Source organism: Streptomyces sp. NPDC005803, from assembly GCF_040630435.1.
GTDB lineage: Bacteria > Actinomycetota > Actinomycetes > Streptomycetales > Streptomycetaceae > Streptomyces.
Map to the genome: position 1 here is coordinate 57,819 of NZ_JBEXXO010000023.1, position 92,876 is coordinate 150,694.

Annotated in this window: 78 protein-coding genes, 1 tRNA gene and 1 pseudogene (1 of these 80 only partly in view); 48 read left to right on the forward strand and 32 right to left on the reverse strand. The window is 72.7% G+C overall.

Translation table 11 applies throughout. The annotated features are described in order from the left end of the window. The 3 genes from fxsB to fxsT all read left to right on the forward strand — a co-directional run. Positions 1-223 carry the final stretch of a radical SAM/SPASM protein FxsB, inactivated metallohydrolase extension form gene (gene fxsB, locus ABZ454_RS28630; protein ID WP_359542180.1) on the forward strand. Its footprint begins 2,024 nt before the window's first position, so the window shows 223 of its 2,247 coding nt (coding positions 2,025-2,247); the start codon falls outside the window, past its left edge; its stop codon occupies positions 221-223. Between the two features lie 213 nt (positions 224-436). After that, complete coding sequence (fsxC, locus tag ABZ454_RS28635; protein WP_359542281.1) at positions 437-1,795, forward strand: FxsC protein; 1,359 nt, start codon at positions 437-439, stop codon at positions 1,793-1,795. Then, entirely contained in the window at positions 1,779-5,714 is a 3,936-nt protein-coding gene (gene fxsT / locus ABZ454_RS28640) for an FxSxx-COOH system tetratricopeptide repeat protein (RefSeq protein ID WP_359542183.1), read from the forward strand. The genes fsxC and fxsT overlap by 17 nt, the downstream gene beginning before the upstream one ends. A gap of 40 nt (positions 5,715-5,754) precedes the next feature. Here fxsT and ABZ454_RS28645 read toward each other — a convergent pair whose 3' ends face one another. Next, positions 5,755-6,630 (reverse strand): alpha/beta hydrolase, encoded by an 876-nt coding sequence (locus tag ABZ454_RS28645; RefSeq protein ID WP_356322585.1) that lies wholly within the window; start codon positions 6,628-6,630, stop codon positions 5,755-5,757. Between the two features lie 420 nt (positions 6,631-7,050). Between ABZ454_RS28645 and ABZ454_RS28650 the strand changes: the two genes are divergently transcribed. Beyond that, the gene (locus ABZ454_RS28650; RefSeq protein WP_356322584.1) at positions 7,051-8,136 is read left to right on the forward strand and encodes a S1 family peptidase; all 1,086 of its coding nucleotides are present in this window, start codon (positions 7,051-7,053) and stop codon (positions 8,134-8,136) included. An 87-nt stretch (positions 8,137-8,223) separates the two neighbouring features. Here ABZ454_RS28650 and ABZ454_RS28655 read toward each other — a convergent pair whose 3' ends face one another. After that, positions 8,224-8,721, reverse strand: coding sequence for a phospholipase (locus ABZ454_RS28655; RefSeq protein ID WP_356322583.1), 498 nt, complete (start codon positions 8,719-8,721; stop codon positions 8,224-8,226). 259 nt (positions 8,722-8,980) lie between these two features. Then, positions 8,981-10,024: a DUF3533 domain-containing protein gene (locus ABZ454_RS28660; RefSeq protein WP_356322582.1), complete on the reverse strand. Its 1,044-nt coding sequence runs from the start codon at positions 10,022-10,024 to the stop codon at positions 8,981-8,983. 161 nt (positions 10,025-10,185) lie between these two features. Between ABZ454_RS28660 and ABZ454_RS28665 the strand changes: the two genes are divergently transcribed. The 3 genes from ABZ454_RS28665 (at position 10,186) to ABZ454_RS28675 (ending at position 15,722) form a co-directional block, all read left to right on the forward strand. Continuing rightward, positions 10,186-13,650: a DNA polymerase III subunit alpha gene (locus tag ABZ454_RS28665; RefSeq protein ID WP_359542187.1), complete on the forward strand. Its 3,465-nt coding sequence runs from the start codon at positions 10,186-10,188 to the stop codon at positions 13,648-13,650. Beyond that, a complete protein-coding gene (locus ABZ454_RS28670) occupies positions 13,647-14,645 on the forward strand; it encodes a hypothetical protein (RefSeq protein WP_356322580.1) in 999 nt (332 codons plus the stop codon). Before ABZ454_RS28665 ends, ABZ454_RS28670 begins: the two co-directional genes overlap by 4 nt. Before the next feature lie 186 nt (positions 14,646-14,831). Further along, on the forward strand, positions 14,832-15,722 hold the full coding sequence (locus tag ABZ454_RS28675) for an alpha/beta fold hydrolase (RefSeq protein ID WP_359542188.1): 891 nt from the start codon (positions 14,832-14,834) through the stop codon (positions 15,720-15,722). 28 nt (positions 15,723-15,750) lie between these two features. Here ABZ454_RS28675 and ABZ454_RS28680 read toward each other — a convergent pair whose 3' ends face one another. Further along, a complete protein-coding gene (locus tag ABZ454_RS28680) occupies positions 15,751-16,812 on the reverse strand; it encodes a lytic polysaccharide monooxygenase (RefSeq protein WP_359542190.1) in 1,062 nt (353 codons plus the stop codon). 228 nt (positions 16,813-17,040) lie between these two features. Here ABZ454_RS28680 and ABZ454_RS28685 point away from each other — a divergent pair, with 228 nt between their 5' ends. After that, complete coding sequence (locus ABZ454_RS28685) at positions 17,041-18,519, forward strand: trifunctional class I SAM-dependent methyltransferase/NUDIX hydrolase/VOC family protein (protein ID WP_359542191.1); 1,479 nt, start codon at positions 17,041-17,043, stop codon at positions 18,517-18,519. Positions 18,520-18,542: 23 nt separating this feature from the next. Here the strand turns inward: ABZ454_RS28685 and ABZ454_RS28690 are convergent, their stop codons facing one another. Both ABZ454_RS28690 and ABZ454_RS28695 read right to left on the reverse strand, forming a co-directional pair. Further along, complete coding sequence (locus ABZ454_RS28690) at positions 18,543-19,040, reverse strand: DUF402 domain-containing protein (RefSeq protein WP_356320965.1); 498 nt, start codon at positions 19,038-19,040, stop codon at positions 18,543-18,545. Then, positions 19,021-19,941 (reverse strand): GNAT family N-acetyltransferase, encoded by a 921-nt coding sequence (locus ABZ454_RS28695; protein WP_359542192.1) that lies wholly within the window; start codon positions 19,939-19,941, stop codon positions 19,021-19,023. The genes ABZ454_RS28690 and ABZ454_RS28695 overlap by 20 nt, the downstream gene beginning before the upstream one ends. A 69-nt stretch (positions 19,942-20,010) precedes the next feature. Between ABZ454_RS28695 and ABZ454_RS28700 the strand changes: the two genes are divergently transcribed. Beyond that, the gene (locus ABZ454_RS28700; RefSeq protein ID WP_359542194.1) at positions 20,011-20,385 is read left to right on the forward strand and encodes a GntR family transcriptional regulator; all 375 of its coding nucleotides are present in this window, start codon (positions 20,011-20,013) and stop codon (positions 20,383-20,385) included. Positions 20,386-20,590: 205 nt separating this feature from the next. On the opposite strand, the gene ABZ454_RS28705 is transcribed toward ABZ454_RS28700, so the two are convergent. Continuing rightward, positions 20,591-21,706 (reverse strand): DUF5925 domain-containing protein, encoded by a 1,116-nt coding sequence (locus ABZ454_RS28705; protein ID WP_359542197.1) that lies wholly within the window; start codon positions 21,704-21,706, stop codon positions 20,591-20,593. A 230-nt stretch (positions 21,707-21,936) separates the two neighbouring features. Between ABZ454_RS28705 and ABZ454_RS28710 the strand changes: the two genes are divergently transcribed. The 3 genes from ABZ454_RS28710 to ABZ454_RS28720 all read left to right on the forward strand — a co-directional run bounded on the left by ABZ454_RS28710 (position 21,937) and on the right by ABZ454_RS28720 (position 24,067). Further along, positions 21,937-22,743: an SGNH/GDSL hydrolase family protein gene (locus ABZ454_RS28710; protein ID WP_356320959.1), complete on the forward strand. Its 807-nt coding sequence runs from the start codon at positions 21,937-21,939 to the stop codon at positions 22,741-22,743. A gap of 275 nt (positions 22,744-23,018) precedes the next feature. Further along, positions 23,019-23,282 carry a hypothetical protein gene (locus ABZ454_RS28715; protein ID WP_356320957.1) on the forward strand — a complete coding sequence of 88 codons (264 nt, stop codon included), beginning with the start codon at positions 23,019-23,021 and terminating at the stop codon, positions 23,280-23,282. Between the two features lie 176 nt (positions 23,283-23,458). Continuing rightward, positions 23,459-24,067, forward strand: a complete 609-nt coding sequence (locus ABZ454_RS28720) for a TetR/AcrR family transcriptional regulator (RefSeq protein ID WP_356320956.1) — start codon at positions 23,459-23,461, stop codon at positions 24,065-24,067. A gap of 40 nt (positions 24,068-24,107) precedes the next feature. Here the strand turns inward: ABZ454_RS28720 and ABZ454_RS28725 are convergent, their stop codons facing one another. Both ABZ454_RS28725 and ABZ454_RS28730 read right to left on the reverse strand, forming a co-directional pair. Then, positions 24,108-24,944 (reverse strand): ABC transporter permease, encoded by an 837-nt coding sequence (locus ABZ454_RS28725; protein WP_359542200.1) that lies wholly within the window; start codon positions 24,942-24,944, stop codon positions 24,108-24,110. Next, entirely contained in the window at positions 24,941-25,903 is a 963-nt protein-coding gene (locus ABZ454_RS28730) for an ATP-binding cassette domain-containing protein (RefSeq protein WP_359542202.1), read from the reverse strand. The genes ABZ454_RS28725 and ABZ454_RS28730 overlap by 4 nt, the downstream gene beginning before the upstream one ends. Before the next feature lie 63 nt (positions 25,904-25,966). Here ABZ454_RS28730 and ABZ454_RS28735 point away from each other — a divergent pair, with 63 nt between their 5' ends. Further along, positions 25,967-26,677, forward strand: coding sequence for a TetR/AcrR family transcriptional regulator (locus tag ABZ454_RS28735; RefSeq protein ID WP_356320950.1), 711 nt, complete (start codon positions 25,967-25,969; stop codon positions 26,675-26,677). Positions 26,678-26,687: 10 nt separating this feature from the next. Here the strand turns inward: ABZ454_RS28735 and ABZ454_RS28740 are convergent, their stop codons facing one another. The 3 genes from ABZ454_RS28740 to hmgA all read right to left on the reverse strand — a co-directional run bounded on the left by ABZ454_RS28740 (position 26,688) and on the right by hmgA (position 30,174). After that, positions 26,688-27,914 carry a type ISP restriction/modification enzyme gene (locus tag ABZ454_RS28740; protein WP_359542204.1) on the reverse strand — a complete coding sequence of 409 codons (1,227 nt, stop codon included), beginning with the start codon at positions 27,912-27,914 and terminating at the stop codon, positions 26,688-26,690. A gap of 100 nt (positions 27,915-28,014) precedes the next feature. Further along, on the reverse strand, positions 28,015-28,806 hold the full coding sequence (locus ABZ454_RS28745; RefSeq protein ID WP_356320946.1) for a GntR family transcriptional regulator: 792 nt from the start codon (positions 28,804-28,806) through the stop codon (positions 28,015-28,017). A 39-nt stretch (positions 28,807-28,845) separates the two neighbouring features. Further along, the gene (hmgA, locus tag ABZ454_RS28750) at positions 28,846-30,174 is read right to left on the reverse strand and encodes a homogentisate 1,2-dioxygenase (protein ID WP_356320944.1); all 1,329 of its coding nucleotides are present in this window, start codon (positions 30,172-30,174) and stop codon (positions 28,846-28,848) included. Positions 30,175-30,304: 130 nt separating this feature from the next. Between hmgA and ABZ454_RS28755 the strand changes: the two genes are divergently transcribed. The 10 genes from ABZ454_RS28755 to ABZ454_RS28800 all read left to right on the forward strand — a co-directional run bounded on the left by ABZ454_RS28755 (position 30,305) and on the right by ABZ454_RS28800 (position 44,810). After that, the gene (locus ABZ454_RS28755) at positions 30,305-32,623 is read left to right on the forward strand and encodes a right-handed parallel beta-helix repeat-containing protein (RefSeq protein ID WP_359542207.1); all 2,319 of its coding nucleotides are present in this window, start codon (positions 30,305-30,307) and stop codon (positions 32,621-32,623) included. Then, the gene (locus ABZ454_RS28760) at positions 32,620-33,447 is read left to right on the forward strand and encodes a hypothetical protein (protein ID WP_359542209.1); all 828 of its coding nucleotides are present in this window, start codon (positions 32,620-32,622) and stop codon (positions 33,445-33,447) included. Before ABZ454_RS28755 ends, ABZ454_RS28760 begins: the two co-directional genes overlap by 4 nt. Positions 33,448-33,506: 59 nt before the next feature. After that, the gene (locus ABZ454_RS28765; RefSeq protein ID WP_359542211.1) at positions 33,507-34,790 is read left to right on the forward strand and encodes a hypothetical protein; all 1,284 of its coding nucleotides are present in this window, start codon (positions 33,507-33,509) and stop codon (positions 34,788-34,790) included. 49 nt (positions 34,791-34,839) lie between these two features. Continuing rightward, on the forward strand, positions 34,840-35,460 hold the full coding sequence (locus ABZ454_RS28770; protein WP_359542212.1) for a TetR/AcrR family transcriptional regulator: 621 nt from the start codon (positions 34,840-34,842) through the stop codon (positions 35,458-35,460). A gap of 111 nt (positions 35,461-35,571) precedes the next feature. Continuing rightward, positions 35,572-37,824: a molybdopterin oxidoreductase family protein gene (locus ABZ454_RS28775; RefSeq protein ID WP_359542213.1), complete on the forward strand. Its 2,253-nt coding sequence runs from the start codon at positions 35,572-35,574 to the stop codon at positions 37,822-37,824. Between the two features lie 120 nt (positions 37,825-37,944). Further along, on the forward strand, positions 37,945-39,351 hold the full coding sequence (locus ABZ454_RS28780; RefSeq protein ID WP_356320934.1) for a citrate:proton symporter: 1,407 nt from the start codon (positions 37,945-37,947) through the stop codon (positions 39,349-39,351). A 3-nt stretch (positions 39,352-39,354) separates the two neighbouring features. Next, on the forward strand, positions 39,355-40,614 hold the full coding sequence (locus ABZ454_RS28785) for an MFS transporter (RefSeq protein ID WP_356320932.1): 1,260 nt from the start codon (positions 39,355-39,357) through the stop codon (positions 40,612-40,614). A gap of 133 nt (positions 40,615-40,747) precedes the next feature. Further along, positions 40,748-42,109 carry an ABC transporter ATP-binding protein gene (locus tag ABZ454_RS28790; protein ID WP_356320930.1) on the forward strand — a complete coding sequence of 454 codons (1,362 nt, stop codon included), beginning with the start codon at positions 40,748-40,750 and terminating at the stop codon, positions 42,107-42,109. Between the two features lie 169 nt (positions 42,110-42,278). After that, positions 42,279-43,673: an aldehyde dehydrogenase family protein gene (locus ABZ454_RS28795; protein WP_359542217.1), complete on the forward strand. Its 1,395-nt coding sequence runs from the start codon at positions 42,279-42,281 to the stop codon at positions 43,671-43,673. A 57-nt stretch (positions 43,674-43,730) separates the two neighbouring features. Next, positions 43,731-44,810 carry a Zn-dependent alcohol dehydrogenase gene (locus ABZ454_RS28800; RefSeq protein ID WP_356320926.1) on the forward strand — a complete coding sequence of 360 codons (1,080 nt, stop codon included), beginning with the start codon at positions 43,731-43,733 and terminating at the stop codon, positions 44,808-44,810. A 115-nt stretch (positions 44,811-44,925) separates the two neighbouring features. Here ABZ454_RS28800 and ABZ454_RS28805 read toward each other — a convergent pair. From ABZ454_RS28805 to ABZ454_RS28815, 3 genes and pseudogenes are all read right to left on the reverse strand, one after another. Continuing rightward, positions 44,926-45,103 (reverse strand): annotated as a pseudogene (locus ABZ454_RS28805) (polyphosphate kinase 2); the annotation flags it as partial. A gap of 37 nt (positions 45,104-45,140) precedes the next feature. Then, entirely contained in the window at positions 45,141-46,124 is a 984-nt protein-coding gene (locus ABZ454_RS28810) for a DMT family transporter (protein ID WP_359542221.1), read from the reverse strand. Positions 46,125-46,168: 44 nt separating this feature from the next. Beyond that, a complete protein-coding gene (locus ABZ454_RS28815) occupies positions 46,169-46,819 on the reverse strand; it encodes a TetR/AcrR family transcriptional regulator C-terminal domain-containing protein (protein WP_356320921.1) in 651 nt (216 codons plus the stop codon). Positions 46,820-46,882: 63 nt separating this feature from the next. Here ABZ454_RS28815 and ABZ454_RS28820 point away from each other — a divergent pair, with 63 nt between their 5' ends. From ABZ454_RS28820 to ABZ454_RS28830, 3 genes are all read left to right on the forward strand, one after another. Continuing rightward, positions 46,883-48,034 (forward strand): acyl-CoA dehydrogenase family protein, encoded by a 1,152-nt coding sequence (locus ABZ454_RS28820; RefSeq protein ID WP_359542224.1) that lies wholly within the window; start codon positions 46,883-46,885, stop codon positions 48,032-48,034. An 87-nt stretch (positions 48,035-48,121) separates the two neighbouring features. Next, on the forward strand, positions 48,122-48,412 hold the full coding sequence (locus tag ABZ454_RS28825; protein WP_356320917.1) for a YiaA/YiaB family inner membrane protein: 291 nt from the start codon (positions 48,122-48,124) through the stop codon (positions 48,410-48,412). 84 nt (positions 48,413-48,496) lie between these two features. Next, positions 48,497-49,120, forward strand: a complete 624-nt coding sequence (locus ABZ454_RS28830; RefSeq protein ID WP_356320915.1) for a TetR/AcrR family transcriptional regulator — start codon at positions 48,497-48,499, stop codon at positions 49,118-49,120. A 60-nt stretch (positions 49,121-49,180) separates the two neighbouring features. On the opposite strand, the gene ABZ454_RS28835 is transcribed toward ABZ454_RS28830, so the two are convergent. Next, the gene (locus ABZ454_RS28835; protein WP_359542227.1) at positions 49,181-49,642 is read right to left on the reverse strand and encodes a MaoC family dehydratase; all 462 of its coding nucleotides are present in this window, start codon (positions 49,640-49,642) and stop codon (positions 49,181-49,183) included. Between the two features lie 156 nt (positions 49,643-49,798). Between ABZ454_RS28835 and soxR the strand changes: the two genes are divergently transcribed. After that, on the forward strand, positions 49,799-50,284 hold the full coding sequence (gene soxR, locus ABZ454_RS28840) for a redox-sensitive transcriptional activator SoxR (RefSeq protein ID WP_356320910.1): 486 nt from the start codon (positions 49,799-49,801) through the stop codon (positions 50,282-50,284). 167 nt (positions 50,285-50,451) lie between these two features. Here soxR and ABZ454_RS28845 read toward each other — a convergent pair whose 3' ends face one another. After that, a complete protein-coding gene (locus ABZ454_RS28845; RefSeq protein WP_356320908.1) occupies positions 50,452-51,063 on the reverse strand; it encodes a hypothetical protein in 612 nt (203 codons plus the stop codon). Between the two features lie 229 nt (positions 51,064-51,292). On the opposite strand from ABZ454_RS28845, the gene ABZ454_RS28850 reads away from it, so the two are divergent. Beyond that, positions 51,293-54,139, forward strand: a complete 2,847-nt coding sequence (locus ABZ454_RS28850; protein WP_359542228.1) for a penicillin acylase family protein — start codon at positions 51,293-51,295, stop codon at positions 54,137-54,139. A gap of 49 nt (positions 54,140-54,188) precedes the next feature. Here ABZ454_RS28850 and ABZ454_RS28855 read toward each other — a convergent pair whose 3' ends face one another. Continuing rightward, entirely contained in the window at positions 54,189-55,466 is a 1,278-nt protein-coding gene (locus ABZ454_RS28855) for a DUF1343 domain-containing protein (protein WP_359542229.1), read from the reverse strand. A gap of 184 nt (positions 55,467-55,650) precedes the next feature. On the opposite strand from ABZ454_RS28855, the gene ABZ454_RS28860 reads away from it, so the two are divergent. The 5 genes from ABZ454_RS28860 to ABZ454_RS28880 all read left to right on the forward strand — a co-directional run bounded on the left by ABZ454_RS28860 (position 55,651) and on the right by ABZ454_RS28880 (position 63,718). Next, entirely contained in the window at positions 55,651-56,415 is a 765-nt protein-coding gene (locus tag ABZ454_RS28860; RefSeq protein ID WP_356320902.1) for an SDR family oxidoreductase, read from the forward strand. Then, positions 56,412-58,079, forward strand: a complete 1,668-nt coding sequence (locus ABZ454_RS28865; RefSeq protein ID WP_356320900.1) for an AMP-binding protein — start codon at positions 56,412-56,414, stop codon at positions 58,077-58,079. Before ABZ454_RS28860 ends, ABZ454_RS28865 begins: the two co-directional genes overlap by 4 nt. Before the next feature lie 28 nt (positions 58,080-58,107). Then, positions 58,108-58,701 carry a TetR/AcrR family transcriptional regulator gene (locus ABZ454_RS28870; protein ID WP_356320898.1) on the forward strand — a complete coding sequence of 198 codons (594 nt, stop codon included), beginning with the start codon at positions 58,108-58,110 and terminating at the stop codon, positions 58,699-58,701. Positions 58,702-58,843: 142 nt separating this feature from the next. After that, complete coding sequence (locus ABZ454_RS28875; protein ID WP_356320897.1) at positions 58,844-59,008, forward strand: hypothetical protein; 165 nt, start codon at positions 58,844-58,846, stop codon at positions 59,006-59,008. 72 nt (positions 59,009-59,080) lie between these two features. After that, positions 59,081-63,718 (forward strand): HEAT repeat domain-containing protein, encoded by a 4,638-nt coding sequence (locus ABZ454_RS28880; RefSeq protein WP_359542234.1) that lies wholly within the window; start codon positions 59,081-59,083, stop codon positions 63,716-63,718. Between the two features lie 57 nt (positions 63,719-63,775). Here the strand turns inward: ABZ454_RS28880 and ABZ454_RS28885 are convergent, their stop codons facing one another. Together ABZ454_RS28885 and ABZ454_RS28890 are read right to left on the reverse strand one after the other, a co-directional pair. Further along, positions 63,776-64,990: an acyl-CoA dehydrogenase family protein gene (locus tag ABZ454_RS28885; protein WP_359542235.1), complete on the reverse strand. Its 1,215-nt coding sequence runs from the start codon at positions 64,988-64,990 to the stop codon at positions 63,776-63,778. Positions 64,991-64,998: 8 nt separating this feature from the next. Further along, a complete protein-coding gene (locus ABZ454_RS28890; protein ID WP_359542236.1) occupies positions 64,999-66,027 on the reverse strand; it encodes a phosphotransferase family protein in 1,029 nt (342 codons plus the stop codon). A 155-nt stretch (positions 66,028-66,182) separates the two neighbouring features. On the opposite strand from ABZ454_RS28890, the gene ABZ454_RS28895 reads away from it, so the two are divergent. Together ABZ454_RS28895 and ABZ454_RS28900 are read left to right on the forward strand one after the other, a co-directional pair. Beyond that, positions 66,183-67,472, forward strand: coding sequence for a glucarate dehydratase family protein (locus ABZ454_RS28895; protein WP_359542239.1), 1,290 nt, complete (start codon positions 66,183-66,185; stop codon positions 67,470-67,472). Between the two features lie 68 nt (positions 67,473-67,540). After that, positions 67,541-68,485, forward strand: a complete 945-nt coding sequence (locus ABZ454_RS28900; protein WP_356320888.1) for an NADP-dependent oxidoreductase — start codon at positions 67,541-67,543, stop codon at positions 68,483-68,485. A 36-nt stretch (positions 68,486-68,521) separates the two neighbouring features. On the opposite strand, the gene ABZ454_RS28905 is transcribed toward ABZ454_RS28900, so the two are convergent. The 4 genes from ABZ454_RS28905 to ABZ454_RS28920 are packed head-to-tail and all read right to left on the reverse strand — an operon-like array spanning position 68,522 to position 70,718. Then, a complete protein-coding gene (locus tag ABZ454_RS28905) occupies positions 68,522-68,830 on the reverse strand; it encodes a DUF202 domain-containing protein (RefSeq protein WP_359542241.1) in 309 nt (102 codons plus the stop codon). Beyond that, positions 68,827-69,222, reverse strand: a complete 396-nt coding sequence (locus tag ABZ454_RS28910) for a DUF202 domain-containing protein (RefSeq protein WP_356320885.1) — start codon at positions 69,220-69,222, stop codon at positions 68,827-68,829. The genes ABZ454_RS28905 and ABZ454_RS28910 overlap by 4 nt, the downstream gene beginning before the upstream one ends. 41 nt (positions 69,223-69,263) lie before the next feature. Further along, entirely contained in the window at positions 69,264-69,776 is a 513-nt protein-coding gene (locus ABZ454_RS28915) for an NUDIX domain-containing protein (RefSeq protein ID WP_359542243.1), read from the reverse strand. A gap of 48 nt (positions 69,777-69,824) precedes the next feature. Then, positions 69,825-70,718 carry a DMT family transporter gene (locus ABZ454_RS28920; protein WP_356320881.1) on the reverse strand — a complete coding sequence of 298 codons (894 nt, stop codon included), beginning with the start codon at positions 70,716-70,718 and terminating at the stop codon, positions 69,825-69,827. A 216-nt stretch (positions 70,719-70,934) separates the two neighbouring features. On the opposite strand from ABZ454_RS28920, the gene ABZ454_RS28925 reads away from it, so the two are divergent. Beyond that, complete coding sequence (locus ABZ454_RS28925) at positions 70,935-72,590, forward strand: FAD-binding dehydrogenase (protein WP_356320879.1); 1,656 nt, start codon at positions 70,935-70,937, stop codon at positions 72,588-72,590. 101 nt (positions 72,591-72,691) lie between these two features. Then, the gene (locus ABZ454_RS28930) at positions 72,692-73,939 is read left to right on the forward strand and encodes an aromatic acid exporter family protein (protein WP_356320877.1); all 1,248 of its coding nucleotides are present in this window, start codon (positions 72,692-72,694) and stop codon (positions 73,937-73,939) included. 12 nt (positions 73,940-73,951) lie between these two features. Here the strand turns inward: ABZ454_RS28930 and ABZ454_RS28935 are convergent, their stop codons facing one another. Continuing rightward, positions 73,952-74,383 (reverse strand): ASCH domain-containing protein, encoded by a 432-nt coding sequence (locus ABZ454_RS28935; protein ID WP_359542246.1) that lies wholly within the window; start codon positions 74,381-74,383, stop codon positions 73,952-73,954. Between the two features lie 208 nt (positions 74,384-74,591). Here ABZ454_RS28935 and ABZ454_RS28940 point away from each other — a divergent pair, with 208 nt between their 5' ends. Both ABZ454_RS28940 and ABZ454_RS28945 read left to right on the forward strand, forming a co-directional pair. Then, positions 74,592-75,257, forward strand: a complete 666-nt coding sequence (locus ABZ454_RS28940) for a molybdopterin-dependent oxidoreductase (RefSeq protein ID WP_359542282.1) — start codon at positions 74,592-74,594, stop codon at positions 75,255-75,257. Further along, a complete protein-coding gene (locus tag ABZ454_RS28945; RefSeq protein ID WP_359542248.1) occupies positions 75,241-75,882 on the forward strand; it encodes a cytochrome b/b6 domain-containing protein in 642 nt (213 codons plus the stop codon). Before ABZ454_RS28940 ends, ABZ454_RS28945 begins: the two co-directional genes overlap by 17 nt. Here ABZ454_RS28945 and ABZ454_RS28950 read toward each other — a convergent pair. Beyond that, positions 75,868-77,265, reverse strand: a complete 1,398-nt coding sequence (locus tag ABZ454_RS28950) for a gluconate:H+ symporter (protein WP_359542250.1) — start codon at positions 77,263-77,265, stop codon at positions 75,868-75,870. The two genes, ABZ454_RS28945 and ABZ454_RS28950, sit on opposite strands and share 15 nt — an antisense overlap. Before the next feature lie 9 nt (positions 77,266-77,274). Next, the gene (locus tag ABZ454_RS28955) at positions 77,275-77,784 is read right to left on the reverse strand and encodes a gluconokinase (RefSeq protein WP_359542253.1); all 510 of its coding nucleotides are present in this window, start codon (positions 77,782-77,784) and stop codon (positions 77,275-77,277) included. Between the two features lie 157 nt (positions 77,785-77,941). Between ABZ454_RS28955 and ABZ454_RS28960 the strand changes: the two genes are divergently transcribed. Beyond that, entirely contained in the window at positions 77,942-78,643 is a 702-nt protein-coding gene (locus ABZ454_RS28960) for an FCD domain-containing protein (protein ID WP_359542255.1), read from the forward strand. A gap of 10 nt (positions 78,644-78,653) precedes the next feature. On the opposite strand, the gene ABZ454_RS28965 is transcribed toward ABZ454_RS28960, so the two are convergent. Further along, positions 78,654-79,367 carry a TetR/AcrR family transcriptional regulator gene (locus ABZ454_RS28965; RefSeq protein WP_359542257.1) on the reverse strand — a complete coding sequence of 238 codons (714 nt, stop codon included), beginning with the start codon at positions 79,365-79,367 and terminating at the stop codon, positions 78,654-78,656. A 99-nt stretch (positions 79,368-79,466) separates the two neighbouring features. Here ABZ454_RS28965 and ABZ454_RS28970 point away from each other — a divergent pair, with 99 nt between their 5' ends. From ABZ454_RS28970 to ABZ454_RS28985, 4 genes are all read left to right on the forward strand, one after another. Further along, positions 79,467-80,990 (forward strand): APC family permease, encoded by a 1,524-nt coding sequence (locus tag ABZ454_RS28970; RefSeq protein WP_359542259.1) that lies wholly within the window; start codon positions 79,467-79,469, stop codon positions 80,988-80,990. A gap of 48 nt (positions 80,991-81,038) precedes the next feature. Continuing rightward, on the forward strand, positions 81,039-82,676 hold the full coding sequence (locus ABZ454_RS28975) for an amidohydrolase (protein ID WP_359542262.1): 1,638 nt from the start codon (positions 81,039-81,041) through the stop codon (positions 82,674-82,676). A 143-nt stretch (positions 82,677-82,819) separates the two neighbouring features. Then, entirely contained in the window at positions 82,820-83,905 is a 1,086-nt protein-coding gene (locus ABZ454_RS28980; RefSeq protein WP_359542263.1) for an S-(hydroxymethyl)mycothiol dehydrogenase, read from the forward strand. Next, complete coding sequence (locus ABZ454_RS28985) at positions 83,905-84,534, forward strand: MBL fold metallo-hydrolase (RefSeq protein WP_359542264.1); 630 nt, start codon at positions 83,905-83,907, stop codon at positions 84,532-84,534. The genes ABZ454_RS28980 and ABZ454_RS28985 overlap by 1 nt, the downstream gene beginning before the upstream one ends. Positions 84,535-84,543: 9 nt before the next feature. On the opposite strand, the gene ABZ454_RS28990 is transcribed toward ABZ454_RS28985, so the two are convergent. The 3 genes from ABZ454_RS28990 to ABZ454_RS29000 all read right to left on the reverse strand — a co-directional run bounded on the left by ABZ454_RS28990 (position 84,544) and on the right by ABZ454_RS29000 (position 88,977). Continuing rightward, complete coding sequence (locus tag ABZ454_RS28990; protein WP_359542267.1) at positions 84,544-85,479, reverse strand: pseudouridine synthase; 936 nt, start codon at positions 85,477-85,479, stop codon at positions 84,544-84,546. Positions 85,480-85,689: 210 nt separating this feature from the next. Next, a complete protein-coding gene (locus ABZ454_RS28995; RefSeq protein WP_359542270.1) occupies positions 85,690-88,575 on the reverse strand; it encodes a glycoside hydrolase family 2 TIM barrel-domain containing protein in 2,886 nt (961 codons plus the stop codon). Positions 88,576-88,892: 317 nt separating this feature from the next. Next, positions 88,893-88,977: transfer RNA gene (locus ABZ454_RS29000), tRNA-Leu, on the reverse strand. A 183-nt stretch (positions 88,978-89,160) separates the two neighbouring features. Between ABZ454_RS29000 and ABZ454_RS29005 the strand changes: the two genes are divergently transcribed. The 3 genes from ABZ454_RS29005 (at position 89,161) to ABZ454_RS29015 (ending at position 91,770) form a co-directional block, all read left to right on the forward strand. Beyond that, complete coding sequence (locus ABZ454_RS29005) at positions 89,161-90,495, forward strand: M20/M25/M40 family metallo-hydrolase (protein ID WP_356320848.1); 1,335 nt, start codon at positions 89,161-89,163, stop codon at positions 90,493-90,495. Between the two features lie 150 nt (positions 90,496-90,645). Further along, the gene (gene chpH, locus ABZ454_RS29010) at positions 90,646-90,879 is read left to right on the forward strand and encodes a chaplin ChpH (protein WP_356320846.1); all 234 of its coding nucleotides are present in this window, start codon (positions 90,646-90,648) and stop codon (positions 90,877-90,879) included. A 138-nt stretch (positions 90,880-91,017) separates the two neighbouring features. Then, positions 91,018-91,770 (forward strand): chaplin, encoded by a 753-nt coding sequence (locus ABZ454_RS29015; RefSeq protein WP_359542273.1) that lies wholly within the window; start codon positions 91,018-91,020, stop codon positions 91,768-91,770. A 58-nt stretch (positions 91,771-91,828) separates the two neighbouring features. Here the strand turns inward: ABZ454_RS29015 and ABZ454_RS29020 are convergent, their stop codons facing one another. Next, a complete protein-coding gene (locus ABZ454_RS29020) occupies positions 91,829-92,017 on the reverse strand; it encodes a DUF5703 family protein (protein WP_030918345.1) in 189 nt (62 codons plus the stop codon). A gap of 47 nt (positions 92,018-92,064) precedes the next feature. Here ABZ454_RS29020 and ABZ454_RS29025 point away from each other — a divergent pair, with 47 nt between their 5' ends. Next, positions 92,065-92,724: a hypothetical protein gene (locus ABZ454_RS29025; RefSeq protein WP_356320842.1), complete on the forward strand. Its 660-nt coding sequence runs from the start codon at positions 92,065-92,067 to the stop codon at positions 92,722-92,724. The last annotated feature ends 152 nt before the right edge of the window (positions 92,725-92,876 follow it).

Consider the following 92,876-nt stretch of genomic DNA (forward strand, 5'->3'; position numbering starts at 1 on the left):
TCTTTACGCGGCGGACGGCTCCTGGGAGCATCGAATGCCCTGGAAGGAAGAATTGGTTCCCTTTTCCCGGCTGCTGGCCGCTGCCTATGAACGGCTCGCGCTCGCGGCATTCGACCCCCGGTACCGGGACGGTGTGCCGCAGGCGCTCGACACCCTGGAAGGGGCCGCCGAACTCACCGTCGGCGGGAAACGGCTGCTGGCTCTGATGCGAAAAGAATTTTGAATCTTGGATTCCGGTTCGATGGGGAGGGTGGACGCGGACTCGGGACAACCGGGAGGAACGGCCGCAGACCGCTTGCTCGCGGGAATGTGATCGACGGGGCCCGGGAGCAGATGACCGAAAAATGGCGTTGATTGACCGAACGTCATGGGGGTGGAGCAAGGTCCGCTCCGGAATGATGAATTCGCTCGCATTCTCTTCACTCCTCGGGTGCGGGTGCTCACACAGGACGGGGGTCGTGTGCACGCGACGACGCAGCAGCGAGCGGCGGACCATCGGCCGTACTTCTTCTTGAGTTACGCCCACACACCGGGGTACGGCGGTGGCACGGACCCCGACATGTGGGTCGAGCGGCTCTTCCAGGATCTCTGTGGCCATGTGATGGCCATGACCGATCTGCCCGCGGGCGCGCCGGCGGGCTTCATCGACCGCGAGATACGTTCCGGCGAGGGCTGGTCGGAACGGCTCGGCGAGGTGCTCGCCACCTGCCGGGTGTTCGTACCGCTGTTCTCGCCGCGTTACTTCGCCAGTGAGATGTGCGGCAAGGAGTGGTACGCGTTCGCCCAGCGGGCCATCCACCACCGGGCCCGCTCCAACCAGCCCGCCGAGGCGATCGTCCCGGCGCTCTGGGTGCCCGTGCCGCCCAGCCAGCTTCCCGGGCCGGCCGAACGATTACAGTTCAACCACCGTGATTTCGGGGACCGTTACGTCAGCGACGGACTGTACGGGCTGATCAAGCTCAAACTCTTCAACGAGGAGTACGAGCGCGCGGTGTACGAACTCGCCAAACGCATCGTCAGCGTCGCCGACACCGTACGGATCGGCACCGGCCGGCCCGTCGACTACCGGCTCGCCCCCAGCGCCTTCGGCTCGGCGAGCAGCGGAGCGGGCGGCCCCCGCCCCATGCAGGTGACCATCGCCGCCGCCACCCGCCACGACCTGCCCGAGGGGCGCAACGCCGACTACTACGGCGACAACCCGCAGGACTGGAACCCCTACCACCCGGACGCCGCACGGCCCCTGGCCTATGTCGCCGAGGACCTGGTGCGCTCCCTCAACTACCAGGCCACCATCGCCTCCTTCGACGAGGAAGCCGGCCTTCCGGTCGGCAAACAGCCCCCGACCACACCGGAGATCCTCCTCGTCGACCGCTGGGCGCTCCAGGACGAGGACCGGTGCCGGCGGCTCGCCGCCTTCGACGCGGAGAACCGCCCCTGGGTGACGATGGTCGTGCCGTGGAACCGCGACGACCACGAGAGCAGAGCCGCGGAGGCCGAACTGACCGCCAAGCTGGAGCGGACCATGCCGACCAAGATGCGCCAGGGCCGGGCCTACTGCCGCGCCGCCGCCAAGGGCGTACCGAGCATGGAGGCCTTCGGCCAGATCCTGCCGCAGGTGGTCGAGGCGGCCGCCCAGCAGTACCTGAGACACGCGGCCGTCTACCTGCCCGCCACCGGCGGCGGAGGACCCACCGAACGGACTCGCCTGATGGGACCGATGGCGCAGACCCAGTACATCCCCGAGACACATGACGCTGCGACGGATGGGGAGGACACGGATGACGGCCAGTCGTGACGGGCGCATCGTCACCTTCTACTCGTACAAGGGCGGTACCGGGCGCACCATGGCCCTGGCCAACACCGCCTGGATTCTCGCCGCCAACGGCAAACGGGTACTGGCCGTCGACTGGGACCTGGAGGCCCCCGGACTCCACCGGTTCTTCCACCCGTTCCTCGACCCCTCGACGCTCGGCGCCACGACCGGCGTCATCGACCTGATCACCGAATACGCCTGGGCCGCGACCAGCCCGGTTCAGCGGGCCGACGACTGGCACCGCGACTACGCGCGGATCCAGCCGCACGCGGTCTCGCTCACCCCCGAGGCGCTCGGCTGGGAGTTCCCGCAGGGCGGCACCCTCGACTTCGTCTCCGCGGGGCGGCAGAACCGCGAATACTCCGCGACCGTCTCCACCTTCGACTGGGACAACTTCTACGACCGGCTCGGCGGCGGTCACTTCTTCGACGCCCTGCGCGACGACATGAAGGCCAACTACGACTACGTCCTCATCGACAGCCGCACCGGCCTCAGCGACATCGCCGACATCTGCACCGTCCACCTGCCCGACGTGCTCGTCGACTGCTTCACCCTCAGCGACCAGTCCATCGACGGCGCCGCCTCGGTCGCCCGGCAGATCTCCGAGCGGTACACCGGCCGCCCCATCTCCATCTTCCCCGTCCCGATGCGCATCGACGAGGGCGAGAAGGAGAAGGCCGACGCGGGGCGGGCGCTGGCCCGGCTGAAGTTCGACCGGCTGCCGCGCGACCTGTCGGGTGACGAGCGCACCGCGTACTGGGGCGCGGTGGAGATCCCGTACCGCCCCTACTACGCCTATGAGGAGACGCTGGCCACCTTCGGGGACGAGGCGGGGCTCACCAACTCCCTCCTCTCCGCCTTCGAACGGCTCACCTCCGTCATCACGGACCAGCAGATCACCTCGATGCCGCCGGTCGGCGAAGAGGTGCGGCTGCGCATCCGCGACGCGTTCACCCGGCGCCGGCCCGCGCTGCCCGCCGATCTCTTCCTCAGCTATGTGGCGGAGAACCGGATGTGGGCCGACTGGATCGAGTCCGTGCTCACCCGGGCCGGCTTCCGCGTCGTGCCCCGCGACGTGTCCGCCGAGCGGGGGCCCCAGGACGCGGCGACCGTCACCTCGGAGAACGCGGTCCGGACCGTGGTGCTGCTCTCCAGCGCGTACCTCAAGTCGCAGCGCGCGGTGGGCCTCTGGGACCGGGCCGTCGCCGAGGACCCGGGCGGCGGGCGGCGCCATCTGCTGCCGCTCAGGGTCGGTGACGTACGGCTGTCCGCGCCCTACATCGACCGCAACCCCGTCGACCTCTTCCGGCTAGACGAGGTGCACGCCACCGCCGCCCTGCTACGCGCCCTGGACCGGCCCGTCCAGCTCACCGACGCCGTCTCGCCCGGTCCGCGCTTCCCCGGCACCGTCCCCCGGATCTGGAACGCGCCGCCGCGCAACCCCGGCTTCACCGGACGCTCCCTGGTCCTGGAGCGGATGCGCGACCAGCTCGGCGGCGGCATGGCCGTCGTCCTGCCGCAGCCGCAGACTCTGTACGGACTCGGCGGCGTCGGCAAGACGCAGGTCGCCCTGGAGTACGTGCACCGGTTCATGGCCGACTACGACCTGGTCTGGTGGATATCCTCCGAGCAGACCGACGACGTGGTCGCCGGGCTCGCCGAACTCGCCGTCCGGCTCGGCGCCCAGGGCGGCGACGACATGGCGGCGGCCTCCCAGGAGGCCGTCGACCTGCTGCGCCGCGGGGTGCCCTCGGACCGCTGGCTGCTGGTCTTCGACAACGCCGACGACCCGGAACGGCTCCGGCGCTACTTCCCGCAGGGCGGCTCCGGCCACATCCTGGTCACCTCCCGCAACCAGGCCTGGTCCCAGCACGGCGACGCGCTGCCCGTCGACGTGTTCCTGCGCGAGGAGTCCATCGAGCACCTCCAGCGCCGGGCCCCGGGGCTGAGCGACGAGGACGCCGCCCAGGTGGCAACCGCGGTGGGCGACCTGCCGCTCGCCGTCGAACAGGCGGCGGCGTGGATCGCGGAGACCGCCACCCCGATCGACACCTACCTGGAACAGCTGGCCCAGCAGGCCCCGGAGGTCCTGGCGCTCAACCAGCCGGCCGGATATCCCGAGCCGGTCGCCGCGACCTGGAACATCTCCATCCAGCGCCTCAAGGAGCGCTCGCCCGCCGCGGTGCGGCTGCTCCAGCTCTGCGCCTTCTTCGCCCCCGAGCCGATCTCGGGGAACCTGCTGTACAGCAAGGAGATGATCGAGGCGCTGAAGCCGTACGACGCCTCGCTCCAGGAGAAGCTGGTGCTGGGCCGGGTCATCCGGGAGATCGGCCGGTTCGCCCTCGCCAAGGTCGACCAGGTCTCCAACTCCATCCAGGTGCACCGGCTCGTCCAGGCCGTCATCAGGGCCCAGCTCACCGAGGAGGAGCAGCGGGACGCCCGGCACGCCGTCCACCGCATCCTGGCGGGTGCCCGGCCCGACGACGACGAGCCGATCGACAACCCCGCCAACTGGCCGCAGTTCGCGACGATATGGCCGCACCTCGGCCCGTCCGACGCCCGCAACTGCAAGGAGCCCGAGGCCCGCAGGCTCCTGATCGACCGGGTGCGCTACCTGTGGAAGCGCGGTGACTTCAGGACGGCCACCACGCTCTGCGAGGAACTGCGCGAGATCTGGCGCGAGACGCTGGGGGAGCGGGACATCCAGTACCTCTACCTCTGCTTCCACCTGTCCAACATCTACCGCTCGCGCGGCCGCTACGTGGAGGCGAAGGACCTCGACGAGATCACCCTGGCCACCCAGCGGGAGGTGCTGGGCCCGGAGCATCCGCACACGTACATGAGCACCAGCAGTCTGGCCACGGACCTCGGCACGCTCGGCGAGTACACCAGGGCGATCGAGCTGGCGACCGAGGCCACCGACGGGTTCAACCAGATCTTCCACGACTCCCACCCCAGGGCCCTGGCCGCGGCCAACAACCTGGCGTTCACCCTGCGGTCCATCGGCCAGTACGCCAAGGCCCGCGAGATCGACCAGGACGTGTTCGACCGGCGCCGCGAGGTGCTCGGCGAGGAGCACCCCTACAGCCTCTCCTCGGCCATGAACCTGGCCCGCGACCTGCGGGACGTCGGCCGGTACGAGGACTCGGTCGGCATCCTCAGCCGTACGTACGACAGCTACAAGGCCACGCTCGGCCGGTCCTTCCCGGGAACGCTCAGCGCGGCCAAGAGCCTGGCGGTCTCGCTGCGCCGGGCGGGCAGGCTGGAGGACGCCCGCCGGCTCACGGTGGCGACCCGGGCCCGGTACCGGGCCAAGTACACCTCCGCCAACCCGGAGTCGCTGGCCTGTGACCTCAACCTGGCGGCCGACCTGTTCGCGGCCGGCGAGGCGGAGGAGGCCCGGGACGCCGCCCAGGAGGTCGTGGACCAGTACATGAAGGTGCCGGGGGAGAAGCACCCGTACACGCTGGCGGCGTTGAACAACCTGGGGGTCTACCTCTGGGGGACCGGCGCGGCACAGGAGGCGGAGCAGGTGCTGACCCGGGTGGTCGCCTCCATGCGCGAGGTGTACGGGCGGACGCACCCCAACACGCTGTTCAGCGTGATGAACCTGGCCAACGCCACGGCGGAGCGGGGTGATCTCGACCTCGTGCTGAAGACCGAACGGAGTCTGACCACCCAGTTCCGGGAGGTGCTGGGCGCACACCATCCCGAGACGCTGGCCATGAAGTCGAACATGGCGGTCACCCTCGACGCGATGGGGCGCAAGGACGAGGCGCTCCAGGTCAGGATGGAGACGGTCGAGGAGCTGTCCCGGCAGCTGGGCGAGGAGCATCCGCTCACCCGGATCGCCCGGGACGAGCGACGGTTCCAGCGGGAGCTGGAACCGCAGGCGGTGTGAGTCACGGGAGCGTCCGGCCGGCGCCGGACGCTCCCGCCGCTCAGTCCCCGGAGGTGTCCAGCAGCCAGGTGAGGATGCGGGGGAGGGCGTGCAGCGCGTCGAAGTGCGCGGCCGCCGGTTCCACCACGACGGTGGCGCCGGGGATGCGGCTCGCCAGCCAGCGGGTGTGCCCGACCGGTGAGAACACGTCCTTCTCACCGTGCCACAGCAGCACCGGCCCGGTGATGGCGGCCGGGTCGAACCCCCACGGGCGGCTGAACGCGAGCGCGTCGTCGATCCAGCCGTACGCCGAAGTCCGCAGCCCTTCACGGTAGTTGCGGAGCAGCATGGTGCGGACACCGGCGTCGTTGACCACCATCCGGTCGGAGTCGGTCAGCTCCCGGCGCAGATCGTCGATCAGCCGGACCGGATTCTTCCTGATCACCGCGGACCGGGAGATGAACGACTCCGCCAGCCCGTCCGGGTCCGACCTGGCCGTGGTGTACGCCAGCACGTTGGAGGGGGCCATCCCCTCGAACCAGTCCAGGCCGTCGGCGTCCCGGGGAGCCAGTCCGACCAGGGCGGCGGTACGGGTGACCCGCTCGGGCATCAGCGCGGCGCAGGCCAGAGCGTGCGAAGCGCCACCCGACCGGCCCACCACGGCGAACCGGTCGAGCCCGATGTGGTCCGCGATGGCCCGTACGTCCTGGACCGCGTCGGCGACGCATCTGCCCGGCAGCCGGTCGGAGTCGCCGTATCCCGGCCGGTCGTAGGTGATCAGCTGTGTCTTGCGCTGGTAGAGCACCATCCCGCGCGGCGCCGGACCGAGTCTGCTGCCGGGCATCCCGTGCAGCAGGAAGACCGGTCTGCCGCGAGGATCCCCCAGACGCTCGACCACCAGTTGCCGCCCGTCGGCCGCGCGCACCCGACTGCGCACTCCGTGCCTCCTCGCGATTCCTGCGGGCACGACGTGCCCGGCTTTCCCCGCACCATCCGATGATGACCCATCAGAGGCGATCCCGGGATGGCGCGTGGGGAGAAACTGGGCGGCCGGCGAAGCAGGGGCCGGTGCACGGGCGCCCCGGCGCGCGTCGGGACGCGGGTCCGCAGGGGCGAATACCGGACAGGACCAGTCCTCACCCGCTTTTGGGCGGACGGTCGCACAGGGTGTTCGCAGACGGAATCGACGAGCCCTGACCTCCGCCACGTGAACGTGACGGGGGTGAACGGGTGGTGTCGTGTGTGCGTCCTGAAGTCGTCCTTGTGTGCGATCCGTCCGGTCGGAATAGTGGGCGCCCCATCCTCCGCGTACGGGCGACCCCACATCATCCGCGCGCGGCCCCACAGGAGGTCGAAGTTGAAGCATCGACGCATGTCCGGGAAGCGCGCAGTGCTGGCCGGATCGGCCGCGGCCGCCCTGGTCGCGGCAGGAGTGACGTTCCAGAGTGCGAACGCCAGTGACGACGTGCCGCAGTTCTCGGCGCGCACGCTCGACGCGGTGGCGGCCGGAAAGCTCGCCACCGGTCTGGGCGAGGACCTGGGCGCCGACGCGGCGGGCGCGTACTACGACGCCACCCACAAGAACCTCGTGGTGAACGTGGTCGACGAGGCCGCCGCCGAGCAGGTGCGGCAGGCGGGCGGAAAAGCCAGAATCGTGCCGAACTCGCTGGCCGACCTGACGTCGGCCCGCCGGACCCTGGCCGGCCGGGCCGCGATCCCCGGCACCTCATGGGCCGTCGACCCCCTCAGCAACAAGGTGGTCGTCACCGCGGACCGTACGGTCGGCGACGCGGCCTGGCAGCAGCTCAGCTCGGTGGTCGAGGGCCTGGGCGGCAAGGCCGCGCTCAAGAGGACCGCCGGGGAGTTCAAGCCGTTCATCGCGGGCGGGGACGCCATCTGGGGCAACGGCGGGCGCTGCTCGCTCGGCTTCAACGTGGTCAAGGGCGGCGAGCCGTACTTCCTGACCGCCGGACACTGCACCGAGGCGATCTCCAGCTGGTCGGACTCCCAGGGCGGCGCGGAGATCGGTACGAACGCGGGCTCGTCGTTCCCCGGCAACGACTACGGCCTGGTGAAGTACACCGCGGACACGGCGCACCCCAGCGAGGTCGACCTCTACAACGGCTCCGCCCAGCCGATCACCAAGGCGGGCGCGGCGACCGTGGGGATGACGGTGACCCGCAGCGGGTCCACCACCCAGGTGCACGACGGGGAGGTGACCGGGCTGGACGCCACGGTCAATTACGGCAACGGCGACATCGTCAACGGGCTCATCCAGACGACGGTCTGCGCCGAGCCCGGCGACAGCGGCGGCTCGCTCTTCGCCGGTGACACGGCGATCGGGCTGACCTCGGGCGGCAGCGGCGACTGCTCGGCGGGCGGCGAGACGTTCTTCCAGCCGGTGCCGGAGGCACTGGCGGCGTTCGGGGCGCAGATCGGCTGACCGTTCCGCGGCGACGCATGGCCCCCGGCGTCGCCGGGGGCCATTCCCGTGTCTCCTCGGGCCCTGGGCCTCAGAGGCGCGGGATGGTCAGGCGGCCGGGGACAGTCTCGCGGAGTCCGTCTTGGCCGGCGCGACGCCGAAGATGTCGACCGCGTGGTAGTACGTCCAGGCCGTGGCGTTGCACGACGTCAGCGTGGCGCCGGAGTAGGCGGCGCAGACGCGCTTGAGGTCCGAGTAGAGGGCGGAGTCGAGGCGCGCCTTGTTGGCGGAGAACGTGCCGGCCGCCTTGTAGTTGCGGTAGCCGAAGTCGTGGCGGGCGCAGGCCGTCTGGAAGGGGAAGCCGAACGGGTTGTCGGGCGAGGTGCTGCAGTAGTCCGTCGACCAGTCGAAGCCGTAGGCGGCCCAGGCGCCCTGGTTGTTGCGGGCGGCGTTCCAGGCGTTGTAACTGGAGGCGCTCGTCTGGGTCCAGGAGCTGAGGACCTGGGGCTTGTCGGCGGGGGCCGCCGAAGCGGACACGGCGGGCAGCAGGGCGAGCGGGAGCGACAGGGCGACGGTGCCGAGCAGGGTGGCGACATGGCGGCGCATGGGCGATCTCCGTGGGATGAGGAAGAGCTGTGGCGGCCTGCACCTCATGAGGTTTATGAGGTCGCCTCAGAATGCCGGTCATGTACCTGCCATGGCTACCGATTTCGTCAACTGGCCCCGGAAATTGCGGTGTTCGTCGAGCGCTGGTCATCAGGGTGCCGCTGCCGCCCCCGCTCGCGGGCGGGGGCGGCAGCGGCCGGACGGTGTGGCCCTGGGCGCCTTCGCCGCCCGCACGTCCGGGTGCGGCGGCCGGCCCCTGTCACGCCGGTGTCGAACCACCCGCCGCCCTCATGCCCGCGGCATCCGCCGCCTCCGGCTTCTTCCGCAGCGCCATCAGCAGGGTGATGACCGTGCCCACCACCGCCCACGCGGACAGCACCAGGAGCGGACCGGTCACCGCGTTGCCCCTGAAGTACGCGATCGAGCGCGCCGTCCAGGTGGAGGCCCCCGGCGGCAGGGCGGGGCCGATCGCCCGCCAGAAGTCCGGGAGCATCGGGAGGGGGAAGGCCCCGCCCGCGCTCGGGTTGCCCGCGATCACCACGATCAGGACGGCCAGGCCGATGCCGACGATGCCGGTGAGCGCTTCCAGGGCCAGCGTGATCATGCCGACCGCGAAGACGGTCAGCGCACCCAGGCCCGCCATTCCCCAGAGGCTTCCGGGCAGGGCTCCGAGGATCGGACCGATGATGATCGCGCCGCCGATTCCGCCCGCGATCGAGTACAGCGCCATGACGCCGGTCCGGATCACCGCGCGCTGACGGTTGGCGGGACGGCTGCCCGCGCTGATCGCCAGGATCGAGGCGCAGAGGTAGCCGCCCACGCACCAGCCCACGGCCAGGTAGAACGAGGAGAGCCCGTCGAAGTCCTGGTTCGAGGCCGGGGCCACGTCCAGGGTTCGCGCCGTGCGGTGCCGGGTGAACTCGGCCTTCTTGATGATCTTCGTCAGGGAGGTGGCCAGGACGGTGCCCCCGCCGGAGGCGACCAGCACGGTGTCGGTCGTGCCCTTGGGGTTGACGATCAGGGCGCCGTCGATCTCGCGGTCGAGGATCTGCCGGCGGGCGGTGATCGAGTCGGTGACCGCCCGGGGGTCCAGGGGGCCGCCGGGGAGGCCGTCCAGTTCGGTGACGAGCCGGGCGGAGACCTGCTGGGGTGCGACGACCCCGAAGGGGACGTCCGTCGGCTTCGGGTCGTGGAGTGCTCCGATGTAGGACGCGATGAAGAGCAGCTGCAGCGCCAGTACGCCGATGACGAGCAGGGCGGCCCGTGGCGTGACGGCGTTCTTCACCTCGTCAGCGAAAGTCATGCCCCCACGGTCCGGGGTGTTCGGTGTCCACGCAGTCGGGGCCGGGCCGAATGGCGGAGGGCGGGGATGGCTCACACGCCGAGTATCGTACGAGTGTTCGAAACTTGGTCTATGGTGGAGAGCGAGGGGGTGGTGAGTACGGATTGGTTCAGGAGGTGCGGGTGCCCGGGTTCACGCATCTGCATACCGTTTCCGGGTTCTCCCTGCGGTACGGGGCCTCACACCCGGAGCGGCTGGCGGAGCGCGCCGCCGAGCGGGGGATGGACGCCCTCGCGCTGACCGACCGCGACACCCTGGCGGGTACGGTCCGGTTCGCCAAGGCCTGCGAGCGGGCGGGGGTACGGCCGCTCTTCGGGGTGGAACTCGCCGTGGCCACCGCCGGGCGCGCGGAGGGCGACGGGCGTACGCACCGGCTGCGGACCCCGGCCCGCGGGGGCGCCTTCGTCGATGAATCGGCGCCCCGGGTCACCTTCCTCGCCCGCGACGGCGCACAGGGCTGGGCCGAACTGTGCCGGCTCGTCACCGCCGCCCACGGGGCCGTGGCCGACGGCGGCCGGCCCCTGCTCGACCGCTCCGCGCTGCCCGCCGAAGGGCTCACCGTGCTGCTCGGCCCCGCCTCCGAGGTGGGCGGGGCGCTGGCCGCCGGCCGCCCCGACCGGGCCGCCGCCCTGCTCGCCCCCTGGCGGGAGGTGTACGGCGACGACCTGCGGCTCGAAGCCGTCCACCACGGTCGCGACGGCACCGGGCCCGGTTCGCTGCGGCTCGCCGCCCGTACCGTCGGCTTCGCCGCCGAGCAGGGGGTACGGGCCGTGCTGACCAATGCCGTCCGGTACGCCGACGCGGGTCAGGGCCCGGTCGCCGACGTGCTCGACTCCGCCCGCAGGCTCGTCCCCGTCGACCCCCGCCGCGCCCCGCTCGACAGCGGTGAGCGCTGGCTCAAGGACGCCCGCGCGATGGCGGAGACCGCCGAGCGGATCACCTCTGCCGCCGGACTCGGCCCCGGCGCCGGGGCGCGGCTGCTCGCGGAGACCCGGCACACCGCCGACGCCTGCGTGGTCGACCCCCAGGGCGACATCGGCCTCGGCTCGGTCCACTTCCCCGAACCGCGTCTCGTCGGCGCGGACCGGCGCACCGCCCAGCGGGTGCTGGCCTCGCGTGCCGCCGCGGGCATGGTGCTGCGCGGCTACGACCGCCGGCGCGAGTACTGGGACCGGATGCACCACGAACTGGACATCATCGCCCACCACGGCTTCGCCTCGTACTTCCTCACCGTCGCCCAGGTCGTGGACGACGTACGGGAGATGAAGGTCCGGGTGGCCGCGCGCGGCTCCGGGGCCGGCTCGCTGGTCAACCACCTCCTCGGCATCGCCCACGCCGACCCGGTCGAACACGGGCTGCTGATGGAGCGCTTCCTGTCCAAGCGCCGCTTCGTGCTGCCCGACATCGACATCGACGTCGAGTCGGCCCGCCGCCTCGACGTCTACCGCGCGATCATCGGCCGCTTCGGCGCCGAACGGGTCGCCACCGTGGCCATGCCCGAGACCTACCGGGTGCGCCACGCCATCCGCGACGTCGGCGCCGCGCTCTCGATGAACCCGGCCGAGACCGACCGGCTCGCCAAGGCCTTCCCGCACATCCGGGCCCGCGACGCCCGCGCGGCCATGGAGGAACTGCCCGAACTGCGCGAGGTGGCGCGTCAGAAGGAGAAGTACGGGCGGCTGTGGGAGCTGGTGGAGGCGCTGGACGCCCTGCCGCGCGGCATCGCCATGCACCCGTGCGGGGTCCTCCTCTCCGACGCCTCGCTGCTGCGCCGCACCCCCGTCATGCCCACCAGCGGCGAGGGCTTCCCCATGGCGCAGTTCGACAAGGAGGACGTGGAGGACCTCGGGCTGCTCAAGCTCGACGTGCTCGGGGTGCGGATGCAGTCGGCGATGGCGCACGCGGTCGCGGAGGTGAAGCGGGCCTCGGGCCGGGAGGTGGACCTGGACGCCGTGAGGCCGGGCGACCCGGAGACGTACCGGCTGATCAGGACCGCCGAGACGCTGGGCTGTTTCCAGATCGAGTCGCCCGGCCAGCGCGATCTGGTCGGCAGGCTCCAGCCCGCCACCTTCCACGACCTGGTGGTCGACATCTCGCTGTTCCGGCCCGGACCGGTCGCCGCCGACATGGTGCGCCCGTTCATCGAGGCCCGGCACGGCCGGGCGCCGGTCCGCTATCCGCACCCCGACCTGGAGGGACCGCTGCGCGAGACGTACGGAGTGGTGGTCTTCCACGAGCAGATCATCGAGATCGTCGACATCATGACCGGCTGCGGCCGGGACGAGGCCGACCGGGTCCGGCGCGGGCTCTCCGACCCCGAGTCGCAGGGCCGGATCAGGCTCTGGTTCGCCCAGCACGCGGCGGCGCGCAGGTACGACGCGGAGGTGATCGCCCGCGCCTGGGAGATCATCGAGGCGTTCGGCAGCTACGGCTTCTGCAAGGCGCACGCGGTGGCCTTCGCCGTACCGACGTACCAGTCGGCCTGGCTGAAGGCGCACCACCCGGCGGCCTTCTACGCCGGGCTGCTCACCCACGACCCGGGGATGTACCCGAAGCGGCTGCTGCTCGCGGACGCGCGGCGGCGCGGGGTGCCGGTGCTGCCCCTGGACGTGAACCGGTCTGCGGCCGCCCATCGAATCGAACTGGTGTCTGACGAAAAGGGGAAGGGGGAGTCCTGGGGCCTGCGGCTGGCGCTCTCGGACGTCCATGGGATCAGCGAGGCCGAGGTCGCCCGGATCGAGGCCGGACAGCCCTACACCTCCCTGCTGGACTTCTGGCAGCGGGCCCGTCCGGGCAAGCCCGCCGCCGAACGGCTGGCCCAGGTGGGCGCGCTGGACGCGTTCGGCGCCAACCGCCGCGATCTGCTGCTGCACCTGTCCGAACTCCACCGTGCCCAGCGGAGCGCGGGCTCCGGCGGCGCCGGCGCGCAGCTCCCGCTCGGCGGCGGACACCGCACCGGCTCCATCGGCCTGCCCGACCTCAACGAGGCCGAACGGCTCAGCGCCGAACTGGGCGTGCTGAGCATGGACGTCTCCCGCCATCTGATGGACGATCACCACGCCTTCCTGAAGGAGCTCGGCGCGGTCTCGGCCAAGCGGCTGCGCGAGGCTCGGCACGGGGACACCGTGCTGGTCGCGGGCGCCAAGGCGGCCACCCAGACCCCGCCCATCCGCTCCGGCCGACGGGTCGTCTTCACCACCCTGGACGACGGTACGGGCCTGGTGGACGTGGCCTTCTTCGACGACAGTCACGCCTCCTGCGCGTACACCGTCTTCCACTCCTGGCTGCTGCTGGTGCGCGGGGTGGTGCAGCGGCGCGGACCGCGGAGCCTGAGCGTGGTCGGCGCGGCCGCCTGGAACCTGGCCGAGCTGGCCGAGCTGCGGCGCACCGGCGGGCTCGACGCGGTCGCGGCCCGGCTGGCGCAGGTGCCCGCTCCGGAGGAGGAGGCGTCCCCCGCCGACGACGGCCGCCGGATCCGGATGCCCACCGGCTACGAGATGAACCCCTGGTCCGACCTCCAGCCGCCCGGTGAGGGAGCGCCCACCGGAAGGAAGCTGTGGCACCAGAGCCCGGGGAGCGCGGGATGAGCGAGCAGCCCGCAATCCTCTGCCTGCGGTTCCGCCGGGTCGGCGGCGGCCTCCCGGACGGCGCCGGTTACCCGGGGCTGCTCGCCCTGCTCGGTTCGTTCACCCCGGTCGTCGAGGCGGCTCCGCCCGACGGCGCCCTCGCCGATGTCCGGGGCGCACTGCGCTACTTCGGGCGGGACGTGACGGGGCTGGCCTCGGTGATCCGGGTCCGCGCCCTGGCCCTGCACGGGGTGGACTGCGCGATCGGGGCCGCCGAGAACCCGATGCTGGCCCGGATGGCGTTGCGGCAGGCCGCGCCCGGGACGACCTTCGTGGTGCCCGTCGGCGGGGCCGCCGCCTTCCTCGCGGACCGGCCGGCCGCCGCCCTGGACGGCGTCGGGGCGGCGACGGCCCGCACCCTGTGCGGGTACGGGCTCGACTCGGTCGGCCGGATCGCGGCCGCCCCGCTCGGCACCCTGCAGCGGATCGCCGGGGTGCGGACCGGGCGCGAGCTCTGGGAACGGGCGCACGGCATCGACCGCACTGCGGTGGTGCCGAACGCCGCCGCCCGCTCGCTCGCCGCCGAACGGACCTTCCCGCGCGACGAACTGGACCGGGAACGGCAGCGGCGCGCGCTCATGTCGCTCACCGAGGAGTTGGGGGCGAGGATGCGCGGCGAGGGGCAGGTGTGCCGCTCGCTCGCGGTCTCCGTGCGCTATGCCGACCGGACCGGATACGCGACGCTGACCCGCAGCCGTACGCTGCGCGAGCCCACCGCGCACTCCGCGGAACTCACCGCGCTCGCCTACCGGATCCATGACTCGTTCGCCCTGCAACGGGCCCGGGTGCGGGGGATCGCGCTGCGCGCCGAGGGGCTCGGCGAGGCCGGACGGGCCGCGCATCAGCTGACCTTCGATCCGGTCGACGAACGGGCGCGGCGGATCGAGGCGGTCGCGGACCGGTTGCGGGACCGATTCGGACCACGGGCCGTGATGCCCGGGCGGCTCGCGGCCTGACCCGCGCGTCGGGGCCGTCCTGGAGCCGCGGTCACCACCGCGTCAGTTTTTTACCGACGCGTAACTTCCCACTCATCTTACTCGCGCGTAAGTTGGCATGAGCACATCGAAAGTCGCAGAACTTGTGGTCCGGGCCGCAGGGCGCACAGACATCGCACCTCCCTTGAGCCGCAAGGAGACCCCACGATGCTGCCCTGGACCCGTGCGCCGCGTGCCCCACGGGCGCGGACCACCCTCGCCGCACTCCTCCTCGCCGTCGCCGCAGTCGCCGCCCCCACGGCCACCGCGGCCGCAGCCGCCCCCACCGCCACGGTCACCTCCCGTGGCTGGAACGACTACTCCTGCAAGCCCTCCGCAGCCCACCCCCGGCCCGTCGTGCTGGTCCACGGAACCTTCGGGAACTCGGTCGACAACTGGCTCGTCCTCGCCCCCTACCTGGTCAGCCGGGGCTACTGCGTCTACTCGCTCGACTACGGCCGGCTCCCCGGTGTGCCGTTCTTCAACGGCCTCGGCCCGATCGGCGAGTCGGCCGGGCAGCTCGCCGTCTTCGTCGACAAGGTGCTCGCCTCCACCGGGGCCCCCAAGGCCGACCTCGTCGGCCACTCCCAGGGCGGCATGATGCCGAACTACTACCTGAAGTTCCTCGGCGGAGGGCCCAAAGTGAACGCCCTGGTCGGGATCGCCCCCGACAACCACGGCACCACCCTCCTCGGCCTCACCAAGCTGCTGCCGTACTTCCCCGGTGCCGAGGACCTGCTCGACGCCGGCGCGCCCGGACTCGCCGACCAGGTGGCCGGATCACCCTTCGTCACCAAGCTCAACTCGGTCCCCGACACCGTTCCCGGCGTCCACTACACCGTCATCGCGACCAGGTACGACGAGGTCGTGACCCCCTACCGGACACAGTTCCTGAACGGGCCGGACGTCCACAACGTCCTGCTCCAGGACCTGTGCCCGGTCGACCTGTCCGAGCACGTGCTGATCGGCACCACCGACAAGATCGCCTACCACGAGGTGGCGAACGCCCTGGACCCGGCGCACGCCACCCCGACCACCTGCGCCTCGGTCCTCGGATAAGGACCGGCGGTCCCCCGGACCGGCAGGCTCAGCGCCGGGCCGCCGCGGCGGCCCGGCGCCGGACCGAGGCCAGCAGCGCGCCCGCGCCGAGAGCGATCGCGGCCGCGCCTCCCACGGCCCAGTAGCGCGTGGCGGCGCCGCCCCCCGTCTCGGCGAGCCGGTCGGCTCCCGCGACGGGGGCGTCACCGGAGCCGCTGTCCGGCTCCGGGGCGCCCGCGCCGGCCGTACCGGAATCCACCGGACCGGCCGCCGCGGTGACGGCCGCGCCCGTACCGGCGTCGTCGTCACCGTGGCCGCCGTGCTCGACCGAGGACTTCTCCGCGCCCTCGGCGATCTCCTGCTCGGAGGGCGCCGACGCGGACGGCGCGGGCACGGCGGCGACCGACCCGCTCCCGCTCGTACCGCTGCCGCCCGCACCGCTCCCGCCCGCACCGCTGCCGCCCGCACCGTCGAAGACCACGTCGGAGCAGGCGTAGAACGCCTCCGGGGAGTCCGACCGCTGCCAGACGGTGTAGATCAGCTGACGCCCCGACCGCTCGGGAACGGTGCCGTCGAAGACGTACGAACCGTCCACCAGTTCCGGGTCGGTGGCCTCGGCGAACGGCTTCTCCTCCAGGTCCGACCACGTCAGCGGTTTCGCCGGGTCGTAGCCGGCGGTGGTGAGGTACAGCGCGAAGGAACCCTTGTGCGGGGCGGTGGCCCGGAAGCGGAAGGTGTGGGATCCCGCCTTCACAGCGCTGGCCGGCCAGTCGGCGCGCGGCAGATCGAGCCCCTTGAACTTGTCGTTGCCCGCGCTGCACAGCTTGCCGTCCGGGATCAACTGCCGGTGCTTGCCTGCGGCGTTGGCGATGTTGACGCCGTTCCAGTCGTACAGCGCCTGGGTGCCGCCGGCGGCGACAGCGGCCACGCACGCGGCGGACCGCGGGTGTTCGGGCCCCTCGGCGAAGCAGGCCGAGACCCGGCTGACCGGATCCGTCAGCGAGCCGTGCGCCGAGGCCGGAGCAGCGGTCAGAACGGTGAGGGCGAGCGGGGCCGCACCGAGCGCGGCGACGGCGGCGGCCCTGCGACGGGCGGTGATGAGGGCAGGCATGGCGGCGAAACTCCTTCAGCGGTCCACAACGAGGGCGGGCGTCCCGGGAACAGCAAGCTAGCCCTCGCCCGCGCCCGGAAAGGCCCGGGAAAGGGGCTGACGGTGATCGTTATGACGGACTTAAGGGGCCACTCAAGAACGCTTAAGACCAGCCGTCCGCAGGTCCGGGACCGGCCTTCCCCCGGGGACACCGCCGCCGTTGTCAGTGGCAGCTGGCACGATCGGTCCATGACGACGATCGACTGGGATTCCGCCGCCGGTTCCTTCGACGACGAACCGGATCACGGCCTGCTCGATCCCGTGGTCCGGCACGCCTGGGCGCAGCGCCTGGAGAGCTGGCTGCCCCGAGGGCGCTCCGAGGTGCTCGACCTGGGGTGCGGGACCGGAAGCCTGGCGTTGCTCGTCGCCGGGCAGGGCCACCGGGTCACCGCCGTGGACCGCTCGCCCCGCATGGTCGAGCAGGCGCGCGCCAAGCTGGCCGGCACGGGGACCGAGGTGCTGACCGGGGACGCGGCCGCGCCGCCGGTCGGCAGGCAGCGGTTCGACGTGATCCTGGCCCGGCACGTGGTGTGGCTGCTTCCCGACCCCGCAGAGGTCCTGCGCCACTGGTTCGGTCTGCTGCGGCCCGGCGGCAGACTGGTGCTGGTCGAAGGCGTGTGGAACGGGGTCGGTCTGTCCGCCGGGCGGCTCACCGCACTGCTCGCCCCTCTGACCGAGCGCATCCATCACGAGCGGCTCTCCGGCGACCGCGACCTCTGGGGCAAGGAGGTCGACGACGAGCGCTACGCCCTGGTGGCGCGTGCCGAGCCCCCGCGCCGTCACAGCGAGGTCGTCGACGTCCATCTGATCCTCCGCCGCGGCTCCGACGTCCTGCTCGCCCGGCGGGCCGGCACGGGGTACGCGGACGGGCTGCTGCACGCCCCGTCCGGGCACGTGGAGGACGGTGAGGACGTCCGGGAGGCGGTGATCCGCGAGACGGCCGAGGAGATCGGGGTGGCGCTCGAACCGGAGGAGCTGCGCACGGCCCTGGTCATGCAGCACCGGGGGCCGGGCGGCAGCCCCCGGACGGGCTGGTTCTTCGAGGCGGCGTACGACCCGGACCGGCCGCCGTACAACCGCGAACCGGACAAGTGCTCGGAGCTGGAATGGTTCCCGCTGGACGCCCTGCCCGACGACATGGTCGCGTACTGCCGGGCCGGCCTCGACGGCTACCGGGCGGGGGAGCACTTCCTGATCCACTGGCACGAGGACGGCGACACCGTCGCGTTCGAACCACGAGGTGTCCGGCGGGCCGTCCCGCTGCCGGCCGGCGGGGCCCGCACCGGCCGGCTCCACCACATCGAGCTGTGGGTGCCCGATCTGGCCGCCGCCGTGCCGGGCTGGGGCTGGCTCCTCGGTGAGCTGGGCCATGTCCCGTACCAGCGGTGGGCGCACGGGCGCAGCTGGCGGCGGGGCGACAGCTACGTGGTGATCGAGCAGTCGCCCGACCTGACCCCCGGCGCGCACGAACGACGGCGTCCGGGGCTCAACCACCTGGCGTTCCACGTCGAGGGCCGGGACGCCCTGGACGCGCTGGTGGCCCGGGCCCCGGAGCACGGCTGGCGGCTGCTCTTCACGGACCGTCATCCGCATGCGGCCGGTGACGGGCACGTGGCCGCGTACCTGGAGGACGCGGCCGGGTACGAGGTGGAGCTGGTGGTGGGCTGAGCCCCGCCGGCGGGTGGGGGCGCTCAGCCGAGCAGCCCGGCGAACCCCTCCGCCGTGCGGGCGAGCCGCTCCAGCTCGTCCAGGGCCGCCACGGCCTCCCTCGCCGCCTCGGGGTCGCGTCCGGTCAGACCGCTCTCCTCGAACTCGTCCTCGTCCAGCCGCAGGACGACGGAGCGGTCCGCCGACACCCACAGGTCGAGGTCCAGGTCCTCGACGAGCAGCTCGCCGTCCCGCAGCACGGCGGGGCGGGTGACGTCGCAGTACCATCCCTTGAGCTCACCCCCGCCCGTACGGACCTCCTTCACCGCGAACCAGGCGTCGCGCCAGTAGTACTCGGTGAAGACGTCACCGGGCTCGAACCGGACGAAGCCGAAGTCGCGGACCCCCGGGGCGGCCCAGGGCGCCCTCACCGCCACCCGGGTGCCGTCGTCGCCGACCAGGGCGGCGGGATAGCGGATCTTGGTCTTCCCGGCCTTGACCAGGACGACCGTCAGCGGGGCATCAGCCGAGTGTGCGGACATGGCGCACCTCCGTGGCGCAGATCTCGTAGCCGAACCAGCGGTTGATCGCCAGCATCGGACCGTTGCCGGCGTCGTTGCCGGTGTAGGCATCGGTGTACCCGGCGTCGCGCGCCCGGTGCAGCGAGTCGTTCTTGGCGAGCTTGGCCAGCCCGCGGTCGCGGTGGGCCCGCCGGGTGCCGGTCATCCCCGACCAGTAGCGGCTCACGCCGTCGGTCTCCGCCACGCTGAAGGCCGCCACCTCGCCGTCGGCCACCGCGACCGAGGTGAGGTGGTGGTCGAGCCCGGGGCTGCGCCAGGTCTCGTCGAGCCACTCCTCGTAGTCCGACAGCTGGACCGGTGTGTCGCTGGGCTCGTCCGCGGTGGTCTCGGCATCCGCCTCGAAGAGCGGGCGCGGGTCGTCGGCGAAGTCGGCGGCGGTCCGCAGTTCGACCCCGGCCGGGAGCTCCTGACGGGGCGGCAGGGTGCCGCCCGCCAGGTCGAGATGGAGGAAGTGCGCCGGCCGGCTCGGCGCGTAGCCGTGCTCAACGGCGAACGCCCGGTCGCCGGGGGTGTCCAGGACCCAGGTGTAGACCGAGGTCGCCCCGGCCAGGGCCAGATACTCCTCGGCCGTGCGCAGCAGCAGCGTGCCCGCCCCCCGGCCGGTCCGCTCCGGGTGGGTGTACGGGTTGCAGAACGCCTGCCCCGGCTCGGGGCTTTCGTACGCGAGCCCCACCTGGGCCGTCCCGATGATCTCGCCGGCCTCCTCCGCGACCAGCAGCCGGTACCGCTTGTCCGGATGGGCGGTGGCCAGGTCGAAGACCACCTGCTCCGGCGTGGTGACCATGTACGGGAGAGCCGCGCGTCTCACCCGCACCCAGTCCTCGGCGTCGGCGGGCCGGAAATCGCGCACGATGACAGTCATGCGCCGGACCGTACCCGCGGGTCCGGCCCGGGCGCCCCCGAATTTCCGGCGGTGGGGGAGAATCGGCCCGTGACCCTGAAGATCTCCGTTGACCCGGATGCCGGCACCGCCCCGTACGAGCAGCTGCGCACGCAGATCTCCGAGCTGGCCCGCTCGGGGGAGCTGCCGGTCGGCTACCGGCTCCCGACCGTACGCGGCCTCGCCGAGGAGCTGGGCCTCGCCGCCAACACCGTCGCCAAGGCCTACCGCGCCCTGGAGGCGGACGGGGTGATCGAGACGCGGGGGCGCAACGGGACGTTCGTCGCCGCCGCGGGCGACGCGGCCGACCGCCACGCCGCGGCCGCCGCGCGGGAGTACGCGGAACACGCCCGGCGGCTGGGGATGTCCCGGGCACGGGCACGGGAGCTGGCCGAGGACGCGGTGCGGGCGGTGTACGCGGGGTGAGGTGATGCCGGGGCCGGTGGGTGCCGCTGCGTCCCGGCGCGCGGCATCCCGGTCCGGTGGGGGCGACGGTGCGACGGTGCGGCCTCCCTTGCTGCTGGTCACCGCAGGGGCTCGGTCGCCCGCGGAACCGGCCGCGTGCCCGCGGGGGCGCGGCGGTCCGCGGACCCGGCCGCGTGCTCGCCGGGGCCCTTGCCGCCGAGGAACCTCAGAGGTACAGCCCCGCGTCCGCCCCCGAGTCCTGCTTGGGGACCGATGCGGGGGCCGAGCCCCGGCGCAGCGCGTACAGCTCCGCCAGGGTCGTTCCCTCGCGGGCCGCGTCCCGGCCCAGGCCCTCCTCCGTCCCGAGCCAGGCCACCGACTCCTTGCGGGTCAGCGGGCCCACCTCGATCCGGGCCAGGCAGCGGCCCGGCCGGACGACCGCCGGGTGCAGCCGTTCCAGATCCTCGTTGGTCGTCACCCCGACCAGGACGTTGCGGCCCTGGCCCAGCAGACCGTCCGTCAGGTTCAGCAGCCGCGACAGCGCCTGTCCGGCGGTGTGCTTGGCCTCGCCGCGGATCAGCTCGTCGCAGTCCTCCAGGAGCAGCAGCCGCCAGCGGCCCTTCGCGCTGCCCTCGTCCTCGCCGATCGCGATGTCCATCAGGTAGCCGACGTCGTTGAAGAGCCGCTCGGGGTCGAGTACGCAGTCGACCTGGCACCAGTCCCGCCAGGACCGGGCCAGCGTGCGCAGGGCGGACGTCTTGCCGGTCCCGGGGGGCCCGTGCAGCAGGAGCAGCCGGCCCGCGATGTCGTCGGGGGTGACCTTCATCAGCTGGTCCATGGCCTCGGCCACGGGCGCGGTGTAGTTGGACCTGACCTCGTCCCACGTACCGGCCGCGATCTGACGGGTCGTGCGGTACGGGCCCCGGCGCGGCGAGACGTACCAGAAGCCCATCGTCACGTTCTCGGGCTGGGGCTCCGGTTCGTCCTGGGCGCCTTCCGTGGCCTCGCCGAGGACCGTGCGGGCCAGTTCGGCGCTGGTCGCGGTGACCGTGACGTCGGCGCCCCGGTTCCACCGCGAGACGAGCAGCGTCCAGCCCTCGCCCTCGGCGAGCGTGGCACTGCGGTCGTCGTCGCGGGCGGCGCGCAGGACCTTCGCCCCCTCGGGCAGCAGCGTGGCACTCTTCCTGACCCGGTCGAACGAGGAACTGTGCGAGTACGGCTGCTCGCCCGTCGCGAAGCGGCCGAGGAACAGCGCGTCGACGACGTCGGACGGGGAGTCGCTGTCGTCCACGGTGAGCCGGATCGGCAGAGCGGACTCGGGGTTGGCAGACATGCGGCCCATGATCCGGCACGGGGGCGTCCGGCGCACCCAGGTTTCGTCACCTGCTCCGCCCCGTGCGGTCAAGGTCCGCGGCCCCCGCCGCGACCCGCCCGGCGAGGTGACGCCGACTCAGGGAGCCGCCGCCGCAAGCTCGTCCGCACGTAACTTGGCATGGACACTTCCGGAACCGGGCGCGCTGCTGCTACCACTGAGTAGGCAGAGATCCTGCTGGTCGGTCCAAGGGAGATTCCATGAAAATGTCCAGACTCGTGGCGTTCTCGTCCTCGCTCCTGCTCGGCGCCGTCATCGCCCTGACCGGGGCGGCGACCGCGAACGCCGCATCGTCCGAGGCCGTCGACTACGTCGCCCTGGGCGACTCCTACTCCTCGGGGGTCGGCTCCGGCAGCTACATCGGCTCCAGCGGTGACTGCAAGCGCAGCACCCTCGCGTACCCCTCGCTCTGGGCAGCCGCCCACGCGCCCTCGTCGTTCGCCTTCACCGCCTGCTCGGGCGCCCGCACCAACGACGTGACCGCCAGCCAGCTCGGACCGCTCACCTCCTCGACCGACCTCGTCTCGATCTCCATCGGCGGCAACGACGCGGGATTCGCCGATGTCATGACGACCTGTGTCCTCCAGTCGGAGGCCACCTGCCTCAACCGGATCGCCACCGCCCGCGGCTACGTGGACTCCACGCTGCCCGGCAGGCTCGACTCGGTGTACTCGGCGATCAGCGCCAAGGCTCCCTCCGCCCACGTCGTCGTGCTCGGCTACCCGCGCTTCTACAAGATCGGCGGCAGCTGTGTCGTCGGCCTGAGCGACAAGGTGCGCACCGCCATCAACGGCGCCGCCGACTACCTCAACGCGGCCACCGCCAAGCGTGCCGCCGATCACGGCTTCACCTTCGGTGACGTCGCGGGACAGTTCACCGGACACGAGATCTGCTCCGGGAGCGCCTGGCTGCACAGTCTCAACTGGCTGAACATCGGCGAGTCGTACCACCCCTTCGCCGCCGGGCAGTCCGGTGGATATCTGCCCGTCCTCAACGCGAACGACTGACCGGCGCGTCCAGCCGTCCGTCGCCTGGTCCGGCCGCTCGCCGGCGGAATCCCCGCAGGTGGGGGCGTCCGCCGGCGGGTGGGACCCCGGCCGGCTCGCCCTGTCCGGAGGGTGACGGTCTGTCCAACTCGCCCTGGAATCGGGCGGATACGCCGACGGGTCGTCAACCTCCGTATGTGTGTGCTCAATCCGGTGCCCGGGATACACGCGTGTCGCCGCGGGGGGATAGGGTTAACCTGCCCGGGCCGGGTGCCCTCGTACGGGTGGGGAGTGACATGGAACAGATAGCAATGCGCAGCAGGCCTCGTGTGCCTGCCATTACATGCGGGAGCAGCGCGACGAGTTCGCGCCTCGACCGCCATCTCGCGGTGCTGGGCGGCCCTGCCGTCCCGCAGCGCGAGTCCGCGGAGGCGACGCTGCTGATGCGCGAGCTCACCTCGCGCGATGTCGCGCACACCCGCCGGAGCAAGAGCGCGCGGGTCTCGCTCTTCGCCCCGCTGCGGCGACTGCGCCGCTCACTCTTCGGCAGCCGCCACTGACCCGACGCCCCGGTCCCGGCACCGCGCTGCTGCCCGCTCTCCCGTCATCCCCGGAGCCGGCAGTGGCGCGTCGCCATGTCCGCGTGAGCCCCGGGGCCGGGTCGTGACGGCATGGGTGGTTCCGCTGGAGTGGGTGCCCAGGTAATTCGGTGCCGAAGTACTTCTACACTGTCCGCATGCCCGAGAAGCGATCCGCGCGCCTGAGTCCCGACGAGCGAAGGGCGCAATTGGTCGCGATTGGCGTGGACATGCTCTCCGATCGTTCGCTGGACGAACTCTCCACCGACGAGGTGGCGCGCCGCGCGGGCATCTCCCGGGGGCTGCTCTTCCACTACTTCGACTCCAAGCGCGACTTCTACCGCTCCGTGGTGCAGCAGGAGTGCGACGACTTCGCCGCGGCCACGGAACCGGACGCCTCGCTGCAGCCCGTTCCCTGGCTGCGGGCGTTCATCGCCGGGTTCGCGGAGTACGTCACGGAGCACCGCAGGGTCTATCTCACCCTGGTCCGCGGCGCCGCCGGCAGCCATCCCGCCGTGGAGGACATCGTCGAGTACACCCGCAACACCCTGGCCCGGCGGGTGGAGGAGGGGCAGCGGCGGCTCGGGATGCCGGACTCACCGCGGCTGCTCGTCGCCACCCGGGCCTGGATGGCCTTCGCCGAGGAGGCCGTCACCAGCTGGCCGCTCGACGAGCCGGACGCCCTCGACGCACTCGGCGCCTTCCTGGAGTCGAGCTTCATCCGCCTGCTGGGCAGGCTGGACCGGCCGGTCGCGCTGCCCGGCTGAGCGGTGCGACCGGCGCCTCCGTCCGCCCGCCATCACCCCCTCATCCGCCGCCGCGCGCGTAGCGGCGCACGGACAGCGGCACGGCGGCCGCGAGCAGCACCGCCGACCACAGCAGCGTCCCCGCCACCGGGTGGGCGACCGGCCAGGCGGCGTCGGCGGCCGGTGCGGCATTGCCGAAGAGGTCGCGGGCCGCCGCCGCGACCGCACTGATCGGGTTCCACTCCGCGAGCGTGCGCAGCCACCCCGGCAGGTTGTCGGTCGGGATGTACGCGCTGGAGAGCAGCGGCAGGATGAACGTGGCCGCGCCCAGCTGCCCCGCGGCCTCCTCGTCGCGGATCAGCAGACCCAGCCAGCAGCCCACCCACGAGGTGGCGAACCGGAACAGCAGCAGCAGCCCGAACGCCCCCAGCGCGGCAGCCGGTCCGCCCTCGATCCGCCAGCCCACGGCGAGTCCGGTCAGGATCAGCGGGACCAGGCCGACGGCCGTGGTGAGCGCGTCGGCCGCGGTCTGTCCGAACGGCACGGCGGACCGGCTCATCGGCAGGGTGCGGAATCGGTCCATCACGCCCCGGTGGCAGTCCTGTGCGGACTGGAACATCCCGGTCATGACGCCGTTCGCCGCGGTCGCCGCCAGCAGCCCCGGCACCAGGAAGGCCCGGTACTCCTGGCCGGGGACGGCCAGGGCGCTGCCGAAGACGTAGCCGAAGAACAGCAGCATCGTGATCGGCATCGTCTGGGTCAGGATCAGGACGCCCGGGGCCGCCTTGATCCGCTGCAGGTGGCGGCCGAGCACGGCCAGGCAGTCCGCGACCGGAGTGCTCCCGCTCCCGCCGGTGTACGTCGTCCGCCGTACCGCCGCGGAGGTTCCGGTGCTCATGCCGCCGCCTTATCGAGGGGGGTGCCGGGGCCGGTCAGACGCAGGAAGACCTCGTCGAGGGTGGGCGGGCGCAGGCTCGCGTCGATCACCGCCGCGCCCGCCGCGTCGAGTTCGCGGACGATCCGGGGCAGGGTGAGCGAGGGGTCCGTGGTGACCGCGCCCACCGTGCGGCGCTCGTGGTCGAGCACCGGCGCGGAGCCCGTCAGCTGGTCAAGGACCGCGGCGGCCGGCCCGAGCGCGCAGGCGTGGGCGACGGCGACCTCGGCGTAACTCCCGATCTGGGCCTTCAGTTCGGCCGGACTGCCGTTGTGGGCTGCGCGGCCGCTGTCGACGAGCACGATGTCGTCGGCCAGCCGGTCGGCCTCCTCCAGGTACTGCGTGGTGAGCAGGACGGTGGTGCCGCGGCCCGCCAGCTCCCGTACCGCCGCCCAGATCTGGTTGCGGCTGTGCGGGTCGAGTCCGGTGGTCGGCTCGTCCAGGAACAGCACCTGGGGGCGGGCCAGCAGACTGGCGGCGAGATCCAGGCGGCGGCGCATCCCGCCGGAGTAGGTGCGGGCCGGGCGGTCGGCCGCGTCGGTCAGCTCGAAGCGTTCGAGGAGTTCGCCGGCCCGGGTGCGCGCGGCCTCGCCCCGGTAGCCGAGCAGTCTGGCGAACAGCCGCAGGTTCTGCCGGCCGGACAGCTCGCCGTCGACGGAGGCGCTCTGCCCGGTGACGCCGATCGCCGCCCGTACGGCTCCGGCCTCCCGTACCACGTCGTGGCCCGCGATCCGGGCGCTGCCGCCGTCGGGGGCGGTCAGCGTGGTGAGGACGCGGACGGCGGTGGTCTTGCCGGCGCCGTTTCGCCCCAGGACTCCGCAGACAGTGCCTTCGGCGACGGCCAGATCGAGCCCGCGCAGCGCGTGGACGTCGCCGTAGCGCTTCTCCAGACCTTCACTAAGTACAGCGTACGTAGTTGTCATGCCGTCACGGTAGCGCACTACGTACGGTGTACGTAACTACCATGGTGGTCGAGGTGATGATCAATGGTGGGGCGACCCGCTGTACCGGAAGTGATCTGGGCGCGCCCCGAGCGCGCGGGCCGTGGCCCCAAGCCCGCGTTCAGCCGCGCGGACATCGCGGCGGCCGCCGTGCGCATCGCGGACGCGGAGGGGCTCGACGCCGTGTCGATGCGGAAGGTCGCCGCCGAGCTCGGCTGCGGCACGATGTCGCTCTACAACTACGTGCCCCGCAAGGAGGACCTGCACGAGCTGATGCTCGACGCGGTCGGCGCCGGGTACGAGTACCCCGAGCCCTCCGGCGACTGGCGCGCCGACCTGCTCGCCCTCGCCCATCAGGCCCGGGGGATGATGCGCCGCCACACCTGGGTGCCCCGGCTGATGTCACCCGTGTACGGGTTCAGCCCGAACAACCTGCGCTACCTCGAGTACGCGCTCAGCTGTCTGGACGGGGTCGACAAGCGGTTCGGCGAGAAGATGGAACTCATCGCCATGGTCAACGGCGTGGTGACCACGTACACCGCCAACGAGATCGCGACGGCGGAGCGCAGCCGGTCGCTGCCCTGGTCCGAGGAGCAGGAGCAGGCCGCCCGCACCGGCTATCTGATCAGCCAGATCATGACGGGGAAGTACCCGAGGATGGCGGCCGGGTTCGCCGAGGACTCCGGGCCGATCGATCTGGAGGGTGTGTTCGACCGGGCGCTCGCCCGGGTGCTGGACTCCTTCGACCGTCCGTAGGGCCGGCGGGTCACAGCAGGGCGAACTGACCGTCCGGGCCCTCCTCGTGGTGATCGAGCACGGACGCGGGCCGTCTGGCCGCCGCCGCCACCGGCAGCACGCCCGCCGCCCGCAGTTCGCGCACGCCGATCTCCGGACCGCCCACCGGCTCGTCCTGCCGGGGCCGCAGCTCGGCGAGCAGGGCGAGCAGGGTGATGAGTTCCAGCAGCTCCGACGTCCACTCCCGCGGCCAGGCGCGGGGGCGCACGGACTCCAGACCGCCCGCCCCGTCCGCCCCGGGGGCGGACGTCCGCCGCCCGCACCACAGCTCCAGCATCCGTACGCCGCCCACCTCGAACTCCCACGCCCCGGCGGGCACCGGTGAGATGCGGCCCGTACCGAGACGCAGCACCTGCTCCTCGGCGTCGTAGGACAGCTCCGAGGGGGCGGGCGGCACGGCGGCGCGCACGTACGGGCGGCGCCCGCCCGGCAGCCGGGGGCGCTCCCCGCCCCGCGCCCCGCGCAACTGGAGCCGCAGCAGCTCGTGCCCCAGCTCCACCCCCGCCGACCAGCGCGCGGAGTCCGCCGGCAGCGGCACCACGCAGCCGGCCGGGGTGCTGCGGGCCGCCACGAGGATCCACGCCAGAACCGACTCGGCGGTGACCGCGTCCCCGTGGCGGGCGCGCAGCAGGGCGAGCAGTCCGGGGGCCAGGTTGGGTTCCGCGCCGCCGGGGCGCCGGTACAGCGGGCGGATCCGGCCGGGCCGCCCCGCCGGGGAGTGGCCGTCGGGGAGCAGCGCGGTCACCGAGAGGGCGGGGCCGGTGTCCTGCGGGACCCGGCCGTGCTCGACGACGAAGAGCTGGTGACCGTCGGCGACCCGCCACAGCTCGGGCCTGGCCTCGTCGATCAGGCGGTGGTCCGGCAGCAGCCACTGCTCGTCGAAGGGGCCGTGCAGGATCCGTACCGGCTCCGGGCACGGACCCGGGTCACGGGCGAACCGGCCGGTACCGGTGGACTGTCCGGGCAGCGCCGCCACCGGCGTCCGCGGGGTACGCGCACGGGTGGGCCCGAACAACCGCTCGCGTTCGGCGTCCGGGGCCCGCACCAGCCGTTCCCAGCGGGCCCGGAGGGACGCCGCGTCGGGGGCGGTCACCCAGGGGCGTCCGGTCCTGAGCGGCCGTACGGACCAGGGCATGAGGTCGTCGAGGAGCGGGCCGTGCGGGCCCTCGCCGGAGCCGGCCGCCGCCGGAGCTGCCACCGTGTCGTCCTCCCCGTCGCCACGTCTGCCGCCTTCCCCGGCATCGTAACCACGCCGCGCCGGGTCCGGGCAGGCCGCCTGCCGGGACCCGGCCCCGGTCTCAGCGCGCCTCCACCGTGACCGAGAAGGAGAACCGGTCGCCCCGGTAGCGGATCTGCGCGACGTCGACCACCCGGCCGCTCTCGTCGTACGTCACGCCCGTGTAGTACAGGATCGGGCTGAGCAGCGGGACCCGGAGCAGTCCGGCGGTGGCCGGGTCGGCGAGCCGGGCCTCGACCGTGTCGGTGATCCGGGCGATCGGGACCCGGACGCGGTCACGCAGCACCTTGGTCATCGGCCAGCGGTCGAGGTCGGCGGGGTCGAGCCGGGCCGCGACCTCCGGATGGACCCAGTTCTGCGCCCAGTTGGTCGGCTCGCCGGTGTCCTCGTCGCACCGCAGGCGGCGGTAGCCGACGACCTCCGGGCAGTCGGGGAAGTACTCCGCGACCTCGCCCGGCACCGGGGACGGGCCGTGGTCGAGCACGGTGGTCCGCTCGCCCGACTGCTGGGCGACGATCGCGTCGATCGAACCGAGCAGCCGCACCGGCGACACCCGCCGGGCGCGCGGCTCGATGAAGGTGCCGCGCCGCCGGTGCCTGCTGATCAGCCCCTCCGTCTCCAGCTCCTTGAGCGCCTGGCGCATGGTGAGGACGCTGACGCCGTAGTGCGCGGCGAGCTGTTCCTCGGTCGGCAGCCGCAAGGTGGCGTCCGCCGTGCGGCCCAGTATCGAGGCCCGCAGCGACTGCGAGACCTGGTACCACAGCGGGAGCTTGCGGTTCAGGACCAGCGAGTCGGGGGCGAAGGCGGCCCCCGGCGTCGCGGGGGGCTGGGGCTTCAGAGGGGGCTGCGGCACCTGGTCACCTGCGTTCGTCGTCGCTGCGGCGCGGAGCCGTCACGGCCTGAAGTTGCGGCTCAGACCCTGCCACACGTCGTCGTAGCCGCGCTGGAGATGGCCGGCGGTCGCCGCCTGGCCGGTCGCGGTGACGGGCCAGCGGGTTTCGAACATGAACGCCAGACCGTCGTCGATCTTCTGCGGCTTCAGCTCCGCCGCGCTCGCCCGCTCGAAGGTCTCCCGGTCCGGGCCGTGCGCCGACATCATGTTGTGCAGCGAGCCGCCGCCGGGCACGAAGCCGCCCTTGCCGGCGGTCTTCGCGTCGTACGCGCCCTCGATGAGGCCCATGTACTCGCTCATGACGTTGCGGTGGAAGTACGGGGGCCGGAAGGTGTCCTCGCCCACCAGCCAGCGCGGCGCGAACACCACGAAGTCGACCCCGGCCAGACCGGGGGTGTCCGAGGGGGAGGTCAGCACCGTGAAGATCGACGGGTCCGGGTGGTCGTAGCTGATCGAGCCGATGACGTTGAACCGGCGCAGATCGTAGACGTACGGGGTGTGGTCGCCGTGCCAGGCGACCACGTCGAGCGGCGAGTGGTCGTACGTCGCCGACCAGAGGTTGCCGCAGTACTTGTTGACCACCTCGACCGGGCGCTCCACGTCCTCGTAGGCGGCGACCGGGGCGAGGAAGTCCCGGGCGTTCGCGAGGCCGTTGGCGCCGATCGGGCCGAGGTCGGGGAGGACGAACGGCCGGCCGTAGTTCTCGCAGACATAGCCGCGGGCGGTGGCGTCGAGCAGCTCCACCCGGAAGCGGACGCCGCGCGGGATCAGGGCGACATGGCCGGGTTCGGCACGCAGCAGGCCCAGTTCGGTGCGCAGCAGCAGCCCGCCCCGCTCGGGGACGATCAGGAGTTCACCGTCGCTGTCGCTGAACACGCGGTCGGTCATGGCGGTATCGGCGGCGTAGAGGTGCACGGCCATGCCGGTGCGCTGGGCGGCGTCGCCGTTCCCGCCCAGCGTCCACAGGCCGGACAGGAAGTCCGTGCCGGGCGCGGGCTCCGGGAGCGGGTCCCAGCGCAGCCGGTTGGGGTCCGGGACGGTCTCGGTGAAGGGAGCGGTGCGCAGGGCGCCGTTGTCGGTCCGGACGAAGGGCGGGTGGGCCGCGGAGGGGCGGATCCGGTAGAGCCAGGAGCGGCGGTTGTGGACGCGCGGCTCGGTGAAGGCCGAACCGCTCAACTGCTCGGCATAGAGCCCGAGGGGAGCGCGCTGCGGCGAGTTACGGCCTTGCGGCAGTGCGCCCGGCACCGCTTCCGAGCTGTGCTGATTGCCGAAACCGGCGGAATGCGCGAGCCCCTCCGCCGTCTTCCTCGCCTGCTCGATGCCGCTCATATGTGCTCCCGGTGCATGAGGAATCCTGGAATCCTATGGGTAACCGTAGGAATCGGATCGCGGAGAGTCAACGGCATTCGTGCGGCGCAGGGGGGTTCCAAAAGTTGAACAATGCTCTACTCTCCGCCACATGTCGTGGACACGAAGACTTCTGGTGCTCCTGGCGGCGCTCGCGGCCGCCCTCCTCGCGGCCCCGGCCGCCCAGGCCCATGAGGAGCGGCCGGTCACCCTGCCCGACGGAACCGGCAGCGTCCCCGTGTACCGCACCGGCGAGCCCGATCTCCTGGTCTGCAAGAGCGACCGGGCCGACTTCGAGCGCCGGATATCCGGCTTCCCGGACGCCCTGCGGACCAGGAACCTGGCCCTCTTCGAACGGTGCCGGAAGTCGGGCTACCGCCATCTCCAGCAGGCCGTCGACGCCGTCACCGGCCCCGGGATGAACATCGCGATCCTGCCCGGCCTCTACGAGGAGGAGCCCTCGCTGCCCGCGCCCGAGGGGGAATGCTCGCGGCTGAAGGCCCCCAACTCCCAGCTCGGCTACCAGATCCTGAGCTACGCACAGCAGGCGAAATGCCCGCACAACCAGAATCTGGTGGCGATCCTCGGCAAGAAGGACCTCCAGATTGAGGGCACCGGCGCCGCACGCACCGATGTCGTCATCGACGCCAAGTACCAGAAGCTCAACGCTGTGCGCGCGGACGGCTCCGACGGGGTCTACTTCAAGAACTTCACCGCGCAGCGCACCACGTTCAACTCGCTCTACATCCTGGCCCAGGACGGATTCGTCATCGACGACGTCCTGACCCGGTGGAACGACGAGTACGGCTTCCTGACCTTCGCGAGCGACCACGGGCTGTACAAGAACTGCGAGTCGTACGGCAACGGCGACTCCGGCATCTACCCGGGCAGCGCGTCCGACATCAACGACGCCCACGGCTACGAGGTGCCCCGCTACTCGATCGAGATCACCGGCTGCCGCAGCCACCACAACATGGTCGGCTACTCCGGCACGGCAGGTGACTCCGTCTACGTCCACGACAACGAGTTCGACCACAACATGGGCGGCGCCTCGATGGACAGCGCCTTCCCCGGCCACCCCGGCCTGCCGCAGAACCACGCCCGCTTCGAGCGGAACCTGATCCACGACAACAACGCCGACTACTACCCGTACGTCGCCGACGGCACCTGCGCCAAACCGCCCGTCGAGCGCGGGTACGAGGACGGGGTGGTCTGCCCGCAGATCTCCATGCCGCCGGGCAGCGGCATCATCACCGCGGGCGGGAACTGGAACCTCTACGAGAACAACTGGGTCTACGGGCAAAAGCGCGCCGCCTTCTTCCTGAGCGCCGTGCCCGCCTTCATCCGTGGCGAGGACGCGCTCGGCAAGCAGACCGACACCTCGCACCACAACCGCTACGCGAACAACCACCTCGGCACGGACAAGCAGGGCCGGTCGCGGCCCAACGGCACCGACGTCTGGTGGGACGGCCAGGGGGCCGGCAACTGCTGGCAGCCGGACACGGGGGCTTCCACGCCGCGGTCCCTGCCCGCGTGCGGCAGCGAGCGGGGCGCCGTCACCGGCAGCACCGACCGGCTGGTGGGCGAGCCCGTCAAACTGGCGCAACTGCTGGTCTGCGCCGACTACGACGTGCGGGCACGCCGGCTGCCGGCCGGCTGCGACTGGTACGGGGCACGCGGCATCGAGCGCATCGAGGTGCAGGCCGCCCTCGGCATCGCGGTGGTGCTGGTGCTGGTCGGCGGCGTGCTGTGGTGGCGCCGGCTGCGTTCGAGCCGGCCGGCCACGGTGGCCACGGTCCTCGGCCTCATCGGTCTCGGACTGGACGTGGCCGGGTCGACCATGGGCCTCGCCGCCACGTACGTGCCCGCGCTCGCGCTGCTGCTGACCGGGCTCTGGTGGACGGGCATCGGTCTGGTGCTGCGGCGGGAGCGGCCGGGGCTGGGGTGGACCACGGTGGCGCTGGGCGGTCTCACGCTGCTCGACGCGCTGGACAAGGGCGTGTTCATGATTCCGTGGATCCCGCTGAGCCCGGCCTGGGTGCGGGGGCTGTTCGGCCTGGTCTGGGTGGTGTGGGCCGTCGTGGCCGCCGCCCGCCACGGCGAGCGCGCGACGGGGGCGCCGGGCGCTGCGGCGGACGCGGGAGGGAGCGAGGGGCCCCCTTCCGGCCCGGGAACGGACCCGGGAACGGACCCGGTCCCGGTCGCGGTGCCGGCCTCGGCTTCAGCTTCGGCCTCGGCCCCGGATTCGGCCTCGGCCCCAGCCCCCGATTCGGCCCCGGGTTCGGCCCGGACGCCGAACCCTGACGGACCGTCGTCAGCCGAGGCGTCTGCCCCGCCCGCGCGCCCCGCCCCGGGCGCGCCACCGGCTTCCGGCCCGCCCGCGCCACCGGCCGGCGCCCCGGCCTCCGGCCCGGACGGAGAGCCGTCGTGAGCCCGTACCTGAACCGGGCCCCGGGCCCGGCCCGGGCCCGCAGGTCCGCCGCCGCCCTGCTCGCCGCCGTCCTCCTGCTCGGCGCGGGCGCCTGCGGAGGGCGGGCGACCACCCACCACAAGCCCGGCACCAGCCATGAACAGGCCACCGGCAGCAACGGCACGCTGCTGACCGCGGACGACGGTTCCGGCCACCGGCTGCGCCAGGTGGACGCCGCGGGTGCGCCCGAGGTGGCCGTGGCCGTGCGGCCGGACTCGGAGGACGGCTGGAACGTCCGCCTCTCCGTACGCAACTTCCGGTTCACCCCGGACAGCGTCGGCGGAGCCGCGCTCCTCGGGCGGGGCCATGCCGGGCTCTTCCTCGACGGCCGCCCCCTCGCCCGCGTCTACGGCACCTGGTTCCACCTGCCGGAGTCGCTCCGGCGCGCCGCCGGGGGCGGCACCCGGCTGACCGCCCGTCTCTACGCGGACGACCACACCGCGTGGGCCGTCGACGCCGCCCCGGTCCAGGCCACCGCCACGCTCGGCGGTGGCCCTGCGGCGACCGGCCCCCCACCCACCCCCGGCGCCACCGTGGAGATATCCGTCCGCGACGGCGAGGTCAGCCCCGCCCCCGGACGCACCGAGGTCGCGAAGGGCCGAACCGTCCGCCTCCTGGTCCGCAGCGACCGCGCCGACACCGTGCACGTCCACGGCTACGACAAGGAGGCACGGCTGCCCGCCGGCCACACCGTCACCCTCACCTTCACCGCCGACCGCACCGGGCTCTTCGACGTGGAGACGCATGAGTCCGACCTGCTCCTGACCCAACTCGTCGTACGGTGACGCCCCTTCCGGCTCCCGCGCCCGGTGTCGGCACACCTGCGGACGCGGGTGCCGGTGCCGTGCGCGTCCTCGCCCACGGCATCGGAGCTCAGCACGATCTGCCCCTCTCGCCCTTCTACGCCTTCGCGGGGGCCTTCGCCGCGCTCTTCGTCTCCTTCCTCGCCCTCGGTCTGCTCTGGTCCGCCAGCCGGTTCCGCGGCGACCGGGCGGGCCGTCCGCTGCCGGCCGTCGTCCAGCGGGCGGCCGACGCCCGCCCCACCCGCCTCGCGGCCCGCGTGCTCGGTATGACCGCCGCGCTCCTGGTCGTGCTGTGCCTCCTCGTCGGCCCGGCCGACCCGGACCGCAATCCGGCCCCCGGCGCCGTCTACGTACTCCTGTGGGTCGGGCTCGTACCGGCCTCGCTGCTGCTCGGGCCCGTCTGGCGGCTGCTCAACCCGCTGCGCACCCTCCACCTCCTCGGCTGCCGTCTGCTCGGACGCGACCCGGCCGCCGGCCGCCCCCTGCCCCCGCGCCTGGGGATGTGGCCCGCCGCGGCCGGGCTCCTCGCCTTCACCTGGCTCGAACTCGTCGCCCCCGATCCCGCCTCACCTACCGCGCTGCTGCTCTTCCTCGCCCTCTACTCGGCCGCCCACCTCGCCGGCGCCGCCCTGCACGGGGCCCGTTGGTTCGACCACGCGGACGCCTTCGAGGCCTACTCGGGTCTCCTCGCCCGGCTCTCGCCGCTCGGCCGCCGCCCCGCCGACCGCCGCCTCGTCCTGCGCTCCCCGTTCAACGGACTCGACGCCACGCCCCAGCTCCCCGGGCTCGTCGCCACCCTCTGCGTGATGCTCGGCTCCACGGCCTACGACGGTTTCTGCGACGCGCCCTCCTGGATCACCACCGTCCAGACGTCGGCCCTCGGCCGCACCACCACCGCCACTCTGGGCCTCCTGGGTGCTGTCGCCCTCGTCGCCGCCCTCTACGCTCTCTGCGCCGGCGCCACCCGGCTCCTCTCCGGCCAACTTCCCCACCCCCTCACCGCCTTCGCGCACTCACTGGTCCCGATCGCCCTCGGCTACCTGGTCGCCCACTACTTCACACTCTTCGTCACCGAAGGTCCACGCACCGTCATGGTGGCACTCGGCACTGACAATCCCGCACCGCCCGAACCGCCCCTGGGGCCGGGCGGCACCGCCACGCTCCAGGTCGTCGCGATCGTTCTCGGTCATGTCCTCGGCGTCGTCGCCGCCCACGACCGCTCCGTCCGGCTCTTCCCGCCCGGCCGCGCGGTCGCCGGTCAGCTTCCGCTGCTGGTCCTGATGGTCGCGTACACGATCGGCGGACTGGCGCTGCTCATCGCCTGAGACCGCGGCGGGGCGGGTCCCCGCCCCGCCGGAGGAGGCCCACGGCATCATGGAACCCGTGCCCCATGCGAACACGAACCTCCGCCGCGCCCCCGTGCAGCAGCGCAGCGCCGAGCGCCTCGCCCGGATACTCGACGCGTGTGCCGAACTCCTCGACGAGACCGGTTACGAGCAGCTCTCCACCCGTGCCGTAGCCGTGCGCGCCGGGGTTCCCATCGGCTCCGTCTACCGGTTCTTCTCCAACAAGCGGGCGCTGGCCGACGCCCTCGCCCGCCGTAACCTGGACAGCTACGCCGAGCGGATCACCGCCCGGCTGGTCGCCATCCCGGCCGCCGACTGGCGCCGCGCCATCGACGCCGTCCTCGACGAGTACCTGGCGATGAAGAGCTCCGTCCCGGGCTTCTCCCTCATCGACTTCGGTGCCCCCGCACGCGACGGCGACCCGGCGGACGACGCCAACCAGCGCGTCGCGGGCCGGCTCGCGGAACTGCTCTCCGGCCACCTGGACCGCGACCCCGACGAGGACCTCCTGCGGTCCATCCTGGTCTGCGTGGAGGCCGCCGACGCCCTGCTCCAACTCGCCTTCCGCACCGACCCGTCCGGCGACCGGGCGATCGTCGCCGAGGCCCGTGTGCTGCTCCAGGCCTACCTCGCACGGATTCTGGACTGAGCGGGAGCGGACCCGGCAAACCTCCTCGTTCCCGCACCTCCCCACCATGCGTACCGGTCGGTATGCTCGGCCGTGCTCGCGCCGCCTGCTGCCGCCGCCCCGGGAGGGCCCATGTCGCACGACCCCAGCAGCTCCCGCACCGCCCTGCGCATCTGCCCCCTCTGCGAAGCCACCTGCGGGCTCACCCTCACCATCGAGGGGACCAGGGTCACCGGCGCCCGCGGCGACCGGGAGGACGTGTTCAGCAAGGGGTTCATCTGCCCCAAGGGCGCGTCGATCGGCGGGCTCGACGCGGACCCCGACCGGCTGCGCACCCCCCTCGTCCGCAAGAACGGCGTGCTGGCCGAAGCGAGTTGGAGCGAGGCGTTCGACGTGATCGCCCACGCCCTGCCGGCCCTCGTGCGGGACCACGGACCGCAGGCCGTCGGCGTCGTCCTCGGCAACCCCAACGTGCACACCGTGGCCGGCGCGCTCTACCCGCCCGCCCTGCTCGCCGCCCTGCGCACCCGGGCCCTGTTCACCGCCAGCACCCTGGACCAGATGCCCAAACACGTCTCCAGCGGCCTGCTCTTCGGCGACCCGAACGCCATCCCGGTGCCCGACCTCGACCGCACCGACCACCTGCTGATGCTGGGCGCCAACCCTCTCGAGTCCAACGGCAGCCTGTGCACCGCCCCCGACTTCCCCGGCAAGCTCAAGGCCCTGCGCCGCCGCGGCGGCAGCCTCACCGTCATCGACCCGCGCCGCACCCGCACCGCACGCCTCGCCGACCGGCACGTCGCCATCCGCCCCGGCACCGACGCCCTCCTGCTCGCCGCGATGGCGCACGTCCTCTTCGCGGAGAAGCTCACCGACCCCGGGGCGCTCGCCGACCACGTCGAAGGGATGGAGGAAGTCGCCGAGGCCGTACGCGACTTCACGCCGGAGGCGGTGGCCGCGGCCTGCGACGTGGACGCCGGGACCATCCGGACCCTCGCCCGGGAACTCGCGGCCGCCCCCACCGCCGCCGTGTACGGCCGCATCGGCAGCTGCACCGTGGAACACGGCACCCTCGCCAGCTGGCTCGTCGACGTCCTCAACGTCCTCACCGGCAACCTCGACCGCCCGGGTGGCGCCCTGTTCCCGCTCTCCGCGACCGCCCGCGCCCCACGCCCGGCCGCCCCCGGCAAGGGGTTCGCCCTCGGCCGCTGGACGAGCCGGGTCTCCGGCCACCCCGAGGCCAAGGGTGAACTGCCCCTCTCCGCCCTGGCCGAGGAGATCACGGCACCGGGCGCGGGGCGGATCCGCGCGCTGATCGTCCTGGCCGCCAACCCCGTGCTCTCCGCGCCCGACGGCGACCGGCTCGACCGCGCGCTGGCCGACGGGCTCGACTTCATGGTGAGCGTCGACCCCTACCTCAACGAGACCTCCCGCCACGCGGACGTGGTGCTGCCCCCACCGCCGCCCTCGCAGAGCGCCCACTTCGACTTCGCGTTCAACACCCTCGCCGTGCGCAACCAGGTCCGTTACACCCGCCCCGCCGTGCCGCTGGACGACGACCGGATGGACGAGGGCGAGATCCTCGCCCGGCTCGTCCTCGTCGTCTCCGGGACGCACGGCGCGGAGCCCGGCACCGTGGACGCCATGATCATCGACCGGGCCCTCGGCAAGGCGGTCGCCGACCCGCGTTCGCCCGTGCACGGCCGGGACCCGGCCGGCCTCGCCGCCGCGCTCACCGGCCGCACCGGGGCGGAACGACGCCTCGACCTGATGCTCCGACTCGGTCCCTACGGCGAGGGCTTCGGCGCCGACCCGGACGGCCTGAGCCTGGAGCGGCTGATCGCCCATCCGCACGGCATCGACCTCGGCCCCCTCGCTTCCCGCGTCCCGGAGGTCCTCACCACCCGCAGCGGGCGCGTCGAGCTGTTCCCCGCCCCGATCGCCGCCGATCTGCCGAGGCTGCGCCGCGCCCTCGACGGGCGCACCGGCCCCGAAGCGCTCGTCCTCGTCGGCCGCCGCCACCTGCGGTCCAACAACAGCTGGCTGCACAACGTCGCCGCGCTCCGCGGCGGGTCGAACGTCTGCACCCTCCAGATGCACCCCGAGGACGCGGCACGCCTCGGACTGACCGACGGCGACCCCGCCACCGTCACCGCGGACGGCGGCGAGCTCACCGTCCCGGTCGAGGTCACCGACAGCGTACGGACGGGCGTGGTGAGCCTCCCGCACGGTTGGGGGCACCACCGCCCCGGCACCAGGATGTCCGTCGCCGCCGAGCAGCCCGGCGTCAACGTCAACCAGCTCCTCGACGGCAGCCGCCTCGACCCGCTCTCCGGCACCGCCGTGCTCAACGGATTTCCCGTCACCGTGAAGCCCCTGCGTTGACCTGGGGTTTTGCTCGTATTGCTCGCATGTCAACGTCTTGTTAACGCCGTAGGGCGCGTCCTAACGTCATCCGAACCGCCGACTCCGGTGGGAGTTCAAAGGTGAACGTTAGGTATCCCTATGCTGACCATCCTCGGCTTTGCCATGATCGCGACCTTCCTGGTCCTGATCATGATGAAGAAGATGTCGCCGATCGCGGCGCTCGTCCTGATCCCCGCCCTCTTCTGCGTAGCCGTGGGCAAGGGCGCCAAACTCGGCGACTACGTCATCGAAGGCGTCGGCAACCTGGCGCCGACCGCCGCCATGCTGATGTTCGCGATCGTCTACTTCGGCGTGATGATCGACGTTGGGCTCTTCGATCCGATCGTCCGGGGCATCCTGCGCTTCTGCAAGGCCGACCCGATGCGGATCGTCGTGGGTACGGCGGTGCTGGCCGCGATCGTCTCGCTGGACGGTGACGGCTCCACCACCTTCATGATCACCGTCTCGGCGATGTATCCCCTCTACAAGCGCCTGAAGATGAGCCTGGTCGTGATGACCGGCGTCGCGGCCACGGCCAACGGTGTCATGAACACCCTGCCCTGGGGCGGCCCCACGGCCCGTGCCGCCACCGCCCTGAAGCTGGACGCGGGCGACATCTTCGTCCCCATGATCCCGGCGCTCGGCGTCGGCCTGCTCGCGGTGATCCTGCTGGCCGTGGTCCTCGGCCGGCGGGAGCGCAAGCGGCTGGGCACCCTGACCCTCGACGACGCGCTGACGGCCCCCGTCGTCACGGAGACCGAGACGGTCCTCGTCGCCGCGGGCGGCGGAGGCGACCGGCTGCGCAAGAGCACCGGCGGGTCCGGCACGGACTCCGCGGCCAGCGGAGACGGGGCCGACGAGGGCTTCAAGGGCCTCGACCCCCACCGCGCCACCCTGCGGCCGAAGCTCTACTGGTTCAACGCGGCGCTCACCGTCGGCCTGCTCACCGCGATGATCATGGAACTGATGCCGATCCCGGTCCTCTTCCTCCTCGGCGCGGCCCTCGCCCTCACGGTCAACTTCCCCCACATGCCCGACCAGCGGGCCCGGATCGCCGCTCACGCCGACAACGTCCTCAACGTCTCCGGCATGGTCTTCGCCGCCGCCGTCTTCACCGGCGTGCTCACCGGCACCGGCATGGTCGACCACATGGCCGACTGGCTGGTCGGCGCGATCCCGGAGGGGATGGGGCCGCACATGGCCCTCGTCACCGGCGTGCTGAGCATCCCGCTCACCTACTTCATGTCCAACGACGGCTTCTACTTCGGCGTCGTGCCCGTGCTCGCCGAGGCCGGCGCCGCGCACGGCGTCTCCCCGCTGGAGATCGCCCGCGCCTCCCTGGTCGGCCAGCCCCTGCACATGTCGTCCCCGCTGGTGCCCGCCGTCTACGTCCTCGTCGGCATGGCAAAGGTCGAGTTCGGCGACCACACCCGCTTCACCGTCAAGTGGGCCGCGCTCACCTCACTGGTGGTGCTCGGCGCCGGACTCCTGTTCGGGATCATCTGATCCATGACGAGGACCACCGGGCCCGGCCGGAGCTGGCTGCTGCGCCTCGTCATCGCCTTCGCCTTCGCGCAGGGGGCCGTGTCGATGGCGCGGCCCGCCGTCTCCTACCGGGCCCTGGCGCTCGGCGCGGACGAGCGGGCGATCGGCGTCATCACCGGGGTGTACGCGCTCCTGCCGCTCTTCGCCGCCGTACCGCTGGGACGCCGGACGGACCAGGGCAGGTGCGCGCCCCTGCTGCCGGCCGGCGTCGTCCTGATCGCCGGCGGCTGCGCCCTCAGCGGCCGGGCCGACTCGCTGACCGCGATGGCGGCCTGGAGCGGGGTCATGGGGCTCGGTCACCTCTGCTTCGTGATCGGCGCCCAGTCGATCGTCGCCCGCCAGTCCGGACGGGCCGAACAGGACCGCAACTTCGGCCACTTCACCATCGGCGCCTCCCTCGGCCAGCTCGTCGGGCCGATCGCCGCCGGCTACCTGATCTCCGAGCGCGACGGCGCCCTCGGCCGTACCAGCGCCCTCGCCCTGACCGTCTCGGCGGCGGTCGCCGCCGTCTCCCTCGGCTCCCTGTGGCGCATCGAGCACCGGAGCGCCGCCGCACACCGAGGCAAGGAGCCGTCGGCCAAGGTGCCCGTGGGCAGCATCCTGCGGGCCCGCGGCGTGCCCGCGGGCATCTTCATCAGCCTCGCCGTCCTCTCCGCGACCGACATCCTCACCGCGTACCTGCCGGTCGTCGGGGAACACCGCGGCATCGCCCCCGCCACGGTCGGGCTGCTGCTGAGCCTGCGCGCCGCCGCCACCATCGCCTGCCGGCTGGTGATGACCCCGCTGCTGCGGGTGCTGGGACGGGCGGCCCTGCTCGCCTCCACCTGTCTGCTGGCCGGAGTGCTTTGCGCCGGCCTCGCCCTCCCCGTCCCCGTCCCGGCGCTGGCCGTGATGCTGGCCGCCCTGGGCTTCTGCCTCGGGGCCGGCCAGCCCCTGTCGATGACCACGGTGGTCCAGGCCGCCCCGGCGGCAGCGCGCTCCACCGCGCTCGCGCTGCGGCTGACCGGCAACCGGCTCGGCCAGGTGGCGGCCCCGGCGGGCGCCGGACTCGTCGCCGGAGTGGCGGGCGCCGCCGCGCCGTTCGTGATGCTCGGCGCCCTGCTGGTCGCGGCGGCCGGGCTGGGCGCGCGCGGCACGGGCGGACCCGGCCCGGACCGGCTAGCGGAACCGGTCGCGCCCGAAAAAAGGCCCACGCGCGCCGGCCGCAACCGGAACCCCGCCTGACACTTACGCCCCGGCACTATCAGTACGGCGCAACATTTGCGCGAGTCATTCCCTCACCCTCCGCAGTGGGCTAATTTCAGGCCACTGCTGCCGCTCCCCACCGCACCACTTTCATCCTCCCGGGCGGAACCACATGACTCGCGCCATCACTCTGAACAATGTCAGCAAGGCCTACGGACGCTCCGCGCGTGCCGTCGACCGCCTCTCGCTCTCCATCGACCCGGGCGAGTTCCTCGTCCTGCTGGGCCCCTCGGGGTGCGGCAAGTCGACCGTGCTCCGCATGATCGCCGGCCTGGAGGACATCACCGAGGGCGAGATCCTGCTCGACGGTGAACAGGCCAACCACCTGACACCCCGCGAACGCGGGATGTCCATGGTCTTCCAGAACTTCGCGCTCTACCCGACCATGACCAACCGGGCGAACATCGGCTTCCCGCTGAAGCTGGAGAACCCCCGCCAGGACCACAACGAGCGCATCGAGAACACGGCCAGGATGCTCGGCATCGAGAGCGTGCTCGACCGTTTCCCCGGCCAGCTCTCCGGCGGCGAGCGCCAGCGGGTCGCGATGGGCCGGGCGATCTCGCGCCGGCCCTCGGCCTTCCTGATGGACGAGCCGCTCTCCAACCTCGACGCCAAGCTCCGCAACCACCTGCGGGCCGAGATATCCCAGCTCACCAGGGAACTCGGCGTCACCACGGTCTACGTGACCCACGACCAGGCCGAGGCCATGTCGCTGGGCCACCGGGTCGCCGTGATGCGCGGGGGAGTGCTCCAGCAGGTCAGTCCGCCGCGTGAGGTGTACGCCCTCCCGGAGAACGTGTTCGTCGCCGCCTTCATCGGGACCCCGAGGATCAACCTGCTGCAGGCCGTCGTGCACGCGCCCCTGGAGGGCCGGATGTCGATCGACCTCGGCCGCCAGCGCCTCCCGCTGTCCGAACCGCTGAGCCCGGACCACCAGTTGCTGCGCATCCAGCAGGGCCGCCGGATCATCGTGGGGCTGCGCTCCGAAGCGGTCCGGATCGCCCCGCCCAGCCAGGCCCGCCCCGGCGAGGTGGCCCTCAGCGGCATCGTCGAGCACGTCGAGTACCAGGGCCACGAGGCGCTGGTCCACCTCAACACCGGCTCCCGGCCCGCCGTGGTGCCGGACCTGGAATCGGCCCGCACGGACCGTGGCACCGTGCGCAGGCGCCGCGGCGCGCAGGGCGGGACCGGTGTCCTGGAGCGGATCAGGGAACGCGCCACCGGCCACGTCGGCGGTTCCGTCGCCGTCCTGGACGAACCGGCCACCGACGACGGGCTCCCGCCGGGCGTGCACAGCCCGGACCGCCCCGCCGTCACGGCCAGCGACCTCGTCGTCCGTACCGGCCCCGACATGATGCTGCGCACCGGGGGCCAGGTCCCCCTCCTGGTCGACCTGGCGCACCTGTACGTCTTCGACCACCAAGGCCGCCGGATCTGCCCGCTGCCGAAGGACGTCCCGGGGCTGGAGGTGTAGGACGGCGGCCCGGGGCCCGCCCGCCGGCCGCCTCCTCCCGCGACCCGACCCGGTCGCCGGCGGCGGGCGGGCCCCCGCACGTGACCGACGTCTCTGGCGCCAGAAAACTAACAGCGCTAGTTTGGGGCGCGGACGACCTCGTCCGCCACCGCGTCCGGGAGGAACAGCCATGAAGGCCCATGACGGTATGTACATCGGCGGCGCATGGCGGTCCGCCGCCGGAACGGACACCCTCGCGGTGGTGAACCCGGCGGACGAGCAGGTCATCGCCCACGTCCCCGCCGGTACGGCCGAGGACGTCGACGCCGCGGTACGCGCCGCGCGCGCCGCCTTCCCCGGCTGGGCCGCGACCCCGCCCGCCGAGCGGGCGGCCCGGATCGGCGCGCTGCGCGATGTGCTGGCCGCCCGCAAGGACGAGATCGCCGCGACGGTCACCGCCGAGCTGGGCTCACCGCTGCCGCTGTCGCAGGCGGTGCACGCGGGCGTGCCGGTGCTGGTCGCCGGTTCGTACGCCGAACTTGCCGCGACGTACGCCTTCGAGGAGCGGCACGGCAACTCCACCGTGTTCCTCGAGCCCGTCGGCGTGGTCGGGGCCATCACCCCGTGGAACTATCCGCTGCACCAGATCGTCGCCAAGGTGGCCCCGGCGCTCGCCGCCGGCTGCACGGTCGTCCTCAAGCCCGCCGAGGACACCCCGCTCACCGCCCAGCTCTTCGCCGAGGCCACCGAGGAGGCCGGGCTGCCCGCCGGCGTCTTCAACCTGGTCACCGGCCTGGGCCCGGTCGCCGGGCAGGCGCTCGCCGAGCACGAGGACGTGGACCTGGTCTCCTTCACCGGCTCCACCGCGGTCGGCCGGCGGATCGGCGCCACGGCGGGCGGCGCCGTGAAGCGCGTCGCGCTGGAACTCGGCGGCAAGTCCGCCAACGTCATCCTGCCGTCCGCCGATCTGGCCAAGGCGGTCAACGTCGGCATCGCCAACGTGATGTCCAACTCCGGCCAGACCTGCAGCGCGTGGACCCGGATGCTCGTCGACGCGGAACGGTACGAGGAGGCCGTGGCCCTCGCGGCCAAGGCCGTCGCCAAGTACGTACCCGGCGAACGGGTCGGCCCGCTCGTCAACGCCAAGCAGCAGGCGCGGGTGCGCGGTTACATCGAGAAGGGCATCGAGGAGGGGGCCCGCGTCGTGGCCGGCGGCCCCGAGGCGCCGCTCGCCACGGGCTACTACGTCAGCCCCACCGTGTTCGCCGACGTGACGCCGGAGATGACCATCGCCCAGGAGGAGATCTTCGGCCCGGTCGTCTCGATCCTGAAGTACGAGGACGAGGCGGACGCGCTGCGCATCGCCAACGGCACCGTGTACGGGCTCGCGGGCGCCGTCTGGGCCGCCGACGACGCCGAGGCCGTCGCCTTCGCCCGCCGCATGGAGACCGGCCAGGTCGACATCAACGGCGGCCGCTTCAACCCGCTCGCCCCCTTCGGCGGCTACAAGCGGTCCGGCGTCGGCCGCGAACTGGGCGAGCACGGCCTCGCCGAGTACCTCCAGACCAAGTCCCTCCAGTTCTGAGCCCTCCTCCCGTTCCGAACCCCGAGTCCGCGCCCCCGATCAGCAAGGAGCCAGTCCGTGGTCCGCGCCGCCGTACTGTCCGCCGTCGGAGCTCCGCTGGAGATCACCGACATCACCCTGCCCGAGCCCGGCCCCGGCCAGGTGCGCGTCCGTCTCGCCGCCGCCGGCGTCTGCCACTCCGACCTCTCCCTGTCCGACGGCACCATGCGGCTGCCCGTCCCCGCGGTCCTCGGGCACGAGGGCGCGGGCACCGTCGTCTCGGTGGGCGAGGGCGTCACCCACCTCGCCCCGGGCGACGGAGTCGTCCTCAACTGGGCGCCCTCCTGCGGCAGCTGCCACCACTGCTCCATCGGTGAGGTCTGGCTCTGCGCCGACGCCCTGGCCGGGGCGGCGAACATCCACGCCCGAACCGCGGACGGCACCGAACTGCACCCCGGGCTGAACGTCGCCGCCTTCGCGCAGGAGACCGTGGTCGCCGCGAACTGCGTCCTGCCCGCCCCCGACGGCATCCCGCTCACCGACGCGGCCCTGCTCGGCTGCGCGGTGCTGACCGGGTACGGCGCGGTCCACCACAGCGCCCAGGTCCGTCAGGGCGAGACCGTCGTCGTGTTCGGTATCGGCGGGGTCGGCCTCGCCGTCCTCCAGGCCGCCCGGATCGCCGGGGCCTCGAAGATCATCGCGGTGGACGTCTCGCCGGAGAAGGAGGAGCTGGCGCGCCGGGCGGGCGCCACCGACTACGTGATCGCCTCCGCCACCACACCCCGGGAGATCCGGAAGCTCACCGGCGGCCAGGGCGCGGACGTGGCCGTCGAGTGCGTCGGCCGGGCGGCCACCATCCGGGCCGCCTGGGAGTCCACCCGCCGCGGCGGCCGCACCACGGTCGTCGGCATCGGGGGCAAGGACCAGCAGGTGACCTTCAACGCCCTGGAGATCTTCCACTGGGGCAGGTCCCTGACCGGCTGTGTGTACGGCAACAGCGACCCCGCCCGTGATCTGCCGGTGCTCGCCGACCACATCCGGGCGGGCCGCTTCGACCTCTCGATGATGGTCACCGAACGGATCGCGCTGGACGGCATTCCGGCGGCCTTCGACCACATGATCGCCGGCAAGGGCGGCCGGGCCCTGGTGGTCTTCTGACCCCGCCGGCCCGGCCCGTGCCCGGCCGGTGGTGAGCATCCGGGCCTCGGCCTCGCCCTGCTCGAAGAGCCGGGAGGCCGGGCCCACGATCAGCGGGTCCGGCTCCCCGGCCACCGTCGCGTCCTTGTCCGGGTAGTCGAAGCCGTTCGTCGTGCTCCTTGATCCAGTGCTGGAGTTTGAGCAGCTCGGTCCGGAGGGCCCGCTTGGACGTGTCGTCCGCCTTGCGGCCGAGCTCGGCGGGGGTACGGATAGTCCTCCCGCCAGGCGTCGCGCGCCCGGCCCTGGGGCGTCACCGCCGCCCGCTCGCCGCTCCCCGCCCGCCCGGCCCTCTTACGGCCGGTCCGCTGCTTCGCGTTCGGCGTCATGACGGGGTGCTTCCACCGGCTCGACCGGATTCCTCCGCGTCGAACCAGGGCGCGGACGCTTCCGGGAGACCGCCACCCCGGCCAGGCAGAGCAGTCCGCCGCCGACGGTGAGCAGGGCCGGCACCTCGTCCAGCAGCAGCCAGGACATCAGCACCACCAGCGCGGGCACCGCGTAGGTGGTGGCGCCCATCCGCCCCGCCGTGGTGCGGGCGAGCGCGTAGGCCCAGGTGGTGAACGCGAGCGCGGTCGGGAAGATCCCCAGATAGACCATGTTCAGGGTGGCCGACAGCGGGGCGTCGGCCGCGTCGGAGATCAGCGCACCGGCGAACGGCAGACACGCCACGGTGCCGACCAGGCAGCCGAACGTGGTGATCTGGAGCGCCGAGCCGTGCCGCAGCGCCGGCTTCTGGCCGACGACTCCGCCCGCGTACGCCACCGCGGCCAGCAGGCAGAGCAGCACACCCAGCACGGAGGAACCCCCGTGGCCGGACATGGAGAGCCCCACCACCGCGGCGCCCGCGAAGGACACGGCCATGCCCAGCAGCAGCCGGCGTGGCAGCCCCTCACCGAGCAGCCGCGCGCCGAGCAGGGCGATCAGCAGGGGGCCGATGTTCACCACCATCGCCGCGGTGCCCGCGTCCACCTGCTGCTCACCCCAGTTGAGCACCACCATGTAGAGGCCGAACCACAGCAGCCCGGACCAGAGGATCCCCGGCCAGGCGGCCCGTGACGGCAGCCCCTCCCGTCGTACGAGCAGGAGGGTGCCGAGCGCCAGGGAGCCGGCCAGCAGCCTCCCGAGGGCCAGTGCGCCGGGGGAGTAGGCCTCGCCCGCGCTGCGGATGGAGACGAAGGCGGAGGCCCACAGCACCACGGTGGTGCACGCTGCGGCCGTGGCCCGCCCGTCGCGGGGTTCCGGGTGTGCGGTGGCGGGGGAGGAGGGCGTCGTCATGGACCTGACGGTAAGGCCAAGACGGTTCGACGCCCACCGAATAGTCAGCGCACTCCCCGCGCCGGGGGCGCGTACTGCAGGGCGAGCCCGTCGATCAGGGCCCGCAGCCCCGTCTCGAAGGCTCCCTCGTCGACCTTCTGGCGGCGTTCCGCGAGCAGGTGCGCCTGGCCCAGGTGCGGGTAGTCGGCCGGGTCGTACGCCGTCTCGTCGTCCACGAAGCCCCGGGCGAACGACCCGAGCGCCGAGCCGGTGACGAAGTAGCGCATCAGGGCGCCGATGTAGGTGGCCTGGGCGGGCGGCCAGCCCGCGCGGACCATGGCGCCGAACACCGCGTCGGCCACCCGCAGGCCGGCCGGGCGGCGGCCGGGGCCCTGGGCCAGCACCGGGACGATGTGCGGGTGGGCGGCGAGCGCCGCACGGTAGGAGACGGCCCAGTCGTGCAGGGCGGCCCGCCAGTCACGGATGTCGGACTCGTCGAACATCGACAGATCGACCTGCGCGGAGACGGAGTCGGCGACCGCGTCCAGGATCTCGTCCTTGTTGCGGAAGTGGTTGTAGAGCGAGGGCCCGCTGACCCCGAGCTCGGCCGCGAGGCGGCGGGTCGAGACGGCGTCGAGCCCTTCGGCGTCCACGAGGGCGCTCGCCGTCTCGACGATGCGGTCTCTGCTGAGGAGGGGCTTGCGCGGGCGGGCCATGCGGCACATAGTAGGCCCTGCGCCCCTAAAACTAGCAGTGCTAATTAAATGGAGAGTCGAAGGATGAACCTGGAGCTCAGCGAGGAGCAGGAAGCCGTCCGGCAGCTCGCCAAGGACTTCGTGGAACGTGACATCGCCCCGCACGTCATCGCGTGGGACCGGGCCGAGAACGTCGACAAGTCGATCGTGAAGAAGCTGGGCTCCCTCGGCTTCCTCGGCCTGACGATCCCCGAGGAGTACGGCGGCTCGGGCGGCGACCACCTCGCGTACTGCCTGGTCACCGAGGAGCTGGGCCGCGGTGACTCCTCGGTCCGCGGCATCGTCTCGGTCTCGCTGGGCCTGGTCGCCAAGACCATCGCCGCGTGGGGCGACGAGGACCAGAAGCGGCAGTGGCTGCCGCGGCTGACGTCCGGCGACGCGGTCGGCTGCTTCGGCCTCACCGAGCCGGGCACCGGATCGGACGCCGGGAACCTGGCGACCCGGGCCGTGCGGGACGGCGGGGACTACGTCATCAACGGCAGCAAGATGTTCATCACCAACGGCACCTGGGCCGATGTGGTGCTGCTCTTCGCCCGCACCGACGACACCCCCGGCCACAAGGGCGTATCCGCCTTCCTGGTGCCCGCCGACACCCCCGGACTGACCCGGCGCACCATCCACGGCAAGCTCGGACTGCGCGGCCAGGCGACCGCCGAACTGGTCCTGCAGGACGTCCGGGTCCCCGCCGGAGCCCTCATGGGCCCCGAGGGCAAGGGCTTCTCCGTCGCCATGTCCGCGCTGGCCAAGGGCCGGATGTCGGTCGCCGCCGGCTGCGTCGGCATCGCGCAGGCGGCCCTGGACGCGGCCGTGGGGTACGCGGGTGAGCGCGAGCAGTTCGGCAGGTCCATCGCGAGTTACCAGTTGGTCCAGGAACTCATCAGCGACATCTCCGTGGACGTCGACGCCGCCCGTCTGCTGACCTGGCGGGTGGCCGACCTGATCGACCGAGGCGAGCCCTTCGCCACCGCTGCCTCCCAGGCGAAGCTGTTCGCCTCCGAGGCCGCCGTCCGCGCCGCGAACAACGCCGTCCAGGTCTTCGGCGGCTACGGCTACATCGACGAGTACCCGGTCGGCAAACTGCTGCGCGACGCCCGGGTGATGACGCTTTACGAGGGCACCAGCCAGATCCAGAAGCTGATCATCGGCCGCGCCCTCACGGGCGTCTCCGCCTTCTGAGGCCGCGCGGCCCGAACGGGCGTCTGGGTACCTGACTGAGTACCCGGACGGATGTGGTGTGCGCCACCTCGCCCGATGCTGAGCGGCATGAGTGAGACGACATCGGTCAAGCAGCAGAACACCGCCGCCTTCTACGGCCAGGCCGTCGCGTCCTTCGGGATCGCGATGGGGGCGGTCGCCCTCGGGATCTACTTCCTCGACGCCGACGCCTGGGTGCGCGGCTTCCTCGCCATCGGCGTCCTCTACCTCGTCACCTCCGCCTTCACGCTGGCCAAGGTGATCAGGGACCGGCAGGAGGCCGGCCAGATCGTCAGCCGGGTCGACCAGGCCCGGCTGGAGAAGATCCTCGCCGGACACGACCCCTTCCAGAAGCTCTGACGATCTCACCCGCCGGACCCCCTAAGCGCTTGCTCAGGATCGGGGTATGGTGTTCGTCCTGCGGACTGAGAGGGGCGATGGGCGATGAGCACGGCGGAGGAGACCGACGGCGAGAACACGCCGTGGGCCGAAGTGACGCCCGAGGCCGCCCGGCGGCTGCTCGTCGCGGCCGTCGACGCCTTCGCCGAGCGCGGGTACCACGCGACCACCACCCGGGACATCGCCGGCCGGGCGGGGATGAGCCCTGCCGCGCTCTACATCCACTACAAGACGAAGGAAGAGCTGCTCCACCGGATCAGCAGGATCGGCCACGACCGCGCCCTGACCCTGCTGGAGTCGGCGGCCGGGAGCGAGGGCACGGCCACCGAGCGGCTCGCCGGCGCCGTGCGGTCCTTCGTCCGCTGGCACGCCGAGCGGCACACCACCGCCCGCGTGGTCCAGTACGAGCTCGACGCGCTCGGTGAGGAGCACCGCACCGAGATCGTCGAGCTGCGCCGCCGGAGCGACGCGGCGGTGCGCCGGATCATCGGCGAGGGCGTGGCGGCGGGGGAGTTCGACGTCCCCGACGTGCCGGGCACCGCGCTCGCCGTGCTCTCGCTCTGCATCGACGTGGCGCGCTGGTTCAACGCGCAGGGCAGCCGCACACCGGACGAGGTCGGCGAACTGTACGCCGGGCTCGTGCTGCGGATGGTCGCGGCCCAGCGCTGACGCCCCGCGCGCCGGACCGCCGGAAGGCCCCGGCCCCGCGGGGCCGGGGCCTCGTGCGGCTCAGAAGTAGTACCGCGACACCGACTCGGCGACGCACGCCGGCTTCTCGGCGCCCTCGCGCTCGACCGTGACGACCGCGGTGACCTGCACGCCGCCGCCCGCCTCCTCGACGCTCTTCAGGACGGCCGTCGCCCGCAGCCGGGAGCCCACGGGCACGGTCGAGGGGAAGCGGACCTTGTTCGTCCCGTAGTTGATGCCCATCTTCAGGTTCTCGACCCGCATGATCTGCGGTACGAGCGCCGGCAGCAGCGAGAGCGTGAGGTAGCCGTGCGCGATCGTGGTGCCGAACGGTCCGGCCGCGGCGCGCTCCGGGTCCACGTGGATCCACTGGTGGTCGCCGGTGGCCTCGGCGAACAGGTCGATCCTCTTCTGGTCGACCTCCAGCCAGTCACTGTGTCCCAGCTGCTCGCCCACGCCGTCACGCAGCTCCTGCGCGGACGTGAAGATCCTCGGCTCTGCCATGTCCCTGGTCCCTGCCTTCCCGCTCTCGACCATCCGTCATCGCCTGTCTAAGCGCTTGCTCAGCATGGTTGGCGGGTGCGTTCCTGTCAACGACGGACCGGGCGCGTTCCTGTCAACGGCGGACCGGGCGGGAAGGGGCCACGTAGGGTTCGATGAGTGCCCCAGATCCCACAGACACTCCATGAACTCACGGTCGGCCAGCTCTCCGCGCGCAGTGGCGCCGCGGTTTCCGCCCTGCACTTCTACGAGGCCAAGGGCCTGATCAGCAGCCGCCGCACCAGCGGCAACCAGCGCCGCTACACCAGGGACGCGCTGCGCCGGGTCGCCTTCGTCCGGGCGGCGCAGCGGGTCGGCATCCCGCTCGCCACCATCCGCGACGCCCTGGCCGAACTCCCGGAGGAGCGCACCCCGAACCGGGACGACTGGGCCCGCCTCTCCGCGGCCTGGCGGACCGAGCTGGACGAGCGGATCCGGCAGCTGGCCCGGCTGCGCGACCACCTCACGGACTGCATCGGCTGCGGCTGCCTGTCGCTGGACACCTGTGTGCTCTCCAATCCGGACGACGTCTCGGGCGAGCGGATCAGCGGTTCGCGCCTGATGCCGGAGCGCAGGGCCGCGGACCGGTCGGCCGGAGGGTGCTGAGAGACCGGCGGAAGGATGCTCGGCGCTCGGGGCCGGCGCTCTCCGCGCGAGGGCGCTGACCCGGCGGGCGCCGGTGTGCGTGCGGGCGGCCGGAGCGCGGCCGGGTGCGCACGCGGGTGTGGGTGCCCGTCCGGCGGTCCTGGCCGCCGGGCGGGCCGCTCTGTTCCTCAGGCGATCGTCGCCAGGTCGCCGAGCCGGGTGCGCCGGGCCTTCGCCAGTGCGTCCGGGGTGAGTACGGGTTGCGGGACCACGATCCCGCACCCGGTGCAGACCGGGCCGGACCCCGGTTCGCTGTGCAGGTCCTGCCGCCAGACGATACGGGCCTGGGCGCACACCGGGCAGCCGGTGCCAGGCTCCGACTCCAGGGCCGTGATCAGCCGGCTCAGCACGTCCGCGAGCGGAGCCGCCGGGTGGACCGCCGGGTCCTCGCACCGCGCGACCCCGTTCCCGCCCCAGGTGCACCGGTGCCAGTCGTCGAACGCGGCCGGCCGGCGCAGGCCCTCGTGCTTCTCCCGTCTGCGGCGCTCGGCGAACCCCGCCTCGTAACCGAGCCAGACCGCGCGGGCCCTCTCCAGTTCCTCCAGCGCGCGCATCAGCCGCGCCGGATCGGGTGCCCGGTCCTCGGGGCCCATCCCGTGCCGGGCGCACAGATGGGCCCAGGTCGCCCGGTGACCGTACGGTGCGAAGCGTTCCAGGCATTTGCGCAGCGAGTACCGCCGCAGTGCCAGATCGCTCCGCGGATCGCGGACCTGTCTCGCAAGACTCCGGAAACCGGCCATGGCGCCGCCACCTCCGTCGCTCGTACTCCGTCGCCCGTACTTCGGCGTCAGTGAGTGGACGTACGCCTGCCCGGATCGGCTCCATCCAAAGGCCGGTCCGTCCACTTCGTGAGATGACGGCTCGTCAGGCGGTGGATGTGGCGATTCGGAAAAGGTGACCGATGTTCACCTTACCCGCGGGTCATACCGTCGGTAACCTCCGGCGCACCGGCCTCTCGGAGGAGCACGCATGCCCCCACGTACCCGCATGTCCGTCCGCACCGCCACGATCAGAGCCGCGTCCGTCGCGGCCGTCCTCGCACTCGGCACGTCCCTGCTGGCCTCGGCGCCCCGGGCGGGCGCCGCCGAAGCCGACCCCGTCCCCGTCGTCGACCATTGCCAGGGTCAGTGCGCCGACATCCTGCCGCCCGGCGAGAACGGCAACGCCACCCTCGTCGACATCCTCGGCAACAAGGCGTTCGGCACCCACCCCGCGCACAGCGACGACCAACTCGACCGCTACGACGGCCTGGTGGCCGGGCACACCGGCCTCACCGACCAGAAGCTGAACGACTTCTTCAACGACGCCTCCTTCGGCGTCGCGCAGGACCAGGTCGAATCCGTCACCTCGCCCCGCGACGACGTCACCATCACCCGCGACGAGGTGTCGGGCGTCCCGCACATCAAGGGAACCACCCGTTACGGAACCGAGTTCGGCGCCGGCTTCGCCGCCGGCCAGGACCGGCTCTGGCTCATGGACCTCTTCCGCCACATCGGACGCGGGGAGCTGACCTCGTTCGCCGGCGGCGCGCTGGCCAACCAGGGCCTGGAGCAGCAGTTCTGGCCGCAGGCCCCGTACACCGAGGCCGATCTGGAGGCCCAGGTCGAGTACATCAGGACCCACGAGGGAACCCGCGGCGAACAGGCCATGGCAGACGCCCAGGCCTATGTGGACGGCATCAACTCCTACCGCGAGAAGTCGAAGAAGGGCCGTTACTTCCCCGGCGAGTACGTCCTCACCGGCAAGATCGACGCCCTCACCAACATAGGCGAGATCCAGCCGTTCAAGCTGACCGACCTGATCTCGATCGCCTCGGTCGTCGGCGGCCAGTTCGGTGGCGGTGGCGGCGGCGAGGTGCAGGCGGCGCTGTCCCTCCTGGCCGCCCAGCAGAAGTACGGAGTGGCCGAAGGGACCGAGGTCTGGGAGTCGTTCCGCCAGCGCAACGACCCCGAGGCCGTCCTGACCGTGCACGACGGCACCGCGTTCCCGTACGCCGGCAAGCCCGGCAAGGCCGTCGGGACGGCTCTCCCGGACCCGGGCTCCGTCACCGCCGAGCCGCTGATCCACGACCGCACCGGCTCCGCGGGCACCGGTGCCAAGGCGCCCGTCAAGGCCCCGGCCACGCTCGAGAAGGCCCAGGGCATCTTCGACGACGGGGTCATACCCGAGGGCTCGCTCCCCGGCTCCGGCCCGGGCGCCCAGAAGCGGGGCATGTCCAACGCCCTGCTGGTCTCCGGCGAGCACACGGCGAGCGGTAACCCGGTCGCCGTGTTCGGTCCGCAGACCGGCTACTTCGCCCCGCAGCTGATGATGCTCCAGGAGATCCAGGGCCCCGGCATCAGCGCCCGCGGCGTCTCCTTCGCCGGCGTCGGCATGTACATCCAGATGGGGCGCGGCCAGGACTACGCCTGGAGCGCCACCTCGGCGGGCCAGGACATCACCGACACGTACGCCGTCGAGCTGTGCGAACCCGACGGCTCCACGCCCACCAAGGCCTCCACGCACTACCTCTACCGCGGCGCCTGCACCGCCATGGAGAAGATGGAGCGCACCAACTCCTGGAAGCCGACCGTCGCCGACTCCACGGCGAAGGGCTCCTACCGGATGCAGGTGTGGCGCACCGGCTACGGCGTCGTCACCCACCGCGCCACGGTGGGCGGCAAGCCCGTCGCGTACACGTCGCTGCGCACCACCTACCGGCACGAGGCCGACTCCATCATCGGCTTCCAGATGCTCAACGACCCGTCCTACGTCACCGACGCCGCCTCCTTCCAGCGGGCGGCGAGCAACATCGACTACGCGTTCAACTGGTTCTACGCCGACTCCCGCACCGCCGCCTACTACAACAGCGGCATGAACCCGGTGCGCGCCGCGGGCGTCGACCCGGCGCTGCCCGTCAGGGCGGAGAAGGCGTACGAGTGGCAGGGCTACGACCCGGCCGCCAACACCGCCGCCTACACGCCCTTCGCCGAGCACCCGCACTCCAGCGGCCAGGACTACTACGTCTCCTGGAACAACAAGCAGGCCGAGGGGTACGCCTCCGCGGGGTTCGGCCTCAGCGCGGTGCACCGGGCCGATCTGCTCGACGAGCGGGTGTCGGAGCTGGTGGAGGAGGGCGGCGTCACCCGCGCCTCCCTCACCCGGGCGATGGCGGACGCCGCGCTCACCGACCTGCGCGGGGAGCAGCTGCTCCCCGAACTGCTCAAGGTGATCCGCTCCCAGCCGGTCACCGACCCGGCGCTGAACACGGTGGTCCAGCAGCTGGACTCCTGGCGGGCGTCGGGCGCGCAGCGCAAGGAGAGCAGCCCGGGCTCGCACGCGTACACGCACGCCGACGCCGTGCGGATCATGGACGCGTGGTGGCCGAGGCTGATCCAGGCGGAGTTCGAACCAGGGCTCGGCGAGGGCCTGTTCGGGGCCCTGACCGCGAACCTCGCCACCGACGAGTCCCCGGCGGCCAGCCACGGGCCGAGCGGCGCGCACAGCGGTTCGGCGTTCCAGTACGGCTGGTGGGGCTTCGCCGACAAGGACCTGCGCCAGGTCCTGGGGCAGCCGGTCAAGGGTCCGCTGGCCAAGTCGTACTGCGGCAACGGCGATCTGAGCAGCTGCCGCACGGCGCTGCTGTCCTCGCTGAAGCAGGCGGCGGCGGTGCCGGCGGCCGAGGTGTACCCGGCCGACGACACCTGCGGGGCCGGTGATCAGTGGTGCACCGACTCGATCATCCACCGGGCCCTGGGCGGGATCTCGCAGAAGGCGATCCACTGGCAGAACCGCCCGACGTACCAGCAGGTGGTGGAGTTCCCGGCGCACCGCTAGGGCAGGTCCACCGGGGCGGGTCCCCTGCCGGGGGACCCGCCCCTTCACGTCACCGGTACTGGAGGTAGCGCTTCCGCACAGCCCGGAACGCCGCCAGGTCCTGCGCCCACGCCCCCACGACCTCATCCGTGTCCGCACCCGCGTCGATCATCGTGCGGACCCGGGTGTTGCCGGTGAGCTTGTCGATCCAGTTGTCCGGCCGCCAGGCGAACCCGCTCCAGGTGCGCTTCGCCGTGACGAGCAGCGCGATGCCCGTGCGCACCGGGTCGAAGACCTCGCGGTCCTGCACGTGCAGCTGGACGCCGCCCACCGTCCTGCCCTGGAACTTGGAGAACGTCGGCGCGAAGTACGCCTCGCGGAAGGCCACTCCGGGCAGGCCCAGCGCGTTGGCCGCGGCGGCCCAGGTGTGGTCGATCCCCTCTGCGCCGAGCAGTTCGAAGGGACGTGTCGTGCCGCGCCCCTCCGACAGGTTCGTGCCCTCGAAGAGGCAGGTGCCCGGGTAGACGAGCGCGGTGTCCGGCGTCGGCATGTTGGGGCTCGGCGGCACCCACGGGAGCCCGGTCTCGTCGAAGAAGTCCGAGCGCGACCACCCCGACATCTTCACAATGTCCAGCTCCACCGGACGGTCCGCCAGGAACTCCCCGTTGAACAGCAGCGCCAGCTCGGTGACCGTCATCCCGTGCGCCTGCGCGATCTCCCGGCGGCCGACGAAGGTGCCGAACGCGGGGTCGAGCACCGGCCCGAGTGCCGCCCGCCCCGTCATCGGGTTCGGCCGGTCCAGCACGACGAAGCGCTTGCCCGCGAGGGCCGCCGCCTCCATGCAGTCGTACAGCGTCCAGATGTACGTGTAGAAGCGGGCGCCCGCGTCCTGGATGTCGAAGACGATCGTGTCCACGCCGGACGCGGTGAAGACGTCGGCGAGCGCCTGCCCGCTCTTCAGGTACGTGTCGTAGACCGGCAGCCCGGTCGCCGGGTCGTCGTACCGGCCCTCCGAGCCGCCCGCCTGCGCCGTGCCGCGGAAGCCGTGCTCCGGGCCGAAGACGGCGGTCAGGTCCACCCGGTCGTCCGGGTGCATCACGTCGACGATGTGGCGGACGTCGGACGTGATCCCGGTGGGGTTCGTGACGACGCCCACCCGCTGCCCGTTCAGCAGCGCGTAGCCGTCCGCCGCGAGCCGGTCGAAGCCGGTGCGGACCGGGCCGCGTCCGCCACCGTGTCCCTTGCCGGGCGCGGGGCGGGCGGCCGCGGGTCCGGCCGACGAGGCGGTCGCCGCGAGAGCTCCCACCGCGCCGCCGGCGGCCAGCAGTCCACGTCTCGTCAGGCTCATCCGGCTACCTCCATGATCGCGAAATCTGTCATGGTCACGCACGCTAGCGCGCGGGAGGGCCACAGGGAACGAGCCGGACGGGGCTGCTGCGCGCACAGTGGCGGATGACTCGTCCCCAGCCCTTCCCTCACGACATACCGACTGGTTAGTCTGCCGGTGCAGTCGGCTGAGAGAGGCGGGACCGATGAGTACGGTGCAGGGCGCGGGCGTAGTGGTCACGGGAGCCGGAGGCGGCATCGGAGCCGCGCTGGCCCGCAGATTCGCCGCCGAGGGCGCACGGGTCGTGGTCAACGACCTCGACGGGGCCCGGATCAAGGCGCTCGCCGAGGAGATCGGCGCCGTGGCGGTCGCCGGGGACGCCTCACGGATCGTCGACGCCGCCCGGGACGCGCTGGACGGCACCGTGGACGTCTACTGCGCCAACGCCGGCCTCGCCTCGCCCGGCGACGTCTTCGCCGACGAGGACGTCTGGGCCGCCGCCTGGGACGTGAACGTGATGGCCCACGTCCGCGCGGCCAGGGCGCTGCTCCCGGACTGGCTGGAGCGGGGCAGCGGCAGGTTCGTCTCCACGGCGTCCGCCGCCGGGCTGCTGACGATGATCGGCGCGGCGCCGTACAGCGTCACCAAGCACGGCGCGGTCGCCTTCGCCGAATGGCTCTCCCTCACCTACCGCCACCGCGGCGTCAAGGTCCACGCGATCTGCCCGCAGGGCGTACGCACGGACATGCTCACCGCCGCCGGGTCGGCCGGGAAGCTCGTCCTCGCCCCCAGCGCCATCGAGCCCGAGGACGTCGCCGAGGCCCTGTTCGACGCCATGGCCGCCGACCGCTTCCTCGTCCTGCCGCACCCCGAGGTCGCCGGCTACTACGGCGCCCGCGCCCAGGACACCGACCACTGGCTCGGCAGCATGAACCGTCTCCAGCGCACATGGGAAGAGGCCGGCGCATGAGCGAGTCGATCTACGCGGCCAAGCCCTGGCTCCCGCTGCTCAGCGAGGCCCAGCGCGCCCCCGTCAGCCCCGCCGAGACCCTGGTGCACGCCTTCCGCGACTCCGTCGCCCGGGCCCCCGGACATCCCGCGCTCGCCTACTTCGACGGCCGCCTCACCTACCGCGAGACCGACGAGCTCTCCGACTCCGTGGCCGGGCATCTCGCCGCCCGCGGCCTGGAGCGCGGCGAGCGGGTCGCGATCATGCTGCAGAACTCCCCGCAGTTCGTGCTCGCCCTGCTCGGCGCCTGGAAGGCGGGGGCGACGGTCGTCCCGCTCAACCCGATGTACAAGTCGGCGGAGGTCGGCCACGTACTGAAGGACGCCGACGTCACGGCCCTGATCTGCTCCGACCGGGCCTGGGAGGCGTATCTGCGGGACACCGCGGCCGCCGCCCCGTCCGTCCGGATCGCCGTCACCGCCTGCGAGCTAGACCTCCAGACGAAGAACGACGAGCGGGTCCTGGCCTTCGACCGGCTGCCGGCCGCCGGTGACGCCGACGATCTGGTGGCCGTCGCCCGGCAGGGTCTCCCGGCCCCCGCCGGCCGGGAGCTCACGGCCGCGGACGTGGCGCTGATCAGCTACACCTCCGGGACCAGCGGCACCCCCAAGGGCGCCATGAACTCCCACGGCAACATCATGATCAACGCCGAACGCCAGCGCACCGGCCACCCCATCGCCGAGGGCTCCGTCTACTTCGCCCTCGCCCCGCTCTTCCACATCACCGGCATGGTCTGCCAGCTGGCCGCCTGCCTCACCAACGCCGGCACCCTCGTCCTGGCCTACCGCTTCCACCCGGGCGTCGTGCTCGACGCCTTCGCCGAGCACCGCCCCGCGTACACGGTCGGCCCGTCGACCGCCTTCATGGCGCTCGCCGCGACCCCCGGGGTCACGCCCGAGCACTTCGCCTCCTTCCAGGTCATCTCCTCCGGCGGCGCACCGCTGCCGCCCGCCCTCGTCGAGAAGTTCCGGTCGGGCTTCGGCCCGTACATCCGCAACGGGTACGGCCTCACCGAGTGCACCGCACCCTGCGCCGCCGTGCCGCCCGAGCGCGAGGCGCCCGTCGACCCGGTCTCCGGCACCCTCTCGGTCGGCGTGCCCGGGCCGGACACGGTCGTGCGGATCATCGACGAGAACGGGGCGGACGTGCCCTTCGGCGAGCAGGGCGAGATCGCGGTGCGCGGCCCGCAGGTCGTCTCCGGCTACTGGCGGCTGCCCGAGGCCACCGCCGCCGCGTTCCCGGACGGTGAGCTGCGCACCGGCGACATCGGGTTCATGGACCGCGAGGGCTGGCTCTACGTCGTCGACCGCAAGAAGGACATGATCAACGCGTCCGGCTTCAAGGTCTGGCCGCGCGAGGTGGAGGACGTCCTGTACACCCACCCCGCCGTGCGCGAGGCCGCCGTCGTCGGCGTGCCCGACCCCTACCGGGGCGAGACGGTCCGCGCCTACGTGAGCCTGCGGCCCGGCGCCTCGGTCGAACCGGACGAATTGGGTGCGTACTGCAAGGAACGGCTTGCCGCGTACAAGTATCCGCGCGAAGTCGAGATCCTGACGGAACTTCCCAAGACCGCAAGTGGGAAGATCCTCAGGCGGGAACTGCGTTCACCCCGTGAGAAGAGCTGACCCACAGCACGGAAGGAAGGTGGCGGCTATGGCCAAGGCGACGGACGGGAGCGGTACCCCCGTCCCCCAGCGGCTGCTGGCCGCCGCCACCCGGCTCTTCGCCGAGCAGGGGTACGACCGCACCTCGGTCCAGGAGATCGTCGAGGCGGCCGGCGTCACCAAGGGTGCGCTCTACCACTACTTCGGCTCCAAGGAGGACCTCCTCCAGGAGGTCTACGCCCGGGTGCTGCGGCTCCAGCAGGAGCGGCTCGACGCCTTCGCCGGCGCCGACGCCCCCGTCGAACAGCGGCTGCGCGACGCCGCTGCCGACGTGGTCGTCACCACCATCGAGAACCTGGACGACGCCTCGATCTTCTTCCGCTCCATGCACCATCTGAGCCCGGAGAAGAACAAGCAGGTGCGGGTGGAGCGGCGCCGCTACCACGAGCGCTTCCGCGCGCTCGTGGAGGAGGGGCAGCGCACCGGGGTGTTCTCCACGGCCACCCCGGCGGACCTGATCGTCGACTACCACTTCGGCTCGGTCCACCACCTGTCGACCTGGTACCGGCCGGACGGCCCGCTGACCCAGCAGGAGGTCGCCGACCACCTCGCCGACCTGCTGCTGCGCGCCCTGCGCCCGTAGGGCGAGCGCGCGATCAGGTCCGGCACGGGCGGCGGCGGAGCCGCCGTGGGCGCTCACCGCCCACCGTTGGCGCCGCCCGCCGTGCACGCGGCCCGCGCGCCCGCTGTTGGTCCGGACCCCGTGACGGCGTGAAGCTGGATACATGGCGCACATCCAGATGCCGACGCGAGTCCCCGCCCTGTGGAAGGTGGCCTACGGTCCCCACCGCCCGAGGGCCGTCCGAACGGTCGCGAGGTACCTGCTGCGGGTACGGGCCTTCGCCCGCGACCTGGCCCTCGCCGACCACGTGCCGTACGGCGGCTACTGAGGCCGCTGCCGGAGGGCGCGGAGGCCCGAAACGCGTTGGTGGGCCCCCGGCGCACCCGGCTAGCATCCGACGATGCGGACGCCGGTCGACGAAGAGTTCCAGGCCCTGGGCCGACTGATCGGGCACGAGGACCCGGGGCAGCGTCATGCGGCGCTGGTCCGGCTGGCCGAGCGCTTCGCCGAGCGCCCGCCGTCCGACGACGAGGGGGACGCGCTCGCCAGGCTGCTGCCCGCCTCCCTCACCGGGCCGCCGGAGGCCGATCTTCTTCTGGCAGAGCTCTACGAGCGACTCGGCCACCGCCTGACCGGCCGCCCCCGGCCACCGTGGCGCACGGCCGGCCGGCTGCCGGCCCGGGTACGGATCGCCTGGCTGCGCGCCGACGTGCTGCACGATCCCGGGGTGCTCCGCGACGAGGCCCGGGGCGAGCTCCTGTACCAGGCGGTGCGGGGGGCGGACATCACCGGAGCACACCGGCCGGCGAGGCTCGTGGGCGAGCTGGCGGGCAGCGGCGACCAGGTGCTCCAGGCAGAGGCGCTGCGGCTGGCCCGTGCGGGGCTGCACGCCGGGCTGCTGGCCCCGGCGCTGGTCCGGGAGACGCTGATCGCCCTGCTGGGAGCCGCCGCGGCCCCCGTCGTCGCGGGCGCACTGGACGCACTCGCCGCACCGTGGGCGGCGATGGACCCGCTGCCGCCCGGCCTCTTCGCTCCGTTCCTCTTCCCCGGCCCGGCACCGAGCTCTGCCCCGGCGCCGGCGCGTGGTCCGGTGCCGGGGCAGGGCGGGGGCGCGGTGCGGGAACGGCCCGCGGTGGCCGGCGCCGCCCTCGCGGCCGCCGTGCGCCACGGGCACCGGGACCTGCTGCGGCGGGCCGTCGCGGACCCCTGCCTCGCGCCGGGCCTTCGCCGCCGGGCGATGGAACTGCTCGGCGAACTGGCGGACCGCGACGACATCGGCGAGCTGACGGCCGTCGCCGCCCGCGACCCCCTGCTGCTCGGCGGCCCCGCCGTGACCTGCCTGCGCGGGCTCCACCGCCGCGGGCACTTCCCGGACGGTCCTCAGGTGCGCGCCGTCCTCGGCCTGGCCCTCGCCGATCACTCGATCCCGCCCCGCGACGTGGCGACCATCCTCTTCACCTCCCGCAAGGAGACGCTCCGGGTCCTCACGGACGCGCCCGCCGACGACCCGGGCTGGCCGCGACGGCTCGCCCTGCTCGTCGCCCTGGCCGGCCAGGGGGCCGGCGATCTCCCGGCCGGGGACGCCGTCGCCCGCGTACTGCCCTCGGCCCCCGCGCCCGGGCCCTTCCTCGACGCGCTCCGCGAGCTGCGCCACGCGGACGCCGAAGACGCCGTGATCGCCCTGCTGCCCTCGGCGCCTGACGCGGCCCTGGACACCCTGGAGGCGATCGGCGGGGACCGTACGGTCACGGCCCTGCACGAAGGACTGGGCCTCACCACGGGCCGGACGGCGCCCCACCTGCGCCCCGTACGCCACCGGGCCCTCGAACTGCTGTGGCTGCTGAACCGCGACCCGGCGCGGCGCCGCGACCTTCTCGCCCGGCTCGACCCCGTCGGTCTGCCGCCGCGCGTCGCCGCCGGCCTCGGCGGGCCGGACGCGCGGGAACTCGCCGTGCTGAGTTCCCACCTGGACCCGGACGCGCCGGTGGCGGCGTTGTGCCGGCTGGCGGAACACGGTGACGCCACCACCCTCCCGGTCATCGCCGACCTGCTGCTGCGCATCGTCGCCGGGCAGGCCGCGGCGAGGAGCCCGGAAGCGGCGCCCCGGACGGGGGAGCACGGGCAGCCGGCCGGTGAGCCCGTGGTACCGCAGGAGGTGCTGGACGCCGTGAGCGCCCTGGGCCGCCGGCTCCACGGACGGGGCGCGATCCGGCCCGTCTGCCTGCTCGGCGCCCAGGACGCGCGGGAGGCCGGCCACGCGCTGGCCGCCACCATGGCGCTGGACCTGCTGGACCGCCCCGGACTCTCCGACGACGAGCAGGCGGTCCTGCTCGAACTGCTGCTCAGGGCCCCCTGGACGGGCACCCGTGCGCGGGTGCACCGGCTGCTGCGCCACCGCGACCGGCACGTACGCAAGCACGTCGTCGCCCTCCTCGCCCAGGACGCCACGGGCGAGGACGCCCAGGCCCTCTCGGCGACGCTGATCGCGCTGACGAGGGCCCAGGACATCCAGACGGTCCGCCAGGCCCTGCTCGCCCTGGGCCATGCCCGGGCCCACTGGGCGAGCGCCGCGATCTCCGCCTGTCTCGACCACCCGAACATGAACATCAAGAAGACGGCGGCCGAGGCGCTGGTCCGGGCCGGGGCACCGGCGGCGCTGCCGAAACTCCTTTCCCGGCTCGGCCAGGACGGCAACCCCGGCCTGCGGGCCGCACTCGTCGCCGCCCTGCGCGCCCTCCTCGGCGACGCCTACGCGGCCACCCTCCTCGCCGCCGCCGAACACAGCGCGGACGACGCCACCCGCGGCCTGCTGCTGGAGGGTCTCGACGGCGTCCTCGCCGCGCGCTCGGTCCTCGCACTGGACGCACAGGAATCGCCGGTGGCGCGACCCCTGCTCGCCCTGATGGCGTCCTGCCGGGTCGCACCGGCCTCCGGCACCGTGCGGGAGCTGGCGCCGGCCATGGCCCGGCACGGGATCGCCTCACCGGCCTCCGGCGCCCCGTCAGGAACCGCCGCCGACGCGGACCGTGCCGTCGAGGCCCTGGTGACCGGGGGATGGGACCCCGAGGCCGCGCTGCGCCTCGTCGAGCGGGACGAGCCGCTCGACCCCGCCCGGGCATCCCGGCTGCGGCCGATGCTGGCCGACTGGCTCGCGCTGGCGGGCTCCCGGCCGCCGTCCCGGGGCAAGGCGTTCCGCGACACGGTGCTGCGATTCGCCCTGGGGCTCTGCGCCGAGCCCCGGAGTCACGCGGAGCTCGCGGCGTTCGCCCGGTCCGCCCCGCTCCTGCTGGACGCGCTGGCCGACGCCCGCGACGCGGCCCGGCACGATCTGCTCGCCGTGCTGGAAGCGGTCGCGCCGCTGCTGGCGGCCCCCGTGAAACTGGCCGCGATCGCCGCCGTCCGCGCCCTCAGCCCCGCGCCCGCCACGCCGAGCCGCTCCACGCTGACCCTGCTGCGCCGCCTCGGCGCGGTACCGGGCCGCGCCGATCTCGACCGGGCCCTCGCGGACGCCCGGCTGGGCGCCGACCCCTGGCGGGCCGAATCCGCCGTGCTCCGCGAGGCCTTCGGCGCACCGGAGCGCAGAGACTCCGCACCCCCCTCGGCCGGAACCCGGGCCTGGCGCTCCGCGCTGGCCGAGGCGGTCCGGGCACCGGGAGCTCTGGCGGAGTTCCGCCGCGCGGACGACGGCACCGTCCCCTCGCGGGACCGGCTGGCCGCCCTGATCGAGGCCCACCACGGCGCCGGCCCCGGGGTCCGGTCCGCGCTCATCGACTGGATGACGCGGCTCCAGCCCGTCGACGCGCCACCCTGGACCCTCTCGGAGAGCGCCCGCACCCCCAAGCCGCCACCACGCCGGGTCCGCGTGGACGACCTGGACCAGCCGCGTTCGGCGGCCCAGCGGGAGAGGCTGCTCACCCTGCTGGAGTCCGCCGAAGCGGAGCGCAGACAGACCGCGGCCGAGGCGCTGGCGCGGTGGCCGGAGCCGGAGGCCCGCCTGGTGGTGCTTCGCGCCTACCTCCACGGCCGCGTCGGCCTGCCCGCCGGAACCGGCCTCGCCCCCGCGCTCGGCGCCCTCGGCGAGACGGAACTCCGGGGCGACGGCATCCTGCGCGACAGGGTGGCACGCGTGGCCGCGCAACTCGGCCCGTGGGAGCTGGAACGCCTGGTCCCGCTGCTGCTGGAGTGGTGGGAACACGCGTCGCCCGCCGTGGCCGTGGCCGTCGGGGACGCCTTGCGCGCCTGTCCCGCCGACGCGCTGGCCGAAGCGCTGGGCGACCGCCTCGACGCCGGCGCGTGGGGGTTCCTGGACCTGCTCGCCGGCCGCCCGCTTCTGCGCACCCCGGCGCTGACGCGGACCTGCCGACGCCTGCGCGCCGAAGGGCGCGCCGACCTCGCCGGCCGGCTGCTCCTCGTGGGGGGCCCGCTGCGGGGTCCGGACGCCGGCCGGCGGGACGCGGCGGCACTGGCGGCCCTCCGCGACCGCGGCGGGGCGGTTCCGGCCGAGACGGGGCGCCGCCCGGCCCGCGGGGAACTGCTGGACCTGGCCCGAAGCGGCACACCGGAGCAGATCTGCCGGGCGCTCACGGAACTGGCCGAGGCGCACACCGGCCCCCGACCGGACCGGGACCCACACCTCGTGCAGCTGCTGGGCGCGTTGCTCACGCACCCCCGGCCCAAGGTCCGGCTGCGAGCCCACCGGACCTCACGGGCGATGCTCGGCCGGACGCCGCACCTGCGCCACACCGCACTGCTGCTGGACGATCCCCGGCCCGACGTGGTGCGCATGGCCATCCGTACGCTCTGCCGGGCGGGCTGGGAGCCGGCGATCCCCGCCGTGACCGGACTGCTCGGACACGCGCACGCCGTCGTGCGCGAGACGGCCGCCGAGGGGCTCGTCGAGCTGGGCGGGGCGGCGGTCCCGGCACTCCGCCACGCCGCCGCCCGGGCCCGCCCCGACCGGCGCTCCCGGTACACGGACGTACTGGAGCGCATCGGGGCCGGTGAGCACCCACGGCCCGGGGAGACAGCCGCGCGCTGACCCGCGCTCCTCCTCCCCCGGACCGGGGAGGGGGAGCGCGGACCGGCCCGCCACCGGCTACAGGTACTTCTTGATCTCCCGGCGGGCCAGCGAGCGCTGGTGCACCTCGTCGGGGCCGTCCGCCAGCCGCAGCGTCCGCGCCGCCGCCCACAGCTCGGCCAGCGGGAAGTCCTGGCTGACCCCGCCGGCGCCGTGCAGCTGCACCGCCTGGTCGAGGATGGCGACCACCGCGCGCGGGGTGGCGATCTTGATGGACTGGATCTCGGTGTGCGCACCGCGGTTGCCGACGGTGTCCATCAGCCAGGCCGTCTTCAGCACCAGCAGCCGCAGCTGCTCCACCGTGACCCGGGCGTCGGCGATCCAGTTCTGCACGACGCCCTGCTGGGCGAGCGGCTTGCCGAAGGCGGTACGGGCCACCGCGCGCCGGCACATCAGCTCGATGGCGCGCTCGGCCATGCCGATCAGCCGCATGCAGTGGTGGATGCGGCCCGGACCCAGCCGCGCCTGGGCGATGGCGAAGCCGCCGCCCTCCTCGCCGATCAGGTTGGCCGCCGGTACCCGCACGTTGTCGAAGACGACCTCGGCGTGGCCGCCGTGGGAGTGGTCCTCGTACCCGTACACCTGCATGGCGCGCTTCACGGTCAGACCCGGGGTGTCGCGCGGGACCAGGATCTGCGACTGCTGGCGGCGGATGTCCCCGCCGTCCGGGTCGGTCTTGCCCATCACGATGAAGATCGCGCAGTCCGGGTTCATCGCCCCGGAGATGTACCACTTGCGGCCGTTGATGACGTAGTCGTCGCCCGCGCGCGTGATCCGGGTCTCGATGTTGGTCGCGTCCGACGAGGCGACCTCGGGCTCCGTCATCGCGAACGCGGACCGGATCTCGCCGGCCAGCAGCGGCTCCAGCCACTGCTTCCTCTGCTCCTCGGTGCCGAACTGCGCCAGCACCTCCATGTTCCCGGTGTCCGGCGCAGCGCAGTTCAGGGCCGTCGGCGCCAGGTGCGGGGAGCGGCCCAGGATCTCCGCCAGCGGGGCGTACTGGAGATTGGTGAGACCGGCGCCGTATTCGGCGTCCGGCAGGAAGAGGTTCCAGAGCCCCTGCCTGCGGGCCTCGGCCTTGAGGTCCTCCACCACCTGGGGGGTGTCCCACGGCGACGCGAGCAGGGCGCGCTGCTCCTCGGCGGTCTGCTCGGCCGGGTAGACGTGCTCGTCCATGAAGGTGAGCAGCTTGGCGCGCAGCTCTTCGGTACGGGCGTCGAATGCGAAGTCCATGGGGTGGGTCAGCCTTCCTGGAGGGTGGTGAGGCCGTGCTCGATGAAGACGGGGACGAGGTCGCCGATGCGGTCGAAGCCGCCGCCGACCGTCTGGCCCAGGGTGTAGCGGTAGTGGATGCCCTCCAGGATCACGGCGAGCTTGAACCAGGCGAACGCCGTGTACCAGGAGATGCCGGAGGTGTCCCGTCCGGAGCGGGTGGCGTAGCGCTCGATCAGTTCGGCGGGGGAGGGGTGGCCGGCGGCCCCGCTGGTGGTGGAGACCGGTGACTCGGGCAGGCCCAGATCGGAGCTGTACATCACCAGCAGGCCGAGGTCGGTGAGCGGGTCGCCGAGCGTCGACATCTCCCAGTCGAGGACGGCCCTGATCTCGTCGTCGGACCCGATCAGCACGTTGTCCAGGCGGTAGTCGCCGTGGACGACCGTGGGCGCGGGGGAGCCGGGCAGGCGCCGGCCGAGCGCCGCGTGCAGCTCGTCGATGCCGGGCAGGTCGCGGTTGCGGGAGGCGTCCAGTTGCTTGCCCCAGCGGCGCAACTGCCGGTCCAGGAAGCCCTCGGGGCGTCCGAAGTCGCCGAGGCCGACGGCCTGCGGGTCCACGGCGTGCAGCTCCACGAGGGTGTCGACCAGGCCGAGCACGGCCTTGCGGGTGCGCTCGGGGCCCAGCGGGGCGAGCTGCTCCGCCGTGCGGTAGGGAGTGCCCTCGACGTACTCCATGACGTAGAACGGTGAGCCGATGACCGCGTCGTCCTCGCACAGCAGGACCGGCTCGGGGACCGGGACGGCCGTCGGGTGCAGCCCGCTGATCACCCGGTGCTCGCGCTTCATGTCGTGCGCGGTGGCCAGTACGTGGCCCAGCGGCGGCCGGCGGACGACCCAGCGGCCGGTACCGTCCCCGTCCGTGACGACGTAGGTCAGGTTCGAGCGGCCGCCCTCGATGAGCCGGGCGTCGAGCGGTCCGCTCACCAGACCCGGCCGCTCGCGGTCGAGGTGTCCGCGCAGGCGGTCGAGATCGAGACCTGGCGGGTGGACTGGGCTCATCGTGCGTACCTCCGGGGTGGGACAGGACCGACCGTGTTCATGATGCCGACCAGTCGGTATGTCGTCCAGTGAACTCCCGGAACGGAATGTGTGACTCCGGTCCGAATGGCGGGCGAAACCTGGTGTTCAGTCGTATCCCTGAATAGAGTTCACGTATGAATACAGACTGGTTGATCGACGACGTCCGGCTGACCCCGATCCTCATCGCCGACCCGCCGCTCCTCAACACCCAGGGCGTCCACCAGCCGTACACCCCACGGCTCATCGTGGAGATCGTCACCCGGGGCGGCGTGACCGGCATCGGGGAGACCTACGGCGACGGCAAGTACCTCGAACTGGCCGCACCCCTCGCCGCGGCCCTGGTCGGACGACCGGTCAGCGACGTGAACGGCCTCTTCGCCCTCGCCGACGAGGTGTGCGGAGATTCACGCGCGGCCGACGAGCGGGTCGACGCGGGCGGGCTGCGCGGCGTCCAGACCGCGGACAAGCTGCGGCTCTCGGTGGTCTCCGGCTTCGAGGTGGCCTGTCTGGACGCCCTCGGCAAGTCCCTCGGACTGCCGGTGCACGCGCTGCTGGGCGGCAAGGTCCGCGACAGCGTCGAGTACAGCGCGTACCTCTTCTACCGCTGGGCCGAGCACCCGGACGGCGGCGAACGCGACGACTGGGGCGCGGCCGTCGACCCGGCCGGAGTCGTCGCCCAGGCGCGGCGCTTCGCCCGCGACTACGGCTTCTCCTCCTTCAAGCTGAAGGGCGGGGTCTTCCCGCCCGACGAGGAGATCGCCGCGGTCCGCGCCCTGGCCGAGGCGTTCCCGGGGCAGCCCCTGCGCCTGGACCCCAACGGAGCCTGGTCGGTCGAGACCTCGCTGTACGTCGCCGAGCAGCTGAAGGACGTACTCGAATACCTGGAGGACCCGGCGAGCGGTACGGACCTGATGGCCGCCGTCGCGGCCGGCACCGACGTACCGCTGGCCACGAACATGTGCGTCACCACGCTCGCCGAGGTCCCGGAGGCCTTCGCCCGGGGCGCCGTCCAGGTCGTCCTCTCCGACCACCACTACTGGGGCGGGCTGCACCGCACCCGTGAACTGGCCGGCATCTGCCGCACCTTCGGCGTGGGCCTCTCCATGCACTCCAACACCCACCTGGGGATCAGCCTCGCCGCCATGACCCACGTGGCGGCGACCGTACCCAACCTCGACTACGCCTGCGACAGCCACTACCCCTGGCAGACCGAGGACGTCATCACCGCCCGGCACGTCTTCCAGGGCGGCCGCCTCACCGTCCCGGACGCGCCGGGCCTCGGCGTCGAACTGGACCGGGAACGCCTCGCCGTGCTGCACCGCCGCTGGCTCGACGACGACGGCACGATGCGCGAGCGCGACGACGCGGCCGCGATGCGCAAGGCCGAGCCGGGATGGGCGACGCCCTCGATCCCGCGCTGGTGACGGCCGGGCGACGCGGGCCGGCGCCGGTCCGAGTTGCGGGCGGCCCGGCCCGCCGCGAGTGTCGGTACATGAAGGCGATCAGCTACAGCGGGTACGGCGGGGCCGACGTCCTGGAGTACGGGGAGCGCCCCGATCCCAAGGTCGGCCCCGACACCGTCCTGGTGAAGGTGCGGGCCGCGGCGGTCAATCCGGTCGACCGGGCGGCGCGGGAGGGGCACCTCGACGCCATCATGGAGACGGTCTTCCCGGTGATCCCCGGCTGGGACGTCTCCGGGGTCGTCGTCCAGCCCGGCATCGCCGTCGACGAGTTCGCCGTCGGCGACGAGGTCATCGGATACGTGCGGGAGGACTTCCTCAGCCGCGGGACCTTCGCCGAATACGTGGCCGCGCCCGTGCGCACCCTGGCCCGCAAGCCGCTGAGCCTCAGCTTCGAGGAGGCGGCGGGCCTGCCGCTGGCCGGACTCACCGCCTACCAGGTGCTGTACCGCTCCCTGCGGATCCGCGACGGCGACACCGTCCTGGTGCACGCGGCGGCGGGCGGCGTCGGCTCGCTGGCCGTGCAGATCGCCCGCCACACCGGATGCCGGGTCATCGGCACGGCGAGCGAGCGCAACCACGACCATCTGCGGCAGCTCGGCGCGGAACCCGTGATGTACGGGGACGGCCTCGCCGACCGGCTGCGGGCCCTGGCCCCGGACGGCATCGACGCGGCCTTCGACACCGTGGGCGGGGAGGCCCTGCGGGTCTCCGCCGAGACGCTCGCGCCGGACGGGCGCCTGGCCTCCGTCGTGGACGACGAGGTGTTCTCGTACGGCGGGACCTACGCCTTCGTAAGGCCCGACGCCAGGGACCTGGCCCATCTGGCGGAGCTCGCCGAGCGCGGCATCGTCTCGGTCCATGTGGACCGCGTCTTCCCGCTGGCCGAGGCGGCGGAGGCCTACCGGCTCAACGCGCAGGGTCGTACCCGCGGAAAGATCGTCGTCACCGTCGACTGGGACGCCCAGGAGGGCTGAGCGGCGGAGCGCCGGTCCCCGCGCCGTGACGCCGGTTCAGAACAGCATCGCGGCGGCGAAGGCGGCCAGCGCCACCGTGCACGCGGCCGCCGTCAGCGCCGCCCGGGCCCCGAGCGGCCGCGGGCGCGCGGTGCCCATGCCCTGCACCCGCCGGTTCGCCACCCGCAGGAACCCCAGCCAGGCCAGCGCACTCAGCGACAGTGCGACCACCCCGGCCGCGGAGACCCCGCCGTGCAGCGCCTGCTTCCCCGCCAGCAGCGCCACCACCGTGCAGGACAGCGTCGTGCGCCGCCAGGCCAGCCGGGTCCGCTCGGGCTGGAGCCCCGGGTCCCGCTCCGTCGTCACCGGCCCTCCCAGCCGAACAGGACCACCACCACCATCGCCACGGCCACCACGGCGACCGCGAGACTCAGCAGCGTCGGGAAGCGCGACACCGGCAGGTCCTCCCCGCGCCGCATCGCCCGCTCGCACCGCACCCAGTGGTTGACGGCCCGCAGCGCGCACAGCACACCGGCCGCCAGCAGCGCGAGCGCCAGACCCGCGCGGACGCCCCACGCCAGCTCCGGCAGGAACTGGTCCACCGCGAAACCGCCGCCGATCAGGGCGAGAGCCGTCCGGATCCAGGCGAGGAACGTCCGCTCGTTGGCGAGCGAGAAGCGGTAGTCGGGGGTGTCGCCCTCCTCGCGGATCCGCTGCGGAGCGAACCACGACCGCAGACTCTGCACAAAGTCGTTCACGTACGGACCCTATCCGCCGCTTCGGGGCCCGCCCCGGCGGTTCAGGACGCTGCCCGCAACGCCTTGAGCCGCCGGTAACTCTCCAGACCGTCCGGCACCCACGGCCAGTCGCCGAGCCGCTGCTCCAGCTCCGCGTCCGTGAGGAAGGTGTGCCAGGCGACCTCCTCCACCTGCGGACGCACCGGCAGCACGCACCGTACCCGGTACACGTACGACCACCAGCTGTGCCCGTCGCCCTCGTAGAGGAACGAGAACAGCGGCTCGGGACGGGGCAGCCCCGAGACGCCCAGTTCCTCCTCGGCCTCCCGCAGCGCCGCCTCGTCGTAGGACTCACCGGCGCCGACGACACCACCGACGAACATGTCGTAGTGGGAGGGGAAGACCAGCTTGGTGGCGGTCCTGCGGTGCACGAAGATCCTGCCGTCGGCGTCCCGGGCCTCGATGAAGACACAGCGGTGGCGCAGGCCCCGCGCGGTCGCCTCACCGCGCGGGGCCTGCCCCACGACGACGTCGTTCTCGTCGACGATGTCCAGGATCTCGTCAGAAGGTGTCATGCCCCTCATCCAACATCAGCCCGCTCACCCCCCGATGACAGGCGGCCCTCAGCGCGGCTGGAGGCTCTGCGTAGGGCGCCCGCCCACGGGCCCCTCCGGCATGGCCGGATGCAGCCCCAGCAGCACGATCCCCGCCACGATCGCCGCGAGCCCGGCCGCCTGCCCGGCCAGCGCGCCGGTGTCGGTACGCACCTGGTCGCCCAGGAAACCGATCCCGCAGGCGATCCCGGCCAGCGGCTGAGCCGCCGTCAGCGCGGGCAGGGACATCCGCAGCGGGCCCGTCTCGAAGGCGCTCTGCACGAGGATCAGCCCCGTCACCCCCAGCACCAGCACCGCGTACGGCTGCCAGCTGGTGAAGAGCCCCGCCCAGCCCCCCTCGGAGAACCGCTCCCCGGTGACCCGGGTGAGGGCGTCCTGGAGTCCGTACAGCAGCCCCGCCGCCACCGCGAGCAGCGCGGGGGAGACCCCCGACCGCGACCGCTTGGCGAACGCCGTCAGCAGCAGGGCCAGGCCCACCACGCCACCGATCACCAGCCAGTGCCGCAGCGGACTGGACACCGCCTGCCCGCCCTTCGGCTCGCCCGCCACCAGGAAGGCGGCGACCCCGCCGGCCAGCAGCCAGAGTCCGGCCCAGCCCTGCCGGCCCAGCCGCTGGCCGGTGCGGTGACGGGACAGGGCCATCGCGAAGAGCAGATTGGTGGCCAGGAGCGGTTCGACGACGGAGACCTCGCCCTTGCCGAGGGCCAGGGCGCCCAGCACCATGCCGCAGACCATCAGGCCGATACCCGCCATCCAGCTGCGCACCCGCATCAGATCGAGCAGCAGCCGGGGCGAGAGGTAGTCGCTCTTCGGGGCACGGCGAGCGGCGGCCTGCTGCAGCACGAAGCCGAATCCCAGGCAGCAGGCGGCGCTCACGGAGAGCACGAGGACCAGCACCGACACGCTTCGCCACCCCGAGTCAGGCCGGAAGAGGGTGATTTGTACCGACGATAGCGCCTGGAGGCCCTGTATGCGGGCAGAGTGCCGCCGACCGGGCGGTTGACGCCGGGACGACCGGTGCCGAAGATCTGACGCACGAGTAACTTCGCGAGCGGCCGCGGGTGACGTGCGGTCCTTGCGCCGGACCGCGGCCCGGTCGCCCCGACAAGGATGGAACCCATGGCGTACGACGCTGATGTGATCGTGATCGGGGCAGGACTCGCGGGGCTGGTCGCCACCGCGGAACTGGTCGACGCGGGCCGTTCGGTCCTTCTGCTCGACCAGGAACCCGAGCAGTCACTCGGCGGTCAGGCGCACTGGTCCTTCGGCGGCCTCTTCCTCGTCGACTCCCCCGAACAGCGCCGGATGCGGATCAAGGACAGCCATGAGCTGGCCCTCCAGGACTGGTTCGGGACGGCCGGCTTCGACCGCGAGGAGGACCACTGGCCGAAGAAGTGGGCCGAGGCGTACGTCGACTTCGCCGCCGGTGAGAAGCGCTCCTGGCTGCACGCTCAGGGCCTGCGGTTGTTCCCCGTCGTCGGCTGGGCCGAGCGCGGCGGCTACGACGCGAACGGCCACGGCAACTCCGTCCCCCGCTTCCACATCACCTGGGGCACCGGCCCCGGCGTCGTCGCTCCCTTCGAGCGCCGGGTGCGGGAGGGCGTCGCCAAGGGCCTCGTCAGCTTCCGCTTCCGCCACCGCGTCACCGGCCTCGGCCGCACCGGGGGCGCCGTCGACACCGTGAGCGGCGAGATCCTGGAACCCAGCGACGCGCCCCGCGGCACGGCGAGCGGCCGGGAGACCGCCGGCGCCTTCGAGCTCAGGGCCCAGGCGGTGATCGTCACCTCGGGCGGCATCGGCGGCAACCACGACCTCGTACGCAAGCAGTGGCCCGAGCGGCTCGGCACCCCGCCCGCGAAGATGCTCTCCGGCGTCCCCGCCCACGTCGACGGGCTGATGCTCGGCATCACCGAGGACGCGGGCGCCCACCACATCAACCGCGACCGGATGTGGCACTACACCGAGGGCATCGAGAACTGGAACCCGATCTGGGCCGCGCACGGCATCCGGATCCTGCCCGGCCCGTCCTCGCTCTGGCTGGACGCCCGCGGCAAGCGGCTGCCCGTCCCGCTGTTCCCCGGTTTCGACACGCTCGGCACCCTCGAACACATCATGCGCAGCGGCCACGACTACACCTGGTTCGTCCTGGACCAGAAGATCATCGGCAAGGAGTTCGCCCTCTCCGGTTCCGAGCAGAACCCCGATCTGACCGGCAAGTCCGTCCGGGACGTGATCGGACGGGCCAGGGCGGACGTGCCGGGACCGGTGAAGGCGTTCATGGACCAGGGCGTGGACTTCGTCGTCGAGAAGGACCTCGGCGCCCTGGTCCGCGGCATGAACGCCCTCACCGGCGAAGCGCTCATCGACGAGGACGACCTGCGCCGCGAGATCACCGCCCGCGACCGGGAGATCGCCAACCCCTTCACCAAGGACCTCCAGATCACCGCGATCAGGGGCGCCCGCACCTACCTCGGCGACAAGCTCATCCGTACGGCCGCCCCGCACCGCATCCTCGACCCCAAGGCCGGTCCGCTGATCGCCGTACGGCTCAACATCCTCACCCGCAAGTCGCTCGGCGGACTGGAGACGGACCTGTCCTCCCGGGTCCTCACCGCCGACGGCAGCCCGCTGGCCGGGGTGTACGCCGCCGGCGAGGCGGCCGGGTTCGGCGGCGGCGGGGTGCACGGCTACCGCTCCCTGGAGGGCACCTTCCTCGGCGGCTGCATCTTCTCCGGCCGGGCGGCGGGGCGCGCGGCCGCGGCGACGGTCGGATAGAGCGGCGGGCGGCGGGCCGCCCAAGGCCCCGCGCGCGTCCGTCCGGTGGGGTTCCGGACCCGGAACCGTGCCGAGGCGCCGGATCCGGGCATGGGAAGAAGATGCCAGGAGTAGCCGAACCCGTCATCAAACTCGTCCGGCGCACCACCGAGCCCGTGGCTGCGCAGACCCTGCGTTCCACGGGCGCGGCGGTGATCGCCTATGCCGTGGCAACCGCGACACTGACCGAGCCCGCACCCCTGACCGCACCGCTGACCGCGCTGCTCGTCGTCCAGGTGACCCTCTACGCCACCGTCAACATGTCGGTCAAGCGAGTGGTGTCCGTCATTGTCGGCGTCCTCATCGCGAGCGGCTTCAGCGCCCTGGTCGGCATTTCCTGGTGGAGCCTGGGGCTGACCATCTTCACCGCGCTGATCATCGGCAGACTGGTCCGCGTCGACGAGTTCGTCCCCGAGGTGGCGATCAGCGCCATGCTCGTCCTCGGCGTCACCTCACAAACCGCGCGGTCCAGCATGGCGTGGGAGCGCGTGTACGAGACACTCATCGGCGCCGGTGTGGGCCTGCTGTTCAACCTGCTGTTCGCCCCGCCCGTGTGGGTGCAGACCGCGGGCACGTCCATCGACGGACTGGCCCGCCAGATGGGGCAGATGTTCCGCGACCTGGGCAGCGCCCTCGCCCATCCGGTGACCGTCCCGGAGGCGGCCGACCGGCTGCACCGGGCACGCCGTCTCGACCACGACATCGTCGAGGTGGACGCCTCCCTGCGGCAGGCCGAGGAAAGCCTGATGTACAACCCGAGGGTGCGGCAGGGGCTGCTGCACCGGGTGGTGCTGCGCACCGGTCTGGACACGCTGGAGATCTGCGCGGTCGTCGTGCGGGTGCTGTCCAGGACGCTGACCGACCTCGCCAAGGACCGGGTCGACGAACCCCTCTTCCCCGCCGAGGTCGCCGGGCACATCACGGAGCTGTTCGAACAGATGGCGGGGGCCATCGAAAGCTTCTCGGTGCTCATCACCACCCCGGTGGCCGCCAGCGCCGAGGAGGCCGAGGAGCGGCTCACCGACGCGCTCACCGCCAGCCGGACGACCCGCGACCTGGTGGCCGACATGCTGCTGGCCGCCGTCCAGGAGCATCCCAGGAAGTGGCAGCTGCACGGGGCCCTGCTCGCCGAGGTCGACCGCATCCTGGACGAGCTCGACATCGAGAAGCGCGCCGAGCGTCTGGGCCAGGAGCTCGACCGCCGTTCGGCCGAGCTGCACCAGCGCCACCCCCGGCTGCTCGCGTTCCGGCGCCGGCTGGGCCTCGTGAAGGGCGCGAACCGGGAGAGGGCGGAGGCGGAGGTGCTGTGAGGACGGAGCCGGTCAGACCGGTTCGATGAGTTCGACGACCCGGAACCGTTCCGCCACGACCAGGGTGTCGTCGTCGACCGTGAACTCCGGGTCGCCGAGCGCCTCGCGCATCTCCTCGCTGTGCCAGAACCGCTCGTGGCTCTGCCGCCACCCGGCCACCGAGGTGTCGCCCTCGCCCTCGTCGAGCACGTGCCGCAGGTCGACGTCGCCGAGCCGCAGGATCCGCACCTCCGTGATCTCCAGCACCGCGATCTCCCGCCCGGCCGAGTCGATCAAGGCGGACCGCTCACCCACGGGCGGCGGCTCCTCCTTCTCCATCTGGTACTCCACGAGCAGTCCGGTCGTCGACACCTTCCGGCCGTCGAGCACCGCGGCGACGAGCTGATCGCGCAGCGGACCGGGGAAGACGAGGAGGAAGGGCTTGAGCGCTTCACGGTTCGGCATGGCGCAAGTGTGGCATTCGCCGTCCGCCCGCGGCGGGGAGATCTGACGGGACGGTGACGGACCGCCGTCGCCCCTGGCGTCCGGCGGTCCGGAGTGCTCGAATCGACGGGTGAACAGTTCCTCTTCCGCCGCGGAACCGGACAGGGCGGCGCAGGGCCCCGATCCGGACGGTACCGGCGCACCCGTGGGCCGCCGGCTCGTCCTGACGATGCTCGGCCTCGGCGCCGCCGGGCTCGTCGCCGCCCCCGTACTGCAACGGACCCTGGAATCCGGCCTGGGCGCGCTCTCCACCAAGGACCCCACCGGACTGACGGGACTGCTGCCCAACGGCGGCGGCTTCCGCTACTACTCCGTCGCGACGTCCGTACCGAAGAAGAGCGCCGCCGACTACCGGCTGACCGTCGACGGCCTGGTCGACCGCCCGGCCTCGTACACCCTGGGCGCCCTCCAGCACATGGAGCAGACCCGCATGGTCCGGGACGTCCAGTGCGTCACCGGCTGGCGCGTGCCCGAGACGCCCTTCGAGGGCGTACGGCTCTCCGCCCTGCTGGACGCGGCGGGGGTGAGGCCCGGGGCGAAGGCCGTCCGCTTCACCTGCTTCGACGGCGCGTACAGCGAGAGCCTCACCCTCGACCAGGCCCGCCGGGCCGACGTGCTGGTCGCGCTGCGGATGCGGGACGAGCCGGTGTCCCACTCCCACGGCGGGCCGGTCCGGCTGTACGTGGCCCCGATGTATTTCTACAAGTCCGCGAAATGGCTGTCCGGGATCACCGTCACGGACTCGGTTCGCCCCGGTTACTGGGAGAAGCTCGGATATGACGTCGACGCCTGGGTCGGCCGGTCCAACGGCCGCGACGATGCCCCCACCATCTGAAACGGCCGGCCGGGTACGACGTTTCAGCGGTCCGGTGCGCTGGGTGCACCGCACCACGGCCGGGCTGATGCTCGTGTGCGTGGCGTCGGCGGCCTGTCTGTACGTGCCGCAGCTCGCCGAACTCGTCGGGCGCCGCCACCTCGTGGTCACCGTGCACGAGTGGTCCGGGCTGCTCATCGCCGTACCGTTGCTGACCGGACTCGTCTCGCGGTCCCTGCGGGCCGACCTGGGCCGGCTCAACCGCTTCGGGCCGCACGACCGGCAGTGGCTGCGGGCGGTACGCCGCCGTGATGACCGGCCGGCATCCCGCCCGGCCGGGAAGTTCAACGCCGGACAGAAGCTGTACGCGGCCTGGATCGCGGGAGCGGTGCTCGTGATGGCGGGCACCGGGCTGCTGATGTGGTTCACCGGGCTCGCGCCGCTGATGTGGCGGACCGGCGCGACGTTCGTCCACGACTGGCTGGCGCTCGCCGTCGGCATCGTGCTGGGCGGACACATGGCGATGGCGCTCGCCGACCCGGAGGCACGCCGTGGCATGCGCACCGGGTCGGTCGAGCGCCAGTGGGCCCGTCGCGAGCACCCGCTGTGGCGGGAGCCGGGGGAAGGGTCCCTAGAGGATCAGTGACAGCAGCAGGATGAAGGCCAGGGAGACCACGGAGATGATGGTCTCCATCACCGACCAGGTCTTCACCGTCTGGCCGACGTCCATACCGAAGTACTCCTTCACCAGCCAGAACCCCGCGTCGTTGACGTGGCTGAAGAAGAGCGAGCCCGCGCCGACGGCGAGGACCAGCAGGGCGGCGTGCGAGGTCGACATGTCGGCCGCCAGCGGGGCGACCAGACCGGCCGCCGAGATGGTGGCGACCGTCGCCGAGCCGGTCGCGAGGCGGATGCCCACGGCGATCAGCCAGCCGAGCAGCAGCGCGGGGATCGACCAGTCCTCGGAGAACTCCAGGATCATCTGGCCGACACCGGCGTCGATCAGCGTCTGCTTGAAGCCGCCGCCGGCGCCGACGATGAGCAGCACACCGGCGATCGGGGCGAGGGACTTCTCCACGGTGGTGGAGAGCCGGCCCTTGGTGAAGCCGGCCGCGCGGCCCAGCGTGAACATGCCCACGATGACCGCCGCGAGCAGGGCGATGAGGGGCGAGCCGATCACATCGGTGACCCGCTGGAGCCCCTGCTCCGGGTCGTCCACCACGATGTCGACGAGGGCCTTGGCCAGCATCAGGACGACGGGCAGCAGGATCGTCGCCAGGGTGGCGCCGAAGCTCGGCCGGCGGTCCAGGTCCTCGGACGGGCGCTGCGGGATCATCTTCTCCGGCGCCTTGATGTCCACCCAGCGGGCGGCGTAACGGGAGAAGACCGGACCGGCGATGATCACCGTCGGGATGGCGACCAGGACACCGAGGGCCAGGGTGACGCCCAGGTTGGCGCCGAGGGCGTCGATCGCCACCAGCGGACCGGGGTGCGGGGGGATGAGCCCGTGCATCACGGACAGGCCGGCCAGGGCCGGGATGCCGATCCGCATCAGGGAGTAGTTGCCGCGCTTGGCGACGAGCAGCACCACCGGGATCATCAGCACGATCCCGACCTCGAAGAACAGCGGCAGACCGATGATCGAGGCGATCAGGACCATGGCCCACGGCATGGCCCGGTTGCTCGTCCTCGCGAGGATCGTGTCGACGATCTGGTCCGCGCCGCCGGAGTCGGCGAGCAGCTTGCCCAGGATCGCGCCGAGCGCGATGAGGACGCCGACGCCCGCGACGGTGGAGCCGAGGCCCGTGGTGAAGCTGGCTATCGTCTTCGCCGGCGCCGCGCCGGCGAACGAACCGAGCGCCAGCGAGCCGATGGTGAGCGCGAGGAACGCGTGCATCTTGAACTTGGTGATGAGCAGGACGATGACGGCGATGCCCGCCAGGACGGCGATGCCCAACTGCGCGTTGCCGGCCGAAGTGATCGGTTCGACGGCGTCCGCTGCCAGCATCTCGACGCTGAGACTGGTCACGGTGAATCCTTAGGTATCGAGCCGGCGCAACGCGGCGACAGCTCGCTGGGTGATTTCCTCGGGGGTGCCGGACACATCCACCGCGACGCCGGCTTCGTCGTCCTCGAGGGGCTGGAGGGTGGCGAACTGCGAGTCGAGGAGGGCGGTCGGCATGAAGTGGTTCTTGCGGGCCGCCATCCGCTCCTCGATGAGCGACCGGTCGCCGCTCAGGTGGAGGAAGACGGCACCGGGGGCCTCGCCGCGCAGCCGGTCGCGGTAGGAGCGCTTCAGCGCCGAACTGCTGACCACGCCGCCGAGCCCCGCCCGGCCGTGCGCCCACTGCCCGATCGCGTCGAGCCAGGGCCAGCGGTCCGCGTCGTCCAGCGGGATGCCGGCCGACATCTTGGCGATGTTCGCCGGGGGATGGAAGTCGTCGCCCTCGGCGTACGGAACGCCCAGTTCGGCGGCGAGCAGGGGACCGATCGTGGTCTTGCCGGTCCCTGCGACGCCCATCACCACGATGACGTGGGGGGTGCTCATTACGGTGCCTCGCTGTCTTCTTCGATGTCGTCCTCGACATCGGTCCGTCGCGCTACTGAAACCCATACGTACGACTTATTCAAGATGGTGTGACGTAAACGTCGTACTTTTTCTTGGGCGGGCGGGCTCTCCGGGGAGGTCCCCGTACTCTTGGGCCATGACCACACAGGCCCAGGGGCTGCATACACATGTGCTGGACACCCTGGGGCTGGAGATCGCCGCGGGTGAGCACCCGCCCGGTCAGGTCCTGCGTACGGACGAGCTCGCCCAGCGCTTCGACGTCTCGCGCACGGTCGTGCGCGAGGTGATCCGGGTGCTGGAGTCCATGCACCTGGTCGAGTCCCGCCGCCGCGTCGGCGTGACCGTCCGGCCGGCCGAGGCGTGGAACGTCTACGACCCGCAGGTCATCCGGTGGCGGCTGGCCGGAGCCGACCGCCCGCGGCAGCTGCGCTCACTGACCGTCCTGCGCTCGGCGATCGAACCCGTCGCCGCCTCGCTCGCCGCCCGCCACGCCAGCCCCCAGCAGTGCGCCGAGCTCACCGAACGGGCCCTCGGCATGGTCGCGACCTCGCGCGGCCAGCAACTGGAGGGGTACCTGGAGCACGACATCGCGTTCCACCGCATCGTCCTCAACGCCTCGGGCAACGAGATGTTCGCGCGCCTCGGCGACGTGGTCGCCGAGGTCCTCGCGGGCCGCACCCACCACCAGGTGATGTTCGAGGACCCCGACCCGGCGGCCGTCACCCTCCACGTCCGGCTCGCCGAAGCGGTACGCGAGGGCGACGCCGCGGCGGCGGAGCGGCTGACGAAGGAGATCGCGGTGGGCGCCCTGCACGAACTGGACGTCCTCGCGCCCTGATCCGGCTCGCCTACGGCGTGACGTGCCGCAGCCGCGCGGCCGCGGCGGCCAGCATCATCTCCAGCGCCGCCGGATAGCCGCTGCGGCTCATCTCCGCGACCAGCACGGGCGCGGTCGCCGCGATGTTCGGGTGGGTGTGCGCCGGCTGGCGGGCGTAGATCTCCGGCCAGGCCTGCGCCTCCTGTGCCCTGGCCTGTTCCGGGAGCGTCAGCGTCGACGCGTCCAGCGCCGCGAACGACAGCGTCAGATCGACGTAGACGTGGTAGATCCGCACCGCCTCGGCGTCCGGGAACCCCGCGCCCCGCAGCACCCCGAGGATCGCCTCCACCGACCGGATCTCGTGCGTACGGCCGGTCACCCGCGCGCAGGTCAGCATCGCCGCCTGCGGGTGAGCCAGGTAGTCCGCGTGCATCCGCAGTCCCAACGACCGGAGGTCGGACCGCCATTCACCCGTCGGCCGCCAGGTGCGCAGCGTCCGGCCGATCAACTCGTCGGCCACCGCGAGCAACAGCTGGTCCGTGTCGCGGAAGTACCGGTAGAGCGCGCTCGGATCGCACCCCAGCGCGGCGCCGAGCCGGCGCACGGTGAGCGCCGCCGCCCCGTGCTCGCCGATCAGCCGCAGCGCGGTCTCCACGATCAACTGCTCCGAGAGCACCGTGCCCTGCTTGGTGGGACGCCGCCGGCGCCTCGCCCCCTCCGGCACCACCCGCTCGATCGCGTTCATGGCGGCACCTTATGACAACAGCGTTGACCTGTGGAACCCCCGAGGAGTTCGATGTGCCGCCATCGGGGCCGAAAAGCGCCCCTCGGTGAAGGAGCGACCGTGACGTCCTCTCGTACGCGCTACCGCGATGAACCACCCGGACCGGCGCAGCAGCCCGCGGCCCTGCGCAAGAGCCTCGGTGTGGTCGACGGGTTCGCCATCGCGGCCTCGTCGACCGCGGCCACCACCAGCATCGGTATCGGGCTCGGCGTCACCGCCGGCGCCGTCGGGCTGCACCTGCCGGTCATCATGCTGCTCGCCTTCCTGCCGATCCTGGGCATCGCGAGCGCCTACTCCCGGCTCAACCGGGTCGAGCCGAACATGGGCAGCGGCTACGTCTGGGTCGGCCGCTCCCTGAGCCCCTGGCTCGGCTTCCTCGTCGGCTGGATCGGCATCGTCTCGACGGTCGTGTTCCTCGCCTACACCACCACCGTCACGGGCTCCGCCCTGCTCCAGCTCGCGGGGGAGGGCGGGCTGCACAGGGTGGCAGGACTCCGGCTCGACCCGGACTCCAACGCCCAGTCGACCGTGCTCGGCATCGTGGTCCTGGTCGCCGTCACCTTCACCGCGATCACCGGCATCCGTTCGGCCGCCAACCTCCAGAAGTACCTTCTCGTCTTCGAGTACGCCGTACTGCTCGGCTTCTGCGGATACGGCCTGTTCGCCGGCCCCCACCCCTTCAGCCTCGACTGGATCAATCCGCTCACCATTCCCTCCGGACAACAGCTCGCCCAGGGCCTCCTGCTCTCCGTCTTCTGCTTCTGGGGCTTCGAGTCCACCTTCAGCGTCACCGAGGAGATCCGCGATCCGCAGGACGCCTCCAAGGCAGGGTTCCTCACGCTCTTCACGATGCTGGGCCTGTTCCTGCTCGGCTCCTTCGCCTTCCAGCGGGTCCTGTCGCTCGACGAGCTGACCACCCACGGAGCCCAGGGGCTCACCTACTTCGGCGACCGGCTTGCCGACCGGCCGATCGCCGCGCTTCCGCTGATCGCGCTCACCTTCTCGGCCGTCGCCTCGCTGCAGTCCGGGGTCATACCGACCGTTCGCGGCATGTTCGCGATGAGCCGGGACCGCACGCTCGGACCGCTCTGGACCAAGGTCAGCCCGCGCTACGGAACCCCCGCCGCCGGAACCGTCGTGATCGGCTGCGTCGCCGCGGCCGTCGCCGTCCTCTCGCTCGTCATCCCGAAGGTCGGTGACCTGATCCTGGCGTCCGTGAACGCCATCGGGGTCGTCGTCGCCCTCTACTACGCCCTCACCGCGCTGGCCGCAGCGGCGCGCTTCCGCGGCGCGTTCCGCGAGAGCCGGTCCCTGGCGGTGCGGGCGGTGGTGCTCCCCGTGACCAGCGCCCTCGTCCTGCTCGCGCTCGGCGGGTACCTCTGCTGGACCTTCGCCACCTCCGCCGACCACTTCGAGGTCAGCCCGGACAACGGCTGGTTCATGCTCCTGTGCCCGGCCGTCATGCTGCTGACCGGCGTCGTCGCGGCGGGCTGGGCCAAGTGGGCCAGGAAGTCCCCGTACTTCGTCACCGGCCGGTCCGTGGCGCCGGACGCGCTCGCCGAGCCCGCCCCCGGCCCGGCCTGACACCCACCCACACCCGCTCCCACCACCTCCCGACGGAACGGAACCACCATGCCCCGCACCCCCGCCGATCTGGTCTTCACCGGCGGCCCCGCCCACACGATGGACGCCGCCCGCACCCGCGCGACCACCGTCGCCGTCACCGGCGACCGCATCACCGCGGTCGGCCACGACGAGGTCCGCGAACTCATCGGCCCCCGCACCGAGGTGGTCGATCTGACCGGACGCCTCCTCCTCCCCGGCTTCCAGGACGCCCACATCCACCCGGTCGCCGCCGGGCAGGAACTCGCGCAGTGCGATCTGACGGACGCCGACGACGCCCCCGCCACCCTCGCCGCGGTACGGGCCTACGCCGACGCGAACCCGGAGCGTGAGTGGATCACCGGCGGGGGCTGGTCCATGGACGCCTTCGCCGGAGGCGCCCCCACCCGGCAGCAGCTCGACACCGCCGTGCCCGACCGCCCCGCCTGCCTGGTCAACCGCGACCACCACGGCGCCTGGGTCAACAGCCGGGCCCTCGCCCTCGCCGGCATCACCGCGCGGACCCCCGACCCGGCCGACGGCCGCATCGAACGCGACGGCCGCGGCGAACCCACCGGACTCCTCCAGGAGGGCGCCATGGACCTGGTCGCCCGCCACGCCCCCCGGTCGACGGCCGCCGACCGGCTCGCCGGCCTCCTCCGCGCCCAGCGCCTGCTCCACGCGTACGGCATCACCGCCTGGCAGGACGCCATCATCGGCGCCTACGGCCCGATGGACGACGTCGCCGACGCCTACCTCACCGCGGACCGGGACGGCTCGCTCACCGCCCGCGTCACCGGAGCCCTGTGGTGGGACCGCGAGCGCGGGAGCGAGCAGATCCCCGGACTCGTCGCCAGGCGCGAGGCGTCGGCCGGCCGGAACTTCCGCGCCGGATCGGTGAAGATCATGCAGGACGGGGTCGCGGAGACCGGCACCGCCGCCCTCCTCGCCCCGTACCTCGACGCCTGCGGCTGCGTCACCTCCCACAGCGGCACCAGCTTCGTCGACCCCCTCGAACTGCGCCGGTACGTCACCGAGCTGGACGCCCTCGGCTTCCAGACCCACTTCCACGCGCTGGGCGACCGGGCGGTGCGCGAGGCCCTGGACGCCGTCGAGGCCGCCCGCGCCGCCAACGGACGCACCGACACCCGGCCCCATCTCGCCCACCTCCAGATCGTGCACCCCGACGACATCCCCCGTTTCCGCGCGCTCGGCGCCACCGCCAACATCCAGCCGCTCTGGGCCGCCCACGAACCCCAGATGGACGAACTGACCATCCCCTTCCTCGGCCGCGAACGGGCCGCGCTGCAGTACCCGTTCGCCGCGCTGCTGCGCTCCGGCGCCACGGTCGCCGCGGGCTCCGACTGGCCCGTCAGCAGCGCCGATCCGCTGCACGGCGTCCACACCGCCGTCAACCGCGTCGTGCCCGGCAAAGACGGCCCGGTCTTCCTCCCGGAGCAGCGCATCTCCCTGACCGAGGCACTGGCCGCGTACACGGCGGGCTCGGCGTACGTGAACCACCTGGACGACACCGGCAGCATCCGGGCCGGCGCCCTCGCCGACCTGGTGGTCCTGGACCGCGACCCCTACGCCGCACCGCCCGGGGAGATTGCCGGCGCACGGGTCCTGGCCACGTACGTGGGCGGCCGCCGCGTGTACGGGGACTGACCGCGGGACGCCGGGCAGTACGGTGGTGCGCCAACGCGGCGCACCACCCGCGGCCCCCCGCACCGCGTACGGTTGTTCGTGATCGATCTCAGGAGAAGTCGTGAATCGATCTCAGGGAACGTCGGGAAAGGGAGACCACGGGAATGGCGCAGCACGTACAAGGGGTCATCGCACCGGGAAAGAACGAGCCGGTACGGGTCGAGACGATCGTGATTCCGGACCCCGGTCCCGGTGAGGCCGTGGTGAAGATCCAGGCGTGCGGCGTCTGCCACACCGACCTGCACTACAAGCAGGGCGGCATCAGCGACGACTTCCCCTTCCTCCTCGGCCACGAGGCCGCGGGCGTCGTGGAGTCCGTCGGCGACGGCGTCACCGACGTCGAGCCGGGCGACTTCGTCGTCCTCAACTGGCGGGCCGTGTGCGGACAGTGCCGCGCCTGTCTGCGCGGCCGCCCGTGGTACTGCTTCGACACGCACAACGCGAAGCAGAAGATGACCCTGCTGGACGGCACCGAGCTGTCCCCGGCCCTCGGCATCGGCGCCTTCGCCGAGAAGACCCTCGTCGCCGCGGGCCAGTGCACCAAGGTCGACCCCGAGGTCTCCCCGGCCGTCGCCGGTCTCCTCGGCTGCGGCGTGATGGCGGGCATCGGCGCCGCGATCAACACCGGCCAGGTCGGCCGCGGCGACTCCGTCGCGGTCATCGGCTGCGGCGGCGTCGGCGACGCGGCGATCGCGGGCGCACGGCTGGCCGGCGCGGCGAAGATCATCGCGGTGGACATCGACGACCGCAAGCTGGAGACGGCGAAGAAGATGGGTGCCACGCACACCGTCAACTCCCGCTCCACCGACCCGGTCGAAGCCATCCGCTCGCTCACCGGCGGCAACGGCGCCGACGTCGTCATCGAGGCGGTCGGCCGCCCCGAGACGTACAAGCAGGCGTTCTACGCCCGCGACCTCGCGGGCACCGTCGTCCTCGTCGGCGTCCCCACCCCGGAGATGCGGCTCGAACTCCCGCTGCTGGACGTCTTCGGCCGCGGCGGCTCGCTCAAGTCGTCCTGGTACGGCGACTGCCTGCCCTCGCGCGACTTCCCGATGCTTATCGACCTGCACCAGCAGGGCCGCATCGACCTCGGCGCGTTCGTCACCGAGACCTGTCGCCTCGGCGACGTCGAGCAGGCCTTCGCCCGGATGCACGACGGCGACGTCCTGCGCTCGGTGGTGGTCTTCTGATGACCGCCCGCATCGACCACCTCGTCACCTCCGGCACCTTCGCCCTCGACGGCGGCGAGTGGGACGTCGACAACAACGTCTGGATCGTCGGCGACGACACCGAGGCGGTCGTCATCGACGCCGCGCACGACGCCGCCGCCATCGAGGCCGCACTCGGCGGACGCACGCTGCGCGCCATCATCTGCACCCACGCGCACAACGACCACATCGACGCCGCCCCGGCGCTCGCCGACGCCACCGGCGCGCCGGTCCTCCTCCACCCCGACGACCTGCCCCTGTGGAAGCGGACCCACCCCGACCGCGCACCGGACGGCGAACTGGCCGACGGTCAGGAGCTGCGCATCGCGGGCACGACGCTCACCGTCCTGCACACCCCGGGCCACGCCCCCGGGGCGGTCTGCCTGTACGCCCCCGAGCTGTCCACCGTCTTCACCGGCGACACGCTCTTCCAGGGCGGCCCCGGCGCCACCGGGCGGTCGTTCTCGCACTTCCCGACGATCGTCGCCTCGATCCGGGACCGGCTGCTCGCCCTGGACCCGGCGACCACCGTCCGCACCGGACACGGCGACTCCACGACCATCGGCGCGGAGGCCCCGCACCTGGACGAGTGGATCGCCCGCGGCCACTGAGAGCGGGAGTCACCCCTCCGGCCACGCGGAGAGCCGCAGCCCGCTCTCGAAGCGGCGCGGCTCTCCCGTGACCGGATCGGTGAACTCCAGGACCCTGGCGAGGAGTTGCAGCGGGCGCGAGAAGTCGTCGGGCGCCCCGTCCGCCTCGACCACCGGATAGACGGGGTCGTGGAGGAGCGGCAGCCCCAGGCTGTTCATGTGGACCCGCAACTGGTGCGTGCGCCCGGTGGCCGGCACCAGCCGGTAGCGGCCGAGCCCTCCCCGGTGCGCCGGCAGCTCGATCCGGCTCTCGCTGTTCGGCTCGCCCGCCTCCTCGCGGGCGGCGATCACCCCACGCTCCTTCACGATGCGGCTGCGCACGGTGCGGGGGAAGACCAGCCGGGGGTCGTACGGTGCCACCGCCTCGTACTCCTTGTGCACCAGGCGGTCCCGGAACAGCGTCTGGTACGCGCCCCGTTCCTCCGGCCGCACGACGAACAGGACGAGCCCGGCGGTCAGCCGGTCCAGCCGGTGGGCGGGCTGGAGCAGCGGCAGTCCCAGTTCACGGCGGAGCCGGGCCACCGCGGTCTCGGTGATGTGCCGGCCGCGCGGCGTCGTCGCCAGGAAGTGCGGCTTGTCCGCGACGACCAGGTGCTCGTCCCGGTGGACCACACCGACCGGGAAGGGCACGGGCTCCTCCGGTGCGAAGTCCCGGTGGAACCAGAGGTACCGGCCCGCCGTGTACGGCTCGTCGCCCGTCACCGCGCCCCCGACGGAGACGAACCGGCCCCCGGCGAGCATGGCGTCGACCCGCCCCGCGCCGATCGCGTCGGCGAACCGCGCCAGCAGGTGGTCACGGAGCGTCGGCCACCGCCCGTCCGGGTCCTCCGGGAGCCGTACCCGGACCGGATCGATCCCGTCGCGCTGGGGCAGGGGTGACGGCGGAGGCTTCGCGCGCCCTCTCACCGGGGCCCGCCGGCCGGCCCGCGGGTGCCCGTGGTGCTGGTTCTCATGGTGCCGGGCATCTTTCCACAGCGGCGGGGCCCGCAGGTGTGGCGGGCGCCGGTCCCCGAGGAACGCCGGCCGCCCGGGCCCGCAGCCGCCCGCGCCGCCGGCCGGAGCCGCGCCCTGCCCCGGCTCCGGGCCGGGGCACGGCAGGACAGGGCGCGGTGCGGATCAGCCCAGGGGCGAGAACACGAACGAGAATTCCGCCGGCGCCACGCCGAGCCGGTGCTCAGGCAGCACCCCCGGTCCGCAGGACTGCGAGCCGATGCCCTGCACCGCGTGGTCCAGGTTGACCCAGATGCGGTCCCCGGCCACCAGGTCCGGCCGGTGCTCCGCCGCGTCGAGCTGCTCGCTCGTCCAGCGCCGCGCGGTGAACCAGAACGGCGTGCCGCCCTCGGCCCGCAGCCCCGCACCGCCGGTGTCGGTCAGCTCCGCCCAGCGGACGTCGGCGCGCGCCCCGTTCTCCTGCGGCCTGACATAAGGGGTCTGGAGCGCGTCCACCTCCCTCTGCCACACCCCGAGCATCGCGGCGGCCCGGGTGTCCGGGTACGCCTCACCCGGCCCGCCCCCGAACCACCGCGCACCGCCGTACACAGCGGGCAGGCCGAACCGGATGCCGAGCCGGGGCAGCGGCACCCGCCAGTCCCCCTCCGGCACGACGGACACCGTCAGCCCGAGCCGGTCGCCGGCGGCCGTCCACCGGTACGTGCTCCGCAGCCCCAGGTCCCAGCCCGCCGGGGCCACCCGGGTCCGCACGGTCAGCGCGTCCCCGTCCGCCTCGACCGCGTCGACGCGGTGCCGCATCCGGTGCAGCCCCAGCTCGCGCCAGCGCAGCCCGTACCGCTCGTCCGGCTGCCACGGCGCCCCGTTGTCGTTGTCGGTGGGCGCCCGCCACACATCCAGCCTGAGCCCCTCCACCGGGATGCCCCCGATGCGCGTCGGAGCCCCGGTGGCCGCGTCGAAGACGCCCGGTCCCAGGGTGACCGTGCCACCGGACCGCACCGGGCGCTCACCGGCCGCCGGAGCGGGGACGGCCGGTGTGCCCGTCTCCACCTGCCCCCAGGCCACCACGTGTCCGCGTTCACCCCAGGCGGTGTCCTCGGCGAGCACCGCCCGGACCGTCCAGACGCCGTCGCCCGCGGCCTCGGGCGACACCTCGGCCGACGCGCCGGGGGCGAGCGCGGGCACCGCCAGGACGCCCGAGGCCACGGCCGCTCCGTCCACCTCGTGCGACCAGACGAATTCGAGGTGCTCCAGCCCGGCGAAGTCGTAGCCGTTGGTGACCGTGAACGCGCCGGCCGTGGCGCCCGGGCCGATCCGCACCGGCTCGATGACCTTCTTGTACTCGACGAGCCCGGGGGAGGGCGTGCGGTCCGGGAAGAGGAGGCCGTCACAGACGAAGTTCCCGTCGTGCAGCTCCTCGCCGAAGTCCCCTCCGTAGGCGAAGCCGTGCTCGGGATGGGCGAATCCGTGGTCGATCCACTCCCAGACGAAGCCGCCCTGGCAGCGCTCGTACCGCTCGAAGAGCCGCTGGTACTCGCTCAGGCCCCCCGGCCCGTTGCCCATGGCGTGCCCGTACTCGCACATGACGAAGGGCATCGCGCGGCGCCGGGCGTCGAGCTCCGCGTCGGCCCACGGCTCCTCCGCCCGCTTGCCGATCAGTTCGACCTCGGCGTGCGTGGGGTACATCCGTGAGTACAGATCGACGTCCTTGCAGGAGAGGTCGCCCTCGTAGTGCAGCAGCCGCTCCGGGTCGCGTCCCCTGATCCACTCGGCCATCGCCGTCAGGCCGCTGCCCGAACCGCACTCGTTGCCCAGCGACCAGATGATCACCGAGGCGTGGTTCTTGTCGCGCTCGACCATGCGGGCCGCCCGGTCGAGCAGCGCGGGGGTCCACCGCTCGTCGTCGACCGGGTTGCCCCGCCACTCCAGGTCGACGAAGCCATGCGTCTCCAGATCGCACTCGTCGATCACCCAGAGCCCGAGCTCGTCGCACAGGTCGAGGAACGCGGGGTGCGGCGGGTAGTGGCTCGTCCGCACCGCGTTGATGTTGTGCCGCTTCATCAGCACCAGATCGCGTCGCATCGTCCGCGCGTCGACGGCCCGCCCCGTCTCCGGGTGGAACTCGTGCCGGTTCACCCCGCGGAACAGCAGCCGCCTGCCGTTGACCTTGATGACGCCGTCCTCGACGGCGACCGTACGGAAGCCGATCCGCAGGGGCGTCCGCTCGCCGGGCGTGACCAGCTCCGCGTCGTACAACCGGGGCGTCTCGGCGGTCCACGGCTCGACCGGCAGGGTCACGGACTCGCCCGCGGCGATGTCGACACCCAGCTCGGGCACGAGGACCCGGCCCTCGGCTCCCTCGCACTCCACGCGCAGCGTCCCGGAGCCGTCCCGGTGGTCGTAGCCGGCGTGCACGAAGAAGTCCCGGGCGGCCCCCGGCGGACGGTGCAGCAGCGTGACCTCACGGAAGATGCCGGGCAGCCACCACTGGTCCTGGTCCTCCAGATAGCTCCCCGACGACCACGCGTGCACCCGGACGGCGAGCACGTTCTCGCCGGGGTTCAGCAGGTCGCCCACGGCGAACTCGTGCGGCAGCCGGGACCCCTTGAAGTCGCCCAGCTCCCGCCCGTTGAGCCAGACCCGTGCGCAGGACTCCACCCCGTCGAAGCGGAGCACGGTCTCACCGCCGTCGGGCCGGCCCGCCGGCAGAGTGAAGGTCCGCAGATGGTCACCGGTCGGGTTCTCGGACGGCACCCGGGGCGGATCGACCGGGAAGGGGTAGACGACGTTCGTGTACGCGGGCGCGCCACCGGCCCCCTGCAGCACCCAGTGGCCGGGCACCGCGACCGTGCCCCACGAAGAGGCGTCGAACCCCGGCCGGGCGAAGGATTCGTCCTCGGTCCCGGCTCCGGGCGAGAGCCGGAAGGCCCACTCGCCGTTCAGGGACATCCGCCAGGCATCGGACGTCGCGTACCAGGCCCGCGGCGCGAGTCCGCCGGTACCCGGGCTCGGGTCCTCGTACCAGGGCAGCGTGTCGGTGTCGGTGCGGCTCATGGTTCTCCTCGCTCGGAAAGACCCTTCTCCGAGGCGACGTTAACCAGGAATGAACCGTTTCAACAAGGGTGGTGCGAACCCCTGGGGCATCTGCCCCCGGTCGTAGCGGGTGCGCCAGGAAGCACCGGACCCGCCGGTTCGCACGGCGTCACGCCCGGGCATCGCGCCGTCGGACGACAGGGGAAGACGGCTGATCCGACGGGCTCGCGGCGGGCCGGGGTGCGGAACGCCGTCCGCCCCGGTCGCGCGCCCGCCCCGCAACGCGAAGTGCCGACCAGGATCTCTCCTGATCGGCACTCGCTCTGTGTTGCTCTATGTGTCCGAGGGGGGACTTGAACCCCCACGCCCGATAAAGGGCACTAGCACCTCAAGCTAGCGCGTCTGCCATTCCGCCACCCGGACCAGGTGTCTGTCTCGCGGGCCCTGCCCGTTCCGACGTGGAAAACCATAGCAAACATCGGGGGGTGCTCGATCACGCCCCGGTCGTGTGACGGCGATGGGGCGACGGGCGGGCGGCCTTGGGTACGCGGGCCGGGCGCGGGAGGATGAGGGTTGAGCACCACAGCGACAGTGGAGGGAACCAGCGTGAGCGAGACCAAAGCGGCCAGGACCGGCTCGGGTGAGAGCGCCGAGAACGAGGTCGTCGACCTCTGTCGTGACCTGATCCGGATCGACACCAGCAACTACGGGGACCACTCGGGACCGGGCGAGCGGGCGGCCGCCGAGTACGTCGCGGAGAAACTCGCCGAGGTCGGGCTGGAGCCGCAGATCTTCGAGTCCCACAAGGGCAGGGCCTCCACGGTGGCGCGGATCGAGGGCGAGGACCCGTCCAAGCCGGCCCTGCTGATCCACGGCCACACCGACGTCGTGCCGGCCAACGCCCACGACTGGACGCACCACCCCTTCTCCGGGGAGATCGCGGACGACTGCGTGTGGGGCCGGGGCGCGGTGGACATGAAGGACATGGACGCGATGACCCTGGCGGTCGTGCGCGACCGGATGCGCAGCGGCCGCAAGCCCCCGCGCGACATCGTGCTCGCCTTCCTCGCGGACGAGGAGGCCGGCGGCACGTACGGGGCCCGGTATCTCGTCGACAAGCACCCGGACCTGTTCGAGGGCGTCACCGAGGCCATCGGGGAGGTCGGCGGCTTCTCCTTCACGGTCAACGAGAACCTGCGGCTCTACCTCGTCGAGACCGCGCAGAAGGGCATGCACTGGATGCGGCTGACCGTGGACGGCACGGCCGGCCACGGATCGATGACCAATGACGACAACGCGATCACCGAGCTGTGCGAGGCCGTGGGGCGGCTGGGGCGGCACACCTGGCCGGTGCGGGTGACCAAGACCGTGCGTTCCTTCCTGGACGAGCTGTCCGACGCGCTCGGCACCCCGCTCGACCCGGAGGACATGGACGCGACCCTGGCCAAGCTGGGCGGCATCGCCAAGATGGTCGGCGCGACCCTGCGCAACTCCGCGGCCCCCACCATGCTCGGCGCGGGCTACAAGGTGAACGTGATCCCCGGCCAGGCGACCGCTCACGTCGACGGCCGCTTCCTGCCGGGGTACGAGCAGGAGTTCCTGGCCGACCTGGACCGGATCCTCGGCCCGCGGGTCAGGCGCGAGGACGTGCACGGCGACAAGGCGCTGGAGACCGACTTCGACGGCTCGCTCGTGGACGCGATGCAGCTCGCGCTCAAGGCCGAGGACCCGATCGCGCGCGCGGTCCCGTACATGCTCTCCGGCGGTACGGACGCCAAGTCCTTCGACGACCTGGGCATCCGCTGCTTCGGTTTCGCCCCGCTGAAACTCCCGCCGGAGCTCGATTTCGCGGGCATGTTCCACGGCGTGGACGAGCGGGTTCCGGTGGAGGGTCTGAAGTTCGGTGCGCGGGTTCTCGACCGCTTCATCGACCACAGCTGACCCCCGTTCTTCCCCCGTATTCGCCAGCTTGTACGTAGCTAACTGGATCGAGTGAAAGGAACGGAGCGCTCGTAGCCCGTGTGCTTATTCCTCGTTACAGGTGATGCGGTCCGCGGCTGGGACCGCGTTTGCCAACTAGGAGGAATCATAATGATCAAGAAGATCGTCGCCGCTGCGGCAGTCACCAGTGGTCTGGTGCTCGCGGGTGCCGGCATGGCCGTCGCCGACTCCGGCGCCCAGGCTGCCGCCATCGGCAGCCCCGGCCTGCTCTCGGGCAATGTCGTCCAGGTTCCCGTCCACGTTCCGGTGAACGTGTGCGGCAACACGATCGACGTGATCGGTCTGCTGAACCCCGCCTTCGGCAACGTCTGCGTCAACAAGTGACGTTGCGCGTCAACCCGTAAGGGTTTGAGCCTGGTCGGCCCCGGAGCGCACGCCATGTGCTCCGGGGCCGCCGGGTCCCTTGCCCCCGCACGGTCAAGTCCGGGGGTATTCCGGAAGGCAGAAGGCAGGAAAAAACCTATGCGACAGGTCACGCGTAAAGGCCTGATCACCATGGCGGCCGCGGGCGGGGTGCTCGCGCTCGGTGGCGGTTACGCGCACGCCGACGCGGGAGCGTACGGCGGTGCGTCGAATTCCCCGGGGGCGCTCTCAGGGAATTCCGTACAGGTCCCGGTCGAGGTGCCGGTCAACGTCTGCGGCAACTCCGCGAACGTCGTGGGACTGCTCAACCCGGCGACGGGCAACGCCTGCGCGAACGGTACGGCCGCGAGCCGCCACGGTTCGACCGCCGGAGCCTCGGGCAGCCACGCCTCCGGCCACAGCCGGGCGTCGGACGACCGCGGTCAGCGGGTGCCGGCGGGCACCGGGAGGCACCGGGCCGGCGGTCACCACGGGGGCGGAGCGACCGCGGAGGGGGCCGCCAAGGGCTCACCCGGCCTGCTCTCGGGGAACCAGATCCAGGTGCCCGTCGACATCCCCGTGAACGCCTGCGGGAACAGCGTCACCATCGGTGGCCTGCTGAACCCGACCTCCGGCAACACGTGCGAGAACGACAGCACGCCGCCGGTCCCGGTCACCCACGAGGCGCCGCCGGCGCCCGAACCGCACACCGTCCCGAACGAGCCCGAGCCGCAGACCCCGCCGGCGCCGCACACGCCGCAACTCGCGCACACGGGAGCGGGCGGGCCCGACCTGCTCGTCCCGGCGGGCGCGGGTCTGCTGCTGGCCGGCGCGGGCACGGTGCTGTACCGCCGCGCCAGGGCCGCCGCCTGACGGCAGTGGACGGCACGGCGAAGGGAACGGGCCCCGCGGCAGCGGGGCCCGTTCCGTTTCACCAGGTGGCCCGCAGCTGGCGGATGATCCGCCGCCGCAGCCGCACCCGGCGGCTGCCGTCACGGCGCAGCGTCAGTCGGTCCAGCTCCCAGTGCCCGTACTCGGCATGGTCGGTCAACAGGCGGGCCGTCTCCTTCCGGGACACCCCGCGCGGCACGTACACATCGACAAATTCGTATTCCGGCATCGCATCTATTGTGCGGGCAGAGCCCGTGTACGGATAGCGTCTGCCCTATGTCTGATGCTGCGCAGCCCACCGCTGCCGAGGTACGCGCCGCCGCCGATGCGGTCAAAGCCGCGATCGACCACCACCTCGCGGCGGTCGAACGCCGGTCCGGGGACGACGACCCCGCTGTCTACGACGCGTTCAACGCACTGGCCGCTGCGGCCGAGGTCTACGACGAACTCCTCTACGACCGCCATGACGAGGTCACCCCGTTCGAGATTCCGGGGGTGGAGGACTCCCTGCCGCCGTACAGCGGCCCGGAGGAGCCGAACGCGATCAGCGTGCTGATCCGCCGCGACTACGCGGTGGTGGAGCCGCAGCGGCTGCTCGCCCAGGCGCAGCGCCTCGCCGACGTGGACCCCGAGGACCGCGGCGGTGAGGGCGCGGGGGTGGTCGGCAGCAGCGTCCACGCGGCGCTGGGGGTGCTCTTCGGCGAGTACGAGGCGGACGAGATCGCCTCCCGGCACACCGAGTTCGGTCTGGAGGAGGGCGACTCCACGCTGTGGGTCGCGGCCGCCGACGAGCTGCCGGAGCCGGGGGAGTGGCTCGGCGCCCCGTTCGACGACGCGGATCCGCAGCTGGTGGTCTGCCGCTTCGACGTCAGCGCCGTCTTCGACGAGGACGATCTGGACGAGGAGCTGGACGGTCTGGCGAGGGACAGGACCTGATCGCTCACGGTCACCCCTGACGGAGTCGTACCGGAGGGCCGGGCGGACGCGCGACGCGTCCCGCCCGCCCACCCCCGGCGTGAGGGGGGCCCCGGGCGGGGCCCCGCCGCCCCCGCGGGCCCCCACCCCCCCCCCGCGGGGGCCCCCCGGGG

Excerpts from the sequence above, each read along its gene's own strand:
- fxsT (WP_359542183.1), top strand. The coding sequence starts at position 1,779 with ATGACGGCCAGTCGTGACGGGCGCATCGTCACCTTCTACTCGTACAAG.
- ABZ454_RS28655 (WP_356322583.1), bottom strand. The coding sequence starts at position 8,721 with ATGCGCCGCCATGTCGCCACCCTGCTCGGCACCGTCGCCCTGTCGCTC.
- ABZ454_RS28660 (WP_356322582.1), bottom strand. The coding sequence starts at position 10,024 with ATGACTTTCGCTGACGAGGTGAAGAACGCCGTCACGCCACGGGCCGCC.
- ABZ454_RS28670 (WP_356322580.1), top strand. The coding sequence starts at position 13,647 with ATGAGCGAGCAGCCCGCAATCCTCTGCCTGCGGTTCCGCCGGGTCGGC.
- ABZ454_RS28675 (WP_359542188.1), top strand. The coding sequence starts at position 14,832 with ATGCTGCCCTGGACCCGTGCGCCGCGTGCCCCACGGGCGCGGACCACC.
- ABZ454_RS28680 (WP_359542190.1), bottom strand. The coding sequence starts at position 16,812 with ATGCCTGCCCTCATCACCGCCCGTCGCAGGGCCGCCGCCGTCGCCGCG.
- ABZ454_RS28685 (WP_359542191.1), top strand. The coding sequence starts at position 17,041 with ATGACGACGATCGACTGGGATTCCGCCGCCGGTTCCTTCGACGACGAA.
- ABZ454_RS28690 (WP_356320965.1), bottom strand. The coding sequence starts at position 19,040 with ATGTCCGCACACTCGGCTGATGCCCCGCTGACGGTCGTCCTGGTCAAG.
- ABZ454_RS28695 (WP_359542192.1), bottom strand. The coding sequence starts at position 19,941 with ATGACTGTCATCGTGCGCGATTTCCGGCCCGCCGACGCCGAGGACTGG.
- ABZ454_RS28705 (WP_359542197.1), bottom strand. The coding sequence starts at position 21,706 with ATGGGCCGCATGTCTGCCAACCCCGAGTCCGCTCTGCCGATCCGGCTC.
- ABZ454_RS28710 (WP_356320959.1), top strand. The coding sequence starts at position 21,937 with ATGAAAATGTCCAGACTCGTGGCGTTCTCGTCCTCGCTCCTGCTCGGC.
- ABZ454_RS28715 (WP_356320957.1), top strand. The coding sequence starts at position 23,019 with ATGGAACAGATAGCAATGCGCAGCAGGCCTCGTGTGCCTGCCATTACA.
- ABZ454_RS28720 (WP_356320956.1), top strand. The coding sequence starts at position 23,459 with ATGCCCGAGAAGCGATCCGCGCGCCTGAGTCCCGACGAGCGAAGGGCG.
- ABZ454_RS28725 (WP_359542200.1), bottom strand. The coding sequence starts at position 24,944 with ATGAGCACCGGAACCTCCGCGGCGGTACGGCGGACGACGTACACCGGC.
- ABZ454_RS28730 (WP_359542202.1), bottom strand. The coding sequence starts at position 25,903 with ATGACAACTACGTACGCTGTACTTAGTGAAGGTCTGGAGAAGCGCTAC.
- ABZ454_RS28735 (WP_356320950.1), top strand. The coding sequence starts at position 25,967 with ATGGTGGGGCGACCCGCTGTACCGGAAGTGATCTGGGCGCGCCCCGAG.
- hmgA (WP_356320944.1), bottom strand. The coding sequence starts at position 30,174 with ATGAGCGGCATCGAGCAGGCGAGGAAGACGGCGGAGGGGCTCGCGCAT.
- ABZ454_RS28755 (WP_359542207.1), top strand. The coding sequence starts at position 30,305 with ATGTCGTGGACACGAAGACTTCTGGTGCTCCTGGCGGCGCTCGCGGCC.
- ABZ454_RS28770 (WP_359542212.1), top strand. The coding sequence starts at position 34,840 with ATGGAACCCGTGCCCCATGCGAACACGAACCTCCGCCGCGCCCCCGTG.
- ABZ454_RS28775 (WP_359542213.1), top strand. The coding sequence starts at position 35,572 with ATGTCGCACGACCCCAGCAGCTCCCGCACCGCCCTGCGCATCTGCCCC.
- ABZ454_RS28780 (WP_356320934.1), top strand. The coding sequence starts at position 37,945 with ATGCTGACCATCCTCGGCTTTGCCATGATCGCGACCTTCCTGGTCCTG.
- ABZ454_RS28785 (WP_356320932.1), top strand. The coding sequence starts at position 39,355 with ATGACGAGGACCACCGGGCCCGGCCGGAGCTGGCTGCTGCGCCTCGTC.
- ABZ454_RS28790 (WP_356320930.1), top strand. The coding sequence starts at position 40,748 with ATGACTCGCGCCATCACTCTGAACAATGTCAGCAAGGCCTACGGACGC.
- ABZ454_RS28795 (WP_359542217.1), top strand. The coding sequence starts at position 42,279 with ATGAAGGCCCATGACGGTATGTACATCGGCGGCGCATGGCGGTCCGCC.
- ABZ454_RS28810 (WP_359542221.1), bottom strand. The coding sequence starts at position 46,124 with ATGACGACGCCCTCCTCCCCCGCCACCGCACACCCGGAACCCCGCGAC.
- ABZ454_RS28815 (WP_356320921.1), bottom strand. The coding sequence starts at position 46,819 with ATGGCCCGCCCGCGCAAGCCCCTCCTCAGCAGAGACCGCATCGTCGAG.
- ABZ454_RS28820 (WP_359542224.1), top strand. The coding sequence starts at position 46,883 with ATGAACCTGGAGCTCAGCGAGGAGCAGGAAGCCGTCCGGCAGCTCGCC.
- ABZ454_RS28825 (WP_356320917.1), top strand. The coding sequence starts at position 48,122 with ATGAGTGAGACGACATCGGTCAAGCAGCAGAACACCGCCGCCTTCTAC.
- ABZ454_RS28830 (WP_356320915.1), top strand. The coding sequence starts at position 48,497 with ATGAGCACGGCGGAGGAGACCGACGGCGAGAACACGCCGTGGGCCGAA.
- ABZ454_RS28835 (WP_359542227.1), bottom strand. The coding sequence starts at position 49,642 with ATGGCAGAGCCGAGGATCTTCACGTCCGCGCAGGAGCTGCGTGACGGC.
- ABZ454_RS28845 (WP_356320908.1), bottom strand. The coding sequence starts at position 51,063 with ATGGCCGGTTTCCGGAGTCTTGCGAGACAGGTCCGCGATCCGCGGAGC.
- ABZ454_RS28850 (WP_359542228.1), top strand. The coding sequence starts at position 51,293 with ATGCCCCCACGTACCCGCATGTCCGTCCGCACCGCCACGATCAGAGCC.
- ABZ454_RS28855 (WP_359542229.1), bottom strand. The coding sequence starts at position 55,466 with ATGAGCCTGACGAGACGTGGACTGCTGGCCGCCGGCGGCGCGGTGGGA.
- ABZ454_RS28860 (WP_356320902.1), top strand. The coding sequence starts at position 55,651 with ATGAGTACGGTGCAGGGCGCGGGCGTAGTGGTCACGGGAGCCGGAGGC.
- ABZ454_RS28865 (WP_356320900.1), top strand. The coding sequence starts at position 56,412 with ATGAGCGAGTCGATCTACGCGGCCAAGCCCTGGCTCCCGCTGCTCAGC.
- ABZ454_RS28870 (WP_356320898.1), top strand. The coding sequence starts at position 58,108 with ATGGCCAAGGCGACGGACGGGAGCGGTACCCCCGTCCCCCAGCGGCTG.
- ABZ454_RS28875 (WP_356320897.1), top strand. The coding sequence starts at position 58,844 with ATGGCGCACATCCAGATGCCGACGCGAGTCCCCGCCCTGTGGAAGGTG.
- ABZ454_RS28880 (WP_359542234.1), top strand. The coding sequence starts at position 59,081 with ATGCGGACGCCGGTCGACGAAGAGTTCCAGGCCCTGGGCCGACTGATC.
- ABZ454_RS28885 (WP_359542235.1), bottom strand. The coding sequence starts at position 64,990 with ATGGACTTCGCATTCGACGCCCGTACCGAAGAGCTGCGCGCCAAGCTG.
- ABZ454_RS28890 (WP_359542236.1), bottom strand. The coding sequence starts at position 66,027 with ATGAGCCCAGTCCACCCGCCAGGTCTCGATCTCGACCGCCTGCGCGGA.
- ABZ454_RS28895 (WP_359542239.1), top strand. The coding sequence starts at position 66,183 with ATGAATACAGACTGGTTGATCGACGACGTCCGGCTGACCCCGATCCTC.
- ABZ454_RS28900 (WP_356320888.1), top strand. The coding sequence starts at position 67,541 with ATGAAGGCGATCAGCTACAGCGGGTACGGCGGGGCCGACGTCCTGGAG.
- ABZ454_RS28915 (WP_359542243.1), bottom strand. The coding sequence starts at position 69,776 with ATGACACCTTCTGACGAGATCCTGGACATCGTCGACGAGAACGACGTC.
- ABZ454_RS28925 (WP_356320879.1), top strand. The coding sequence starts at position 70,935 with ATGGCGTACGACGCTGATGTGATCGTGATCGGGGCAGGACTCGCGGGG.
- ABZ454_RS28930 (WP_356320877.1), top strand. The coding sequence starts at position 72,692 with ATGCCAGGAGTAGCCGAACCCGTCATCAAACTCGTCCGGCGCACCACC.
- ABZ454_RS28935 (WP_359542246.1), bottom strand. The coding sequence starts at position 74,383 with ATGCCGAACCGTGAAGCGCTCAAGCCCTTCCTCCTCGTCTTCCCCGGT.
- ABZ454_RS28940 (WP_359542282.1), top strand. The coding sequence starts at position 74,592 with ATGCTCGGCCTCGGCGCCGCCGGGCTCGTCGCCGCCCCCGTACTGCAA.
- ABZ454_RS28945 (WP_359542248.1), top strand. The coding sequence starts at position 75,241 with ATGCCCCCACCATCTGAAACGGCCGGCCGGGTACGACGTTTCAGCGGT.
- ABZ454_RS28955 (WP_359542253.1), bottom strand. The coding sequence starts at position 77,784 with ATGAGCACCCCCCACGTCATCGTGGTGATGGGCGTCGCAGGGACCGGC.
- ABZ454_RS28960 (WP_359542255.1), top strand. The coding sequence starts at position 77,942 with ATGACCACACAGGCCCAGGGGCTGCATACACATGTGCTGGACACCCTG.
- ABZ454_RS28965 (WP_359542257.1), bottom strand. The coding sequence starts at position 79,367 with ATGAACGCGATCGAGCGGGTGGTGCCGGAGGGGGCGAGGCGCCGGCGG.
- ABZ454_RS28975 (WP_359542262.1), top strand. The coding sequence starts at position 81,039 with ATGCCCCGCACCCCCGCCGATCTGGTCTTCACCGGCGGCCCCGCCCAC.
- ABZ454_RS28980 (WP_359542263.1), top strand. The coding sequence starts at position 82,820 with ATGGCGCAGCACGTACAAGGGGTCATCGCACCGGGAAAGAACGAGCCG.
- ABZ454_RS28985 (WP_359542264.1), top strand. The coding sequence starts at position 83,905 with ATGACCGCCCGCATCGACCACCTCGTCACCTCCGGCACCTTCGCCCTC.
- ABZ454_RS28995 (WP_359542270.1), bottom strand. The coding sequence starts at position 88,575 with ATGAGCCGCACCGACACCGACACGCTGCCCTGGTACGAGGACCCGAGC.
- chpH (WP_356320846.1), top strand. The coding sequence starts at position 90,646 with ATGATCAAGAAGATCGTCGCCGCTGCGGCAGTCACCAGTGGTCTGGTG.
- ABZ454_RS29015 (WP_359542273.1), top strand. The coding sequence starts at position 91,018 with ATGCGACAGGTCACGCGTAAAGGCCTGATCACCATGGCGGCCGCGGGC.
- ABZ454_RS29020 (WP_030918345.1), bottom strand. The coding sequence starts at position 92,017 with ATGCCGGAATACGAATTTGTCGATGTGTACGTGCCGCGCGGGGTGTCC.
- ABZ454_RS29025 (WP_356320842.1), top strand. The coding sequence starts at position 92,065 with ATGTCTGATGCTGCGCAGCCCACCGCTGCCGAGGTACGCGCCGCCGCC.